Raw genomic sequence first — 115,343 nt, 5'->3', positions numbered from 1 at the left:
ACGGATGCCGGCGGCCCGGTTCGTACGGAGTGACGTGCCGGCGGTGCTGGCGTGGACGGCGACGTACCAGCTGATCGGGGTGGCGGGCGGGGCGCTGTTCCCGCGGCCCTGGCAGGGGGTGGCGGCGGCGGTGGCGCTGGCGCTGCTGGTCGGCGCCGCGCCGCGGGCGTGGCGGTGGGCGCGGCGGCCGCGGCGCGGAGGCTCCGGCTCCGGCGGATGAGGGGCGCGGTCACTCCAGGACGCGGGACTCGCCGACCGCCAGGTCCCAGAGGCGGTCGCGGGGCAGGCCCGCGGCCCCCCAGGCGGCGTGGAGGCGGGTCAGGGGCTCCATGACCGGTTCGGAGGACAGGACGAAGGTCGCCCAGTGCATCGGGGCCATGACGCGGGCGCCGAGGTCCTGGAAGGCGCGGACGGCCTCCTCCGGGTCGGTGTGGACGTCGCCGAGCCACCAGCGGGGGGCGTACGCGCCGATGGGCATCAGCGCCAGGTCGATGCCGGGGTGGCGGTCGGCGATGCGGCGGAACCAGTGGCCGTAGCCGGTGTCTCCGGCGAAGTACACCCGCCTCCGGTGGTCGCCGAGGACCCAGCCGCCCCACAGGGAACGGCAGGTGTCGGTGAGGGTCCGCTTGGACCAGTGGTGGGCCGGGACGAAGTCGAAGCGGACGCCGCGCAGCTCGGCCGACTCCCACCAGTCGAGCTCGGTGACGGTGGTGAAGCGGCGGCGGCGGAACCAGCGGCCGAGGCCGGCCGGGACGAACAGCGGCGTGGCGCGCGGGAGCCTGCGCAGGGTGGACGCGTCCAGGTGGTCGTAGTGGTTGTGGCTGATGACGACCGCGTCGACGGGCGGCAGGTCCTCCCAGCGGACGCCGACGGGCGTGACGCGGGGCGGGGTGCCGAGGATGCGGCGGGACCACACGGGGTCGGTGAGGACGGTGAGGCCGCCGACGCGGACGATCCAGCTGGCGTGGCCCGCCCAGGTGACGGCCACCGTGTCCGGGTCGGCGGGGGGCAGCGGGCCGGGGGCGAACGGCAGCCGGGGGACGTCGCGCAGGCCGTCGCTGCCGGGGCGTACGGCGGCGGAGCCCTCGCGGACCAGGCGGGCGAAGGCGCGGACGCCGGGCAGCGGCGCGGTGAGCCGGCCGGCGAAGGAACGGGGCCAGGCGCGGATCTCGCCCAGCGGCCGGGGCACCGGCCGGACGGCCGGGCCGCGCCCCGGGGGCGCGGAGGGGGCGGTGAGCTCGGTGGGCGTGCCGTCCGTCATCTGCGGGCTCCTCCGGCGGTCTCGGCACGGTCCGCGCGCGGGGTGACCTCGCGGAGCGCGGCCGACAGGGCCTCCAGGGCCCCCGTCACGTGCGGCAGGTCGAGGGGGTCGTCGGCGGTGAGGGCCTCCAGCCGTTCGGCCTGGGTGGCGCCCAGCAGCGGCGTGGTGGCGAGGCGGACGCGCAGGGCGCCGAGTTCGTCGCCGAAGCGGTGGCCGCCGGGGACGGGGGCGCCGAGGCGCGCGGACAGGTGGTCCTCCAGCTCGATGGAGTCGGTGACGCCCCGTGCGGCGAGGGGGCCGCGGAACGGGTCGAGGTCCACGTACAGGTGGCGGCCGGCCTCGGGCGGCAGGGCGAGGGCCCCGGCGGCGAGCACCGTGCGGTGCGCCTCGGCGGCCACGCGGGCGTGGAGGGCGGTCGCGGCGGCGTTCCGCGCGGTGACGGCCTCCGGCTCGTCGAGGGCGTGGGCGACGGCCGCGGCCAGCGGGCCGGGCAGGTCGGCGCCGAGCGCGGTGAGCACGTCGAGGGTGCGGGCGCGGTGGGCGGCGCCGGCGGGGCCGGCGGGGAAGCGGGCGACGGCGGCCGGCCAGGCGGCGGGGGTGACGGCGCCGGCGAGGTCGCACAGGACGGTGACGTCGTCGGGGCACATCTCGGCGGGGCTGACGAAGACGGTGTCGTGCGGCCGGTGCACGGTGTCCCGCCAGGTCTCGTCGCTGACGACGTGCAGGCCCTCCCCGACGGCCGCCTCGCACGCCTCGCGGACGAGTTCGGGCGGGGTGACGGTGCCGGTGGGGTCGTCGGCGACGCTGAGCAGCAGGACGGCGGGGCGGCCGCCCTCCGCGCGCACCCGCCGCACGGTCTCCAGCAGGGCGTACGGGTCGGGGACCCCGCCGCACTCGGCGGGCGTCGGCACGTGGTAGGCGGGCAGGCCGAGGAGGCGGGCCTGCGGGGGCCAGGAGAGCGGGCAGGGGCGCGGCATCAGCACGTCGCCGCCGTGCGCGGCGAGCAGCGCGGTCAGCAGCGGCCCGGTGCCGGGCGAGGCGGCGAGGTCCTCGGGGTGGCAGCGCAGGCCCCGCCGTGACCAGTAGCCGCAGGCCGCCTCGCGCAGGACGGGGCCGCCGCCCGGGGGTTCGGGGTCGGGCCGGGAGGCGGCGGCCGCCAGCAGCCCGGCGAGCTCCTCGACGACGGGGAGACCGGTGTCGGGGGCGGGCGGGGCGTAGCGCACCTGCCCGTGCCCGTGGGAATGCCCGGAAGAAGGGCTGCGCGTCACCAGGACCTCCCGTACGTCTGCGGACCCGAACCCTTTATACGGAGATTCACGGGGCTTCGCCGTTCGGGGAGCGGGCGGCCGCGTGCGGCGGGGCGAGCCGGGCCAGCTCCTTCTCCAGCCCCCGGCCGCGGGTCCGCACCACCTGCGCGGCCACGTCGGAGAGCTTGCGGTTGGTGAGCTGGGAGACGCGCCGCAGCACGGCGTACGCCTCCTCGACGCCGCAGCCGAGGACGTGCATGACGATGCCGCCGGCCTGGTCGATGACGGGCCGGGAGCGCAGCGCGGACTCCAGCTGGCCGACCTCGGTGAGGGCGGCGCGGTAGCGGCGGTCGCGGACGAGGCCCGCGGTGGCCTCCTCGCCGAGGACGGCCGCCGGGCCGCGCGCGGCGTTGGCCAGGGAGCCGGGGCGGAAGCCGTACAGGTTGAGGGTGACCAGCACACCGGCGCGGTGGAACGGCAGCGTGACGCTGGAGCGCACCCCGGCGCCGAGGGCGGCGGCGCGGTAGGCGGGCCACCGCTCGTCATGGAGCAGGTCCCCGGCGACGACGGGTTCGCCGCTGTCGAGGGCCACCCTGATGGGCCCGTCGCCCGAGTCGAGCTGGACGCCGACGAGGACGGCGAGGTCCGGGTGCGTGGCGGTGGTGCGGCGCTCGCCCTGCTCCCCCTCTTCCTCGTCGCCGAGGGTCGCCACCGCGCCGCAACAGGCCGGGACGGAACGGACGCACTGCTCGGCCAGCCGCTGGAGCCGGCGGACGGCGAACGCCGAGTCGGGTGCTTCGTACTCGGGCTCGATCAGCATGGGGGCGGCATCTCCTTCCGGGGTGCGGCTGCCCGCTGCGCGTCCGGTGAAACGGTGCAGCGTGGCGGGGCGGGTGCGCGGTTACCGTGCTGATATGCGGACAACAGGGCATACGACCGAAGGGCGCACGCGGGTGTGCGCTCCGGAGTGCGGTGCTGGAGCGGGAGCCGGGGTGGAGATGCCGGGCGGAGCGGGGGCCTTGGGATGAGCGAGACCGGCGCGTTCGGCGAGGACCTCGCGGACTTCGTCCGCCGGGTGGCGGAACTGCGCAGCGCCCGCGCCCTGCCGCCGGAGGAGCAGCGGGGCGTGCTGGACGCCGCCCTCTTCGAACTCCAGCACGCGGCGGAGACCCTGTGGCCCCGCTACGAGCGGCTGGCGGCGCGCGCCCCGGAGGGCACGTCCGCGGAACGGCAGGAACGCCAGCTGCTGAAGACGGTGTTCCAACGGCTGCCGCTGCCCGTGGCGCTGGTCGACCGGGACACGGTCGTCCGGCGGATGAACCTGGCCGCGACGACGCTCACCGGCGTCCGGGCCGGATACGCCACGGGCCGCCCGCTGTCCGCGCTGTTCACCCCGGGCGACCGGGCGCCGTTCCGCACGCAGGTCGCCGCCACCGCCCGCGGCGAGGGCGGGCGGAGCCTGACGGTACGGCTCCAGCAGCGGCCGAAGGAGCCGGTGCGGGCCACGCTCGCCGCGCTGATCCTCCCCGGGGAGCCGCAGCAGACCGTCGCGGTCGTCCTCCAGCCCGGCGCCGCCGGCGCCGGACCGACCGGACCCGCCGGGATCGGACGGCGCTCCTCCGCCACGGGGGACGCGGCGCTCCCCACGGCGCCGGCCGGGGCGCGCGGGCGGAGCCGGCGGCTGGGAAGCGCGCCGGACCTCGCCGAGGTCACCGAACGGGCCGGGACGCTGGACCTGGTCGACGCCGTCGCGACGGCCCTGCTGCGCACCACCCCGGGAGACGCGCGGGGCGCCCTGGAGGCGGCGGCGCGGGTGCTGCACGAGCGGTTCGCGGACTGGGTGATCGCCGACCTCGCGGCGGACGGGCCCGCCGGTCCGGCGCGCCGCGCGATGGTACTCGGGCCACCCGACGACGGCGCGCTGGCGAAAACGCTCCTCGACCAGGACCCGGCGGACTGCCCCCTGGTCACGGAGGTCGCGGCCGGTGGATCGGCCTCGCTCCAGGTGCGCCCCGAGGACGCCCTGGCGCTCGGTACGGACCCCGGCGGGGCGGCCGTGCTGGTACGCGCCGAGGTCAGCTCGCTGCTGTGCCTGCCGGTCGTCGGCGACGCCGCCGCGACGGGTGGCGCCACGGGGCCGGAGGTGCTGGGCGTCCTGACCCTGCTGCGCACCCGGGCGCGGCGGGCGTTCTCGATGGCGGAGGCCCAGGCCGCCGACGCGCTGTCCCGCCACGTCGGACTGGCCATGCGCCGCCCGGGCCCACCCGCCTAGGAGCCCGCCGGACCGAGGGCGCCACGGGGGCCCGCAGGGCGTTTCGGTGGGGAGGCGGCCGGATGCGGGCGGTGGCACCGGGCGGCCTACGCGGCGTCCCGCATGATGTCCTCGCGCAGCCGGCTGCAGCAGCGGCTGATGAGGCGGCTGACGTGCATCTGGGAGATGCCGAGGTCCTCGGCGATGCTGCTCTGCGTCATGTCGCGGAAGAACCGCATGTAGAGGATCTTCTGCTCGCGCTCCGGCAGCGTGCGGAGCCTCGGCTTGACCGCCTCCCGGTCGACGACCACGTCGAGGGCCGGATCGGGCCCGCCCAACGCGTCGACGAGGGTGTAGCCGTCCTCCGTGCCGGGCAGTTCGGCGTCGAGCGACAGGGCGGTGAAGCTGTCGAGGGCCTCCAGGCCGGCGACGGCCTCCTCCTCCGTCATCCCCGCCTTCCTGGCTATCTCCGCCACCGTCGGGGCACGGCCGCCGACCGAGTGCGAGAGCTCCTGGTAGGCCGTGCGGACCCGGCCGCGCAGGTCCTGGACCCGGCGCGGCACGTGCAGGGTCCACATGTGGTCCCGGAAGTGCCGCTTGATCTCACCGGTGATGGTGGGCACGGCGAAGCTCTCGAAGGCCGCGCCGCGCGAGGGGTCGTACCGGTCGACCGCCTTGACCAGGCCGAGCGCGGCGACCTGCTTGAGGTCCTCCAGCGCCTCGCCCCTGTTGCGGAACCGGCCGGCCAGCCGGTCCGCCATGGGCAACCAGGCGCTCACGATGTCCTGGCGCAGCCGGTCCCGCTCCTCCCCGGGCGGCAACGTCGCCAGACGCTGGAACGCCTCGGCGGTGTCGGGGGCGTCATCGTGCGGATGCTTCGTGTGAGCGAGCGTAGGCATGTGGTTCTCAGCTCCCTGAACGGCGCTGACGGTTGGCTGTCACCCCGGGAAGCTCCGCTCGGACCGGACGTGGACACGCACGCCCGGAGCGGCGGTCCGCTCCCACGGGCGTGCCTCCGGTCCGAAGCACGAGATGCGCCTGCCCGGGGCCCGCGGTGGCAAACGCCTTGAACCCACTCTCCGACCGATCACCCGGAACGGCCCGCGCAGGACGGGACCAAGGCGGCGGCGGCCACCGGCCCCACCGGTCGGTTCGGGATGCGCGCCGCGGTATACCCGCAGATCCGGCACGCCACCCCGAGGACGTGGGGAACGGGTGCGGCGGGGTGGCGACCGGGGGGACGGTGTTGCGCCGTTCGGGTGAGGCGCCCCCCTTTTTTGGGCGCCTTCGGCTCCGGGGCGGCAAAGCCTGCGCCGACGGTCGACCGTGCTCGCCCCCCTTTTTTGGGGGCGCCTTCGGCTCCGGGGCGCTGGGAGCCTGTGCCGACGGTCGACCGTGCTCGCCCCCTCCTTCGTCGGGGGCTGCGCGCGCTCTCCCTTTCGGCACAGGCGCGCCCCTTCGCCTCAGGCGCCGGGCACAGGGTGGGAGCCTGCAGGGCCACAGTCGGACGAGCCGCCGGTTTGTTCGCCGGGTGTGGGGTGGACGCTCTTCCTTTGGGCGCGGGCGCGCCCCTTCGCCTCAGGCGCCGGGCACAGGGCGGGAGCTGCAGGGCCACAGTCGGACAAGCCGCCGGTTTGCTCGCCGGGTGTGGGGTGGACGCTCTTCCTTTGGGCGCGGGCGCGCCCCTTCGCCTCGGGCGCCGGGCGTTCAGGGCAGGGGGGTGTCGCCTCCTTCGGCCGTCGCGGGGTCCTTCGCCTCGGTCGCCGGGTCGGTGGGGTCGGCCGGCAGGACGAGGTCCTCGTAGCCCGCCATCGCCATGACCACCGCGAGCATCGCGGGCGGCAGCAGCACGGCGATCAGTACGGCCGTCACGTCCATCGCCCGTCCCTCCGTCCGAACCCGGTCGGCCGCAGCGGCGAGTCCCCTGCCCCCTCGCGCTCAAACCGGCGGGCGGCGACCTGCGGGGTTTGCGGCGGCCGCGTCGGGTACCCGCCCGGCGACCGACACCAGCGCACCTGGGAGGGCGCCATGCAGCGAGGCAGCGACCGGCTCAGCCGGCGTCAGGACGACGCGATGAAGCACCAGCTCGAAGGGCTGCTCCGGTCAGGCCACCCCACTCGGACGGAGGAGTGGCACGACCCCGAGCCGGTGGCCGACGACGACCCGGACCTGGCCTACGGGCGCGTACCGGGCGACACGTTCGAGGCGCTGCGCCTGGAACTGGCCCGGCACCTCGCCCGCACCCCGTTCCCGGCGCACCGGGGAGACCTGTTGCGCGTCCTGCGGGAGCGGCACGCCCCCGATCCGCTCGCGCAACGTGTGGAGGACCTCCCCGGGGACCGCACGTACCGCAGCGTGCAGGACGTGGCAGTCGCCCTGCACCGCAGGTGACGACGAGGGGCGACGGAGGGAGTGACGACAGCCGTGGCACAGCTCGTGAGAGAGGTCATGACGGCGGGCGTCGCCGCCGTCCGCCCCGACGCCTCGCTGGTCGAGGCGGCCCAGCTGATGCGGGCGCAGGACATCGGCGACGTGCTCGTCGCCGACGGGGACCTGCTCGTCGGGGTGGTGACGGACCGGGACATCACCGTACGGGCGGTCGCCGAGGGCGCCGACCCGCTGACCGTGAACGCCGAGACGGTGTGCACCCCGGACCCCGTGTGCGTGGGTCCGGACGACGAGGTGGCGACCGCCGTGCGGCTGATGCGGCGGCACGCCGTACGGCGGCTGCCGGTGGTCGAGGACGGCCGGCCGCTCGGCGTGGTCAGCCTCGGGGACCTGGCGATCTCGCAGGACCCGGAGTCGGCCCTCGCGGACATCAGCAGGGCGGAACCCAACACCGAAACCGTATGAGGACGAGGAAGGGGCACTCATCGTGCGCATAGCTTTTCTCATGGCGCCCGAGGGCGTGGAGCAGGTCGAGTTCACCAAGCCGTGGCAGGCGGTGACCGACGCCGGGGACTCCCCCGAGCTCGTCTCCACGAAGCCGGGGAAGATCCAGGCGTTCCACCACCTGGACAAGGCCGACACGTTCCCCGTCGACCGGACGGTCGACGAGGCGTCGCCGGACGACTACGACGCGCTGGTCCTGCCGGGCGGCGTCGCCAACCCCGACGCGCTCCGCATGGACGAGAAGGCCGTGGCCTTCGTCCGCGGCTTCTTCGAGGCCGGCAAGCCGGTCGCGGCGATCTGCCACGCGCCGTGGACCCTCGTCGAGGCGGACGTCCTGCGCGGGCGGCGCCTCACGTCGTGGCCGAGCCTCCGCACGGACATCCGCAACGCGGGCGGCGAGTGGGTCGACGAGGAGGTCGTCGTCTCCGACGACGGGCGCGGCACGCTGGTCACCAGCCGCAAGCCGGACGACCTGCCCGCCTTCTGCTCGGCGTTCACCGAGGAGTTCCGCAAGGCCGGCGCCCGGGCCGCCTGACCGCCCCGGCCGCGCACCGCGCCCCACGGGCCCGGTGCGCGGCGCCGGCATCACCCCACCGCCGCCGTTCCCCTCTCAGGGGCGGCGGCCCAGCGAGTTCAGGAGCTTCGTCTGCGCGTCGGCGCCCGGCGCCGGCGGTACCGGGTCGGCGAAGAGGCCCGAGGAGGGCAGCGAGTCGGCGTACGGGGCGAACTCCTGGAGGGCGAAGTCCACCAGCGCCGGCGGGATCCGCTCCTCCGCGCCGATCGCCCGCGACAGGTCCCAGGAGTGGACCACCGCGTCCGCCGTCATCTGGGAGCAGTAGGCGGTGGCCGCCGTGTCGCCGGACGACAGGCTGACCGTGCGGTCCAGGGCGCCCTCCTCGCGGAAGGCGTCCCGCGCCGCCGCCGCGGCGCGGTCCCACGCGGCGACCGGGTCGTCACCGAGGACGTCGCCGTCGTACCGGTCGCCGACCTCCGCGACGGTCCGCCCCTCGCGCACCAGGTCGACGACCCACATCTGCTCGCCGGCCAGGTGGTTGACCAGGTCGCGGACGGACCACTCGCTGCACGGGGTGGGCGCGTCCCACTGGTCCCCCCTGATCGCGTGGACGCGCGACGAGAACAGGTCGAGCGCCTCCGCGTGCCGGTCGAGGAGCGGGCTGCCGGACATGGGTCACCTCCGCGTCGTGTCGGACTTCCACTCTGTGCGGGGACGCCGGTCCACGCGACAGCAGCGCACCCGTGTGGCGGCCGGGCCCACGGGTACTCGGGCGAGACGGACATTCCGGCCTCCGGGAGGGAGCCATGCAACTCGCCTTTCTGACCAGTCTCTACGACCGTCCGGGCCCCTGGGCGAGCGTGTACCTCGACACGTCACGGATGGACGAGTCCGCCCAGTGGCGCCAGGAGCTCACGGCGCGCAACGCCTGCGAGGAACTCGCCGCCCAGGGCTGCGACGAGGCGACCGTGCGGGCCGTCCACGAGGCGCTGTCCGACTGGCCGCGCCCCGCGGGCGAGGCCGGACGCGCGGTGTTCGCCACGCACGGCGAGGTCGTCCTCGACCCGCCGCTGGCCGTACGGCCGCTCGCGCCGTCCCAGGTGTACTGGTCGGCGCTGCCCCGGCTGGGGCCGCTGCTGGACCTGGCGGCGCAGGAACCCGTGTGCCTGGTCGCCTACATCGACCGGACCGGTGCCGACCTGGAGCTGCGCAGCCCCATCGGGGCGGTGCCGGCCGGGCAGGTGCAGGGCCGGGACTGGCCGCTGCACCGCACGTCGAGCAACGCCTGGTCCGAACGCCACTTCCAGCTCAGCGTGGAGAACACCTGGGAGGAGAACGCGCAGAAGATCGCCGACGCGGTCGCGGACGCCGTGCCGGGGCTCGGCGTCGACCTGGTCGTCCTGGCGGGCGACGTCCGCGAGCGCCGCTCGGTCCACGAGCGGCTGCCCGCCGCCCTGACGGCCGACGTGGTCGAGAGCGAGCACGGCGGCCGGGCCGCCGGCGCGCGCCGGGAGCGGCTCGACGACGACGTGCGGGCCGCCAAGGAGGCGTTCCTGCGGCGTACCGCCGAGGCGGAACTGGACCGGTTCCGGGCCGCCCGCGCCGCCGAGGGCGCGAGCGCGGCCGGGGCGTCCGCCGCCGAGGGGGTGCCCGCGCTGGTCGAGGCGGCCCGTGAGCACCGGATCGCGGAGCTGCTGATACGGCCCGAGGGGCCCGACGCGCACCGCCAGGTGTGGGTGGGCGCCCAGCCGGACCAGGTGGCGGTGCGGCGTACGGAGACGCAGTACCTGGGCGACACCGAGCCGCTGCCCGCGCGGGCGGACGACGCGCTGCTGAGGTCGGCGCTGGCCACCGGCGCGGACGTGCTGCGCGTACGGCCGGAGATCGAGGACGACCTGCCCGTCGGCGGGCTGGGCGCGCTGCTGCGCTGGCCGTACGACGAGAAGGAGACCGAAGCGGCCACCATGTGAGCCGACCGGCCGGCCGTCGGCGGCCGGTGCGGGCTATACAGGACCGGGGCGCCCGTCAGCCCTCCGCGCGGACGGGCGCCTTCGCCGTGCGAGGGCCTTGGTGGTGGGAGGGGCCTTGGTGGTGGGAGGGGCCTTGGTTGCTTGATCGTGCGGGTCTTCGCCGTGCGTGCGCGGGGGTCGGGTGCGGGGCCCGCCGGGTGCGGGGCTCGCCGGGTGCGGGGCTCGCCGGATGCGGGGACGGGGAGGACGGAGAAGGGCGCCGACGGCCGTGAGGCCGTCGGCGCCCCGCACCGCCGCGGGGCGGCTCAGGGGGCGATCACCCGCTCGACGAGGAGCTTCACCGCGGCGGCGATGGACTCGGCGTCGATGCCCGCCGCGTGCAGCTGCTCCTGCGGGGCGGCCGAGGTGGGCATGTTCCGCACGGCCAGCCGGGCCATCCGGGGGGCGGGGCGGCCGTCCGCGAAGACCTCGGCGACGGCGTCGCCCAGGCCGCCCTCCGGGTGGTGGTCCTCGACCGTCAGCAGGCACCCGGTCTGCCCGGCGGCCTCGTGGAGGGTGTCCGCGTCGACGGGCTTGACCGAGTACAGGTCGATGACGCGGACGGGGATGCCGTCGCGTTCCAGCACGTCGGCGGCCTTGAGGGCCTCGTGGACGGTGGTGCCCGCCGCGACGACGGTGACCTTGTCCCCGTCGTGGCGGCGCAGCACCTTGCTCCCGCCGATCGGGAACTCCTCGTCGGGCCCGTACAGGACGGGCAGGTCGCCGCGGGTGGTGCGCAGGTAGCGGATGCCGTCGAGGTCGGCCATGGCGGCGACGAGGCGGGCCGTCTGGTTGGCGTCGCACGGGTAGAGGACGGTGCTGCCGTGGACCGCGCGGAGCATCGCCAGGTCCTCCAGGCCCATCTGGGACGGGCCGTCCGGGCCGATGGCGACACCGGCGTGCGAGCCGACGAGATTGATGCCGGCGCGGCTGACGGCGGCCATCCGGATGAAGTCGTGGGCCCGGGTGAGGAACGCGGCGAACGTCGACGCGTACGGCACGTAGCCGCGCGCGGCCAGGCCGACCGCGGCGGCGACCAGCTGCTGTTCGGCGATGTAGCACTCGAAGTACCGGTCGGGGTGGGCCTTCGCGAAGAACTCCGTCCGCGTCGAGTCGCTCACCTCCGCGTCGAGGGCGACGACCCGGCCCAGGGCCGAGCCGACCGCTTCGAGCGCGTGCCCGTACGCCGTGCGGGTGGCGACCTCGTCGCCCACGTCGAACCGCGGCAGCTCGGGCCGGGTGTCCCGCGGCACGGCCGGCGGCTCGCCGTCCGGCGGGGCCTGGACCCGGACGCGGGTGTTCCGTACGCCGCCGAGTTCGGCGATCGCCGACCCGGCGTCCGGCAGGGGCTTGCCGTGCAGGCCCTCGCGGTCCTCGGCGGCCTCGACGCCGCGGCCCTTGTGGGTGCGGGCGAGGATCGCGGTGGGCTGCCGGGTGGTGGAGCGGGCCTCCGCGAAGGCGGCGTCCAGGGCCCGCACGTCGTGGCCGTCGACCTCGACGATGTGCCAGCCGAAGGCGTGGAGGCGGCGCGCGTACGCGTCCAGGTCGTGTCCGTGGCGGGTGGGGCCGCGCTGGCCCAGCCGGTTGACGTCCACGACGAGGGTGAGGTTGTCGAGGTGGTGGTACGCGGCGTGCTCGACGGCCTCCCAGACCGAGCCCTCCGCCATCTCGCTGTCGCCGGACAGGACGTACACGCGGTACGGGAGCCGGTCCAGGCGCTGCCCGGCGAGGGCCATGCCGACGGCGACGGGCAGGCCCTGCCCCAGGGAGCCGGTCGCCACGTCCACCCAGGGCAGCCGGGGCGTGGGGTGGCCCTCCAGGCGGCTGCCGAGGGTGCGGTAGGTGAGGAGTTCGTCCTCGTCGACGGCGCCCGCGGCCCGGTACAGGGCGTACAGCAGGGGCGAGGCGTGGCCCTTGGAGAGGACGAGCCGGTCGTTGGCCGGGTGGTCGGGGCGGTCGAAGTCGTAGCGCAGGTGGTGGGCGAGCAGGACGGCCGCGATGTCGGCCGCCGACATGGAGGACGTGGGGTGGCCGGATCCGGCCGCGTCCGAGGCGCGCACCGCGTCGGCGCGCAGCTGCTGGGCGAGTTCGGTGAGTTCCTCGGGTTCCATGTCACTCCTCGCGGGGGCCGGGGCCGGTCTTGGCCAGTTCGGGTGACGCCGTGTCGAGGGGGACCTGCCAGGAGCGGACCAGGCCGAGCTGCACGGCCTGGCGGGGCAGCGCGGCGTCGAGCAGCCAGTCGGCGGCCACCCTGACCCGGTTGCCGGGCATGGCGGCCAGGTGGTAGCCGCGGGTGACGGCCCCGGCGACGATCCCCGACAGGGGGACGCCGAGCGGGTTGGCGGCGGCCTTGACCCCGCCGAGGTCGACGGCGAAGCCCAGGTCGCTGTGCCGGTACGGGGCGGGGTCGCCGACGCCGAGGGAGGCGGCGACGTTGCGGGCGGCCACCTTGCCCTGCCGAGACGCGTGCTGCGCCGTCATGGGGGTGAACTCGCCGGGCCGGTGCAGGTCCGGTACGGCGGCGGCGTCGCCGCACGCGAAGACGCCCGGCCGCCCCGGCACCTCCAGCTGCGGGGTGACGACCAGTCGGCCGCGTTCGACGGGCAGTCCGAGCTGGGAGACGAGCGGGTCGGGGCGCACGCCGACGCACCAGATGAGGGAGCGCGTCTCGACGAACTCCCCGCTGTCCAGCAGGACGCCGCGGGACGTGGACTCCTTGACGGAGGTGCCCATGCGGACGTCGACGCCGCGGGAGCGGAGCACCTGGTCGGCCGTGTCGGACAGGCGCCTGTCGAGTCCGGGCAGGACGCGGTCGGCGACGTCCAGGAGCATCCAGCGGGGCCGTACGTCCTTCGGCCAGGCGGGGTGCTTGCGCACCAGCGCGTCGGTGAACATCTTCCCGTGGGCGGCGACCTCCGTGCCGGTGTAGCCGGCGCCGACCACGACGAAGGTGCAGCGCGAGGTGCACTCGGCGGGGTCCGCCGCGGACGCCGCGAGTTCCACCTGGCGGGTGACGTGGTCCCGCAGGTAGAGCGCCTCGGGCAGGCCGCGGAAGCCGGTGGCGTTCTCCGCGACGCCCGGGATGGGCAGCAGCTTGCTGACGCTGCCGACGGCGAGGACCAGCCGGTCGTAGCCGAGTTCGCCCTCCGTGCCCTCCGGGTCCGTGAAGTGGACCTTGCGCGCTTCGAGGTCGACGCGTCCGGCCTCGCCGAGGACGAGCCGTACGTGGCGGAGGGTGCCGGGCAGGGACACGGTGACGCGGCGGGGTTCCAGGACGCCGGCGGCGACCTGGGGCAGCAGCGGCAGGTAGAGGAAGTAGTCCGTGGGGTTGAGCAGGACGATCTCGGCGCGGCCGCGCAGCGTGCGGGAGAGTTCGCGGGCGGTCTGGTAGCCGGCGAAACCGGCTCCGACGATGAGGACGCGCGGGCGGCGCCGCGGCTGGGTGGTCACTGGGCCTCCCGTGGATGGGGTGGGGTTCAGGCTCGGTGGTGCGGTGTCTCCGGGTCGGTGGGCGGTCCGGGCGGCGCGACCGGGGCGGGCGGGGTCCCGGGGGCGACGACGCGTACGTCGTCCGCCTCGGCGCCGGGTCCGGCGGGCTCCGGTCGCGGGGGGCGCGGCGGGTGGTGTTCGGCGGTGCGGGCGGCGCGCCGGCGGACCGCCGTGACGAGGGCGGCCAGCAGGGCACCCCCGAGCGCCGCGGCTGCCGCCCGCACCGGCTGCCGGGACCGCGGTGTCTTCTTCATCATGCGAGCCCGGGTACCCGGAGGTCCGGGCGGTTAACAACCGCACACCGACTGTCCACATGGCGAGAAAGGCGTCTCGCGATGCGGCGGGGTGCCGTAGCGTCGCCACCCTGACCTTCCCGAGGGAGACGGAGCAGGGTGATGAAGGACGTCGTCTACACGCACGGGCACCACGAGTCGGTACTGCGCTCGCACCGCTGGCGCACGGCGGAGAACTCGGCGGCGTACCTGCTGGGCGAGGTGCGCCCCGGCCTCGACGTGCTGGACGTGGGGTGCGGCCCCGGCACGATCACGGCGGACCTGGCCGCGCGGGTCGCGCCGGGCCGGGTGACGGCGGTGGACGCGTCCGCCGGCGTGCTGGACCAGGCGCGGGCGGTGGCGGCCGAACGGGGCCTGGACAACGTCGTGTTCGCGGTGGCGGACGCCCACGCGCTGGACTTCCCCGACGACACGTTCGACGTGGTCCACGCCCACCAGGTGCTCCAGCACGTGGGTGATCCGGTCGGCGCGCTGCGCGAGATGCGGCGGGTGTGCCGCCCCGGCGGGGTCGTCGCCGTACGCGACAGCGACTACGCGGGGTTCACCTGGTTCCCCGAGGTGCCGGCGCTGACGGAGTGGCAGGAGCTGTACCGGCGGGTGGCGCGGGCCAACGGCGGTGAGCCGGACGCCGGGCGGAGGCTGCTGTCGTGGGCCCGGCGGGCGGGGTTCGCCGACGTCACGCCGAGCGCCGCGGCGTGGTGCTTCGCCACCCCCGGGGACCGCGCCTGGTGGAGCGCGCTGTGGGCGGACCGCACGACGGAGTCGGGGTACGCGCGGCAGGCGGTGGAGGGCGGCCACACGACGCCGGAGCGGCTGGCGGCCGTCGCCGAGGGGTGGCGGGAGTGGGGGCGCAGCGACGACGGCTGGTTCACCGTGCCGCACGGCGAGATCCTCTGCCGGGTGTGATCCGACCCAACTACCCTGGGCGGCATGGAGATCCTCGGTACCACACTGCGCGTCTGCGTCGACGACCTGGACGCCGCGGCGGAGTTCTACGAACGGCTCACGGGCGCGCAGGCGCTGCGGTTCGAGCGCGGCGGGGTCCGCGTCGCCGCGGTCGGCTGCTTCCTGCTGATGAGCGGACCCGAGTCGGAGTTGGAGGTGCTGCGCAAGGTCACGGCGACGATCGCGGTGGCCGACGTGGACGCGGCGCACACGACGCTGACCGAGGTGGGCGCGAAGGTCCTGGCCGGCCCGGTGCCCACCCCGGTGGGCCGCAACCTGATCGCGATCCACCCGGACGGCTCCGTCTTCGAGTACGTGGACCGGCGCACCGCCTGACGGGTGGGGCCGGGCCTCCGGGCGCGGAACGGGCCCCGCCGGTCCTTGGACGTCGACGGACCGGCGGGGCCCTCGCGACCGCACGCCGCGCGGGGACCGGTGGGGGCGCGGCGGTGGGGGTGCGGCGCGGTGGGACCGGGCCGTCGGCGCCGGCGGTGAGGGCGCGGTGACGACCCGGCCCCGGCGGGCCGGCCCGGCCGTGCGGCGGGGGCCGGCCCGTGCCGGAGGGCTACGCCGACAGGACCTTCTCCAGGGCCGCGAGCGCGGTCCGGAGTTCCTCCTCCGTGATGGTCAGCGGCGGCGCCAGCCGGATGGTGGACCCGTGGGTGTCCTTGACCAGCACGCCTTCGGCGAGCAGGCGCTCGCTGATCTCCCGCCCCGTGCCGATCGCGGGGTCGATGTCCACGCCCGCCCACAGCCCGCGGGCCCGGTAGCCCGTGACGCCCGCGCCGGTGACCGCGGCCAGGCCCCGGTCCAGCACCTCGCCCAGTTCGGCGGCCCGCCGCTGGAACTCGCCGGTGGCCAGCAGGTCGAGGACCGCCGAACCGACCGCCGCCGCCAGCGGGTTGCCGCCGAACGTCGAACCGTGCTCACCCGGCCGCAGGACGGCGAGCACCTCGCGGCGGGCGACCACCGCGGAGACCGGGACGATGCCGCCGCCCAGGGCCTTGCCCAGGAGCAGGACGTCCGGGACCACCCCCTCGTGCTCGACCGCCAGCGTGCGGCCGGTGCGCCCCAGGCCCGACTGGATCTCGTCGGCGATGAACAGGCACCCCGCACGGCGGGTGAGTTCGCGGACCCCGGTGAGGTAGCCGTCGTCGGGGATGACGACGCCGGCCTCGCCCTGGATGGGCTCGATCAGCACGGCCGCCGTCGTCTCGTCCACGGCCGCCTCCAGCGCGGCGAAGTCGTTGTACGGGACGACGCGGAAGCCGGGGGTGAAGGGCCCGAAACCGGCTCGGGCCGTCTCGTCCGTCGAGAAGCTCACGATCGTCGTCGTGCGGCCGTGGAAGTTGCCGTCGGCGACGACGACGGTCGCCCGGTCCGGGGCGACGCCCTTGACCTCGTACGCCCACTTGCGGGCCACCTTGACGGCGCTCTCCACCGCCTCGGCGCCGGTGTTCATCGGCAGCACCGTGTCGAGGCCGGTCAGCTCGGCCAGCCGCTCGGCGAAACCGGCCAGCCGGTCGTGGTGGAAGGCCCGCGAGGTGAGGGTGACCTCGTCGAGCTGGCGGCGCGCGGCCTCGACGAGCGCCGGGTGGCGGTGGCCGAAGTTGAGGGCGGAGTAGCCGGCCAGCATGTCGAGGTAGCGGCGGCCCTCGACGTCCTCGACCCAGGCGCCCTCCGCCCGGGCCACCACGACGGGCAGCGGGTGGTAGTTGTGCGCGACGACCGGGGATTCGGCGCGGATCAGCTCCGCCGACGAACGGGTCTCGGAGGCGGACCGGGGCGCGGGGACGGTGGTGGGGCTGGTCATCAGCGGATCTCCTGGGTGCAGCACTTGATGCCGCCGCCGGCCTTGCGGAACTCCGAGAGGTCGACGGGGACGGGGACGTATCCACGGTGGGCGAGCTGGTCGATGAGGCCGTGCGCCTGCGGGGCGACGAAGACGTGGCGGCCGTCGGACACGGAGTTGAGGCCGAACGCCAGGGCGTCCTCCTCGGTGGCGATCACCGCGTGCGGGTACAGCCGCCGGAGGACCTCGCGGCTGCCCGGGGAGAACGCCGCCGGGTAGTACGCGATGTCACCCGCCCCGCCGTCCTCGCCGTCCTCCTCGCCGAGGAAGAACAGCGCGGTGTCCAGGTGGTAGAAGCGGGGGTCCACCAGGTCGAGGCTGATCACGGGCCTGCCGAAGAACTCCTGCACCTCGCGGTGGGCGGCCCTCTCCGTGCGGAAGCCGGTGCCCGCGAGGACGAAGCGGCCGGCCGGGACGAGGTCGCCCTCGCCCTCGCAGACCGGCCCGGAGACGTGGACGTCGTAACCGGCCGCCTTGAACCAGGCCTCGTACGCCGCCGACTCCGGGCGCCGCTCGGGCGCGTGGAAGGACGAGCCGAAGACGCGGCCGTCCACGACGAGGGCCGCGTTGGCCGCGAACACCATGTCGGGCAGCCCCTCCACCGGGGCGACGGTCTCGACGGTGTGGCCGTGGTCGCGGTACGCCTGGACCAGGTTCCCCCACTGGTCGCGGGCGAGCGCGGGGTCGACCGGTGCGTCCGTGTCCATCCACGGGTTGATGGCGTAGCGCACCTCGAAGTGGCGCGGCTCGCACATCAGATAGCGCCTGCGACTCGGGGTGCGGCCGAGCGGGGCACGTCCTACGGGCACGGGGGATTCCTCCGCTTCCTGCGGTGACGATCGGGGACGCTCTCACCGTAGGAAGCGGCCGGCACGCCGGACAAGGAAGGGGAGCTGCGCGCATACGCAGGAATGCTGCGCGGTTCGGCGCCTCAGAGCAGGTTTGCTGCGCGGCTCGTCGCGTCGCGGGACGCGGCGTCCGGCGCGGACTCGCTGGCCCCCGCCTCCGGGCTCTCCGGCAGCAGGTGGGACAGCACCATGTAGCTGATCGTCTTGCGGATGAAGGGTTCGCTGCGGATCCGCTCCAGCACCTCCTCGAAGTGCTCCACGTCGGTGGCCCTGATGTGGAGGAGGGCGTCGGCGGCCCCGGTCACCGTCATGGCCGCCGCGATCTCCGGGTACTTGCGCGCCACCTCCGCGAGGCGCCTGGGCGGCGCAGCGCTGTCGCAGTACACCTCGATGTACGCCTCCGTGCGCCAGCCGAGGGCGGCGGGGCGGACGGTGGCCCGGAATCCGGTGATCACATCGGTCTTCCGCAGCCGGTCCACCCGGCGTTTGACGGCGGTGGCCGACAGGCCGATGCTCGCGCCGATCTCGGCGAAACTCGCCCGGGCGTTCTCCATCAGGGTCGCGACGATCTTCCGGTCGAGCTCGTCGAACGGCGGGGACTTGGCGGTCATGGCGGGCGATCTTCTCCTCGTGCCGCCCCGGGCGGGGGCTTTCCGCCCCCATCTTGCCGGAACCCGCCCGCCCGGAACCGGACCGAGGGGCGCCCCGGGGACGGCGGCCCCGCCCGCCGGGCCCCGGGGAACGGGGGCGGCGGCCCCGTACGTGACCGGTCCGGCCCCCGCGGAGGTCAGCGGCGGGGGGCGCCGACCGGCGGGAGGGGCATCTCGGCGGTGATCGCCCAGCGCTCGTGGTCGCGCCACTCCCCGTCGACGCGGAGCATCGCCGGGGAGTAGCCCTCGTGACGGAATCCGGCCCGGCGCACGAGGGCGAGGGAGTGCTCGTTGCCCGGCTGGATGTTGGCCTCCAGCCGGTGCAGTCCCAGGGGGCCGAAGGCGTGGCGCAGGACGAGCGCGAGGGCCTCGCTCATCAGGCCGCGCCCGGCGGCGTGCGCGAAGGCGCCGTACCCGAGGGCGCCGCACTGGAACGAGCCCCGGACGATGTTGTTGATGTTGACGAACCCGGCGATGCCGCCGTCGTCGCGACGGCAGACCAGGTACCCGAGGCGGGCCGGGTCCTCCAGGAGCGCGCGGGCGTAGTCGGCGTACGCGGCGGCGGTGCCGGGCGGGAAGAGCCACGGCCGGTGCAGGTCCTCGCTCTCCCGCGCCCGGGCGGTGAACTCCTCGGCGTCCTCGTACCGGAAGGGGCGCAGGCCCACGCGGGGGCCCGCGGTCAGGTACGGGGGGTGCGGGGTGCGGACGTCGGCCATCAGGCCAGCGTAGGCCGTGATCACCACCCGGCCCAAGCTTGTCAGACAAGTATGGATTGCCTGGTGGGCGGCGCGCGGCATACCGTGCGGTGGATCGGCGGACGGGCGAGCCAGGGAGGTACAGCGGTGGTCGGTGCGGAGCGGAGGCGTCCGGTCGTGGTGCTGTACGAGCGGATCGTCGACGCGATCCACGCCGGCGCGTACCCGCCCGGCTCCACCCTGCCGTCCGAGCCGCGCCTCGCCGCCGAGCTGGGCGTCAGCCGTCCCGCCCTGCGCGAGGCGCTGCTGCTGCTCCAGGAGGACGGGTTGCTGTCCGTGCGCCGGGGCGTGGGCCGCACCGTCAACGACCGGCCGCCCCGGCGCGGCTTCGAGCACGTCCGTCCCCTGGAGGAGCTGCTCGGCGCGGGCGCCCCCGCCCGGGTGCGGGCGCTGCTGCGGACCGTGGAGGAGCCGACGGACTTCACCGCGCAGCACCTGCTCGCCCCCGTGCGGGCCGAGCTGCGGTTCTGGGAGTCGCTGCTGGCGGCGGAGGGCACCGCGGCGGCGCTCAGCCAGGAGTGGGCGGCGCCCGACGAGGTGCTGGAGCGCGTCCACCCGGCGTTCGCGGCGGCCCTGCGGGAGGCGGGGCGGGAGGCGGCGGGGGGCACGTCGATGCTGGCCGTGCTGGTGGGGGCGTCGCGCGGGGTGGCGCTGGGGGCGCACAGCGCGGTGACGGCGACGCTGCTGGGCCGGCGGCGCGGGGAGCAGCTGGACCGGCCGGCGGACACGCCCGCGGTGCTGGTCACGCAGGTGGTGCGGGTGGGTGAGACCCCGGTCCTGGCGGCGAAGCACATGCTGCCCACGGGCGCGCCCGCGCTGCCGGTGCTCCAGTCCGACTGAGCGCCCGCCGGGCGGGGCGGCCGGGGCTGTCGCGCGGGTCACGGCGCCCGCCGCCGGGGTGCCCTACACTCCCGTCATGCACTTGTCTGACAACCTCGCCTCGACCGTCTCCGTCGCGGACTGGATCCGCCGGGCCCCCAAGGCCGTGCTCCACGACCACCTGGACGGCGGCCTGCGCCCCGCCACGATCATCGAGCTGGCCCGCGCGTGCGGGTACGCCGGCCTGCCGACCGAGGACCCGGCCGAGCTGGCCGTGTGGTTCCGCGACGCCGCCGACTCCGGTTCGCTGGAGCGGTACCTGGAGACGTTCGCGCACACCTGCGCGGTGATGCAGACCCGCGAGGCGCTGTTCCGGGTCGCGGCCGAGTGCGCCGAGGACCTGGCGGCGGACGGGGTCGTCTACGCCGAGGTGCGCTACGCGCCCGAGCAGCACCTGGCGGCCGGGCTGACGCTGGACGAGGTCGTCGAGGCCGTCAACGAGGGCTTCCGCGAGGGCGAGCGCCGGACCGGGGGCCGGATCACCGTCGGCACCCTGCTCACCGGGATGCGCCACACGGACCGCTCCCTGGAGATAGCCGAGCTGACCGTCGCGCACCGCGACCGCGGCGTCGCCGGCTTCGACATCGCGGGCGGGGAGATCGGCAACCCGCCCTCCCGCCACCTGCCCGCCTTCCAGCACCTCAAGCGGCACAACTGCCACTTCACCATCCACGCGGGCGAGGCGGTCGGCGCCGAGTCGATCCACGAGGCCGTGCAGGTGTGCGGCGCCGAGCGGATCGGCCACGGCGTGCGGATCACCGACGACATCGCCGCCGACGGCACGCTGGGGCACCTCGCCGCGTACGTCCGCGACAACCGCATCGCCCTGGAGGTCTGCCCGACCTCCAACCTCCAGACCGGCGCCGCGAAGGACTACGCCTCGCACCCGATCGACCTGCTGCGCCGCCTGGGCTTCCGCGTCACCCTGAACACGGACAACCGGCTCGTGTCCGGCACCACCATGAGCGAGGAGTTCCAGCACACGGCGGACGCCTTCGGCTACGGCCCGGAGGTGTTCGAGGAGTTCACGGTCGCCGCCGTCGAGGCCGCGTTCCTGCCGCTGCCGGAGCGCCGCCGGATCATCGACGAGGTCGTCCGCCCCGGCTACGCCGCGATCCGCTCGGCCGGCTGACCCCGCCCCGCCGCAACGCCCGCCCCCGCACGTCAGCGGAGGGCGGGCGTCCGCGGTGTGAGCGTCCCGGCGTCCGCGTCGAGTACGGCGGGGACACCGAGGGGGACGGTCAGCGCGGGCGTGCCGTGGCCGAAGCCCAGTTCCTCCACGACCGGCACGCCGAGCCCGCCGAGCCGGTCCCGCAGCACCTCGCGCACCGCCTCGTACGGCCCGCAGTCCTCCCAGGAGCCGAGCGCGACGCCCGCCACGCCGTCCAGCAGCCCGGCCCGCAGCAGCTGGGTCAGCATCCGGTCGATCCGGTACGGCTCCTCCCCCACGTCCTCCAGGAGCAGCAGCGCCCCGCGCAGCGACGTCCGCCCGTCCGGGGTGCCGATCCCGGCGGCGAGCAGGCTGAGGCAGCCGCCCGCGGTGACGCCCCGGGCCCGGCCCGGCACCAGCGGCCGTGCCGCGTCCGAGCCGAGCACCCGCACCGACCCGGGGTCCAGCAGCGCGGCCCGCAGGGACTCCTGGGTGGCGGCGTCCTTGAGGAAGGCGGCCGCCCCCGCCATCGGCCCGTGCAGCGTGGCCAGTCCCAGCCGCAGCGCGAACGCCTCGTGGAGCGCCGTCGCGTCGCTGAACCCGACGAACACCTTCGGCCCGGCGGCCCGCAGGGCGTCCCAGTCCAGCAGGTCGACCACGCGCTGGGCGCCGTACCCGCCGCGGACGCTGATCACCGCGTCGACGTCCGGGTCGCACCAGGCGTCCTGGAGGTCGCGGGCCCGGTGCTCGTCGGTCCCCGCCAGGTAGCGGGCGGTGGGGTGGCGGTCCAGGACGTGCGGCAGGGCCACCGGGTCGAGGTCCCAGCCGCGCAGCACGTCCAGGCCGGCCGCCAGCCGCTCCTCGGGCACCGGGCCGCTGGGCGCGACGACGGCGACCCGCGCGCCCGGCCGCAGCCGCGGCGGCCGGGTCAGCGGGGACAGGGCCCGGCCGCGGGACGCTGGGGTCACTTCCCCATCTCCAGCGGCGGCACGTCGGGGCGGTCGATGCCGAAGGTCCAGGCGTACAGGGCCAGTTCGGCCTCCAGGGCGCGCACCAGTGTCTCGGCGCGGCGGAAGCCGTGCTCCTCGCCCTCGAACGCGATGTACGCGTGCGGGACGCCGCGCCCGGCCATCCGGGCCAGGAACCGCTCGCTCTGCGCCGGCGGGCAGATCAGGTCGTCCAGCCCCTGGAGCAGCAGGAACGGGGCGTCGATCCGGTCGACGTGGTGGAGCGGGGAGCGCTCCTCGTACCGGCCGGGGACCTCGGCGAGCGGCCCGACGAGCGACTCCAGGTAGTGGGACTCGAAGTCGTGGGTCTCCCCCGCCGTGCCCCAGCGGACCAGGTCGAGGACCGGGTAGCTGATCGCGGCGCAGGCGTACACGTCGGTGCGGGCCAGGGACGCGGCGGCGGTCCAGCCGCCGGCGCTGCCGCCGCGGATGGCGAGCCGGGCCGGGTCGGCGGTGCCCTCGGCGGCGAGGGCCTCGGCGACGGCGGCGCAGTCCTCCACGTCGACGACGCCCCACTGCTCGCGCAGCCGCTCGCGGTAGGCGCGGCCGTAGCCGGTGGAGCCGCCGTAGTCGACCTCGGCGACGCCGATGCCGCGGGAGGTGAAGTACGCGATCTCCAGGTCGAGGGCGAGGGGCGCGCGGCCGGTGGGCCCGCCGTGCGCCCACACGACGTACGGCGGCAGCTCGCCGTCGGGGGCGGTCGTGTCGGGGTTGTGCGGCGGGTGGACGTGGGCGTGGACCTCCCGGCCGCCGGGGCCGGTGAAGGTGCGCTGCCGCGGCTCGGGGTAGTACGCGGGGTCGACCGGGTCGGTGTGGGCGGCGCCGACGACGCGGGCGCGGCCGGTGCAGGTGTCCAGTTCCACGACCTCGTAGCCGCTGCGCGGGCCGGCGGCGACGCCGAGGACGCGGCTGCCGTGGACGGCGAGCGTGGGCGCCCACTCGGTCCACGGCCCGACCGCGTCGACGAGTTCGCCGGTCTCGGGGTCGAGGATGCCGAGCGCGGTGGTGCCCCGGCCGTGGATGACGGCGACGAGCCCGCTGTCGAGGGGCCGGAACCAGCGCAGGCCGACCTTCCACAGCGGCCCGCCGAACTCCTCCTCGCGGCCCGCGCACAGCGCGGTCGCCGAGGGGGTGCCGGGCGACCACCGGTACAGCTCCCACCAGCCGCCGCGGTCGGAGGCGTACAGCAGGGAGCCGTCGGGCGCCCAGTCGACCTGGCAGACCGACTCGTCGACGGCCCCGGCGACGGGCGTGACGGAGGCGAACGGGCCGCCGTCGACGACCTCGCCGGTCATCGCGAGGGTGCCGTCCCACGGCATGAGCGGGTGGTCCCAGGCGATCCAGGCGGCCGTGCGCCCGTCCGGGGAGAGCCGGGGCCCGGTGACGAAGCGGTGCCGGTCGTCGGTCAGCTCCCGTATCGCGGTCCGGTCGTCCGCCGCGGACCCGTCGAGCGGTACGGCGGCGATGACGCGCCGCACGTCGCCGGGGCCCTCGCCGGTGTACTCCTCCAGGACGCACCACACCTCGGTGCCGTCCGGGTGGAGGACCGGGTCGGCCCAGCGCAGCCCGCCGCCGGTCCCCGAGACGGGGGTGAGCGGGCGGGGCGGGGCGCCGCCGTCCGGTTCGTACGCGTACAGCCGCTGGTCGGGGAAGTGGCAGAAGACGACGAGCGGCCCGGCGCCGCCGTCCCTCGCCGTGCCCGCCCACGGCTGCCCGCCGTACTCGACGACGCGGCTGCGGACGTTCCACGGGGCCGGCAGGACCGACACCTCGGCGCCGTCGGCGGTGCGGCGGACCAGCGCGCGGCGGCCGCCCTCGGCGGGCCGCGGCGCGGTCCACCACACCTCGTCGCCGACCGTGCCGAGGTACTCGGGCGACCCGTCGTGCGCCGCGGCGAGACGCGCGTCGATCGGTGACGGCCACGTTCCGTAGGGCCCCGTGGGCATCATGGACGGCTCCCCCCCTGAGGGCTAGACGTTCTGGAGACAGTGGTCGAGGACGCGGACACCGAAGTGCAGCGCGTCGACCGGGACACGCTCGTCGACGCCGTGGAACAGCGCCTGGTAGTCGAAGCCGGCGGGCAGCTTCAGCGGTGCGAAACCGTAGCCGACGATGCCCAGCCGGGAGAACTGCTTGGCGTCGGTGCCGCCGGACATGCAGAACGGCAGGACGCGCGCGTCCGGGTCGAAGCGCTCGATCGCGGCGCGCAGCGTGGCGTACGTCGGCGAGTCGACCGGCGCCTCCAGGGCGACCTCCTTGTGGTGGAACCCCCAGTCGACGCCGGGGCCGGTCAGCTCGTCGAGGGTGGCGGCGAACTCCTCCTCGCCGCCCGGCACGATCCGCCCGTCGACGTGCGCGCTGGCGGAGCCGGGGATGACGTTCACCTTGTAACCGGCGTGGAGCATCGTCGGGTTGGTGCTGTTGCGCAGGGTCGCCTCGACGAGGGCGGCGGCCGGGCCGAGCCTGGCCAGGAGCGCGTCGACGTCGAAGTGCGGGTCGTCGAGGTCGGGCGCGTCGATGCCGTGCAGGGCGGCCAGTTCGGTGAGCGCGGCCCGGACGGTGGTGGTGAGGCGGATCGGCCACCGGTGCTCGCCGATCCGGGCGATGGCGGCGGCGAGCCGGGTGACGGCGTTCTCCCGGTTCACCTTGGAGCCGTGCCCGGCCCTGCCCTGCGCGGTCAGCTTGAGCCAGGCCGTGCCGCGCTCGCCCGCGCCGATCGGGTACAGGGCCATGTGGGGGCCGGCGTGGAAGGTGTACGCGCCGGACTCGCCGATCCCCTCGGTACAGCCCTCGAACAGATCGGCGTGCCGGTCCGCGAGGAAGCCGGCGCCGTCCTCGGCGCTCGCCTCCTCGTCGGCGGTGTACGCGAGGACGATGTCGCGGCGCGGCCGGACGCCGCGGCGCGCCCAGTCGCGGACGACGGCGAGGACCATCGCGTCCATGTTCTTCATGTCGACGGCGCCGCGGCCCCACACGACGCCGTCGCGGACCTCGCCGGAGAACGGGTGCACGGTCCAGTCGGCGGGCTCGGCCGGGACCACGTCGAGGTGGCCGTGGACGAGCAGCGCGTCGGCGGACGGGTCGGTGCCCTCGATGCGGGCGACGACGTTGGTGCGGCCCTCGGTGCGTTCCAGCAGGCGCGGTTCGATCCCGACGTCGGCGAGGCGCTCGGCGACGTACTCGGCGGCGGGCCGCTCCCGGCAGTCGCCGCCGCCGCGGTTGGTCGTGTCGATCCGGATGAGGTCGGAGGTGAAGGCCACCACCTCCTCGAAGGCCGGCCCGTCCGACGGGTACCGCTCCTGCGCCCGGTCCTGAAGGATCCGGTCAGCCATACTGCTCCTCCACTGCGGCCGAGACGATCGTGGTGACCGCCTTGAAGGTGCGGATGGCCTCGTACATCGTGTCGCTGGTGTACGCGACCCGGCGCTCGCCGCTGACCGCCACCCCCGGGACGACGGTGGCGGCCGCGGCCAGGTGCTCCGCGTCGAACTCCAGCTCCACGGTGTACGGACCGCCCCGCACCGGTTCGTACCGTACGGCGAGACGCGTGGCGTCCTTCGCCGCGGCGCGGATGTCGGCGGCCGTCCGCGCGGGGGTGCGGCAGACCGCCGCGTACCGCGACACATGGTCTTTCACCGCGACCATACGCGCCCGGGGGGCGTAGCCGAGCGCGTCACGGCAGGTCAGGTCGTCGCCGGTGACGAGGACGACGGGCACCCCGTACTCGGCGACGACGTGCGCGTTGAGGTATCCCTCGCCGGCGCGGGTGCCGTTGAGCCAGACGCCGGTGATGGAGTTGGCGAGGTACGTGTGGGCGAGGACGCCCTCGCTGCCGGCGCCCGTGTGGTAGCCGACGAAGGCGATGCCGTCGACGTCGCCGCGCTGGACGCCCTCGACCATGGAGAGCGACTTGTGCCGGCCGGTCAGCATCTGGGCGCGCGGGTCGAGTCGTTCGAGGAGGAGGTTGCGCATCGTCCAGTGAGCCTCGTTGACGAGGACCTCGTCCGCGCCGCCGTCGAGGAAGCCGAGGACGGCCGCGTTGACGTCGGAGGTGAACATCGCCCGGCAGCGCTCCCACTGGGGGGTGCCGGGCAGGACGTCGGCGGGCCACGTGACCCCGGTGGCGCCCTCCATGTCGGCGCTGATGAGGATCTTCATGCCCACACCGTACGCGGCGCCCGGTGGCCGTACCAGGGACGGCCGCGTCAGCGGGGGTGCGCCGGGCGCGGGTAGGTGCGGGACTGCTTGACGCTGCCGAACGCGAAGCTGGACTCGATCGACGCGATCCCGGGGATGGCGTGGACGCGGTCGCGGACGAGCCGCTCGTACGCCTCCAGGCTCTCGATCACCACGCGCAGCAGGTAGTCGCTGCTGCCGGCCATCAGGTAGCAGTCCTGGATGTGCTCGATGAGGGCGACGTGCTCCTCGAAGACGGCGACGGCCTCCGCGGTGTGGCGCTCCAGGCGGATGCGGACGAACACGGTGATCGGCAGCCCGTACGCGACCTGGTCGACCATCGCGGTGTAGCCGCGGATGAGCCCGGCCTCCTCCAGGCGGCGCACCCGGCGCAGGCACGGGGAGGGGGAGAGCCGGACGCGGTCGGCGAGCTCCTGGTTGGAGAGCCGGCCGTCGGTCTGGAGCTCGCGGATGATCCGCAGGTCGATGTCGTCCACGCCGCCCGCTCCCCCGGCCTTCCGGCCCCCGGTCCGTCCCCGCCGTTCTTGGCAGATCCTGCCCCAAACATAGATCCGAAGGGCAGAACTAGCAATCGGCTGCCCCGCCTCGGGGCCTACGGTTGCGGCGCAGGGGTGGAATCCGTCTGGCGTGGAGGGTGCTGTGGTGGCGACGAACGCGGTGGGGGCGCCCGCGGTGGGCCGCGGGGTGTTCCCGGGCCGCCCGTCCCCGCGGGCCGCGGGCATGGCGGCGCTGCTGCTGACCGTGTCGATCTGGGCGGCGTTCGCCCTGAGCGCGCGGGCGCTGAGCGCGTCGACGCTGCTGCCCGCCGACGCGGCGCTGCTGCGCTTCGGCGTCCCGCTGGTCGCCCTGGCGCCCGCGCTGTGGCGGCGCCGGCGTGCGCTGGCCGCGGTGCGGCCCGGTCCGGCCGTGAAGATCGTGTGCGGGGCCGGGGTGCCGTTCTTCCTGGCCGCGATGTTCGGCGGGTCGCTGACCTCGGCGTCGTTCGTCGGGGCGATCGTGCCGGGCATGGTGCCGCTGTTCGTGTCCGCGCTGATGGTGGCGCGGGGGCGGGGCGTGCCGCGCGGGACGCAGGGCGCCGGGCTGGCGCTGATCGCGGCGGGCGTGGTGGCGCTGGTGTGGCGGTACGCGGTGCCGTTCGACGGCGACGTGATGCTGGGCTCGGGGACGCTGCTGGTGGCGAGCGGGCTGTGGGCGCTGTACACGGTGGGGCTGCGCGAGGTGGACCTCGACCCGGTCGGGTCGATCGGGCTGCTGTGCCTGCCGTCGCTCGCGGTGGTCGCCGTGCTGGTGGCGGCCGGTGTCCTGCCGACCGGGTTCGCGGACGCGGCGGTGGCCGACGTCGCGCTGTTCCTGGTGGTGCAGGGGCTGGGCGTGGGCCTGTGCGCCGGGCTGCTGTACGCGTTCGCGATCCGGCGGCTGGGCGCCGAGCGCAGCTCCGTGGTGGGAAGCCTCAGCCCGGTGGCCGTGGTCCTGCTGGCGATCCCCCTGCTGGGCGAGCGGCCGACGGTGGCCGTGCTCGTCGGCGTACCCCTCATCACCACGGGCGTGGTCCTGGCGAACCGGCGCCCCCGTCCCCCGCGCGAACCGGAGGTCTCCCCCGATGCTTGAGCTGCTGCCCGCCCCGCCGGCCGACCCGCTGTGGGACCTGGCCACCGAGTTCGGCGCCGACCCGCGCCCGGAGCGCCTGGACCTGGTGCTGGGCGTCTACCGCGACCACACGGGCGTCACCCCGGTGATGCGGGCCGTGCGGGACGCCGAGATACGCCTCGCGGAGCGTTCCGCGTCGAAGGAGTACCGGGGCCTGTCCGGCAACACGGCGTTCAACCGCGCGATGCTGTCGCTGGTGCTGGGCGGCGACGTGCCGGCCGGCCGGGCCACCGCCGTGCAGACCGTCGCCGGCACGGGCGCGCTGCGGCTGCTGGCCGACCTCGTGCGGCAGACCCGCCCCGGCGCGACGGTGTGGATCAGCGACCCGGCGTACGTGAACCACCGGCCGATCGTGGAGGCCGCGGGCCTGGCGGTGCGCACGTACCGCTGGACCGACCCGCAGGGGCTGCTGGAGGACCTGCGCGGCGCGGGCCGCGACGACGTCGTGCTGCTCCAGGGCTGCTGCCACAACCCGACCGGCGTCGACCCGACCCGGGAGGTGTGGGAGGCGCTGGCGGGGGCGGCGGCCCGCACCGGGTGGGTGCCGTTCCTGGACCTGGCGTACCACGGGCTGGGCGACGGCCTGGACGAGGACCTGTGGGCGGCGCGGATGCTGGCGGAGCGGCTGCCGGAGGTGCTGGCCGCGGTCAGCTGCTCGAAGAACTTCGGGCTGTACGCGGACCGTACGGGCTGCGCGATCGTGCTGGGCTCCTCCCCGCGGGCCCTGCGCCACGTGGAGACGGCCCTGCAGAACGCCGCCCGCACCCTGTACTCGATGCCGCCCGAGCACGGCGCGGCGGTCGTGGCGACGATCCTCCGGGACGCGGAGCTGCGCGGGGTGTGGCGGGCGGAGCTGGACGCGATGCGGAGCCGCATCGCCGGCGGCCGCGCCGCGCTGGTCGCCCGGCTGGAGGAGCTGGGCTGCGGCGGCTGGGCCGAGCCGCTGGCCCGGCAGAAGGGCATGTTCGCGGGGCTGCCGCTGTCGCCGGAGCAGATGACGGCGCTGCGCCGGGACCACGGGGTGTACGGCACGGCGGCGGGGCGCGTCAACATCGCGGGGCTCCCGTCCGACCGGGTGGACCAGCTGGCCCGGGCGATCGCGGCGGTGCTGGTCCCGGTCGCGGCCTGAGCCCGCGCCCCGCGCTACACGGGGAGGGCCGGGTCCCGCGGGTCGAGCGCCAGGGCGGCGAGGAGCGCCGCGCGGTGGAGGTCCGCCACCGGGGCCAGCAGGTCGGGGTGGCGCAGCAGCGCCGCCGCGCGGCGGTCCCGGTCGCCGGGCGACAGGAGGCGGTGGTACCCGGCGGGCGCCCGGCCCGCGGTGGCGGCGACGGCGGCGGACGCCAGGGCCGGCTCGCCGAGCAGGCAGGCGGCCCAGCTGGCGACGACCTCGTCCACCCAGCTGCGCCACGGCGCGTCGTCCCCCTCGGCGCCGGTGACCCAGTCGAGCCGGTCCGCGCCCCCCGCGCCGGTGACGGCGACCAGGGCGGCGTCGAGCTCGGTGGGGTAGCGCAGCGCGGCGGCGACGCCCGCGGCCTGACGCGCCTGCGCCTCCGCGAGGGCGCGGTCGACGGCGCCCCCGCCCGCGGGGTAGGCGCGGACGAGCCACTGCGCGGTGGCCGCGACGAGCGAGGAGAGCGGTGCGTGCACGGTCGATCCGTAAGGCGTAAGTGTGTTCGGACGGCTTGCACGGTACCCCGGCGGGGCCGAACGGCGTAATGACGCATATCACCCACTCCAGGTGGTATCCGCACTCTGCACGTTCACCCGGAACGCACGAGGAGACGGAGACCCCATGGCACACGGCGGAGACGTGATCAACGAGCTGACCACCGACCACCGGGAGGTGGAGAGGCTGTTCGCCCTCATCGAGGGGCTGCCCTCCGGTGACCCGGAGCGCAAGCGGCTCGCCGACCAGGTCACGATGGAGCTGGTCCGCCACTCGGTCGCGGAGGAGGAGTACCTGTACCCGGCGGTGCGGGAGCACCTGTCCGGCGGCGACGCGCTCGCCGACAAGGAGCTGGAGGACCACGCGTCCGCCGAGCGCACCATGAAGGAGCTGGAGGGCTGCGAGGCCGACGACACCCGCTTCGACACGCTGGTCACCGAGCTGATGGTGGAGATCCGCGAGCACGTCGCCGACGAGGAGGCGAACCTGCTGCCCCGGCTCCGGGAGGCGTGCTCGCAGGAGAAGCTGGAGGAGCTGGGCGACAAGGTGCGCCAGGCGAAGAAGACCGCGCCGACCCGGCCGCACCCGGCCGCCCCGGACAAGCCCCCGGCCAACAAGCTCCTCGCCCCGGGCACGGGCATGGTCGACCGGCTCCGCGACGCGCTCACCGGGCGCGGCAAGCGGGACTGACCGCGCACGGCCGCCGTACGGCCCGGCGCGGCATCCCCCGCCGTCCCCGCGGCCGGTGCCGGGCCGCCCGCCATCCGGCCCGGCGCGGCATCCCCCGCCGTGCGGCCGGCGACGGCCCGGCACCGGCCGCGGCGCCTCCTTCGGCCGCACGCCGCCTGGTGCCTGACCGGTCGTGACGGCCGGCGCCCCCGGCGCCGGCAGGTCGAGCCCGGCCGCCCGGAAGCGGCCGGGCGCCGCGGCGTCGGGGGCGCCGGGGTGGTCCCCTGCTCCGGCCCGGACTCCGGTACGGCGGGCGCGCGGCGGCGCCCCGTGGGCCCGCCCGGCCGCCCCGGCTCGGGCGCCCCTATCGCCTCGGCTCGGGCACCCCTACCGTTCCGGCTCGGACACCCCTGACGTCTCGGACGTCTCGGCCGCCTCGGCCGCCTCCGCGCCGAACGCCTCGGCGCACCGGCCGGTGCGGCGCGGCGCGCCCCGGTCGGGCGGGCCGGGGATGTGCACACGGTGACTGGACTCCAGCACCGGGTGGCCCAGTTCGAGGATCCGCGCGACGATCCCGGTGGCCTCCCGGACGCTCATGCCGGGGAGGGCCTCGGGAAGGCGCCGGGCCAGTTCGCCGGCGCCCTCGGACCCGGTGTGCCGCGCGAAGCCGGGGGCGACGATCCGGCCGGGGTCCCCGCCGGGCCCGCCCCGGTACCGCGCGGCGTCGGCGGCCAGGACGAGGAGCCGCTCGCGGCCCGGCCCGCTCAGCGGGTACGCCCACCACAGCACGTCTGCGCGCTCCCGGCCCGGGACGGTGAGGCGGGCGCGCCCGGCCGCGGGGTACGGCCCCCGCGCGGCGCCCGGTCCCTCCGCGGCGCCCCTCGGGCCGTACACCCCACCGCCGTACGCCCCGTCACCGCCGTACATCCCGTCGCCGCCGTGCGGTTCGCCGTCGCCGTGCGCGTCGCCGTCGGCGAGCGCGCCGGGGACGGGCAGGAGGTCGGCGGCGGGGCGGCCCACGGCCTCCTCGCGGGAGGCGCCGAAGAGGCGGCGGGCCCCGGCCGACCAGTGGGAGATCCGCCCCTCGTGGTCGACGACGACCGCGGCGAGGGGGACGCGGCCCTCCTCGGGGGCGGGCTCGGACACGGCCCGGGGTGCGCCACTGTCCATGGCCGGCTGCTCCTCTCCCCACCGCGGCTGTCTGCGGCACCGTCACCACGGTACGACCGTGCGCCGGTTGTGCGCCGGGTATCACCCGAATACTTCGCGCCGGACTCCGGAACCGTCCGGGGGTCAGCCGACGTGGCCGAGCCGGACGTCCCGCGTGGCGCGTGAACCCCCCGCGACCTGCAGCGCGGTGGCCACCGGCGGGTAGCCGGAGGCGATCACCGTATAGGCGCCGGACGCCAGGTCGGGGAAGCGGAAGGCGCCGTCGGGCCCGGTGGTGAGGGTGCCGACGGTGTTGCCGGCCGCGTCCAGCAGCGACACCCGGGCGTCCTCGACGGGACGGCCGCCGGGGGCGCGCACGGTGCCGCACAGGACGGCGCCGCCCGTGATCTCGACGTCCTGCCACGTCTCGCGCTCCGCGTGCACCCCGACCGGGAGGGCCGTGGGCCCCAGACCGGGGCCGCCGGCGGTGAGGGCGTAGTCGCCGGCGAGGAGGTCGGTGAGGACGTATCCGCCGTCGGGGCCGGTGCGGACCGAGGCGACGACCTCGCCGCGCGCGTCGGTGAGGGTGACGGTGACGTCCTCGGCGGGCGCGCCGTCCGGGGTGGTGACGGTCCCGCGGAGGCGGCCGGCGCCGCCGAGGACGATGTCCCGTTCGACGGGCCCGTCGGGGCGGGCGCCCGCGGTGAGGGTGAGGGCGCGGGGCCGGTGGCCGGCGGCGGAGGCGATGAGGACGTACGCGCCGGCGGCGGGGGTGCCCAGCGCGTACCGCCCCCCGGCGCCGCTCGCGCCGCGGCCGGCCTGGCGGCCGCGGGCGTCCAGGAGGGTGAGGGCCGCGCCGGGGACGGGCGTGCCGTCGTGGTGGCGGACCGTGCCGCACAGGGACGCCCCGGGACCGGCGGTGGACTCCGGGTCGTACGCCTCCTCCGACGGCGGGGCCGGCGCCGGTCCGGAGGCGGGCGGCGCGGCGGGCCCGGGCTCGGGGGCGCGGGCCTCGGGGACGGTGGCCCCGGCCGGCCGGGCGGCGTCCGCCAGCGGCCTCTCCCTGAGGAAGAGGACGACGAGCAGGCCGGCGCCCAGCAGCGCCACCAGGTGGAGCAGGATCCGCGGCGCGGCGCCGGCGTACGCCTGGACGTATCCCTCCCGCAGCGCGGACGGCAGCGCGTGCGGTCCGGCGGCGAGGGTGCCGAGGAGGGTGACGCCCGCGCACACGCCGAGCAGGCCGCACAGGGTGTGGGCGCCGGTCGCGGCGCCGAGGTCGGCGGGGGGCGCGGTGTTCTGCGCGGCGAGGGCCAGGGCGGGCAGGACGAGGCCGAGCCCCGTGCCGACGAGTGCCTGCCAGACGCCGTGGTCGACGTGCGGCGTGCCGGCGTCCAGCTGGGAGAGCAGCCACATGCCGACCCAGGCGACGGCGACGCCGATGACGCCCTGGACCGCGTAGCGGCCGGTGCGCCGGGCGAGGTGCCCGGAGACCAGGGACGCGACGGCGAGGGAGCCGAGCAGGGGCAGCATCAGCAGCCCGGTCTCCAGCGGCCCCTGCCGGCCGTCCCGCGGGAGGAGGGCCGGCAGGCAGACCGCGACGCCGGCCAGGCAGGTGCCGACGACGGCCGCGACGAACCCGGCGACCAGGAGGACCGGGTCGCGCAGCAGCCGTGGCGGGAGGACCGGTTCCGGCGCGCGGCGGGCGGAGACCAGGTACAGCAGGAAGCCGCCCGCGGCGGCGCAGGCCAGGCCGGTGACGGTCCGTGAGGTCCAGGCGTACTGGCTGCCGGCCCAGGTGAGCAGCAGCACGAGGCAGGTGGTCGCGGCGGTCAGGAGGAGCGCGCCGAGCAGTCCGGGACGGGCGCGGCGGTGGGCGGCGGCGGAGCCCCGGCCCCGCGCGGCGCCGGGGCCCGGCGGGGTGAGGGCGGTGCCGACGAGGAGCAGGGCGGCGAGGCAGCCGGGGGTGGTGAGGTGGAACGCCCAGCGCCAGGAGGCGGTGTCGGTGACGTACGCGCCGAGCAGCGGGCCCGCGGCGGTGGCGGTCCCGAACGCCGCGCCGAGCAGGGCGAGGTGGCGGGCGCGCCGGCGGGCGGGGGCCAGGGAGGCGGTGACGGCCTGGGCGCCGGCGAGCACGCCCCCGGCGCCCAGGCCCTGGACGGCGCGCAGGGCGACCAGTTCGTCCGGCGTGCGGGCCCAGCCGGCCAGGGCGGACGCGGCGGCGAACAGGGCCAGCGCGGAGAGGAACGTCCCCTTGCGGCCGTAGAGGTCGCCGAGCTTGCCGTGGAGCGGCAGGGACGCGCAGGCCGTGAGGAGGTACGCGGTGACGGTCCAGGGGACGCGGCCGGGTCCGCCCGGCAGGTCGGCGGCGAGCGCCGGGAGGACGGCGGCGACGGCGAGTTGCTGGAACGCGGCGAGGAGCACCGCGAGGACGAGCCCCGTCAGTACCGGCCCCGTGCGGCTCCGCCGGGGCGCCGGGTCGGGGAGGGGCGCGGTGTCCCCGGGGGCCGGCGGTGCAGTGCCGTCGGGCGGGGCGTCCCCCGCCCGGCCGTCCTTCGTCAGTGTGATCCCACCCACGGAACCTGCTCCCCTCGTCATCACGGTTCGCGTACGGGGCGCCATTGTTCGCCTCATACGCGCACCGGGATCAAGTGGGGCATCACGGGCGGAAGATGGGGGGAAGGGGTCGCCGGCCGGTGTCCGCAGGGGGGCGGCGGGGGCGTCCGCGCAGGGTGTCCGGGGGTCGGCCCGGCCCGCGGGGCGGCGCCCCGGCACGCGCGGCGCGCGCCGGGGCGGCCGGGAAGTCCACCCGATCCGGTGACGGGCCGGGTGGCTCGCGGGGGTTACTTCTCGGTCTCGGCGGCCAGGTTGGCGAGGACCGCGTCGTAGATGCGGGCGAGGCCCTTGGGGGCGAAGGTGCGCTCGAAGAAGCCGCCGATGCCGCCGGCGCCGTTCCAGACGGTGGTGACGACGACCCGGGAGCGGCCCTCGCCGGCGGGGGTGACGGTCCAGGTGGTGACCATCGAGGAGTTGCGGTCCTTCTCGACGAGCTGCCCGTCGGTGGGCTCGGTGACGTCGAGCAGGCAGTCGCGGACGCGCTTGCTGGTGGCCTGGAGCCGCCAGTGGACGAGGGTGCCCTCGCCGTCGCCGCCCTCGTGGACCCGGTACTCGCTGAACTGCTCGGGCAGGAGCTTCGCGCGGGTGCCCTCGTAGTCGGCCAGCGCGTCGAACACCGCCTCCGCGCCCGCCGCGACGACCCGTTCCGTCGTGGCCTCTACCTGCGCCATTGCCTCGTCCTCCAGCGTTTCGTACCTCGGTCAGGGGGACCAGCCAACCACCTGGGGCGGGCCGGCCCAAATCCGGGCACCGCCCCTACGGGAACAGTTGTTCTATTCTGGCGGGGGACGACACGGACGACCGAGGGGGCCGCCATGCACGGGGACGGATCGGGGGACCGCCCGGACGGCGCGGCGGACGCGGACGCGGCCCGGGGGGCCGCGCCCTCGGGGACGGAGGCGGTGGCCACCCGGACGTTCGACGCGCCGGAGCTGCGCGGGACCACCTTCCACGAGGTCCGGGTCCGGTCGGTCCTGGACCGGGTGCCGGGCGCGTCCCGTATGCCGTTCGAGTGGACGGTCAACCCCTACCGCGGCTGCGCCCACGCCTGCGTGTACTGCTTCGCCCGCAAGGCGCACGCCCACCTCGGCCTGGACACCGGCACCGGCTTCGACACCCGGATCCTCGTGAAGGTCAACGCCCCGGAACTGCTGCGCCGGCAACTGGCGTCGCCCCGCTGGCCGGGCGCGCACGTCGCGATCGGCACGAACGTGGACTGCTACCAGCCGGCCGAGGGCCGCTACCGGCTGATGCCCGGCATCATCGAGGCCCTGCGCGACCGCGCCAACCCGTTCTCCGTCCTCACCAAGGGCACGCTGATCCTGCGCGACCTGGACCTGCTGCGGCAGGCGGCGGAGGCCACCGACGTGGGCGTGTGCGTCTCGGTCGGCTTCACCGACCACGAGCTGTGGCGGACCGTCGAGCCGGGCGCGCCCGCGCCCGAGCGCCGCCTCGACGTCGTACGGGCCCTCGCCGGCGCGGGCGTCGGCTGCGGGGTGCTGATGGCGCCGGTCGTCCCGTTCCTGGGCGACCGCCCCGAGCAACTGCGCGCCGCCGTCCGGGCCGTCGCCGAGGCCGGGGCCACCTCGGTCACGCCGCTGGTGCTGCACCTGCGTCCGGGCGCCCGCGAGTGGTTCACGCGGTGGCTGCACCGGCACCACCCGGGGCTGGTGCGGCGGTACGAGGCGATGTACGCGGCCGGGGCCTACGCGCCGACCTGGTACCAGCGGCTGATCACCCGCCAGGTGCACGAGTTCGCCGCCGAGTTCGGCATCGGGCCCGCCGGGCGCGGCGCGTCACGCCCCGCCGTGCCGCCCGCGGGCGGGGAGGCGCCCGGGCACGGCGCGGCGGCGGGGCCCACCCGGCTCACCCTGCGCTGAGCCCTCCCCGCCCCCCGATCGGGTCACGTCCGGGCGTATCGGTGCCGTTCATCCCGGATCGGGGCACCTCGCCCCGGAGACTGGCCGGATGCAGAAACGCGCAGGAGTAGTCATCACCGCGGGCGCGCTGATCGCGGGGGCGTTGGGCGCCGCGCCGTCGGCCGCCGAACCGTCCGCGCCGGAGCCCCACACGACGCTGTCGTGGACGGCGTGCGGCACCGAGCGGTACCCCCGGCTGGAGTGCGCCTCGCTCCGGGTGCCGCTCGACCACGCCGACCCGGCCGGGGAGCGGATCACGCTCGCCCTGTCCCGGATCCGGCACACGGCGCGCGCCTTCGAGGGGCCGCTCCTGGTCAACCCCGGCGGCCCCGGCGCGAGCGGCCGGGACCTGGCCGGGTTCGTGGCCGCGACCCTGCCGGCGAAGGTCGCGGCGCGGTACGACGTGATCGGCTTCGACCCGCGCGGCGTCGGCGCCAGCAGGCCCGCCCTGACGTGCCGGCCCGGCCACCTCGCCCCCGTGCGCCCCGACTCGGTGCCGCGCGACGCGCGCGAGGAGCGGCGCAACACGGCCCGGGCCGCGGCCTTCGCGCGGTCGTGCGGCGACGCGCACCGGCGGCTGCTGCCCCACGTCGACACGGTGAGCGCGGCCCACGACCTGGACGCGATCCGGCGGGCCCTGGGCGCCTCGCGGATCGACTACTTCGGCTACTCGTACGGGACCTACCTGGGCGCCGTGTACGCCCGGCTGTACCCGCAGCGGGTGCGGCGCGCGGTCCTCGACTCGGTGGTCCACCCGGGCGGCGTCTGGTACGACGCGAACCTGGCGCAGAACCGCGCGTTCGACGCGCGGCACAAGGCGTTCCTCGCCTGGGTGGCCCGGCACCACGCCGTGTACGGGCTGGGCGGGGACCCGGCCCGGGTGGAGGCGCGCTGGTACGCGATGCGCGCGGCGTTGCGGGAGAGGCCGGCGGGCGGCAAGGTGGGCGCGGCGGAGGCGGAGGACACGTTCCTGCCGGGCACCTACAGCAACGACCACTGGCCGGTGCTGGCCGCCGCGTTCGCCGCGTACGCGAAGGGCGGGAACGAGCGCCCGCTGGTCGCCGCGTACGAGTCGCTCGCCGAGCCGGACGCGTCCACCGCCAACTCCTACGCGGTGTACACGGCCGTGGAGTGCCGGGACGCGCGGTGGCCGAGGTCGTGGGAGGTGTGGCACCGCGACGCCTGGGCGATCCACGCGAAGGCGCCGTTCTCCACCTGGAACAACACCTGGTACAACGCGCCGTGCGCGTTCTGGCCGGTGCCGTCGCTGACCCCGCCGGACGTGGCGAACGACGCGCTCCCGCCGGTGCTGCTGTTCCAGGCGACGGAGGACGCCGCCACCCCGTACGAGGGGGCCGTCGCCACCCACCGGCTGCTGCGCGGCTCGCGGCTGGTCGTGGAGCGGGGCGGCGGCAACCACGCGGTGACCCTGCGCGGCAACGCCTGCGCGGACCGGATCCTCGCCCGGTACCTGGACACGGGCGAGGTCCCGCGCGGCGACGGCGGCGCCGGGCCGGACGCGGTGTGCCCGGCCCCGCCCGACCCGAGGCCCACGGCGGCCCCCGGGAAGGCGGCCCCGGCCGTGCACGGGGCGCTCGCGGCGCTGCCGCGCGGGAACTGACGGACGAAAACCCGCGCGCGGCCGGGCGGGGCCGTCCAGCAGGATGGGCGGCATGACGACACATCTGACGCATGTGGCGGCCCCCGAAGGGGTCGCCCCCGGTTCCGGTTACAGCCACGTCGTGTGGGGCACCGGCCGGTTCGTGGCGGTGTCCGGGCAGTGCGCCCTCGACGCGGAGGGCCGGGTCGTCGGGGAGGGCGACCCGGCGGCCCAGGCCCGGCAGGTCTTCGCGAACCTGGGCCGCTGCCTGGCGGCGGCGGGCGCCACGTTCGGCGACGTGGTGAAGCTGACGTACTACGTGACGGACGTGGCGCACCTCCCGGCGGTCCGCGCGGCCCGCGACGAGGTGGTCGACACGGCCCGCCCGCCGGCCAGCAGCGCCGTCCAGGTCTCCGCCCTGTTCCGCCCCGAACTGCTCGTGGAGGTCGAGGCGTTCGCCGTGGTACCGGAGGAGCGCCGGCCGTGACGATCCGGGTCAGGGAGATGACGGACGCCGACTGCGCGGCGGTCGCCGGGGTGCGGGTGGAGGGCTGGCGGTCCGCCTACCGCGACCTGCTGCCCGCCGCGTACCTGGCGGCGCTGAGCGTGGCGGAGGACACGGAGGTCCGCCGCGAGCACCTGGCGCGCGCCGGGGAGGAGGTGGTGCACCTGGTGGCGGAGCGCGACGGGGAGGTGGTCGGCTGGGCGGCCTTCGGCCCGGACCGGTCACCGGGCGCCGGGCCCGGCGACGGCGAGCTGTACGCCCTGTACGCGCGCCCCGACGTGGTGGGGACCGGCGTGGGGCGCGCGCTGACGGACGAGGTGGCGGCGCGGGCGGCGGCCCGGGGCTGCGCCCGGCTGTCCCTGTGGGTGCTGGAGGGCAACGCGCTGGGCCGCCGCTTCTACGCCAAGGCCGGGTTCGTCCCGGACGGGGCGTGCGAGCCGTGGGAGGTCGGCGGCACCACCCTCGCGGAACTCCGTTACGTGAGAACCCTGTAGCCGCCCCGGTCCGCCCGGCTCACTCCCCCGGCAGCCGGGCCAGGGCGGCCGCGGCGGCCGGGCCGATGCGGGGGTGGTGCCGGGCGGCCTCCAGGACGGGGCGGGCGCGGGGGTCGGCGAGGGCGCCGAGCCCCTCCGCGCAGGCGGCGCCCACCCGCCAGTGCGGGTCGTCCGGGGCGAGACGGCGGCCCAGCACGGTGATCAGGGCGGGCACGGACTCGGGGGCGCGCAGCGCGGCCAGGAGCCGTACCGGTACGAGGGCGTAGGCGACGCGCAGTTCGTTGGTGGCGAGCGCGGCGGCGGCGCGGGGGGTGCGCGGGTCGCCGAGCGCGGCCAGCGCGTGGGCGGCGGAGACGCAGCGCTCCGGGTCCCGGTGGTTGAGGAGCAGCACCAGCGCCTCGAAGGCGCGCCGGTCGCCGGCGGTCCCCAGCCGGAACGCGGCCAGTTCGCGGGCCCACAGCGGCTGCCGGGGCGCGGTGAGGACGGCGGCCAGCTCGTCGTGGTCGGCGGTCGCGACGAGCCGCCCGTACGCGGGGTCGTCCCCGGCCTCGTCGTGCAGCCGGTCGGTGAGCGAGCCGAACTCCGGGTCCATGGCGGTCAGGGTAGCGACGGGCCGGGGCCGCGATCCAGATCACATCGCCCGCCCGTTCCGGGGGGCTGGCGCGCTCATTACCCACCGGTTAACCTCAGGTGAGCGGGGTCAACCCCCGCACCCCTCCGGGCGGCCTGGTGACGCAGCCGCCCGGGTGCCAGTCGGTTCAGCACCTTTCACGACGTGACTCCGGGACAGGGTCCGTCGGCTCCTCCCGCACGGCGCGCGCGGACACGCCCGCCCGGCCGTGGACACACCCGTTCGGCGCGGCCCGCGCGGCACGCCCCCCTCCGCCGCACCCGTGCGTGTGCGGCGCCGGCCCGCCGCGCCCGCACCTCACCAGCCGTCACTCATCCCTGGAGTCCCGTGATGGACATCCCTCTCTCCACCATCGCCGTCGTCGGCCTCGGCACCATGGGCGCCGGCATCGCCGAGGTCCTCGCCCGCGCCGGCCGCGAGGTCGTCGGCATCGACGTCAGCGAGGCCGCCGCCCGTCGCGCGGTCGCCTCGCTGGCGGCCTCCACCGCCCGGTCCGTGGCCCGCGAGCGGATCACCGAGGAGGAGCGGCGCGACATCCTCACCCGATTCCGTACGTTCTCCGACCTCCAGGCCGCGGCCGACGCCGACCTCGTCATCGAGGTCGTGCCCGAGTCGTACGAGGCGAAGCAGCAGGTGGTGCGCGCCCTGGACGGCATCGTCCGGCCGGACGCGATCATCGCGACCGGGACGAACGCGCTGTCCGTGACCCGGCTCGCCGCCGACTCCGCCCGTCCGGAGCGCGTGCTGGGCCTGCACTTCTTCAACCCGGCCCCGGCGATGAAGCTGGTCGAGGTCGTGTCGTCGGTGCTCACCGACCCGCGGGCCGTCGCCGCCGTCACGGACCTGACGCACGCCCTGGGCAAGGAGCCCGTCGCGGTCGGCGACCGCCCCGGCTTCGTCGCGGACGGCCTGCTGTTCGGCTACCTCAACCAGGCCGCCGCCATGTACGAGTCGAAGTACGCCTCCCGCGAGGACATCGACGCGGCGATGCGGCTCGGCTGCGGCCTGCCGATGGGCCCGCTGGCGCTGCTGGACCTGATCGGCGTCGACACCGCGCGCACCGTGCTGGAGGCGATGTACGCCGAGTCGCACGACCGGTTGCACGCGCCCGCGCCGATCCTGAAGCAGCTGGCCGAGGCCGGGCTGACGGGCCGCAAGGCGGGCCGCGGCTTCTACACGTACGAGGCGCCGGACAGCGCCGTGGTCGTCGCGGACCCGCTCACCCCGGAGCCGGGGGGCGCGGGCGGGGCGGTGCGCGAGGTCGTCTCGGTCGGTGTCGCCGGGTCCGGCACGATGGCGTCGGGCATCGCGGAGGTCTTCGCGAAGGCCGGGTACGACGTCGTCCTCGCCGCCCGCTCCCAGGAGAAGGCCGACGCGGCGAAGGCCCGCGTCGCCGCGTCCCTGGCCCGTTCCGTCGACAAGGGCCGGCTGACCGCCGACGCCCGCGACGCGACGCTGGCCCGGATCTCCCCCGCCGGCTCGCTCGACGCGTTCGCCGAGGTGGACCTGGCCGTCGAGGCGGTCGCGGAGGACCTGGAGGTGAAGCGGCAGCTGTTCGCCGCGCTCGACAAGGTGTGCAAGCCGGGCGCGGTCCTGGCCACCACCACCTCGTCGCTGCCCGTCGTCGCCTGCGCTCGCGCCACCTCGCGCCCGCAGGACGTGATCGGGATGCACTTCTTCAACCCGGCCCCGGCGATGAAGCTGGTGGAGGTCGTCCGCACGGTCCTCACCGGCGACGACGTCCACGCCACCGTCCGCGCCGTCACGGCGAGGATCCGCAAGCACCCGGTGGACTGCGGGGACCGCGCCGGGTTCATCGTCAACGCCCTGCTCTTCCCGTACCTGAACAACGCGGTCAAGATGGTCCAGGACCACTACGCGACGCTCGACGACATCGACGCCGCGATGAAGCTGGGCGGCGGCTACCCGATGGGGCCGTTCGAACTGCTCGACGTGGTCGGCCTGGACGTGTCCCTCGCCATCGAGCGGGTGCTGCACGAGGAGTTCCGCGAGCCCGGCCTGGCGCCGGCGCCGCTGCTGGAGCACCTCGTGGCGGCGGGCTGCCTGGGCCGCAAGACGGGGCGCGGCTTCCGCGAGTATGCGCGGCGCTGAGCCCGGGGAGGCGTACGGCCCGGGGCCACACGGGACGTACGACGAGTGGGGCGGGCTGCTCGGGCCGTCGGGCGGCTCTCCCCCTCGGGCGCGCTCCCCCGCACCCATGGAGTACGTTCGGGGCATGTCCCAGCCCGCGAAGACACCCCGTGCCAGCACCGCGCCCGACGCCCCGGAGAGCGCCGCGGGCGGCCGCGCCGCCGCCCAGCGGCTCAAGATGCGCCGCGAACTCGCGGCTGCCGCGATGGAGCTGTTCGCGACGAAGGGGTACGAGGCGACGACGGTCGACGAGATCGCCGCCGCGGCGGGCGTGGCACGGCGGACGTTCTTCCGCCACTTCCGCTCCAAGGAGGAGGCGATCTTCCCGGACCACGACGACACGCTGGTCCGGGCGGAGGCGGTCCTCAACGCGGCGCCCGCGCACGAGCACCCGCTCGACACGGTGTGCCGGGGCATCAAGGAAGTCATGAAGATGTACGCGGCGTCCCCGGCGGTCTCCGTCGCGCGCTACCGCCTCACCCGCGAGGTCCCCACCCTCCGGGAGCGGGAGATCGCGTCGGTGGCCCGCTACGAGCGGCTGTTCACCCGCTACCTGCTGGGCCACTTCGACGAGCGCGACCACCACGACGGCAACGACGACCCGCTGCTGGCGGAGGTGGCCGCCTCCGCGGTCGTCACGGCGCACAACCACGTGCTGCGCCGCTGGCTGCGGGCCGGCGGCAAGGGCGACGTGGAGACCCAGCTGGACCACGCGTTCGCGATCGTCCGCAGGACGTTCGGCACCGGCATCGGCGCCGGCCGTTCCACGGCGCCGCGGACCGGCGGCGAGGGGCCCGCGGTCACCGCCTCGGCGGAGGGCGACGTGCTGGTCGCGGTGGCCCGCACCGACGCGCCGCTGGACCAGGTCATGCGCACGATCACCCGCGCCCTCGGCCACGGCGTGGCCTGAACGCGGGGGTACGGGCCGGTTCCGTACAACCCTCCGGGCCCGAGGGCCGTCCCACCACCGGGACGCGGGGGCCGACCGGACACGAGGGGCTCCCCGCCCCTCGGACACCGGCCTCGCGAAAGGACCCGTTCCCGCCATGACCCCTTCCCCACCCGGACCCCTGCGCCGTGCCGCCGTCGGAGGCGGTACGGCGCTGGCCGTGCTCCTGACGGGAGCCGCGGGCACCGCCGCCCCGCCGGCCGTGGCCGACACCCCGCGGCTGCCCGCCGTGATCGACGTCGGCACTCTCCGCAGCCCCGACACGCTGCCCCGGCCGGCCGGGGCGCTCACCGAGGCCCACTTCGTCACGTACCAGTTCACGGTGTCGGGGCGGCTGCCCGGCGGCACGCCCGTCACCGGCGCGGAGATCACCATCGACACCGCCGGCGCGGAGCGGATCGCGGAATTCCGCTTCCGCCCCGAGTGCCGGGTCACGGGCACGCTGGCGACCTGCCCGGTGGCCATGCCCGACGGCAGCGGCGACCCGGAGACCCACGTCCCGTTCCACATCCGCCCCCGCCTGGGCACGGCGGCCGGCGACCGGGGCGTGGTGACGGCGACCGTCAGCGCCGACAACGCCCGCACGAGGGAGGAGACCCCCACCGGGATGGCGGTCGTCATCGGCGACCGGGACGCCGTCGTCCTCGGCGGCTTCCCGGATCCGAACACGGTGGAGGTGCCGCCGGGCGGCCGGGCCACCGTGCCGTTCGAGCTGACCAACACCGGCGCCCGCACCCTGGACCACGTGGCGCTCGACGTGGACGGCTTCGACGGCGACACGACGGTCGCCCTGCCCGGCGACCACGGCAACTGCCGGTACCGGACGAAGGACCCCGCGGACCCGAAGTCCGCGCGCATCGGCATGACCTGCGAGTTCACCGGGGGCCTGCGGGCGGGGACGACCTACCGGCCGTCGCCGGGCCTCGCGGTCGCCATGGTCGGCCTCGCCGAGTACGGCCGGCTCCGGTTCTCCGCCTCCACGCGCCCCGCGACGGGGACGGGCGTGCGGGGCCGCTCCGCCCCGCTGACACTGGCGCCCGCCACCACGCCGACCCCGCCGCGCGTACCGGTTCCCGCCGACCACTACACGGTCAACCAGCCGCCCGTCATCGGCGTGCGCAGCGGGCCCGCGGCCGACGGCGCCGCCGTCGGCACGAGCGTCCGGACGACGGTCGGCCGGGAGGTCACCGCCCGCGTGGGCGTCGCCAACAGAGGCGGCGCGCCGCTCACCGGGCCGGTCGCCCTGGTGGAGGTGCCCCGGGGCGTCGAGGTCGTACGGTCCGATCCTCGCTGCCGCCCCGAGGCGTGGTCGGACCGGTGGAACGACGCTCCGCCGCCCACCTTCGGCGACCGCCCCGGCGACGCCGCCCCGCTGCCGACCGGCGCGGTCCACCGCTGCGCCGACCCGGGCGCCCTGGCGCCCGGGCAGCGGTGGCTGTTCTCCTTCACCCTGAAGCCGACCCGCGCGCTGGACGGCGCCCGGGGCGTCGTGTTCGAGCCGGCGCTCAGCCCGTACGACACCGCCCAGCGCGCGAAGGTCGCGTTCCTGACGGTCACCGCCACCGCGGCGGCCACGGCGAGCCCCTCCCCCACCCCCGGCACGGTGCCGAGTGCCACGGTCGCGCCCACCCCGAGTGCCTCCACCACCGGCACGGTCACCCCGGTGCACGGCGCGGGCACGGGTGGCGGCCCGGGCGCCCTCGCGTCGACCGGCTCGAACGGCGCCCCGGCCCTCGCGGGCACGGCGGCCGCGCTCGCGGCGGTGGGCGGGCTGCTGGTCGTCTCCGTACGCCGCCGCACCACGCGACAGCGCCGCTGACCAACCCGCGTTCACCGATCCCCGAGGGGGCGGACCGGCTGAGGCCGGGCCGCCCCCTCGGGTGCGTCCGGCCGACGGCTCGGCACTCCGTGACGTCCGCGGCACGGTGGACCGCCCTTCCGGGAGCAGGCCGCGCGAGCATTGATCGATCATCGCTCATCCGAGCGTGACCCGTCGCAAGTGAGACAAATTTCTGGCACGCAGTGTCTTGTCACCTGGCACGGCGTGCCATACGTTGATGTTGTCCGGGCGGCCGGCGTGCAGAGGACTCTCGTACGCCGGCTGTCCCCGCGACCCTTCCCGGGGCCGCGCGCCCGGACGCCTGCGTCACAGGCACTTTCGCGCACCACCCCGCGCGGCCACGCACCACCGGCCGAACCGACGGCACCTCCCCGCAGCAGCACCCCGACGTACCCCCTCAGCGTCCCCGAGGACGCATGCATCGCCGGAGGCACCACCGTGAAGGAAATCCTGGACGCGATCCAGTCGCCGGACTCCACGTCCGAGGACTTCGCCGACATCAAGCTGCCCGAGTCCTACCGCGCGGTCACCGTCCACAAGGACGAGACCGAGATGTTCGAGGGCCTGACCACCCGCGAGAAGGACCCCCGAAAGTCACTCCACCTCGACCAGGTGCCCCTGCCCGAACTGGGCCCCGGCGAGGCCCTCGTCGCCGTCATGGCCAGCTCCGTCAACTACAACTCGGTGTGGACCTCGATCTTCGAGCCGCTCTCCACGTTCGGCTTCCTGGAGCGCTACGGCCGCACCAGCGAACTGGCCAAGCGCCACGACCTGCCCTACCACATCATCGGCTCCGACCTCGCCGGCGTCGTCCTGCGCACCGGCCCCGGCGTCAACGCCTGGCACCCCGGCGACGAGGTCGTCGCCCACTGCCTGTCCGTCGAACTGGAATCCTCCGACGGCCACAACGACACCATGCTCGACCCCGAGCAGCGCATCTGGGGATTCGAGACCAACTTCGGCGGCCTGGCCGAGATCGCCCTGGTCAAGTCCAACCAGCTCATGCCCAAGCCCGACCACCTCAGCTGGGAGGAGGCCGCCGCCCCCGGCCTGGTCAACTCCACCGCCTACCGCCAGCTGGTCTCCCGCAACGGCGCCGGCATGAAGCAGGGCGACAACGTCCTCATCTGGGGCGCCAGCGGCGGCCTCGGCTCCTACGCCACCCAGTTCGCCCTCGCCGGCGGCGCCAACCCCATCTGCGTCGTCTCCAGCGAGCAGAAGGCCGACATCTGCCGCTCCATGGGTGCCGAGGCCGTCATCGACCGCACCGCCGAGGGCTACAAGTTCTGGAAGGACGAGCACACTCAGGACCCCAAGGAGTGGAAGCGCTTCGGCAAGCGCATCCGCGAGCTGACCGGCGGCGAGGACATCGACATCGTCTTCGAACACCCCGGCCGCGAGACCTTCGGCGCCTCCGTCTACGTCACCCGCAAGGGCGGCACCATCACCACCTGCGCCTCCACCTCCGGCTACATGCACGAGTACGACAACCGCTACCTGTGGATGTCGCTGAAGCGGATCATCGGCTCCCACTTCGCCAACTACCGCGAGGCCTGGGAAGCCAACCGCCTCATCGCCAAGGGCAAGATCCATCCCACCCTCTCCAAGGTCTACTCCCTCGAAGACACCGGCCAGGCCACCTACGACGTCCACCGCAACCTCCACCAGGGCAAGGTCGGCGTCCTGTGCCTCGCCCCCGAGGAAGGCCTCGGCGTCCGCGACCCCGAGACGCGCGCCCGACACATCGACGCCATCAACCGCTTCCGGAACATCTGACCGGAACGTCCGAGAGGCGACACCACCGTCATGACAGAGCGTCAGAAGGACCGGCCCTGGCTGATGCGGACGTACGCCGGTCACTCGACCGCCGAGGCGTCCAACGAGCTGTACCGGCGCAACCTCGCCAAGGGGCAGACCGGTCTCTCGGTCGCGTTCGACCTGCCCACCCAGACCGGCTACGACCCGGACCACGTCCTCGCCCGCGGCGAGGTCGGCCGGGTCGGCGTGCCGGTCTCCCACCTCGGCGACATGCGGCGGCTGTTCCAGGACATCCCCCTGGAGCAGATGAACACGTCCATGACCATCAACGCCACCGCCATGTGGCTGCTGGCGCTCTACCAGGTGGTGGCCGAGGAGCAGGGCGCGGACATCTCCAGGCTCCAGGGGACGACGCAGAACGACATCGTGAAGGAGTACCTGTCGCGCGGGACGCACGTCTTCCCGCCCGGTCCGTCGCTGCGGCTGACCACCGACATGATCACCTACACGGTGAACCACCTCCCCAAGTGGAACCCGATCAACATCTGCAGCTACCACCTGCAGGAGGCGGGCGCCACCCCGGTCCAGGAGATCTCGTACGCGATGTCCACGGCCATCGCGGTCCTGGACGCGGTGTTCGCCTCCGGACAGGTCCCCGAGGAGCGCAGGGGGGACGTCGTCGCCCGGATCTCCTTCTTCGTGAACGCGGGCGTCCGCTTCGTCGAGGAGATGTGCAAGATGCGTGCCTTCGGCCGCATCTGGGACCGGATCACCCGCGAGCGGTACGGCATCGAGGACGCCAGGCAGCGGCGCTTCCGCTACGGGGTGCAGGTCAACTCGCTCGGCCTGACCGAGGCGCAGCCGGAGAACAACGTCCAGCGCATCGTCCTGGAGATGCTCGCCGTGACGCTGTCGAAGGACGCCCGCGCGCGGGCCGTGCAGCTGCCCGCCTGGAACGAGGCGCTGGGCCTGCCCCGGCCCTGGGACCAGCAGTGGTCGCTGCGCATCCAGCAGGTCCTGGCGCACGAGAGCGACCTGCTGGAGTACGACGACATCTTCGCGGGTTCGCACGTCGTCGAGGCCAAGGTGGACGCCCTGGTCGAGGAGTGCCTCGCGGAGATCGACCGGATCCAGGAGATGGGCGGCGCGATGGCCGCCGTCGAGTCCGGGTACCTCAAGTCGCAGCTCGTCGCCTCGCACGCGGAGCGGCGGGCCCGGATCGAGGCCGGCGAGGAGAAGATCGTCGGAGTGAACTGCTTCGAGTCGACCGAGCCGAGCCCCCTCACCGCGGATCTGGACACGGCGATCCAGACCGTGGACCCGGCGAACGAGGCACGGGTCGTCGCCGCGCTGCACGAGTGGCGCGACAACCGCGACGAGACCCGCGCCCAGGACGCCCTCGCCACCCTCAAGGCGACGGCGGCCGGGGACGGGAACCTCTTCCCCGCCACCCTGGAGTGCGCCCGTGCGGGGGTCACGACCGGGGAGTGGGCGTGGGCGCTGCGCGACGTGTTCGGCGAGTTCCGCGCGCCGACCGGCGTCTCGTCCGCCCCCGTGGCGGTGGCGGCGGAGGAGGGCACCCCGCTCGCGGCCGTCCGGGAGAAGGCCGCCCGGACGGCCGCCGAGATGGGCGCGGGACGGCTGCGGCTGCTGGTCGGCAAGCCGGGCCTGGACGGTCACTCGAACGGCGCCGAGCAGATCGCCGTACGGGCCCGGGACGCCGGCTTCGAGGTGGTCTACCAGGGCATCCGGCTGACGCCCGAGCAGATCGTGGACGCCGCGCTCGCGGAGGACGTGCACTGCGTGGGCCTGTCCATCCTGTCCGGGTCGCACGCCGAGCTGGTGCCGGACGTGCTGGACCGGCTGCGGGACGCCGGCGCCGCCGACATCCCGGTCGTCGTCGGCGGGATCATCCCCGGTGCCGACGCCGCCGAACTGAGGCGCGCCGGTGTGGCCGCCGTCTTCACCCCGAAGGACTTCGGGATCACGGAGATCATCGGCCGTATCGTCGACGAGATCCGGAAAGCCAACAAGCTCGACCCCCTGGAGGTCCCCGCATGACCGAGACCACTCCCGTGAACCGGCTGCGTCCCCGCCGTTCCTGCCTGGCGGTGCCGGGCTCGAACCCGCGGTTCCTCGAGAAGGCCCAGGGCCTCCCGGCCGACCAGGTGTTCCTGGACCTGGAGGACGCCTGCGCGCCGCTCGCCAAGCCCGACGCGCGGCACACGATCGTGAAGTTCCTCAACGAGGGCGACTGGACCGGCAAGACCCGCGTGGTGCGCGTCAACGACTGGACGACCCACTGGACGTACCGGGACGTCGTCACGGTCGTCGAGGGCGCCGGCCCGAACCTCGACTGCATCATGCTGCCGAAGGTGCAGGACGCCTCGCAGGTCGTCGCCCTGGACCTGCTGCTGACGCAGATCGAGAAGACGATGGGCTTCGAGGTCGGCCGCATCGGCATCGAGGCGCAGATCGAGAACGCCCGGGGCCTGAACAACGTCAACGAGATCGCGCAGGCGTCGCCGCGCATCGAGACGATCATCTTCGGCCCGGCCGACTTCATGGCGTCGATCAACATGAAGTCGCTGGTGGTCGGCGAGCAGCCGCCCGGCTACCTGGCGGACGCCTACCACTACATCCTGATGAAGATCCTGATGGCGGCCCGCGCCAACGACCTCCAGGCGATCGACGGCCCCTACCTGCAGATCAAGAACGTGGACGGCTTCCGCGCGGTCGCGGGCCGCGCCGCCGCGCTGGGCTTCGACGGCAAGTGGGTGCTCCATCCGGGTCAGGTCGAGGCGGCCAACGAGGTGTTCTCCCCGTCGCAGGAGGACTACGACCACGCCGAGCTGATCCTGGACGCGTACGAGTACTGCACGTCCGAGGCGGGCGGCAAGAAGGGCTCCGCGATGCTCGGCGACGAGATGATCGACGAGGCCAGCCGCAAGATGGCCCTGGTCATCGCGGGCAAGGGCCGGGCCGCGGGGATGCGGCGCACCAGCACGTTCGAAGCCCCGGAGGCGTGAGGAAGATGCAGTTCGGACGCACCTACGAGGAGTTCGAGGTCGGGGCGGTGTACAAGCACTGGCCCGGGAAGACGGTCACCGAGTACGACGACCACCTCTTCTGCCTCCTCACGATGAACCACCACCCTCTCCACATGGACACGAACTACGCGGAGAAGACGACCGACTTCGGGAGGAACGTCGTCGTCGGGAACTACGTCTACTCGCTGCTGCTGGGCATGTCCGTGCCGGACGTCTCCGGCAAGGCCATCGCCAACCTGGAGATCGAGTCGCTGCGGCACGTGGCGCCGACCTTCCACGGCGACACGATCTACGGCGAGACGACGGTCCTGGACAAGTGGCCGTCGAAGTCCAAGGACGACCGCGGGATCGTCCACGTCGAGACCAAGGGGTACAAGCAGGACGGCACGCTCGTGTGCGTCTTCCGCCGCAAGGTGATGGTCCCCACCGCCACGTACATCAAGGAGCGCGGCGGCGAGCAGCCCGGCCGCCCGGAACCGAAGGCGCAGGAGAAGTAGCCATGGCCCGACTCGCGCAGACCCACGGTCTCACCGAGGTCCAGCAGGAGATCGTTTCCACCGTCCGGGAGTTCGTCGACAAGGAGATCATCCCGGTCGCGACCGAGCTGGAGCACCGGGACGAGTACCCGCAGGAGATCGTCGACGGGCTCAAGGAGCTGGGCCTCTTCGGCCTGATGATCCCCGAGGAGTACGGGGGTCTGGGCGAGTCGCTCCTGACGTACGCGCTGTGCGTGGAGGAGATCGCCCGGGGCTGGATGTCCGTCTCAGGCATCATCAACACCCACTTCATCGTCGCGTACATGCTCAAGCAGCACGGCACGCAGGAGCAGAAGGACGCGTTCCTGCCGCGGATGGCGGCCGGCGAGGTGCGCGGCGCGTTCTCGATGTCGGAGCCGGGCCTCGGCTCGGACGTGTCGGCCATCACGTCGAAGGCGGTGCGGGACGGCGACGAGTACGTCCTGAACGGCCAGAAGATGTGGCTGACCAACGGCGGCACCTCCACTCTGGTGGCCGTACTGGTCCGGAGTGACGAAGGACACCCCGAGGGCACGGCCCCCCACCGGTCGATGACGACCTTCCTGGTGGAGAAGGAGCCGGGCTTCGGCGAGGTCCGCCCCGGCCTCACCATCCCCGGCAAGATCGACAAGATGGGCTACAAGGGGGTCGACACCACCGAGCTGATCATGGATGGGCTGCGTGTTCCGGCCAATCGCGTCCTGGGCGGCGTCAGCGGCCGGGGCTTCTACCAGATGATGGACGGTGTCGAGGTCGGCCGGGTGAACGTGGCCGCGCGTGGCTGCGGCGTCGCTCAGCGTGCCTTCGAGCTGGGTGTGCAGTACGCCCAGCAGCGCCACACCTTCGGCAAGCCGATCGCCCAGCACCAGGCGATCCAGTTCAAACTGGCCGAAATGGCTACCAAGGTGGAGGCTGCTCATGCCATGATGGTGAACGCAGCTCGCAAAAAGGACTCAGGGGAACGAAACGACCTCGAAGCAGGGATGGCCAAGTACCTGGCCTCCGAGTACTGCAAGGAGGTCGTGGAGGACGCCTTCCGCATTCACGGCGGATACGGGTTCTCCAAGGAATACGAGATCGAGCGCCTCTACCGGGAGGCGCCGATGCTGCTCATCGGAGAAGGCACCGCCGAGATCCAGAAAATGATCATCGGTCGTCGCCTGCTCGAGGAGTACCGATTCCAGGGCTGATTGTGGGTTTTGGGGTGATACGGCCGCGAAGAAGATCACATCCAGTCATCTCCTTCCGGCCGTCGACTCGACTTCTGGCTTGCCCAGTTGCGGCCCGCAACCGATAGCATCGCCGAAAAGCCGCCGTCCCCCGTTCCCGAGCGCGGCATCATCCGCTACGAAGGTCATCCATGCCCCACAGCCAAACCTCTGCACCTCGCGGCCGCGTCCGCCTCGCGCGCGGAGCATCGCCGTGGCTTCTGCCGACCGTCGCCACCGCAGCAGTAAGCCTCGTCCGCTCGCGCCGCTCCCGGCGCGCCGCGGCGATCGCCGTCCCGACCACCGCGCTCGCGGCCGGCATGCTGTGGTTCTTCCGCGACCCCGAGCGCGAGATCGCGCAGGGCAGGGTCATCTCGCCGGCCGACGGGGTGGTGCAGAGCATCATGCCGTGGAAGGACGGGCGCACCCGGGTCGCCATCTTCATGAGCCCGCTGAACGTCCACGTCAACCGCGCCCCGCTGGCGGGCACGGTGACGTCCGTGGAGCACATCCCGGGCGGCTTCGTGCCGGCGTTCAACAAGGAGAGCGAGAACAACGAGCGCGTCGTCTGGCACTTCGACACCGAGCTCGGCGACATCGAGATGGTGCAGATCGCCGGCGCCGTGGCCCGGCGCATCGTGCCGTACCTGTCGCAGGGTGCCAAGGTCGAGCAGGGCGACCGGATCGGTCTGATCCGCTTCGGCTCGCGGGTCGACATCTACCTCCCGGAAGGTGTGGACGTCGCCGTCGAGGTCGGTCAGACCACGACCGCGGGGGTGACTCGCATTGACCGTGATTGAGCCCGAGCGACCGGCCGGCTGGGTCGCCGACGGCGAGGCGGACACCGCCGCCGCCGAGGAGCAGGAGGAGATGCCTCTGTCGCTCCGCCTGTCGATAGCCGACACGCTCACGCTGGGCAACGCCACGTGCGGGTTCATGGCGGTGTACTTCACCACCACCGGCATCCTCATCCCGCACCTCACGGGCAGCGAGGAGACCGGCATGGCGCGGCACTCCGCCGCGACGGCCGTGATCCTGATGCTGTGCGCGGCGATCTTCGACCTGTTCGACGGGCTCGTGGCGCGCAAGCTCCGCTCGTCGCCGATGGGCGCCGAGCTGGACAACCTGTCCGACCTGATCAGCTTCGGTCTGGCCCCGGCGTACTTCGTGCTCGTGTACGGGATGGTCGCGGACGACGCGCACCAGCGGGTGTCCGCGGTGGCGGCGATCGTGGTGCTGCTCGCCGTCGTGATGCGGCTGGCGAGATTCTCGGTCGTGACGATGAAGGACGGCATGTTCCAGGGCATGCCGAGCCCCTTCGGGGCACTGACCGTCGTGTCGATCGTGCTGCTGGAGTTGCCGTTCATCCCGACGCTGCTGGCGATCGTCGGCACGGCGTGGCTGATGGTGAGCCGGGTGGAGTACCCCAAGCCGCGGGGCGCCCTCGCGGTGGCGATGCTCAGCTGGATCGTCGGCGCGATGGCCCTGCTGGCGGCGTGGGCGTTCGACGCGCCGGGCGGCCAGCTGCTGCTCCAGACGGGCTGCGCGCTGCAGGTCGTGCTGGGCGCGGTGATCCCGCTGTTCGCAACGGCGCGGCGGGTGAACACCTTCCGCGACAACCGGCGCGAGAACCGGGAGGCGCGGGCGGCGCAGCTGCCGTAGGCGGATGACCGTGTGAGGGGCCCGGGTGCGACGCGCACCCGGGCCCTTCGCCCTGCGCCCTCAGCCGAGCGCCTTGTAGTAGTACGTGGTGGGGCGCGGCTCCCCCGACGGGTCCGCGGCGTACCCGGGGATGGTCCCGGCCCTGGTCCACCCGGCGGACCGGTAGAGGCCCTCGGCGGGGCTGCCGGTCTCGGTGTCGAGGACGAGCAGGGTCAGGCCGGCGGCGGCCGCCCCCGCCTCGGCGGCGGCCAGCAGCCGACGCCCGAGCCCGCGGCCCCGCGCGGAGCTGTGCACCAGGAGCTTGGCGATGTCGCCGCGGTGCCGCTGGTTCGGCGCGCCGGCCCGGACGAGCGTCACGACGCCCAGGAGGGTGCCCGCGGCGTCGTACGCCGCCCAGACGGTCCGTACGCCCTCCTCGGCCTCCGCGGCGAGGCCGCGCCACCAGGCGGCCGCCTCGCCGGTACCGAGCGGGGCCAGGAAGCCGACGGAGGCGCCGCCGTGGACGGCGTCCCGGAGCAGGGCGGCCAGTTCGCCGCCGGCCCCGGCGCGGATGCGCCCGCCGTCGAGGGTCTCGATGCGGATGGTGTCCATGTCCATGATCGGATCCTCGCAGCGGTGTGTTGCGCCCCGGTGACCGGGGCTTCGCGGCGGCGCCCGCCGGGCCGTGAGCCCCGCCGGGGCCCCACGGCCGGGACCGGGGTCCCGGCCGTGGGGCGCTGTCCCGGCGGGGCGCGGGGCGGGCCGGGGTGCGCGGTCCCGGCGGGGCGTCAGCGCAGGAAGTCGCGGGCGATGCCCGCCGCGGCCCGCTCCAGGAGGGGGCCCGCCTCGGCGATGCACCGGGCCGGGTCCGGCTCCAGGTCGGTGAGGGGGTACGCGCGGCGGATGCCCGCCCGGCCCAGGGCCTCCGGGGGCAGCGCCAGGCGGCCGCAGACCGCGACGACCTCGACCCCGGCCGCGCGGGCCGCCGCGGCGACGCCCGCCGGGGCCTTGCCGTGCAGGGTCTGCTCGTCGAGGGACCCCTCGCCGGTGATCACGAGCGTGGCCCGGCCGAGGGCCTCGGTGAAGCCCAGGATGTCCAGCATCAGCTCGATGCCGGGGCGGAAGCCCGCGCCGAGGCCGACCAGGGCGCCGTAGCCGATGCCGCCCGCGCCGCCCGCGCCCGGCGAGACGGCCGCCTCGGCGGCGCGCGGGCCCACGGCCTTCTCCAGCACCTCGACGTACCGCACGAGCGCCGCGTCCAGGACCGCCACGTCCTCCGGGGTCGCGCCCTTCTGCGGACCGAACACCGCCGGGGCGCCCTTCGGGCCGGTCAGCGGGTTGTCGACATCACTGGCGAGCACCAGCTCCACGTCGGCGAAGCGCGGGTCCAGCCCCGACAGGTCGGCCGTCGCCAGGTCGCGCAGGCCGCCGCCGCCCGGGCCGACGGGCTCGCCGTCCGCGTCCAGGAACCGCGCGCCGAGCGCGGCGAGCATGCCGGCGCCGCCGTCGGTCGTGGCGCTGCCGCCGACGCCGAAGACGAGGGTGCGGGCCCCCGCGTCGAGCGCGGCGCGCAGCAGTTCGCCGGAGCCGTACGTGGTCGCCGTGAGGGGCGCGAAGACGCCGTCGGGCAGCAGCTGGAGGCCGGACGCCTCCGCCATCTCCACGACCGCCGTCCCGTCGCGCAGGGCGAACGCCGCCGTGACGGGCTCGCCGAGCGGGCCGGTCACCCGGACCTCGCGGCGTTCGAATCCGGCCGCCACCGCGGCCGCGACCGTGCCGTCGCCGCCGTCCGCGACCGGCAGCGCCTCCACCCGGACGCCCGGGACGACGTGCCGGAGCCCCGCCGTCACCCGCTCCGCGACCTGTACGGCCGTGAGGGACCCCTTGAACTTGTCGGCCGCCACGAGCACGCGCGCGGCCTCAGTAACTGCTCCGTCCGTCACCCTTGCATCCCTTGCTGTCGAACAGGCAGTCGCGCCACGGCGACCCTATCCGGAGCGTCGGACGGCGTGCCACCCCTCCGTGTCGTGCCGTCCCGGACCATAGTGGGGCGTCATGAGCACGGAACCGATGGATCAGCCCCCGCCCGGTGCTCCTCCGGGCCGCTCCGCGCAACCCTCGCCGGACCACGCCGTGGTGGTGATCGGCTTCACCGCCGTCCTCGTCCTGGTGCTGTGGGCCTGGCTGGGCGAGGAGTCCTTCGACAGCGCCTCGTCCACGAGCCTGTCCTGGGTCCTGGACAACTTCGGCTGGCTGTTCGTGGTGGCCGCCGACGTGTTCCTGGTCCTCTGCCTGGTGCTCGCGTTCAGCCGGTTCGGGCGGATCCGGCTGGGCAGGGACGACTCGGAGCCGGAGTTCGGCAACCTCGCGTGGATCGCGATGATGTTCAGCGCCGGGATGGGCATCGGCCTGATGTTCTACGGGGTCGGGGAGCCGCTCACGCACTACCTGACCCCGCCGCCGGCGACCGGGGTGCGCGCCGAGTCGGCCGAGGCGGCCCGTACGGCGATGGAGTACTCGTTCTTCCACTGGACGCTCACCCCGTGGGCGATCTACGGCATCACCGGGCTCGCCCTGGCGTACGCCGGGTTCCGCAAGGGCCGCGGGAACCGGATGAGCGCGGCGTTCGTGCCGCTGCTCGGCGCGCGGCGGGCGGATTCCTGGCCGGGCCGGCTGATCGACCTGCTGGCGGTGTTCGCGACGGTCTTCGGCACGGCGACCAGCCTGGGCCTGGGCGCGCTGCAGGTGGCCGAGGGCCTGAACCTGACGGCCGGGGTGGCGGCGGACCGCGCGACGCAGCTGACGGTCATCGTGGTGCTGTCGGCGGCGTTCGTGCTGTCGGCGTTCTCCGGGCTGCACCGGGGCGTCAAGTGGCTGTCGACGCTGAACATCACGCTCGCGGCGGTGCTGATGGTGTTCGTCTTCCTCATCGGGCCGACGGTGTACATCCTCGACTCGATCCCGGCGTCGGTCGGCGGCTACCTGGAGGACCTGCTGCCGATGGCGACGCGTACGGGCGCGTTCTCCGACCACACCTGGCTGGGGGCGTGGACGATCTTCTACTGGGCGTGGTGGCTGTCGTGGGCGCCGTTCGTGGGGACGTTCATCGCCCGGATCTCGCACGGCCGGACGGTCCGCGAGTTCCTCGTCGGGGTGCTGCTGGTGCCGAGCGGCGCGACGGTCGTCTGGTTCTGCGTGATGGGCGGCTCGGCGCTGCGGCTGCAGTCGACCGGCTCGGCGGACCTGGCGGGCGCCGTGCGGGAGGGGGCGGAGGCGTCGCTGTTCGCGATGCTGGACGCGCTGCCGCTCGGGACGCTCACGTCGTTCGTGGCGATGGTGCTGGTCATGACGTACTTCATCACCAGCGCGGACTCGGCGGCGCTGGTGATGGGGTCGCTGACCAGCCGGGGCGCGCTGCACCCGCCGACGTGGCTGGTGGTGGGCTGGGGCGTGCTGATGGCGACGGTCGCGGCGGTGCTGCTGGTGGTCGGCGGCCTCGACTCGCTGCAGACGGCGACGATCCTGGTGGCGCTGCCGTTCGTGGTGGTGATGCTCTGCCTGTGCTGGGCGCTGCTGAAGGAGCTGCGGGAGGACCCGGGCGCCGGGCTGGTGCGGCACCCCGCCCTGCACGGGCTGCGGGACGTCGTGCGGACGATGGTCGGCGACGCGGTGACGGAGCAGGCGCCGGCGCGCCATCACCGGCTGCGGCGCGCGGCGCGGGCGCGCAGCGGGGCGGAGGACGACACCGGCCCGGACGACAGGGGCCCGGGCGGCACGGAGACCTGACGCGGGGCGCGGGGCGGCGGGGGCGCGGGGCGTGGAGGGCGGCCCGGTGGCGGGCCGCTGACGGCCGGTCGGCGCACCCTCTACGCTGGCCGGATGACGACCACCGACTACGCCACGTACATCGCCGGCCTGCCGAAGGTCCTCGCCGGCGCCGCCATGCTGATCCGGGACGGCGCGGGGCGCGTCCTGGTCGTGGAGCCGAACTACCGCGACGGGTGGGCGCTGCCCGGCGGGACGATCGAGTCCGACGAGGACGAGTCGCCCCGTCAGGCGGCCCGCCGCGAGACGCTGGAGGAGATCGGCCTGGACGTGCGGCCGGGTGCCCTCCTGGCCGTCGACTGGGTCCTCGGCACGGGCCGCCCGCCGGTGGTGGCGTACGTCTACGACGGCGGCGTCCTGGACGACGCGGACTTCCGGGGGATCCGCCTGCAGGAGACGGAGCTGCTGTCCTGGAAGCTGATCACCCCCGAGGAGATCCCGGCGCACCTCCTGGGCGCCCTGGGCCTCCGCGTCCAGGCCGCCCTGGACGCCCTGGGGACGGGCCGCGGCCCGGCGGAGCTGGAGAACGGCCGCCCGGCCCGCTGAGCGGTGCCCGGCCGCCGGCCCGGTGGCTCATTCCTGGTCCTGGGGCCTGGTCCGCGGGGCCCGCGTGTCGTCCTCGCGGGGCACCACCACGGCCTCGGTGCGGTGGCCCCGCTGGATGTAGTCGCGGACGACCAGCTCGACGGCGTCCTGCGGGTTGCCGACGCCCGCCAGCACCATGACTTCCACGACGAGTTCGGCGTCGAGGGAAACGCTCACCTTGGCCATGGGCGGACCCTACAGCGCCGGGTGGCCGTCCGTTCGCCGGTCGCGGGAATCCCCTCGCCGCCCGGCCCGTGACACTCACGCGCACCACGCGGCCGACCCGGACGTCCGGGTCGGCCGCTCCCGACCGGGCGCGCCCGGTCGGCGCGCCGCCGAGGCGGCTCCTCGGTCCTAGCCGACCGGGAACAGGGTGTCGGGGGCCGGGGCGCCGCTCTCGAAGGCGAGCAGGCGGCGCTTGCGGTCCAGGCCGCCGCCGTATCCGGTGAGGCCGCCGCTCGCGCCGATGACCCGGTGGCAGGGGACGATGATGCCGACGGGGTTGCGGCCGTTGGCGAGACCGACCGCGCGGGAGGCGGTGGGCTGCCCGAGGGCCGCGGCCAGCTCGCCGTACGTGCGGGTCTCGCCGTACGGGATGGTCCGCAGCAGTTCCCACACGCGCTGCTGGAACGGCGTGCCGGCCAGGCGCAGGGGCAGGTCGAACGCGGTCAGCTCGCGCGCGTGGTACGCGTCGAGCTGGCGGGCGGCCTCGCGGAAGGGGCGGGGGTCGGGCTCGCCGAAGGTCTCCTCCGGGGGCCGGTGGCGCTGGCCGGTCATGTACAGCCCGCTGAGGACGCCGTCGGTGGCGACGAGCGTGAGCGGGCCGTAGGGACTGTCGACGACGGTGTGCTGCCGGTTCATGGCGGGCTTCCTCGACTCAGGCGGGGAGGTGGTTGATCGGGTGGCTGTCGGTGGCCCAGAGGTACTGGACGGCGTAGGCGCGCCAGGGGCGCCAGGCGGCCGCGCGGGCCGTGAGGGCGGCGGGCGTCGACGGCAGGCCGAGCCCGGCGGCGGCGCGGCGGACGCCGAGGTCGGTGGGGAGGAACGCGTCGGGGTCGCCGAGCGCGCGCATGGCGATGACCTCGACGGTCCAGGGGCCGAAGCCGGGCAGGGCGAGGAGGCCGGCGCGGGCCTCGTCCCAGTCGCTGTCCAGGCCCAGCTTGAGGCTGCCGTCCGCGAGGGCGCCGACCAGGGTGGTGAGCGTGGCGCGGCGGCTGCGCGGCAGGGCGAGGGCGTCCGAGTCGAGGGCGGCGAGCGCCTCGGGCGTGGGGAACAGGTGGGTGAGCCCGCCCCCGGGGTCGTCGACGGGGGTGCCGTACGCGGTGACGAGGCGCCCGGCGTGGGTGCGGGCGGCGGCCGTGGAGACCTGCTGGCCGAGGACCGCGCGGACGGCGAACTCGGCGGCGTCGACCGTGCGCGGCACGCGGCGGCCGGGTGCGCGGTCGACGTGCGGGGCGAGGAGCGGGTCGGTGCGCAGCTGTTCGTCGACGGCCACGGGGTCGGCGTCGAGGTCGAGGAGCCAGCGGCAGCGGCTGATGGCGTGGGCCAGGTCGCGCGGGTCGGTGAGGTGGAGGCGGCAGGCGATGTGGTCGGTGGCCGGGGCGAGGGCGGCGATGCCGTGCCCGTACGGGAGGGTGAGGGTGCGCCGGTAGGCACCGTCGCGCCACTCCTCGACGCCGGGGACGGCGGTCGCGGCGAGGTGGCCGAACAGGTTGGACGGGTCGAGGGGCGCGCGGTACGGCAGCCGCAGCGAGATCACGCCGGGGGTGGGGGCCGGGGCGCCGCGGGTGCCGGCGGCGCGGGCGCGCAGCTCGCCGGGGGCGAGGGCGAACACCTCGCGGACGGTCTCGTTGAAGGCCCGGACGGACGAGAAGCCGGCGGCGAACGCGACGTCGGCCATGGGCAGGGCGGTGGTCTCGATGAGCACGCGGGCCGTCTGGGCGCGCTGGGCGCGGGCGAGGGCGAGCGGTCCGGCGCCGAGTTCGGCGAGCAGCTGCCGCTCGATCTGCCGGGTCGAGTAGCCGAGCCGTGCGGCGAGCCCGGGGACGCCCTCGCGGTCGACGACGCCGTCGCGGATGAGGCGCATGGCGCGGGCGACGGTGTCGGCGCGGACGTCCCACTCCGGGGAGCCGGGGCTCGTGTCGGGGCGGCACCGCTTGCAGGCCCGGAAGCCGGCCTGCTGGCAGGCGGCGGCGCTCGGGTAGAAGACCATGTTCTCCGGCTTGGGCGGCACGACCGGGCAGCTGGGACGGCAGTAGATGCGGGTGGTCAGGACGGCGGTGAAGAACCATCCGTCGAAGCGGGCGTCCTTGGAGCGGACGGCCCGCACGCAGCGCTCGGTGTCGGTGTGCATGCCTCAAGCATCGGGGAGGCGGGCGGGGGGCCGCTGGCGGAAATCCGACATGAGCCTGGCGCTGCCTGCGTGCGCGCGTTCCGGCTGGGGCGTACGGCGGCGGCCGCCCTGCCGGGTGGCTGGGGCGGCCGTCGTCGCGGGGACCGGCGGGGAGGTCAGGCGGTGGCCTCGGCGGGGGCGGCCGCGGCCTCGGTGACCTGGGTGAGGACCGCGGACAGGCCGGTGATGACCTCGGCGTCCTCGGACGGGTGGGTCTCGGCGAAGCGGACCACGGAGCCCGGGATGGCGAGCTCGACGCCCTCCAGCACGCGGCCGCCGGCCACGCCCAGGGACTTGCGGGCCTCGGTCTGCGCCCACACGCCGCCGTACTGGCCGAAGGCGGTGCCGATGACGGCGACCGGCTTCTCCTTGAGGACGCCGGCGCCGTAGGGGCGGGACAGCCAGTCGATCGCGTTCTTCAGCACGGCCGGCATGGTGCCGTTGTACTCCGGGGTGAACAGCAGCAGGGCGTCGGCCTCGGCGACGGCGGCCCGCAGCCGGGCGGCACTCTCCGGAGCACCCGCCTCGGTGTCGATGTCCTCGTTGTAGAAGGGCACGTCGGCGAGGCCCTCGTACAGCTCCACGGTGACGCCCTCGGGGGCGAGGGCGGCGGCGGCCTCGGCGAGCTGGCGGTTGTGGGAACCGGCGCGGAGGCTGCCGACGAGCGCGAGGATACGAGCGGACATGGTGACTCCTGAAAGGGGGAAGCGGTCAGAAGGGCAACTAACCGGACCGAAGTCCGTTTATAGTTGTACCAGCTAAACGGACCACGGTCCACTTCTGTTCCCGACAGCGTTAGGGTGCTTCCATGACCTCCCCGCCCCCGCACGGACGCACGGAGCTGTCCCTCACCCCCGTTGAGGCGCCGCCGCAGCTGCGCGCGGACGCCGCCCGCAACCGCGCCCGGCTCCTGGAGGCCGCCGCCCGGCTGGCCGCCGAGCAGGGCGCCGCCAACCTGACCATGGAAGCCGTCGCCTGCGCCGCGCAGGTCGGCAAGGGCACGGTGTTCCGCCGCTTCGGCGACCGCCCGGGACTGCTGCTGGCCCTGCTGGACCACCAGGAGCAGCGGTTCCAGGAGGCGTTCATGTCCGGTCCGGCCCCGCTCGGGCCGGGAGCGCCGGCCGGTGAGCGGCTGCACGCCTTCGGCCCGGCCGCCCTGCGCCACGAGGACGCGCACCGGGACCTGTACCTCGCCGCCGTCCAGCCCGACCCGGCACGCCGGCACACCGTGCCGGCGCGTCTCGTGCGCCACACGCACCTGGCGGTGCTGCTGCGCGAGGCGGGCACGGACGCCGACGTCGAGCTGGCCGCGCAGACCCTGCTGGGCTACCTCGACACGGGGCTCGTCCACCACCTGCTGACCGTGCGCGGCCTGCCGCTGGCCCGCGTGGAGGCGGGCTGGCACGACCTCGTGTCACGGATGCTGGTGCGGGGCCACTGAGCCGGGTTCCTCCCCCTCCCCGGTGAGGCGCTCGTAGGTGTCCAGGACGTCCTCCAGGTGGAAGGCGACGAGACCGGGCTCACGCGGGGCGAGCCGGCGGTGGATCCGCGCCGCCCGCGTGATGCCCTCCGCCGCCCGCGGGAGTTCGACCCCGGCGAGCAGGCGGACCTTGGCGTGCGCGTACAGGGCGAAGGCGAGATCCGCCTCCCGGGCCGCGCGGGGCACGGAGGTGCTCCGCTCGTGGAGGGCGACCGCCTCCGCCGTGGTGCGCAGGGCCTCGTCGACGTCGCCCTCGCCGGCCAGCAGCAGGCCGTGGGCGGCCAGCGCGTCCGCCAGGAGCACCGTGTGCTGCTCCGGATCGTCCCCGGCGAGCCGGCGGCAGCGGGACACCGCCTCCCGGGCCGCCGCGCACGCCTCGGCGCGCCGGGCGCCGTCGGCCGGCGCGTACCGGCCGAAGGCGGCCAGGGTCTCCGCCAGGGCGCCCTCGCGCCCGGGGTCCCCGTCCGCCGGCAGGCGGCCCCGCGCGGCCGCGTCGGCGAGGATCGCCAGCCCCTCGCCGGCGCGGCCGGTCTCCACCAGGTGCGCCGCGAGCACCGTGAGCGCCCTCAGCGGCAGGGAGCCGTGCGCGGCGTCGGCACCGGCGGCGTCCTCGCCGGCGGCGACCGCCCTCCGCAGGGTCTCCTCGGCCCCCGCCTCTCCCCCGGCGTGCTGGAGCTGTCCTCGCAGCAGCAGCGCCAGGCACCGGGCGGGGTGCGGCCCGACGGCGTCCGGGGGGAGGCCGTCGAACAGCTCCACCGCCTCCTCCGCGGGCTCCCGCGCCTCCCGCCGCCGCCCCAGCATCGCGAGGCACACGCCGCGGGCCAGCAGGACCTCGGCCAGCCTCGGCAGGTGGGCCGGCGGGTCCTCCTCCGCCAGTTCGCGGCGGACGGCCTCGCAGCTCCGCAGGGGCTCCAGCGCCTCGTCGTACCGGGCGGTCGACGTCAGGTGCACGCCCAGCATCCCGGCCTCGTCGGCGTACAGCGTCCGGCCGGTGGAGCCGGGCACGGCGGGGAGGCGCCCCCGGACCCCCACCCCCTCCCGCAGGGCGTCCACGGCCTCGTCCACCCGTCCCGCCGTGAACAGCAGGACGCGGAGGGTGGTGAGGGCCGACGCCAGTGCCGGCGCGTGGAGGGCCGCCCCGTCCGGCCCCTCCCCGACCAGGCCGCGGAAGAGGTCCACCGCCTCCCGGGAGGAGGCCAGGGCCTCGTCGAGCCGTGACGCGCCGACCAGGGCGCCCGCCCGGGTGTTCAGGGCCCCGCCGAGGTCGGCGCGCGCCTGCCCGGAGGGGCGGGCCCGCACGACGCGGCGGGCGGTCTCCACCGCCTCCTGCGCCACCGCGAGCGCGTCGTCGGGCATGTCCAGGGCGCCGCACAGCAGGGAGAGGTTGTTGAGCCCGGCCACCAGGGCGGCGAAGGCGGTCCCCGACCCGCCCCAGGCCAGCCGCCGGTGGAGCGCCACGCCTTCCCGGGCGGCCGCCAGCGCCTCCTCCTCCCGCCCCGCGTCCCGCAGCCGGCTCGCGTGGGTGACCAGGCCCATGGCGAGGTCCGCCGTGCGGGTCCGGGGGCCCTCCTCCACCAGCAGCCGGTAGATCCCGACCGCCTCGCGCGAGGCCGCCAGCGCCTCCTGCGGCCGCGCGAGGTCCCCGAGCTGGACGGCGAGGGTGTTCAGGCTCATGGCCAGCTTCTCCCGGAACACGGCGGGGTGCCGGTCGGCGAGGGGGCGGCAGAGCGCGACGGCTTCGCGCGCCGCCGCCACGGCCTCGCCGTGCCGTCCGGCCCTGCCGAGGTCGACGGCGAGGTTGTTGAGCCCGTTGACCAGGCCGGACCGGTGCGCTTCGGCGTGCCTGCCGGCCAGGCGGCGCCGGACGCGCACGACCTCCTCGGCCACCCGCAGCCCCTCGGCGTGACGGCCCGTCGTCCCCAGGAGGGTGGCGTAGGGCCCCAGGACCAGGGCGAGTCCCGGGAGGTGGGCGTCCGGGTGCTCCTCGACCAGGGACCGGTAGATCTCGACGGCCTCCCGGGCGGCCTCCAGCGCCTCCGCGAACGCCCCGCGGTCCTCCTCCCGGAGGGCGAGGTTGTTCAGGCTGTACGCCAGTTCCGCCCGGTGTGCGTCCCCGTGCTCGGCCACCAGCCGCCGCCGGATGGCGACGACCTCCCGGATCGCCGCGAGCCCCTCGGCGCTCCGGCCCGTCTCCGCCTCGGCGTTGGAGACGGCGTTGAGGCCGTGGGCGAGTTCCGAGAGGAGCTCGCCGGACGACGGGGACTCGGCGGTCAGCCGCCGGTAGATCGCCACGGCCTCGTGGGCGGGCGCCCGGGCCTCCTCCCGCCGCCCCACGCTGCCGAGCGCCACGGACACGTTGTGCAGCCCCGCCGCGAGTTCCGGCAGGAAAGCGGCCGGCTCGCCGCGCGCCAGCGGCCGCAGCAGGCGTACGGCCTCGTCGGCCGCCTCCCAGGACCGCTGCCTGTCCCCGGCGTCCAGGAGGCGGCGGCAGTACTGGCGCAGCGCCAGGGCCAGGTCCGCCGACCGGTCCGGGTCCCGGCGGTGCCGCTCGCGGTGGAACCCGGTGAGCCGCCCGGTCACGTCGACCGCCACGGACGTGAGGGTGTGGGTGGACCGCGGGAGGCGGTCGGCCAGCGCGGTGATCTCCCCGATCGTCGTACCGGGGGCGGTGGCCAGGTCGCCGAGGGCGGTCAGCAGGGGGTCGGGCCGCTCCACCTGCGTGGCGGTGTCGACGGCGAGCGGCCCGAGCAGCCGCGGGTGCCTCACGCACAGCTCGACGAGCGGGCCGTCGAGGCGGTCGAGGTGGGCGTGGTGCGCGGCGGCGCGGGTGTACAGGGTGAGGAGCCGGGCCGCCTGCGCCTCGGAGGCGCCCTCCAGCAGCGCGTCGGCGAACCGGGGGGCGGCGCGCAGGTGGTGGCCGAGGAAGGACTCCGCCAGCCGGTCCGGCCGCAGCGTGCCCCAGACCTGCCCGTCCGCGGACGGGGGGTAGAGGGCGGCGATCCAGGCGCCCACGGCCTCGCGGAGGTCGTGGCTCTCCCCGCGCAGCGCGGGCACCCGGCCCAGCAGGTCCCCGGCCTGCTCCGGGTCGTCGGCGCCGCAGAGGAAGGCGGCGGCCAGCGGCCCCTCCAGGGTCTTGCTCCGCTTGAGCCCCAGGTCCTCCGCCGCGGCCTGCCAGTAGTAGCGCTCGTGGTGCAGCAGCCGTTCCTCCACGGTGCCGTGACCGGCGTCGGCGGGGGGAGGGGGCTCCTCGGCCGCGGGATCGCCGGCGGCCGTGCGGGCGGCGGCGTCCAGGAGGTCCGCCAGCGCCGTCATGTGCAGGTCGAGCACCGCGTCGGAACCGGCGTGGCGCACGGGGCCGTCGGGGGACCGCGGCAGGGACGCGGCCAGGGCGGGCCAGTCGCAGTGCCGCTGTCCGGGTACGGCGGGCAGGGCCGCGGCCAGGCCGGCCACGGCCTCGCGGTAGGCCTCGGCGCGGGTGGCGCCGCCGGGGTCCAGCGGGGGCAGGCGGGTGACGGGGAACGCGTCGAAGAGGTCGCCGAGGCGCGTGGCGACGCGCAGTTCCTCCCACCACTCGCCGTCGGTGCGGGCCAGCGCGAGGACCTTGAGCGTCCCGGCGTGGCAGCGGGCTCCGGCCCTGAGCAGGGCGGCCAGCTGGGCGGTGCGGGTCTCGGCGTAGTCGACCACCACCAGCAGGGGGAAGTCGACGTCCCCGAGGAGCGCCATCCCGTCCGGTGGAGCCTCGGGGCTCAGCCACAGGCTCTCCCGGACGCCCGTTGCCGGCCGCCCGGTCAGCTGCCGGGCGAGGCGGGTCTTCCCCTGGCCGCCGGGCCCGTGCAGCAGGTACGCGCCGAAGCCCGGCTCGCCCCACCACGCCTTCAGGTCCGCCAGCTGCCGCGCGCGGTCCCGGAAGGGCACCACGGCGCGGTGCGCCTCCAGCAGGGACGCGGGGGTGCGCGGCGCCCCCCGGGCCTTCGTGGCCGTGTCGTCCCAGGTGCGCAGGAAGCGACGGACCTCGGCGGCCCGGGACGCCGCGGGGTCGTGGGTGACGTCGCCGATGATCACGACGCCGTTGTGCTCGATGACGTTGCCCACCAGGGTGGTGGAGCGGCCACCCGGAGGGGCGGAGCCGTTCGTGTCCGCTGGAGGGGTGGAGCCGTCCTTCTCCCCCGGCGGGACGGAGCCGTCCGTCTCCCCCGGCGGGACGGAGCCGTCCGTCTCCCCCGGCGGGACGGAGCCGTCCGTGTCCCCCGTGCCGGTCGCGCCGGACGGGGCCCCGCCCGGGGTCACGGCCGGGATTCCGGGGAGCCGTACTCGTGGCGCACGGTGCTGTTGCCTATGTGCAGGCTCTGGATGCCGCTGAAGACGTTCCCCTCCACGTGGATGCCCGTGCCCGCGGCGCCCTCCGGCCGGTCCTCCGCCAGGTGCCGCAGCAGGGCCCTCAACTCCCTCTCCACCTCCGCGAGGCCGTCGTCGGACAGGCCGGCCAGCGCCTCCAGGAACCGGTCGCGCCAGTGCGCCTCCTCCTGGCGCCGGCGCTCCCCGGCGACCTCCGGCACGTCCGCGGTGGCCCGCAGGACCGCGGCGGCCGCGTCGAGCCGCCGCGCCTCGGCGTGTTCCCGCTCCCCGTCCCCGCGCCCCAGCCAGCGGGCCAGCCGGGCCCTCACACCGTTCCAGGCGTCGGTACCCGCCGCCTGCACCACCGCCGCGCCGCCCAAGGCGGCCACCGCGGCTACTGTCTCCGGTACCACGTCCATCCCCCCTCTGATGGGGCGCACCGTAACGCCCCGGCGGACGCTCCCGCGTGCCGTACCGGTGGGGATACGTCTGCCGACGGACCCTCGTGTCGTCGTTCGGCCGGTATCCGGTCGGGTCGGTTCGCGGGGCCGCCCCGGCAGCGGGGGCGGGGGCGGCAGCCGGGACGGGGCGCGCGGGAGGCTCCGGTAGCGCACGCCTCGCCTCGCCGCGTCCCTCGGCGGCGCACCGAGGACGTCCGTACCGCGGCCTACGCGGCGGGGCGGCGGGGCGGCGGGCAACCGTCGGGGCACCCGGGTCGTCCTCCACGCATGACACCAGCGACGCCCGGCCCGCCGTCCACCGTTCCCCCCGCCTGGTCCCACTGCGCCCACGGTGCCGCCCCCGCGACCGATCCCGTCGGCTGCCGCGGCATCCGCGTTCCCGGGCACACGGCCTGCCTGGCCCATTTAGGGGAGGCCGAACGCGCCGCCCATCTCGGGGACCTGGCTCCCGGGGCCGACATCGACTACCGGGGCACCCCCTTCACCCCTGAATTGCTGGACCAGTTACTCGCCGCCCTGCGCGACCCTGGCGCCGGCCGTCCTCATATCGGGGTCGCCCGGTTCGACGGGGCAGCCTTCTCCGGCGACACCTGGTTCACCGAAGTGACCTTCTCCGACACCGCCCGGTTTGACTGGGCGACCTTCTCCGGCAACACCTGGTTCGCGGAGGCGACCTTCTCCGACACCGCCCGGTTCGACAGGGCGATCTTCTCCGGCAACACCTGGTTCACCGGGGCAACCTTCTCCAAGGTTGCTGAGTTCGCCGGGGCGACTTTCTTCAAGACCGCCCAGTTCAACGGGGTGACCTTCTCCGGCATCACTCGATTTGTGGGGGCGGCCTTCTCCAGCGACGTCGGTTTTGTCCAGGCGACCTTCTCCAGCGATGCCGGGTTCGCTGGGGTGACCTTTTCCAGTGACACCCGGTTCGTTGGGGCGACCTTCTCCGGCGATACCCGGTTCGTTGGGGCGACCTTCTCCGGCAACACCTGGTTTACCGGGGTGGCTTTCTCCGGTGACGCCCAGTTCGGCATGGCGCGGTTTGAGGTGGCGTCGAGTCTGGGGCCCTTGGCGTGCGGTGAGCGGCTGGTGCTGGACGGCGCGGTGTTCCAGCAGCCGGTGACGGTGGAGATCGCCGCCCGGCAGGTGAGCTGCGCGCGCACCCGGTGGGCTTCGACGGCCACGCTGCACCTGCGCCACGCCGAGCTGGACCTGAGGGACGCGGTCTTCGAGTACCCGGTGCTGGTCGCCGCCCGTCCCACCCCCTTCCCCCTGCCCGGCTCGGCCGACTCGTTGCCGGAGACGGAGCTGTCCGGCCGGGACCCCGGTGTGCGGCTGGCGTCGCTGGGCGGGGCGGACACCGCGCACCTGGCGCTGCACGACATCGACCTGAGCGGGTGCCGGTTCGCCGGGGCCGTCCACCTCGACCAGCTGAAGGTCGACGGCTGGTGCACCTTCGCCACCACCCCCACCGGCTGGGGCCGGCGCCTCCCCTGGTGGTGGAGCCGGCGCAACACCCTGACCGAGGAGCACCACTGGCGGGTGCGTGCCGCCCGTGACCCCGGCCGGGCCACCGCCCTCGGCTGGGCGCCGCCCCCGGCGGACGCCCCCGCGCTGAAGCCGGCGGCGGTGGCGGCGCTGTACCGGCAGCTGCGCAAGTCGCTGGAGGACGGCAAGAACGAGCCGGACGCCGCCGACTTCTACTACGGCGAGTGCGAGATGCGCCGCCACGACCCCCGTCGCCCCCGGGGCGAGCGCGTCCTGCTGACCGCGTACTGGGCCCTGTCCGGGTACGGGCTGCGCGCCACCCGGGCGCTGGCCTGGCTGGGGGCGGCCACGGCCGTCACGATCACGGTGATGGTGCTGTGGGGCCTGCCCGCCGACGATCCGAAGCCGACCACCACCGGCCGGCAGGTCGCCGTCGGGCAGGAGGTCGTCCTCACCACCGCCACCCCCGACCCGGTCAACCCCACCGGCCCGCTGACCGGCCGCGTCACCGCCGAGCGGTTCGAGAAGGCCCTGCGGGTGGTGATCAACTCGGTGGTCTTCCGCTCCTCCGGCCAGGACCTCACCACCACCGGCACCTACACCGAGATGACCTCCCGTCTGGCCGAACCCGTCCTCCTCGGCCTGGCCGTCCTCGCCGTCCGCAGCCGCGTCAAACGCTGACCTCCGCCCACGCCGCGGAGGAAGGCACCCGACGTCCCCGGGCGCCGGAGCGACCGGTGCGCCCGGCCCGGGACGCCGTACGGGGGGCTCCGGCGACCGGGTCACGGGACCGCCCGGCGGCCGGCCTCCGGCCGCGCGGCCTACGCGAGGTGGAAGACCTCGGTGAGCGGCCTCATCGCCTCGTCGGGCCCCGCGCCGTCCAGTTCCTCGAAGAAGCCGGACATCTCCGCCTGCCAGCGGGCGTTGACCTCGGTCTCCGCCATCGCGGCCCGCGCCCGGTCGAAGTCCTCCGTCTCCAGGTAGCCGACCAGCAGGCCGTCCTCGCGGAGGAAGAGCGAGTAGTTGCGCCAGCCCGCCCCGGAGAGCGCCGCGAGCATGTCGGGCCACACGGCGGTGTGGCGCTCGCGGTACTCGTCGAGCCGGTCCCGGCGGACCCTCAGCAGGAAGCAGACACGCTGCACGGCGGGACTCCTCAGCGACGCGACGCCATTTCATGAAAGGTTTCAACAGCGCTTCAGGACGCTAGACACTACCGCCGGGTTCCGTCAACAGGACCCCATCGAAACTTTCGAAGCCGGTCAGGACGCCTTTCACGCGCTCCACCCCGGTCACCCTCTTGACAGCTTCCACCGCCCCCCATAACTTCGCGCAATGAAACGATTCACTCATGACCCGCATGGCACCCAGGAGCGCTGACACGATGACCAGCCGAGCCGACGTCCCCGCCGTGAAGGCAGCCCTGAGATCCCAGGCCGTCGAGACCCCCTCCTGGGCCTACGGGAACTCCGGCACCCGCTTCAAGGTGTTCGCGCAGCCGGGCGTCCCGCGCACCCCGCGGGAGAAGCTCGACGACGCCGCGCGCGTGCACGAGCACACCGGGGCCGCCCCGAGCGTCGCCCTGCACATCCCGTGGGACCGGGTCGACGACTACGCCGCCCTCGCCGCGTACGCGGCCGGGCTCGGGCTGCGGCTGGGAGCGATCAACTCCAACGTCTTCCAGGACGACGACTACCGGCTCGGCAGCGTCTGCCACCCCGACGCCCGGGTCCGCCGCAAGGCCCTGGACCACCTGCTGGAGTGCGTCGACATCATGGACGCCACCGGCTCCCGCGACCTGAAGCTGTGGTTCTCCGACGGCACCAACTACCCCGGCCAGGACGACGTCCGCGCCCGGCAGGACCGGCTCGCCGAGGCCCTCGCCGCCGTGTACGAACGGCTCGGCGAGGGGCAGCGGATGCTGCTGGAGTACAAGTTCTTCGAGCCCGCCTTCTACACGACGGACGTGCCGGACTGGGGCACCGCGTACGCGCACTGCCTCAAGCTGGGCGAGAGGGCCCAGGTCGTCGTGGACACCGGACACCACGCGCCCGGCACCAACATCGAGTTCATCGTCGCCCTGCTGCTGCGCGAGGGCAGGCTGGGCGGCTTCGACTTCAACTCCCGCTTCTACGCGGACGACGACCTGATGGTCGGCGCGGCCGACCCGTTCCAGCTGTTCCGCATCATGTACGAGGTGGTGCGCGGCGGCGGGCTCGACGGCGGCGTCGCGTTCATGCTCGACCAGTGCCACAACGTCGAGCCGAAGATCCCCGCGATCATCCGCTCCGTGATGAACGTCCAGGAGGCCACCGCCAAGGCGCTCCTGGTGGACCGCGAGGCGCTGTCCGCCGCCCAGGAGGCGGGTGACGTCCTCGCCGCGAACGCCGTCCTGATGGACGCGTACGACACCGACGTGCGCCCGCTCCTCGCCGAGCTGCGCGAGGAGGCGGGCCTCGACCCCGACCCGGTCGCCGCGTACCACCGGTCGGGCTGGGCACGGAAGATCACCGACGAGCGCGTGGGCGGGACCCAGGCCGGATGGGGGGCGTGACCACCATGGGACAGCACAGTGCGGTCCGCGACCTGCTGGAGCGCTCGCACCGGCTCGGCTCCGACCCGCGGAACACCAACTACGCCGGCGGCAACGCGTCCGCCAAGGGCACCGCCACCGATCCGGTCACCGGCGGTGACGTGGAGCTGATGTGGGTCAAGGGGTCCGGCGGGGACCTCGGGACGCTCACCGAGGCGGGCCTCGCCGTCCTGCGCCTGGACCGGCTGCGGGCGCTGGCCGGCGTCTACCCGGGGGTCGACCGCGAGGACGGGATGGTCGCCGCGTTCGACTACTGCCTGCACGGCAAGGGGGGCGCCGCCCCCTCGATCGACACGGCCATGCACGGCCTGGTCGACGCCGCCCACGTCGACCACCTGCACCCCGACTCGGGCATCGCGCTCGCCTGCGCCGCCGACGGGGAGAAGCTGACCGCCGAGTGCTTCGGCGACAAGGTCGTGTGGGTGCCCTGGCGGCGGCCCGGCTTCCAGCTCGGCCTGGACATCGCCGCCGTGAAGGAGGCCCACCCGCAGGCCGTGGGGTGCGTCCTCGGCGGGCACGGCATCACCGCGTGGGGCGCCACCAGCGAGGAGTGCGAGGCCAACTCCCGGTACGTCATCCGCACCGCGGAGGCGTTCCTCGCCGAGCGCGGCCGGCCCGAGCCGTTCGGGCCGGTCCTGCCGGGGTACGAGCCGCTGGAGGAGGCCGCGCGCCGGGAGCGGGCGGCCGCGCTCGCCCCGTACGTCCGCGCCGTCGCGTCCGCCGACCGGCCCCAGGTGGGCCACTTCGACGACTCCGACACCGTCCTGGACTTCCTCGCCCGCGCCGAGCACCCGCGCCTCGCCGCGCTCGGCACGTCCTGCCCGGACCACTTCCTCCGGACGAAGGTGCGCCCCCTCGTCCTGGACCTGCCGCCGGCGGCGCCCCTGGAGGAGGCCGTGGCGCGGCTGGCGGAGCTGCACACCGCCTACCGCGAGGAGTACCGCGCCTACTACGAGCGGCACGCCGGGCCGGAATCCCCCGCGATGCGCGGCGCGGACCCGGCGATCGTGCTGGTGCCGGGCGTCGGCATGTTCTCGTACGGCAAGGACAAGCAGACCGCGCGGGTAGCGGGCGAGTTCTACCTCAACGCGGTCAACGTGATGCGCGGCGCGGAGGCGGTCTCGTCGTACACCCCGATCGAGGAGCGGGAGAAGTTCCGCATCGAGTACTGGGAGCTGGAGGAGGCCAAGCTGCGGCGCATGCCGAAGCCGAAGGCCCTCGCCACGCGGATCGCCCTGGTCACCGGCGCCGGGTCCGGCATCGGCCGGGCCATCGCGCGGCGGCTCGCCGACGAGGGGGCGTGCGTGGTCGTCGCCGACCTCGACGCCCGGCGCGCGGCCGCCGTCGCCGAGGAGCTCGGCGGGCCCGACCGGGCGGTCGCGGTGACGGTGGACGTCACCGACGAGGAGCAGATCGCGACGGCGTTCCGGGAGGCGCTGCTCGCCTTCGGCGGGGTCGACCTGGTGGTGAACAACGCCGGGATCTCCATCTCCAAGCCGCTGCTGGAGACCACCAGCGGGGACTGGGACCTCCAGCACGCCATCATGGCGCGCGGGTCGTTCCTCGTGTCGCGGGAGGCGGCGCGCGTGATGACCGCGCAGGGCCTGGGCGGCGACATCGTCTACATCGCGTCGAAGAACGGCGTCTTCGCCGGGCCGAACAACGTCGCCTACGGGGCGACCAAGGCCGACCAGGCGCACCAGGTGCGGCTGCTGGCGGCGGAGCTGGGCGAGCACGGCATCCGCGTGAACGGCGTCAACCCGGACGGCGTGGTGCGCGGCTCGGGCATCTTCGCGGGCGGCTGGGGCGCGCAGCGGGCGGCGGTGTACGGGGTGGAGGAGGAGAAGCTGGGCGAGTTCTACGCCCAGCGGACGCTCCTGAAGCGGGAGGTCCTCCCCGAGCACGTCGCGAACGCGGTCTTCGCCCTGACGGGCGGCGAGCTGACCCACACGACGGGCCTGCACGTCCCGGTGGACGCGGGCGTCGCGGCGGCCTTCCTCCGCTGAGCCCGCGCCCACGCCCGCCCCGGCGCCCGCGGTCCGCCGCGGTCCGTGGTCCGCGCGACGGGCCGCGGACGCGGGCCGGTGCGGGGCGTCGGACCGGCGCCCCGCACCGGCCCCCGCACCCGGCCCCTGCCTCCCGGGCGCCCGCTCCTCCCGGGCGCCCGCTCCTCCCGGGCCGCCCGCCCCTCCTTCGACAGAGTCGCTTCACGACGAGGATGCAGATGTCTTCCAGCCAGCCGTTCGCCGCCGTCGACCTCGGCGCCTCCAGCGGGCGGGTCATGCTCGCCCGGATCGGGGCGGGGACCCTGGAGCTCCGGGAGGTCCACCGCTTCCCCAACCGGCCCGTACGCGTCGGCGGGACGCTGCACTGGGACGTGCTCGGCCTGTACCGCGGCGTCCTGGACGGACTGCGGGCGGCCGGGGAGGCGGCGGGCGGGCGGCTGGCCGGGGTCGGCGTCGACGGCTGGGCCGTCGACTACGGGCTGCTCGACGCGCACGGCGCCCTGCTCGGCAACCCCGTGCACTACCGGGACGCCCGCACGGACGGCGCCGCCGGGGAGGTCGCCGCGGTGCTCCCGCCGAAGGAGCTGTACGCGGCGACGGGCCTCCAGCACCTGCCGTTCAACACCGTGTACCAGCTGGTCGCTGCCCGGGGCACCCCGCAGCTCGCCGCCGCGCGGCGCCTGCTGCTGGTCCCCGACCTCATCGCGTACTGGCTCACCGGCGAGGCCGGCACGGAGCTGACCAACGCCTCGACCACCCAGCTCCTCGACCCCCGCACCCGCGACTGGTCCCCGGTCGTCGCCGGCCGCCTCGGCATCGACCCGGGCCTCTTCCCGCCCCTGCGCCGCCCCGGCGACCCCGCCGGGCTGCTGCTGCCGGAGGTCCTCGCCGAGACCGGGCTCACCGGGCCGGTCCCGGTGACGGCGGTCGGGTCGCACGACACCGCGTCCGCCGTGCTCGGCGTGCCCGCGGCGGACGGCGACGACTTCGCGTACATCGCCACCGGGACGTGGTCCCTCGCCGGCCTCGAACTGGACGCCCCCGTCCTCACGGAGGCGTCCCGGGCGGCGAACTTCACCAACGAGCTGGGCGTCGACGGCACCGTCCGCTACCTCCGCAACATCATGGGCCTGTGGCTCCTCCAGGAGTGCCTGCGCGCCTGGGAGGCGCAGGGCCACCCGCAGGACCTCGACGCCCTCCTCGCCGCGGCCGCCGACGCGCCGCCGCTGCGGTCCGTGGTGGACGCCGGCGACCCGGCCTTCCTCGCCCCGGACGACATGCCGCGCCGCATCGCCGGGGCGTGCGCCCGCACCGGCCAGCCCGTCCCGCGCACGCCCGTCGAGTTCACCCGCTGCGTCCTGGACTCCCTCGCCCTCGCCCACCGCGCGGCCGTCGAGCAGGCGGCCGCCCTGGCGGGCCGCACCGTGCGCACCGTGCACGTCGTCGGCGGCGGCGCCCGCAACGCGCTGCTGTGCCGGCTGACCGCCGATGCCACCGGCCTGCCCGTCGTCGCCGGACCCGCCGAGGCCGCCGCGCTCGGCAACGCCCTCGTCCAGGCCCGCGCCGCCGGCGTCGTCGAGGGCGGCCGGGCCGAACTGCGCGGACTGGTGCGCGCCACCCAGCCCCTGCGGTACTACGATCCGTCAGGTGATCGCGCCGCCTGGGACCGGGCGGCGGACCGGATCCACGGCGGGACCCGCCGGAAGGAGGACGGGGCATGCGCGTAGCGCTCTTCGTCACCTGCGTCAACGACACCCTGTACCCGCGCACCGGCCGGGCCACGGTGCGGCTGCTGGAGCGGCTCGGGGTCGCGGTCGACTTCCCGGCGACACAGAGCTGCTGCGGCCAGCCGCAGTTCAACACCGGCTACCGGCACGAGACGGAACCCCTCGTCCGCCGCTTCGACGCGGCGTTCCGCGCCTACGACCACGTGGTCACCCCGTCCGGTTCGTGCGCCGCGATGGTGCGGGACAACTACCCGCGCGTCGGCGCGAAGGCCGCCGCCGAGGGCCGGGGCGGGGAGCTGGCCGAGGCGGCCGCCCGGGCGGTGACCAAGACGTACGAGCTGACCGAGTTCCTCGTGGACGTCCTCGGGGTGACGGACGTCGGCGCGTACTTCCCGCACACCGTCACCTACCACCCCACCTGCCACGGCCTGCGCGTACTGGGGCTGCGGGACCGGCCGCGCCGGCTCCTCGCCCACGTCAGGGGCCTTCGGCTGCGCGAGCTGGACGGCGCCGAGGAGTGCTGCGGCTTCGGCGGGACGTTCGCGGTGAAGAACCCGGACGTGTCCGCGGCGATGGGCGCCGACAAGGCGCACGCCGTCGAGGCGACGGGCGCCGGGACCGTGTGCGCGGTCGACAACTCGTGCCTGATGCACATCGGCGGCACCCTCGCCCGGCGCGGTTCGCGGGTCCGTCCGGTACACCTCGCGGAGATCCTGGCCGCCACCGAGGAGGAGCCCTACGCATGAGCGGTACGTACCTCGGCATGCCCGCCTTCCCGAAGGCCGCGCGCGACGCCGTGCGGAACGGGACGCTGCGCGGCAACCTGCGCCACGCCACCCACACCATCCGCGACAAGCGGGCCAGGGCCGTCGCCGAGCTGGAGGACTGGGAGGAGCTGCGCGCCGCCGGCAAGGCGATCAAGGACCGGACGCTGCGCCACCTCGACCACCACCTCGTGCGGCTGGAGCGGGCCGTCACCGCGGCCGGCGGGACGGTGCACTGGGCCGCCGACGCCGACGAGGCCAACCGGATCGTCACCGCCCTCGTCAAGGCGACCGGCGAGAGCGAGGTCGTCAAGGTCAAGTCGATGGCCACCCAGGAGATCGGGCTGAACGAGGCGCTGGAGGCCGCCGGCGTCCGCGCGTACGAGACGGACCTCGCCGAGCTGATCGTGCAGCTCGGGGACGACCGGCCGTCGCACATCCTGGTCCCGGCGATCCACCGCAACCGGGGCGAGATCCGCGACGTCTTCGCCCGGCGCATGGGCCGTTGGGGCCGCGCCGCGCCCGAGGGCCTGACGGACGACCCGACGGACCTCGCGGAGGCGGCCCGGCTGCACCTGCGGGAGAAGTTCCTGCGCGCGAAGGTCGGCGTGTCCGGCGCGAACTTCATGGTGGCCGAGACGGGCACGCTCGTCGTCGTCGAGTCGGAGGGCAACGGGCGGATGTGCCTGACCCTCCCCGAGACGCTGATCTCGGTCGTCGGCATCGAGAAGGTCGTGCCGACGTGGCGGGACCTGGAGGTGTTCCTCCAGCTGCTCCCCCGCTCCTCCACGGCCGAGCGGATGAACCCGTACACGTCGATGTGGACCGGCACGGCGGACGGGGACGGCCCGCGCGACTTCCACCTGGTGCTGCTCGACAACGGCCGCACCGACACGCTCGCCGACGAGGTGGGGCGGCAGGCGCTGCGCTGCATCCGCTGCTCGGCCTGCCTGAACGTGTGCCCGGTGTACGAGCGGGCCGGCGGCCACGCGTACGGCTCCGTCTACCCCGGCCCGATCGGCGCGATCCTCTCCCCGCAGCTGCGCGGCACCGGCAGCGAGGTCGACGCGTCGCTGCCGTACGCCTCGTCGCTGTGCGGGGCGTGCTACGAGGTGTGCCCGGTCGCCATCGACATCCCGGAGGTGCTGGTGCACCTGCGGGAGCGGGTGGTGCAGGGCGGCGAGGTGACGCGGCAGGGGGTGCGGGTCACCCTCCGGCCGGCCCGGGGGCACGCGGCGGAGCGGGCGGCGATGCGGGCGGCCCGCTGGACGCTGGACCACCCCGGCGCCCTGCGGGCCGGCCAGCGGCTGGCGTCGCGGACGCGGCGGCTGCACCCCGAGCGGCTCCCGGGACCGGGCCGGGCCTGGTCGGACACGAGGGCGTTGCCGAAGGTGCCGGCGGAGTCGTTCCGGGACTGGTGGCAGCGGACGCGGGGAGGCGCGCGATGAGCGACGGCAGGGACCGGGTGCTGGCGCGGGTGCGCCGCGCCCTGGCGGACGTACCGCGCGGGGAGCGGCCCCGGGACGTCCCGGTGGAGCGGGACTACCTGCGGACGCACGGCGCGCGGACCGCCGGGGAGACGGTCGACCTCCTCGCCGGGAACCTCGCGGACTACCGGGCGGTCGTCCACCGGACCACCGAGGACGGCGTCGGGGAGCTGCTGGCGCGGCTGCTCTCGCGGCGCGGCGCGGCGTCGGTCCTGGTGCCGCCGGGGCTGCCGCCCCACTGGACGGCCGCGGTGGACGCGACGCGGGTGCACGACCGGGCGGCGTCCACGCCGTGGGAGCTGGACGCCGTGGACAGCGTCGTCACGGGCTGCGCGGTGGCCGTCGCGGAGACCGGCACGATCGTGCTGGACGGCGGCCCCGACCAGGGCAGGCGGCGCATCACGCTCGTGCCGGACCACCACGTCTGCGTCGTGCGGGTGCCCGACCAGGTCGTGGGCTCGGTGCCGGAGGCGCTGGAGCGGCTGGACCCGCGCCGCCCGCTGACGTGGATCTCGGGTCCGTCCGCGACCAGCGACATCGAGCTGGACCGGGTCGAGGGCGTCCACGGGCCGCGCACGCTGGAGGTCGTGCTGCTGGCGGCGGGTGAGGGCGGCCGGGCGGCGGACGGCGGCTGAGGAGGGCGGCCTCGGGCGGGTGAGGGCGCCGGGGGCCCGGGGGGCCCGCCGTGGCCGTGCCGTCAGCCGGCGTCCGGGGCCCCGGCTCCGGTCCCGCTTCCGGTCCCGGTCCCGCTCCCGGTTCCGCTCCCGGTTCCGTAGGAGCGGGTCAGCCAAGCGTCGTCGTAGACCGTGTCGAGGTAGTTGGTGCCGAAGTCGGGGGAGATGGCGACGGCCGTGACGTCCTCGGCGGCGCCGTTCGCCGCCAGCCAGTCGAGCGCGCCGCTGACCACGGTGCCCGTGGAGCCGCCGAACAGGAAGCCGCCCCGCACCAGCCGGTGGCACATGCGGACCGTGTCCGTCTCCGAGACGTGCACGACGTCGTCGACGCAGGAGGGGTCGAGGATGCCGGGGCGGACCCCGGTGCCGAGGCCCGGGATGAGACGGCGGCCCGCCGGCGTCCCGAACGTCACGGAACCGACGACGTCGACGGCCACGACGGTGACCGACGGCTGGTTCTCGCGGAAGTAGTTCGCGCAGCCCATGAGGGTGCCGGTGGTCCCCGCGCCGATGAACAGGACGTCGAGGAGGGGGAACGCCTTGGCGATCTCGGGTCCCGTCGTGCGGTAGTGGCCCATCCAGTTGCCGTCGTTGGCGTACTGGTTGAGCCACAGGTAGCCGCTGTTCGCCGCGCACAGCCGGCGCACGTACGCGAGGCGGGCGCCGAGGAACCCGCCCTCGGGATCCGGTTCGCCGATGATGTGGACCTCGCTGCCGAGCGTCTCCATCAGCCGGATGGCGGTGCGGGTGCAGCGCACGTCGGTGACGCAGACGAAGCGGTAGCCGCGGCTGGCGGCGACGACGCTGAGGGCGACCCCCATGTTCCCGGAGGACGACTCGATGAGCGTCGAGCCCGGCGTCAGCTCCCCGGCGCGCTCCTTGGCCTCGACCATCTCCGCGGCGGCCTTGAGCTTGACCGAGCCGGCGAAGTTGAAGCCCTCGCACTTGAGGAACAGCCGGCGGCCCACGCTGCGCCGGAGATCGACGTAGAGGTCCTCCACATTGAAGTCCATGGGATTCGAGATGATAGCCGCCACCTGTTGCAACCCAATCTCTTCAAGGGAAGCCCGCCACGACCGGCATTTCACAGTTGGCCACGCTCCGATATTTGATCTATACGGCAGCTACTGGCCCCGCGGGCGCGACCTCCCGCCGATACCCTCCGGCCCCGGGGAATTCACACAAGGGAGGGGCGCGCGCCACGGAAGGCCGCCGCGCCCCTCCCCCGAAGATCACCGGGCCGCCGGGGCCCCGCCCGACAACACCCCCTGCCAACCGTTTCTTGCAGGACCCCCGCCACGCATCATTTGCGGGCCCGCCGAACAGCCCGGACGCCACTCCCCGTGATTCGGGATCACCACGATCCCGGCATAGCCGTACTCCGCGACCAACAGGGTGATCACATTCGAATCCACCCGTCGAAATAGCCGGTCGACCACCCCGATCCGGCCAGTTCCGAAGGTTACCGGCGCGTTAGCGGCAGCAATCCCTCCCCGCCGGGGATCCTTGACTCCCGTTCCAGGACGTGCCTACAGTCACAGCGCGGCGAAAATTCGCCCGCTGGGTCGGCGACGCAATAGTTCACGGGGGACGGGGACTAGAAGATGCCTTCTGACGCTCCTTCCACGGGCCCGTGCGCCGGCCCGGGCGACCGCACCGCCCTGCCGGCCCCCCGTCGGCGGGACACGGCACCGCAGCATCTCCCCGCCGCCCTTTCCTGAGACCCTCTCCGACACTCCGCCCCTCTCCTTCCGGCAGTACCGGGGGGAATGCGGCGCGCCATCGAACCGGCGCCATCCGGGGGATTTCCGGGCCGTGCCGCCCCGGCGATCCCGCGAGCACGCACCCACGTTGCCTCGATGCAAAAGGAGCGCTTTCCTGATGGAGTTTCGGATTCTCGGCCCCGTGGGACTCTGGCTGGAGAACAAAGAGATTCCGCTCAACGGAACGAAACAACGGACCATGCTCGCGGCATTACTGCTGGCCGGTGAGCGGGTGCTCCCCGACCACCGGCTGGGCGAGGCGCTGTGGGGCAGGAACCCGCCCGGCACGTACCAGGCGCAGATATACACCTACGCGTCCAGACTGCGGCAGCACCTGGAGGACCACGCCGAGATAGTCCGCAAGGGCTCCGGCTACCTGCTGCGGATCGTCTCCGGGAGGTTCGACTACAGCGAGTTCGACGCGTTGTCGCGGGCCGGCCACACCGCGCTGCGCAGGCGCCGCTACGGCCACGCCGCCGACCTGCTGCGGGCGGCGCTGGAGCTGTGGCGGGGCCCGACCCTCACCGACGTGACCGAGCACCTGGGCGAGACCGAGCGGCCGAGCATCGAGGAGGCGTACATGGAGACGCTGGAGAGCCGCATCTCGGCCGACCTCGCGCTCGCCCGGCACGTCCAGATCACCTCCGAGCTGGTCGGCCTGGTCCGCGCGTACCCCCTGCGGGAGCGGTTGCGGGCGCAGCTCATGCTGGCGCTGTACGCGACGGACCGGCAGGCCGACGCGTTCGCGGTCTTCCACGAGGGGCGCCGGCAGCTGGAGGACGAGCTGGGGGTCGACCCGGGGCCGGCGCTGCGCCACACCTACCAGGCGATCCTCACCGGCAGCGTCGACGGGTTCGCGCCCGAGGCGTTCACCGGCCGGCCCGACCCCGCCCCGGTGGGCGGGGACTCCCCCTGGCGCGGCGGGGCCCTCCTCACCGCGCTCGGGACGCGTCAGCCGTAGCGGTTCATCTCGTGGAAGAAGCCGGGGACGGTGTGCAGCGCGCCGTCCCCGGCCACCTCGTCGTACACGTGCTTCGCCACGGCGAGGTCGAGGACGCCCAGCCCGAAGGGCGAGAAGACGACCGGCCGGTCCGGCGGGCAGGCGGCCCCGCCGGTGAGGACGTCGAACAGCGTGCCGGTGACGAAGTCGCGGTGGCCGACGCGCTGTTCGGTCAGGTGCAGCGACGTGCCGGCCTTCATGCAGTGCTCGACGTCGTCGGTGACGTTGTGCGAGGTGAGCACGACGTCGGTCGACAGGTCGCGCAGGGAGAGGTGCAGCACCAGCGGGTGGTGGGCGAACCACGCCGGGTCGGTGACGTGCGGGCGGCCGGCGACGGTGGCGAACACGACCAGGTCCGAGGAGCGGACGAGGTCCTCCGCCGACGCGTGGACGGTGGTCTTCGCCTCCCCGGCCCGCTCCAGGTAGCCCCTGAAGCCCCGCGCGTGGTCGGGCGACAGGTCGTGCACGCCGACCTCGTCGAAGACGAACCCGTTGCCGGCGAGGTAGGTGTGGACGAAGCGGGCGATCAGTCCGGTGCCGAAGAAGCCGACCCGGCGGGGCCGTTCGCCCCGCTGCCCGCTCAGGGCGACGGCGGCCAGCGCCGCCGACGCGGCGGTCCGGACGGCGCTGATGATCGAGCTCTCCAGGCAGGCGAAGGGGTAGCCGGTCCGGGTGTCGTTGAGGACGAGGACCGCGGAGGCCCTCGGGAGGCCCGCCTCCACGTTCTCGGGGAAGCTGGAGATCCACTTGATGCCGTGCACGTCCACGTCGCCGCCCACGGAGGCGGGCAGCGCGATGATCCGCGACGACGGCCGGTCGGGGAAGGTGAGGAAGTACGAGTCGGGGTTCACCGTCCGCCCGGTGCCGTGCAGCCGGTAGGCGGCCTCGACGATCCGGGTGACGTGCTCCTCCCTCCCGTCGAGCACCTGGTGGACCTGGGCGCCCGGGATCACGGCGAACGCCGGGGCCGGGGAGGGGGATGGGGACTGGTTCACGTGTCGCCTTCCTCGTGGGGCCCGGCCCAGGCGGCCGGGCGCGGCTCGTCGGACATCGCGACCAGGACGCGCCGGCGGCCCGTGAAGGGCCTGCGGCCGTGTCCGACCAGCACGTTGTCGACGAGGAGCAGGTCGCCGGTCCGCCAGTCGACGTCGACCGCGGCGTCGAGGCCCCGGTCCCGTATCTGGGTGACGTACCCGGCCGGGATGGGGGTGCCGTCGGCGAAGGCCACCGACTGCGGGAGGTCCCGCTCCGGCATGATCGCGCGGAGGGCCGCGGCCGTCGCGTCGCCGAGCCCCGCGGCGTGCCACTGGTCGGCCTGGTTGAACCAGACCTCGGCGCCGGTCACCGGGTGCCTGACCGTCGCGGGCCGGGTCCGGCTGATCCGCAGGGTCCCGTCCGGCCGCCACGCGTACTCGGCGCCGGTGCCGTCGAGGTACGCCTCCGCCTCCGCCCGGGAGTCGGTCTCGAAGGTGTCCTGCCAGCTCCTGCCGAAGCCCTTCCCGCCGTGCAGGTTCTGCGTGTAGCGCACGCCGCCGGCGAAGCGCTCGCGCACCTCGGGGTCCAGGGACGCCAGCCACCGCGCGCCGTCCACGACGGGGGTCGCGCCGCCCGTCTCGGCGGCGCGGTCGCAGTGGAAGACCAGCCGCGACGGCCACCGGTGGGCGTAGCTCAGCTCGTTGTGCAGGGAGATCGTGTACTCGGGCGGGTACTCGGTGGAGGTGTAGACGTTGCGCCCGACCTTGCTGCGGGGCGAGTTGCCGTGGACGTACGCCAGCCGGCCGGGCAGCAGCAGGTCCAGGACCCCGTCCAGTTCGGCGGCGGTGACGCGAAAGCCGCGGAAGACGAGCGCCTTGGCCTCGACGAGCCGCGCCCGCAGGTCGCCGATGCCGCGCAGGTGGGCGGTCAGGCCGGCCGGGGAGGGCTCCTCCTCCACGTCCGCCGGGGTGACGACGAGCGGTTTCCAGGGGCTGTGGTCGTCCATCGGGTTTCTCCTCTCCGGCGGGGCCACGGGCCCGCTCCGACCCTGGGGAGCGCCTCTATATTTCTTCGCTATCCGGCCTATCCGGCCGCCGTCCGCGCCCCCTCCCGCAGCCGTATAGGCGGTCTATAGCCGCGCTTCGCAGGGTGGTCGTCACCGTGTCACCCCGGTGCGCCCGGGAGGGACCCGGATCCGGCGAGCGAGGGAGTCGATGATGGTCGACGCAGGCGCGGCGCGGCTGCCCCTGTCCGCGGGGCAGCAGGGCGTGTGGTTCGCCCACCAGCTCGATCCGTCCGGATGGGCGTACACCTGCGCGGAGTACCTCGACATCGGCGGCCCCCTCGACCTCGCGCTGTTCGGCCGGGCGTGGGCGCTGCTGCGCGCCGAGGCCGACGTCGTGCGCGTCCGGACGGTCGTACGGGACGGCGACGGCAGCCTGTGGCAGGTCCTGGACCCCGGCCACGGCGCCTCGGTGCCGCTGGTCGACCTGACGGGCGCGGCCGACCCGGAGGGGGACGCGCGACGGTGGATGCACGCGGACGTGCAGCGCCCGCTCGACCTGGCCGCGGGGCCGGTCTCGGCGTACGCCCTGCTGAAGCTCTCGGAGGACCGGTACTTCTTCTACTACCGGATCCACCACGTCGCCGTCGACGGCTTCGGCGTCCACCTCCTGGGGCAGCGGCTCGCCGAGATCCACTCGGCGCTCGCGGCCGGCGCGCGGGAGGTCCCGCCGGTCTTCGGCCCGCTGGAGGACCTGCTCGCCGAGGAGGCCGCGTACCGCGCGTCGGAGGATTTCCGGACCGACCGCGCCTACTGGCTGGAGCGTTTCGCCGACCGTCCCGAACCCCCGCGCGTGCCGGGCCGGCCGGGCGGGGCGGCCCTGCCGCAGGAGCTGCTGCGGCTGCGGCTGACCGCCCCGCTCCCGGCCGCCGACCTCGCGCTGCTGCGGGAGGCGGCCGCCGAGGCGGGCACCACCTGGCAGATCCTCTTCACGGCCGCCGTCGGCGCCTACGTCCACCGCGTCACCCGCCGGCCCGACGTCGTCCTCGGCCTGCCCGTCAGCGGGCGGCGCAGCGCCGCGTCCCGCCGCGTCCCCGGCATGGCGACCAACAGCGTGCCGCTGCGCCTGGACGTCGCCCCCGGCGACACCCTGGCCCGGCTGGTGGGCCGGCTGACGCGGGAGGTCGGGGCGGCGCTGCGGCACGAGCGGTTCCGCCTGGAGGACCTCCAGCGCGAACTGGCCCTGGACGCCGGCGCGGGCGCGCTGCTGGGGCCGATCGTCAACTTCATGCCGTACGGCGGTCCCCTGCGCTTCGGTGACACGCCGGCCACCAGCCACAACCTGGCCTCCGGGCCGGTCCTGGACCTGTTCGTCACCGTCCGCCCGGAGCCCTCCGGCGAGGCGATGTCGCTGGTGCTGGACGGCAATCCGGAGCTGCACGACGCCGAGGGCCTGGCCGCGCACCGCGAGCGGCTCCTCGCCTTCACGCGCGCCGCCGCGGCCGGCCTGGACACGCCGGTCGCGTCGCTGGACGTGCTCGGTGCGCGGGAGCGGCACCGGCTGCTCGTGGAGCGCAACGCGACCGCCCTGGAGACGGGCGGCGAGACCGTGCCCGAGCTGTTCGCGCGGCGCGCCGCAGCCGAACCGGCGCGTGTCGCACTGGTCGACGGGGCGCGCACGATGACGTACGGCGAACTCGACGCGGCGTCCGGCCGGCTCGCCCGGCGGCTGGCGGAGCGGGGCACCGGGCCGGAGGACCTCGTGGCGCTCGCGCTGCCCCGCTCGCCCGAGCTGGTCGTCGCGATGCTGGCGGTGCTGCGGACCGGCGCGGCCTACGTGCCCGTCGACCTGTCGTACCCCGCCGAGCGCGTCCGGTACACGCTGGACGACGCGGCCGCCCGGTCCGTCGTCACCACGGCGGAGGCGGCCGGGCGGCTGCCCGCCGGCACGCCCCGCGTCCTGCTGGTCGACTCCGCGGACGGGGACGGGGACGGCGCCCGGGTGGACGCCGGGGACGAGGCGGGCGGGCCCGTCCGGGACGCCCCGCCCGGACCGCACCCGGACCACCCGGCGTACGTCGTCCACACCTCCGGCTCCACCGGCGCGCCCAAGGGGGTGGTCGTCTCCCACCGCGCCCTGCGCAACCTGGTGGACGACCACGTCCGGCGGTACGGGCTCACCGCCGACAGCCGGGTGCTGCAACTGGTCTCGCCCAGCTTCGACGTGGCGGTGAGCGACATCTGGCCGGTGCTCCTGTCGGGCGGCCGGCTGGTGCTGGCCCCCGACCCGCGGACGGTCACCGGCCCGGCCCTGGCCCGGCTGCTGCGCACGGAGCGGATCACCCACGCGGCGATCCCCCCGGTCTTCCTGTCCCGGACGCCCTGCGACGACCTGCCCGACCTGCGGGCGCTGCGCACCGGCGGCGAGCCCATGGCGCCCGAGGTGCTGCGGCGGTGGGCCGCGGGACGGCGGATGCACAACGAGTACGGGGTGACCGAGGCGGCCGTCACCTCCACGGTCAGCCGGCCGCTGGAGCCGACCGGGACGCCGCCGATCGGCGAGCCCGTCGCCAACACCCGCGTGTACGTGCTGGACGACGCCCTGGAGCCGGTCCTGCCGGGCACGGTCGGCGAGCTGTACCTCGCCGGGGCGGGGCTGGCGCGGGGGTACCTGCGCCGCCCGGCGCTGACCGCCGAGCGGTTCGTGCCGTGCCCGTACGGCGGGCCCGGGGAGCGCATGTACCGCACCGGCGACCTGGTGCGGTGGCGGGACGACGGGCAGCTGGAGTACCGGGAGCGGGCCGACAGCCAGGTCAAGATCCGGGGCCTTCGCGTCGAGCCCGGGGAGATCGAGGCGGTGCTGGCCCGGCACGAGGCGGTCGGGACGGCGCTCGCGGACGTACGGGAGGACCGGCCCGGCCGGAAGCGGCTGGTGGCCTACGTGGTGCCCCGGCCCGGTGCGCGGCCCGACCCGGAGGAGCTGCGCGCCTTCGCGGCCCGTTCGCTGCCGGACCACATGGTGCCCGCCGCGGTGGTGCCGCTGGACGCCCTGCCCGTCACCCCGAACGGCAAGGTCGACCGGCGGGCCCTGCCCGCGCCGGACCCGTCCGCCGGCGGCGCGGACCGGCCGCCGCGCGACGCGCGCGAGGAGGCGCTGTGCGCGCTGTTCGCGGAGGTGCTGGGCCTGGAGCGGGCCGGCGTGGCGGACGCGTTCTTCGAGCGGGGCGGCGACAGCGTCACCGCGCTCCAGCTGGTGGCCCGCGCCCACGAGGCGGGGCTGGTGGTCGAGCTGGCGGACGTCTTCCGGTACCCGACCGTCGCACAGCTGGCGCCGCGGGTACGGGAGCGGACCGGCGCGGACGGGGACGCCGGGGACGCGGCGGGCGCGGCGGGGCCGACCGGGGCGCCGCTGGTGGCGCTGACCCGCGCCGAGGCCGACGCGCTCGCGGCCGCCCACCCCGGCCTGTCGGACGTCCTGCCGCTGACCCCCCTCCAGGAGGGGCTGCTGTTCCACAGCGTCCTGGCCGGGCACGGCGACGACTCCTACGTGGCGCAGCTGCGCCTCGACGTGGAGGGCCCCCTCGACGCGGCGGCGCTGCGCGCGGCGGCCGAGGTGCTGCTGCGGCGGCACCCCGCGCTGCGGGCCGCGTTCCGGCACGAGGGGACGGCGGAGCCGGTACAGGTGATCTGCGACGACGTACGGCTCCCGTGGGCGGAGCACGACCTGTCGGCGCTGCCCGGGGAGCGGCGGGCGCGGGAGGCGCGCCGGCTCGCCGCGGAGGACCGGGACCGCCGCTTCGACATGGCGGCGCCGCCGCTGCTGCGCTTCCTGCTGCTGCGCCTCGGCGACGGCCGCAGCCGCCTGCTGCTGACGGCGCACCACATCCTGTGGGACGGCTGGTCGACGGCGACCCTGCTGCGGGAGCTGTTCACGCTCTACGCGCGCGGGGGCGACGCCCGCGCCCTGCCCCCCGCCACCGGACACCGCGCCCACCTGGCGTGGCTCGCCCGGCAGGACCGCGAGGCGTCCCGGCACGCCTGGGCGACCGCCCTGAAGGACCTGGCCGGGCCGACCCTCGTGGCGGAGGGAGCGCCCGAGCCGGCGCCGCGGCAGGAGCACCTGTCCGGGGAACTGGACGAGGAACTGACCGGGCGGCTCACCGCGCGGCTGTCCGCCCGCGGGATCACGGCGGGCACGGCCGTGCAGGGCGCGTGGGGCCTGCTGCTGTGCGGGATGACCGGGCGCGACGACGTGCTGTTCGGGACGTCGGTGTCGGGGCGGCCCCCGGAGCTGCCGGGCGTCGAGGGCATCGTGGGCCTGCTGACCAACACCGTCCCGGTGCGGCTGCGGCTGCGGGCCGGGGAACCGCTCCTCGACACCCTGGCGCGCCTCCAGGAGGAGCAGACCGCCCTGGTGCCCCACCACCACCTGGGGCTCCCCGAGATCGTGCGGCTGGCGGACACGGGCGGCGGGCACGCCGGCCCGGGCCCCGGCGCACTGTTCGACACGGCCCTCACCTTCGTCGGGTACTCCTTCGACCCGGTCGGGCCGGCGGCGGCCGGGGGCCTGCGGCTGTCCGGCTTCGACGTGGCGGACGGCACCCACCACCCGCTGCGGCTGGCCGCCGTGCCGGGCCGCACGCTGGCCCTGCGGCTGGGCTACCGGCCCGACCTGTTCTCGCGCGCGGAGGCCGGGAGGCTGCTGGACCGGCTGGTGGGCACGCTGGAGTCCCTCGCCGGACTCCCCTGACCCGCCGTGCCCGCCGCTGCTGCGCACCACCCACCGATCCCGTCCACCGAGGAGGCGAGGCGGCCTTGCGGACGCCCGACGTATTCATCAAGGGGCTCGGAGTCTTCCTGCCCGGCACGGTCACCGTCGAGGAGGCCGTGGAGAAGGGCTGGTACCCCGCCTTCGAGGCCGAACTGCACGAGCTGGCCGGCGCCGCCGTGGCCGGCGCGACCCCCGCGCCCGAGATGGCGCTGCGGGCGGCGCGGGAGGCGTACGAACGCTGCGGCCACCGCCCCGGCGACACGGACCTGCTGCTCTACGCCGACTCCTGGCACCAGGGGCCCGACGGGTGGCAGCCGCAGTACCACCTGCAGCGCCACCTGGTCGGCGACGACGTGCTCGCCGTCGAGGTGCGGCAGGGCTGCAACGGCATGTTCGGCGCCCTGGAACTGGGCGCCGGCTACCTGCGGGGCCGCGCCGCCGGGGCGGGCGGCGGGCGGGCGGCGACGGCGCTGCTCGTGGCGGCGGACAACTTCGGGACCCCGATGATGGACCGCTGGACCATGGGGCCCGGCTACGTGGCGGGGGACGCGGCCTGCGCCGTGCTCCTGACCACCGAGCCGTCGTTCGCGCGGCTCCTCGCCGTGGGATCGGCGGCCGTGTCGGAGGCCGAGCAGATGCACCGCGGCGCCGAGCCGCTGTTCCCGCCCGGCCCGACCACGGGGCGTCCGCTCGACTTCCGGGCCCGCAACGCCGAGTTCAAGGAGGCCGCCCTCGCCGACGGGGTGGGCACCGGGGCGCTGGTGCGGGTGCACGGCAGGACGCTGGAGCTGGTCGAGCGGACCCTGGCGGAGGCGGGGATCGGCCTGGGCGACGTCACGCGCGTCGCGTACATGAACTACTCGCGGGAGATCGTCGAGCAGCGGTGCATGGCGGCGCTCGGGCTGCCCCTGGAGAAGTCCACGTGGGAGTTCGGCCGGACCGTCGGCCACCTGGGCGCCGGCGACCAGGTCGTGTCGCTCGACCACCTGCTGCGCACCGGGGAGCTCGGGCCCGGCGACCACCTGCTGATGCTCGGCGTCGGCCCCGGCGTCACCCTGTCCTGCGCGGTCGTGCGGATCCTGCGGTCCGCCCCGTGGTGCAGTTGACCAAGGCTAAGGAGACCGAAGTCGTGTCCATCACAGACGAATCCGCAGCGACCGGCTCACCCGCCCCGGCCGCGTCCGCGCCGCCGCCCGAACCCATCGCCGTCATCGGGGCCGGGTGCCGGCTGGCGGGTGACGCCGACTCCCCCGACGCGTTCTGGGACATGCTGCTCGACGGGCGGGACGGAATCGGCCCCATGCCCCAGGACCGCTGGGGCGTCTACCGGGACCTGGGCCCGGAGTACGGCGCCGCCGCCCGCCGCGCCGACGTCCCCGGCGGGTTCCTCCGGGACGTGGAGGGCTTCGACTCCGCCTTCTTCGGCCTCAGCCCGCGCGAGGCCGAGCTGATGGACCCGCAGCAGCGGCTGCTCCTGGAGGTCGTGTGGGAGGCCCTGGAGGACGCCGGGGTGCCGCCGCGCAGCCTGGCCGGCGGCGACACCGGCGTCTTCGTCGGCATCGGCTCCGACGACTACGGGCGCCGCCTCCTGGAGGACCTGCCGCGCATCGAGGCGTGGACCGGCATCGGCAGCGCGATGTGCGCGGCCGCGAACCGGATCTCGTACGCGCTCGACCTGCGCGGCCCCAGCATGGCCGTGGACACCGCCTGCTCCGCGTCGCTCGTCGCGACCCACCTCGCCTGCCAGAGCCTGCGCGCCGGGGAGAGCGGCATCGCGCTCGTCGGCGGCGTCAACCTGATCATCTCCCCCGGCCTGACCCTCACCCTGGAGGCCGCCGGGGCCACGGCGCCCGACGGCCGCTGCAAGCCGTTCGACGCCTCCGCCGACGGCTACGGGCGGGGCGAGGGCGGCGCGGTCCTCGTCCTCAAGCGGCTCGCCGACGCGCGACGCGACGGCGACCGGGTGCTCGCCGTGATCCGCGGCAGCCACGTCAGCCAGGACGGCCGCACCAACGGCATCATGGCCCCCAGCGGCACGGCCCAGCGGGCGCTCCTGGAGACCACGCTGCGCCGCTCGGGCATCGCGCCGCGGACCGTCGACTACGTCGAGGCGCACGGCACCGGCACCCGGCTCGGCGACCCCCTCGAAGCGGGCGCCCTCGCCGCCGTGTACGGACGGGGCAGGCCGGCCGACGCCCCGGTGCTGGTCGGGTCGGTGAAGCCCAACATCGGGCACCTGGAGGCGGGCGCCGGCGTCGCGAGCCTCCTCAAGGTCGTCCTGGCCCTCTCGCGGGGCGAGATCCCGCCGAGCCTCAACCACACCGAGGGCAACCCCTCGATCGACTGGGCCGGCAGCGGGCTGCGCGTCGTCACCGCGCGCACCCCGTGGCCCGAGACGGGCCGGCCCCGTCGCGCGGGCGTCTCCGGGTTCGGCTACGGCGGCACCATCGCGCACGTCCTGCTGGAGCAGGCGCCCGAGCCGCCCGCCGCGCCCGCGCCGCCGGGCGGCCCGGAGGCGGCCGCGTCCCGGACGCGGGACGAACCGCGCGTCTACCCGCTGTCCGGCAGGTCCCCGGCCGGGCTGCGGGCGTACGCCGGCGAGCTCGCCGACTGGCTGACCGGCCCCGGCCGCGAGGCGCCCCTGGAGTCGGTGGGGCACACGCTCGCGCTGCGCCGCTCGCACCTGGACAGCCGGGCCGCGGTGGTCGCCGCGGACCGCGACGAACTCGCCGCCGGGCTGCGGATCGTCGCGGGCGGCGAGGAGTCGCGGGAGGCGGTCGTCGGCGCGGCGCCGGCCGACCCCGGCCCGGGGCTCGTGTGGGTGTTCTCCGGCCACGGCTCGCAGTGGGCGGGCATGGGCCGCGAACTGCTCACCGGGGAACCGGCGTTCGCCGCCGCGATCGACGAGCTGGAGCCCGTCTTCCTGGAGGAGATCGGCTTCTCGCCCCGCCGGGTGCTGCTCGACGGCGACTTCCCGACCGTCGACCGCGTCCAGACGATGATCTTCGCGGTGCAGATCGGGCTCGCCGCGGTCTGGCGGGCCCACGGCGTCACCCCGGCCGCGGTGATCGGCCACTCCGTCGGGGAGATCGCCGCGGCCGTCACCGCCGGGGTCCTCACCCCCCGGGACGGCGCCCGGCTGATCTGCCGCCGCTCCGTGCTGCTGCGCCGGGTCGCCGGGCAGGGCGCGATGGCGATGGCCGGCCTCTCCCTGGAGGAGACCACCGAGCGGCTCGCGGGCCGCGGCGACGTCGTCGCCGCCATCTCCGCCTCCCCCTCCTCCACGGTCGTCTCCGGTGACGCGGCCGCCGTCGAGGCCCTCGTCGAGCAGTGGCAGGCGGAGGGCGTCCAGATGCGGCGGGTGGCGTCCGACGTGGCGTTCCACAGCCCGCAGATGGACGTGCTCGTCGAGGAGCTCGCCGCCGCCGCGCACGACCTGACCCCGCGCGAGCCGGTGGTCCCGATGTACTCGACGGCGCTCCCGGACCCCCGTACGACCCCGTCCGCCGACGGCGCGTACTGGGCGGCGAACCTCCGCAACACGGTGCGGCTGGCGGCGGCGGTGCGGGCCGCGGCCGAGGACGGCCACGGCGCCTTCCTGGAGGTCTCCGCCCACCCCGTGGTCGCCCACTCGATCCGCGAGACGCTCGCCGACCTCGGCCGGGAGGACGCCTTCGTCGGCTCCACGCTCCGCCGCGACCGGCCCGAGCGGCCGGCGCTGCTCGCCGCGCTGGCCGCCGCGCACACGCGGGGCGTCGCCTGCGACTGGACGCGCCTGCAGCCGCACGGCGGCCTGGTCGCGCTGCCGCCGGTGGCCTGGCAGCGGCAGCCGCACTGGCGGGAGACGCGCCTGCCCGGCGCCGGGCAGGGCCTGGGCCACGACGTGGACGCCCACACCCTCCTCGGCTCCCCCGTGCCGGTCTCCGGGCGGTCGCTGCGGCTGTGGCGCACCCTGCTGGAGGACGCCAACCGGCCCTATCCGGGCAGCCACACCATCCACGGCACCGAGGTCATGCCGGCGGCGGTGCTCGTCAACTCGTTCCTGGCGGCGGCCCACGACGGCGACGGGGACGGCGGGCGGGGGCGGCGCGCCGTGGGCGAGGTCGCGCTGCGGCTGCCGCTCACCGTGGGCGAGCGCCGCGAGCTCCAGGTCGTGCACGACGGCAGCGGGCTTCAGCTGTCGTCCCGCACCGCCGAGGGCGACGGCTCCTGGCTCACCCACGCCACCGCGACCGCCCCGGCCGCGCCCCCCGCCCTGCCGGAGGGGCTGCCCGCCCTGCCGTCCGGGCCGCGGGGGCCGGCGCCGGCCGACCCGGAGGAGATCGGACGGCACCTGGCGTCGGTCGGCGTGCCGTCCATGGCCTTCGACTGGACCGTGGAGGAACTGCTGCGCGGCGAGGGCGTGCTCCACGCGCGGGTGACGCCCCGGCAGCCCGAGCGGGCGCCGGCCACCTGGGCGCCGGTCCTCGACGCGGCCCTGTCGATCGCCCCGTCCGCGTACCCCGGTCCCGCTGCGCTGCGCATGGTGGCGGGGGCGGCGGCGGTGACCGTGGAGGGCACGCCGCCGGGGACCGTCGACGTCCGCGTCACCCACGACCCGGTGGCCGACACCGTGGACGTGCTGGTCGCCGGGGCGGACGGCCGGGTGCGGGCCGCGCTGACCGGGGTGCGGTACGGGACGATCGGCCAGGAGACCGGGGTGGCCGCGCCGCCCGCGGAGCTGGTCCACGACCTCGTGTGGCGCCCCCTGCCGGCGCGGTCCGCGGCCACCGGGCCCGGGGCGCCCGGGGCGCAGGACCCGGCGGCGGAGCGGGACGGCCGCGCGGAGCGGGACGTGGTGCTGGTCGGGGCGGTCGACCAGCCCCTCGCGGGCGCGCTGCGGGAGCGGCTGGCCGCCGAGGGCCGCCGGTTCAGGGCCGTCAAGGACCCCGGGGACCTGCCCGGCCCGAACGGGCCGGACGGGCTGGGCGCCACCACCGACGTGCTGGTGCTGCCCCCGCCGCCCGCGCCGGGCGAGTCCCTCCCGGACGCGGCGGCCGGCAACGCCTGGCTGCTGCTGCGGACGGCGCAGCGGCTGGCCGCGCCGGACGCGGTGGCGTTCCCCCGGCTGTGGTCGCTGACGGCGGGCGTACGGGAGAGCCGGGACGCCCCGGCCCTCGCGCACTCCGCGATGTGGGGCCTGGGCCGGATCGTCGCCGGGGAGCACGGCGAGCTGTGGGGCGGCACCGTGGACCTCCCGCCCGGCATGCCGCGGGAGGCGGCCGGCCCGCTCCTCGACGTGCTGGCCGCGGCGCCCGGCGAGGACGTCGTCTCGGTCCGGGACGGTGCCGCCGAGGTCGCGCGGCTGGTCCGCACGGAACGGGAGGCCGCCGGCGAGCCGGTGGCCTGCCGCGCCGACGGCACGTACCTGATCACCGGCGGTCTCGGGGTGCTGGGCCTGGAGGTGGCCCACTGGCTGGTCGAGCGGGGCGCGCGGCGCCTGGTGCTGGCCGGCCGGCGGGGGCTGCCGCCGCGGTCCGCCTGGGACGCGGTGACCGACGGGGCGACGGCCCGCCAGGTCGCCGGCGTACGGGCGCTGGAGGCGCTGGGGGCCACCGTGCGGGTGGTGGCGCTGGACGTCGCCGACGCCGCCGGGGCGGCCCGGCTGCTGACGCCGGACGCGCTGGGGCTCCCGCCCGTGCGGGGCGTGGTGCACGCGGCCGGGGTGCTGGACGACCGCATGGTCCCGCAGGTCGACGAGGAGTCGCTGCGGTTCGTGATGCGCCCGAAGGCGGACGGCGCGTGGGCGCTGCACGAGCTGTTCCCGGTGGGGAGCCTGGACTTCTTCGTCCTGTTCTCCTCCTGCGGCCAGTTGCTCGGGCTGCCGGGCCAGGCCGGCTACGGCTCCGCCAACGCGTTCCTGGACGCGCTGGCGCTGTACCGGGGGGACGCGACCAGTCTCGCCTGGACGTCGTGGCGCGGCCGGGGCATGGCGGTGAACGAGGTCGTCGACCTGGAGCTGCGCGAGCGGGGCGTCACCGACATCTCCGTACCGGAGGCGTTCGCGGCGTGGGACCACGCGGCGCGCCGGGGGCCGGGGTACTACCCGGTGCTGCGGACCGTGCCGCTGGAGGCGGGCGCCCGGCCGCTGCCGCTGCTGGGCGAGATCGGCACGGCGGCCGCGGCCGCCCCCGGACCGGAGGGGCCCGGTGACGCGTTCGCCGGGCTGACCGGGGAGGCGCTGCGGGAGCGGCTGCGGGAGGAGGTCGCCGCGCAGATCGCCGGTGAGATGCGGCTGCCGGTGGCGTCGCTGGACGTCCGGCGCTCGCTGGTGGAGCAGGGACTGGACTCGGTCATGACGATCGTCATCCGCAGGCGGCTGGAGAAGCGGTTCGGGCACAAGCTGCCGGCGACGCTGCTGTGGCACCAGCCGACGGTGGTGGCGATCGGCGACCACGTCGCGCAGCTGCTGACCGCGGAGTCGTAGCCCCTCCCCGCCGGGGATTCCCCCGTCCGCTTTTCCCGGGTCGCCCTCCTCTCCCCCGGAGAGGAGGGCGACCCGTTTTCCTGGAAAACGATCCCGGCCGCTTCGGAAGGTTTTCCGGAATGTGCGCCGAGGAATTCCGGGAGGCGTTCCTCCGGGGATCTCCCCCGCTTTCTCCGGGCCGCCCGCCACCTGCGTCATTCAGGGGTCACTTAAGGACCTTCCGGGGATTGCCGGGCGGCCCTAGTGTCGTTTTTCATCTGGCCGTCGCGGAATCACGGGATTGGGGACGCGGATGCTCAACAGAGTCGTCATCGTGGGTGGGGGAACGGCGGGCTGGATGACCGCCTCGTATCTGAAGGCCGCTTTCGGCGACCGGATCGACATCACCCTGGTGGAGTCCGGGAAGGTCGGCACCATCGGCGTGGGGGAGGCCACGTTCAGCGACATCCGGCACTTCTTCGAGTTCCTCGGGCTCAAGGAGGAGGACTGGATGCCGGCCTGCAACGCCACCTACAAACTGGCGGTGCGGTTCGAGAACTGGCGCGAGCCGGGGCACTACTTCTACCACCCCTTCGAGCAGATGCGTTCCGTCAACGGCCACCCGCTGGCCGACTGGTGGCTCCAGGACGGGCCGACGGACCGGTTCGACAAGGACTGCTTCGTCATGGCCTCGGTCATCGACGCGGGGCTCAGCCCCCGCCGGCTCGACGGCACCCTCCTCGACCAGCCCTTCGACGAGGGCGCGGGCGAGATGCAGGGCCTGACCATGTCCGAGCACCAGGGCAAGACCCAGTTCCCGTACGCGTACCACTTCGAGGCCGCCCTCCTCGCGAAGTACCTGACCGCGTACGCGGTGGAGCGGGGCGTCACGCACGTCGTCGACGACGTCACCGACGTCGCCCTCGACGAGCGCGGCTGGATCAGCGGCGTCCGGACGGCCGGGCACGGGGAGCTCACCGGCGACCTGTTCGTCGACTGCACCGGCTTCCGGGGCCTGCTGCTGAACAAGGCGCTCGGGGAGCCGTTCGTCTCGTACCAGGACACCCTGCCCAACGACAGCGCGGTCGCGCTCCAGGTCCCGATGGACATGGAGGAGCGTGGCATCCGCCCCTGCACCACCGCCACCGCCCAGGACGCCGGGTGGATCTGGACGATCCCCCTGATGGGCCGCGTCGGCACCGGGTACGTCTACGCCCGGGACTACCTCTCCCCGGAGGAGGCCGAGCGCACCCTGCGCGCGTTCGTCGGCCCCGCCGCCGCCGACGTCGAGGCGAACCACATCCGGATGCGCATCGGCCGCAGCCGCGACTCCTGGGTGCGCAACTGCGTCGCCGTCGGCCTGTCCAGCGGGTTCGTGGAGCCGCTGGAGTCGACCGGCATCTTCTTCATCCACCACGCGATCGAGCAGCTCGCCAAGAACTTCCCCGGCGCGGACTGGGACCCCACCCACCGTGACCGCTACAACGACGCGGTCGCCCACGTGATGGACGGCGTGCGGGAGTTCCTGGTGCTCCACTACGCGGCGGCGAAGCGGTCCGACACCCGGTACTGGCGCGACGCGAAGACCCGCCCGGTGCCGGACGGGCTGGCCGCGCGCATCGAGAGGTGGCGGACGCAGCTGCCGGACAGCGAGACGGTCTTCCCGTACTACCACGGGCTGCCGCCGTACTCGTACATGTGCGTCCTGCTCGGCATGGGCGGCATCGAGGTCAAGCCGTCGCCGGCGCTGGCCCTGGCCGACCCGGCCGCGGCGCGGCGGGAGTTCGACGCGATCCGGGAGAAGACCCGGCACCTGACGGCGACCCTGCCCCGGGCGTACGACTACTTCTCCCGGCTGCGCTAGGTCGTGGAGGGCCGCGGACCGGCGGGACCCCGCGCGGGTCCACCGCCGCCGGCCGCCCGCCGCCGGCCGCCCGCCGCCCGCCGCCCGGGAGGCCCGTACCGACACACCACGGAGCGTGCCATGAGCGAATCGGCCACCCGGATCCCGGTCACGGCCACCCCCGACGAGTTCCGGACCCTGATGAGCGGCTTCCCCACGGGGGTCGCCGTCGTCACCGCGGCCCTCCCCGACGGCTCACCGCGCGGCATGACCTGCTCGTCCGTGTGCGGGGTGTCACTGGAGCCGCCCGTCCTGCTGGTGTGCCTCCGGCAGGGCGGCCCGACCCTGGAGGCGGTGCTGGCCGGCGGGGCGTTCGCCGTGAACCTGCTGCACGCCGCCGCCCGCCCGACGGCCGAGCTGTTCGCCTCCGGCGACCCGCAGCGCTTCCGCAAGGTGGCGTGGGAGGCCGGCGCCGAGGCGGGCGGCCCGCACCTGACGGGCGCGGCGCACACGGTCGCGGACTGCGCGGTGGCGCTGGCGCAGCCCGTGGGCGACCACGTGGCGGTGTACGGGGAGGTCCGGCGGGTCACCCGGCGAGGCGACCCGGTCCCGCTGCTGTACGGGCTGCGGCAGTTCCGTACGTGGCCGGCGGCCCCGCAGGGCTGACGGACGCGGCGCCGTCGCGCAGGCGGCCGCCGAGCAGGGCCATGCCGAGGGGCGTCACCGTGTGGAGCACGTTGTTGCGCACGCGGCGGGTGGTGATGAGCCCGGAGTGGCGCAGGACGGCCGTGTGCTGGCTGGCGCCCGCCACGGAGATGCCCAGCCGGGCGGCGAGCTCGCTGGTGGTGCAGGCGGCGGTCAGCGCGCGCAGGGCCGCCGCCCGGGTCTGCCCGACCAGGGCGCTGAGCGCCTGGACCCGGTCCCCGGGCCGGCCCCACAGGTCGGCGGCCCGGGCCCCGGCGGCGGGCGCCGCGAAGACGAGGGCGGCCATGCCGGTCCCGGGCTCGCGCTCGACGACCCGGCCGACCCGGCCCGGCAGGAACACGGACGGGCACAGCAGCAGGCCGCGCCCGTCGAGGTGGATGTCGCGGTCGGGGCCGTCGGCGACCTCGAGGACCGGCCCGTTCCACGCGATCCGCGGGTGCAGGGTGGCGAGGAGCCGCTCCACTCCCCCGGCCAGGGCGATCCGGCCGCGCGCCTCGCACTCGGCCTCCAGCCCCTCCCGGATGCCGTCCCAGTACGGGGCGACCGCCGCCCGCCACACGTCCAGGGCCAGCCGGGTCGCGTCGGCGCGGGACAGTCCGGGCGGCGGCCCGGGGGCGGGCGGCCGCCCGGGGCCCCCTTCCAGCAGGAACAGCAGCCCGTCGGGGGCCCCGGCGGCGTGCAGCGGCCGGCCCGGGGGCGGCCAGGCGGCGGCGTGCCGGAGGAGCCGGCGGTGGGCCTCGGTGCGCCAGCACGCGTACTCGGCGTGGCCGGAGGTGGTGAGGGCGCCGAGTGCGAGGACACCCTCGGCGAGGGGGCCGAGGGTGCCTACCAGCCGGGTGCGGGCCAGGTCCGACGCGGTGAAACGGATTCTCTGCATGGTCTCGCCCCGGTGGACGTCCCGCGCGGTCAGAACGCGGGTGCGGAGGTGGGTGCCTTGAGCGTGCCCAGGTAGGGGTGCCACAGGTGCTGCGGGTTGGCCTCCACCTCGGCGACGATCTCCCGCATGGCGGTGAGGGCCTTGGGCTCCTCCCCGTCGTACACGTCGCCCTGGAGCATCTTCAGCACGTCGATGCGGTAGCGGGGGTCCTGGACGAACGCGGTGAACAGGACGTTCAGCCGGTAGTAGATGGAGATGAACTCGTACCAGTAGCGGACCGCGCGGCGCAGTTTCGTCTCGTACGTCTCGAACCGCTTGCGCGTGTAGTCGCCGGCCTCGTGTGCCGCGATGACGTCCCGCGCGGCGATGCGGGCGCTGTTGAGGGCGACGCTGACGCCGCTGGAGAAGATCGGGTCGACGAACCGGGCGGCGTCGCCGACGAGGACGAAGCGGTCACCGCAGATCTGCTTCATGGCGTAGCTGTAGTCGCCCTCCGCCTTGAACTCACGTACCCGCCGCGCCTTCTTGAGGGCGTCGTGCAGTTCGGGGCGGCTGGAGACGAAGTCCCAGAAGAAGCCCTCGCGGTCGGTGGCGGCGGCCGCGAAGCGCTTCTTCTGGGTGACGACGCCGATGCTGGTGATCGTGTCGGTGATGGGGATCTGCCACAGCCAGGTGTCCTTGATGGGCAGGAAGTGGACGAAGATGTGGTCGGCCTGGGAGGTGTCGCCGGCGACGGCGTCGCGGTCGAGTCCCTCGAACCAGGTGTGCACGGCGTACTGGTCGAAGACCGGGTCGGGGACCTTCACCTTCAGCCGGCGGCCGAGGTGGGTCTGGCGGCCCGAGGCGTCGACGACCATGCGGGCGGTGAAGTCGACCTCCTTGGAGGCGAGCCGGACGGTCAGCCGCACCACCTCGGGGTCGGTGAAGTCCGTGTCGAGGACGTGGACGCCGTTGAAGACGGTGGCGCCCTGCTCGTCGGCGTGGCGCAGCAGGATGGCGTCGAACCGGCCGCGGTCCACGTGGAACGTGTAGTCGCGGTCGACGCCGGGCTGGTCGCGTTCGACGAAGGCGATGTCGGCCGTCCAGCCGTGGCTGAGGCCGCTGAAGCCCATCCGCGGGATGTCGCGGGACTCGGCGGAGGTCCACGACGCCCCGTACTTCTTGGGGAAGCCCGCCTCGTCGATCTTCTCCAGGGCGCCGATCTCGTGCAGGACGGGCGTGGTCGCGGGGACGAGGGACTCGCCGACGTGCGGGCGGGGGAACGTCTCGCTCTCGAACACGGCCACGGACAGCCCGGCGCGGGCCAGGTAGGAGGCCATGGTGGAGCCCGCGGGCCCGCCCCCGATGACCGCGACGTCGAAGTCGGCCGTCGTCATGCCGGTTCCCCCTGGGTCTCGTTCTCCAGCGCCAGGCCGTGGAGCATGGCGGCGATGGTGCGGATGTCGCGGAAGTGGTGGGCGTCGATCTTCGCGGGCGACACGTACAGGCCGAACTCGTCGCGGATGTGGGTCAGCAGGAGCGCCACCCGCAGCGAGTCGAGGAGGCCCGACTCCATGAGCGGTGTCGTGTCGGTGAGTCCGTCGCGCGCGTCGCCGGGGAGCAGTTCCCCGCCGACGTACCGGACGAGCGCGGTCGCGTAGTCGTCTTCGGTCATCCCTCTTCGCTTCCTTCGGTGGTGGGTCGGGGGGTGTGCGGCTCGTCCAGTTCCCGCGCCCGCGCCAGGAGTTCCTCCTCGGGCAGCCGGTCGATCTCGGCGCGGATGCCGGCCTCGACGGCCTCGGCCAGTTCGGCGACGGTGCCCGCCTCGAAGACGGCCCGCGCCGGGAAGTCGATCTCGAAGGCGTCCTGGATGGCGGCGATCAGCCGGATGGCGAGGATCGAGTTGCCGCCGCTGCGGAAGAAGTGGCTGTGCGCGCCGGCCTCGATCCCGAGGAGTTCCCCGAAGATCTCCGCGATGCGCTCCTCCACGACGCCGCGCGGCGCGACCGTCTCGTCGGGCGCCTTCTCGGGGCGGGGCAGCGCGGCCCGGTCCAGCTTGCCGTTGGCGTTGAGGGGCACGGCGTCGATCGCGGTGAACGTGGCGGGGACCATGTACGCGGGCAGCCGCTCGGCGCAGTGGGCGGCGAGGGCTTCCCGCAGTTCGCGCGGGTCCCCGGCGCCCGGCGCGGGCACCCAGTAGGCGGCCGGGGCGGCGGCGCCGCCCGCGTCCTCGACGGTGACGACGACGCTGTCCCGTACGGCGGGGTGGTCGTCGAGGACGCTCCTGATCTCGCCGAGTTCCACGCGGTGGCCGCGGATCTTCACCTGGCCGTCGCGCCGGCCGACGAAGTCGACGTCCCCGCCGGGCAGCAGCCGCACCAGGTCGCCCGTGCGGTAGAGGCGCGTCCCGGCGGGGCCGTACGGGTCGGGGAGGAACCGTTCGGCGGTCAGTCCGGGCCGGCCGCCGTAGCCGCGGGCGACGCCGGTGCCGCCGACGTACAGCTCCCCGACGACGCCGACGGGGACGGGGCGCATCAGGTCGTCGAGGACGCGGGTGGTGACGCCGGGCAGCGGCCGTCCGACGGGGACGGACTCGCCGGTCACGGGGGCCGTCACGGGGTGGACGCAGGTGCCGACGGACGCCTCCGTGGGGCCGTACTCGTTGATCAGCCGTCCGGGGCCGAGGGCGCGCGCCCAGCGGTCCGCCTGCTTCACCGGCAGGGCCTCGCCCGCCACCACGACGACGCCGGCGAGGTCCGCCATCGCCTCGGGAGTGAGCTGCCGGCCGAGGATCTCCAGGTGGCCGGGGGTCAGTTTCAGGAAGGAGTACGGCGCCCCGGCGCGCAGCAGCGGCCCCAGCTCGCCGAGGTCCAGGTCCTGCGGCAGCAGCCGCATCGGCTGTCCGGCGAGCAGCGGCGCCCACAGGTTCGGTACGACGAGGTCGAAGGCGACGGAGGAGAACACGGCGCCGCCGCCACCCCCGCGTGACGCCAGCTCCTCGACCGCCCAGCGGACGTGGTTGGCCAGGCCGCGGTGGGTGATCTGCACGCCCTTGGGACGGCCCGTGGAGCCCGAGGTGTAGATCGTGTACGCGAGCAGGTCGAGGTCGCCGCCGCGGTCCGGGTCGAGGTGCGGCGGGTGCCGCGGCGGCTCGTCGGAGAGGGCGTCGACGCCCGCGGCCCCGTCGTCGGTGGCCAGGACGCGGCCGGGGAAGCCGGCCGCGGCGCGCTCCCGGTGCGCGGTGGACGTGACCAGCACGTCCACGCCGGCGTCGTGCAGGACCCGCCGGACGCGTTCGGCCGGGAAGGACGGGTCCAGCGGCACGTAGGCGCCGCCGGCCTTCCACACGGCGAGGAGCGCGGCCGGCAGGTCCGCGCCGCGGTCGAGGAGGACGCCCACCGCCGACTCGGGGCCGACGCCGCGGTCCCGCAGGGCGTGGGCCAGCCGGTTGGCCCGCGCCTCCAGTTCGGCGAAGGTGACGCTGACGCCGTCGGCGACCAGGGCGGTCGCGTCGGGCGTGGCGGCGGCCCGGCGGCCGAACAGGGCGGGCACGGAGGCGGTCACCCCGGGTGCCGGTGCGGTGGACCAGCGGGCGAGGGCGGCGCGTTCGCCGTCCGGGAGGAGGTCCAGCGCGTCGAGGCGGCCGAGCGGGTCGGCCGCGACGGACTCCAGCAGCCGCTGGAAGTGGCCGGCGAGCCGTTCGACGGTGGGGCGGGTGAACAGGGACGTGGCGTACTCCAGCGCGCCGACGACCGTGCCGTCGGGCTGGCCCCGCATGTACAGGGTGAGGTCGGTCTTCGCCACGGACGACACGGCGGTGACGGCGTCGAGGTCGGCGGCGTCGGCGGCGGAGCCGGTGAGCTGCACGTCGTGGTAGTCGAACGCCACCTGGTAGAGGGGGGTGCGCGACGGGTCGCGTTCCGGCGCGAGGTCCGCGACGAGTTCCTCGAAGGGCAGTTCCTGGTGGGCGAAGGCGTCCTTGCACACGTCCCCGACGTGCCGCACGGCCTGTTCGAAGGTGAGGGAGCCCGCCAGCCGGCAGCGCAGGACGAGGCTGTTGAGGAAGAAGCCGACGACGTTCTCGATCTCGGGCCGCTCCCGTCCGGCCACCGGCGTGCCGACGACGACGTCCCACTGGGAGGTGGACCGGGCCAGCAGCGTCGTGAACGCCGTGAGCAGCACCATGAACGGGGTCGCGCCGCCGCGCCGCCCCGTGCGGGTGAGGGCCTCGGCGACGGCGGCGGGCACGGTGAACGTCACGACCGCGCCGCGCGCGTCGCGGGCGGGGGGCCGGGGCAGGTCGGTGCGCAGGGCGAGGGGCGCCGCCCCGTCGAGCACCGTCCGCCAGTGGGCGAGCTCCCGGGCCACGACCTCGTCGGTGAGGCGCGCGCGCTGCCAGACGGCGAAGTCGCCGTACTGCACGGGCAGGTCGGGCAGCCGGGGCGGGCGGCCCTCGCGCAGCGCGCCGATGATCTCGTGGAACTCCTCGCGCAGCACGGTGGCCGACCAGCCGTCGCCGACGATGTGGTGCATCAGCAGGACGAGCGTGCGGTCGGGGGCGGGGCCCGCCGATCCGTCGCCGGCGTCCGGGTCGCTGACGAGCAGCGCGCGTACGACGGGCCCCTTCTCCAGGTCGAAGCCCTCCGCGGCGTCCTCCTCGACGACCTCCCCGGCCTTCGCCCGCGGGGCCGTCACGGTGCGCAGCTCCATGGGGCCGGGCGGGTCGACGACCTGCACGGGTTCGCCGTCGCGGCCGCCGTCGGTCGTGAACCGGGTGCGGAGCGCCTCGTGGCGGGCCTTCAGCGTGTCGAGGGCGGTCCGCACCAGGCGTACGTCGTCGGTGGCGGGGACGCGCAGGAACAGGCCGGTGACCCATTCGCGGCCGCGGGGGCGGATGCGTTCCAGCAGCCACAGGCGGCGCTGGCCGAGCGACAGGGGCAGCGGGCCGGTGCGCGGCACGGGGCGTACGGCGGGGTCGGCTGCGGGGTCGACGGGGCGGTCGGGGCGGTCGTCGTCGCCGGTGACGAGCCGGGCCTGCGCGGCGACCGTGGTGGCGCGCAGCAGCTCGGGCAGCGGGATCTCCCGGCCGGTGGCCGCCCGCAGCCGGTTGGCGAGGCGGGTGAGCTGGAGGGAGGAGCCGCCGAGGCGGAAGAAGTCGTCGTGGGCGCCGACGGCGCCGGCGCCGAGCAGTTCCCGCCACACTCCGGCGACGAGGCGTTCGGCGTCGGTGGACGGGGCGGCCCCGACGGGGTCCGCCGTCGTGTCGGGGGCGGGCAGGGCCCGCCGGTCCAGTTTGCCGCTGGACGTGCGGGGGAAGGCCGCGGTCTCCACGTAGGCGGACGGCAGGTGGGTCGCCGGGAGCCGGGTCGCGAGGTGGGCGCGCAGTTCCTCGGCGGTGGGGGCCCGGTCGCCGGGGCGGGGCCGCAGGTACGCGGCGAGGCGGGTGGCGCCGCCGGGGGCCCGGTAGGAGGCGACGGCCGCCTCCAGGACGCCGGGGTGGCCGGCGAGGGCGGCCTCCACCTCGGCGGGTTCGATGCGGACGCCGTTGACCTTGACCTGGTCGTCGGTGCGCCCCAGGTACTCCAGGGCGCCGTCGGCCCGTTGCCGCACCAGGTCGCCCGTGCGGTACAGCCGGGCGCCGGGCGGCCCGTCCGGGTCGGGGACGAAGCGTTCGGCGGTGAGTGCGGGGCGGCCGAGGTAGCCGTGGGCGAGCTGGACGCCGCCGATGCGCAGTTCGCCGCGCTCCCCCGGCGCGACGGGCCGGCCGCCGGGGCCGGCGACGACGGCGCGGACGCCGGGCAGGGGGGTGCCGATGGGGACGGGTCCGGTGCGCTGGACGGGGTCGAGGCGGTGGGCGGTGACCTCGTTGGAGCACTCGGTGGGGCCGTACGTGTTCCACACCTCGACCTCGGCCGCGCCGTCGCCGTCCGCCATCCGGCGCAGGAGGCGCCGGACGGGTTCCGCGTGGAGCGGTTCGCCGCCGGAGGAGAGGAGCCGCAGGGTGGTGACGTCCCGCCAGCCGGGTTCGTCGGCCAGCGCGCGCAGCACGGACGGCACGACCTGCAGGACGGTGACGCGCTGCTCCGCGACGGTGCGCACGAGCAGCGCGGGGTCCTGCTCGGCGCCCGGCGGGGCCATGACGACGGTGCCGCCGCCGGCCAGCGGGGCGTGGATCTCCCAGCCCGCCGCGTCGAAGGTGAGCGGCGTCTTGTGGAGGACCCGGTCGCCGGGGCCGATGCCGTGGGTGCGCACGCGCCAGGAGACCTGGTTGGCGAGGCCGCGGTGGCTCACCACGACGCCCTTGGGCCGGCCGGTGGAGCCGGAGGTGTACAGGACGTACGCGGGGTGGTCGCCGCTCACCTCGACGGCCGGGGCGTGGTCGGGCAGGCCGTCGAGCACCGTGGCGGCCGGGTCGAGCGCCACCGTGCGGACGCCGGGCGCCGCGGAGCGGTCGGCGAGGTCCGCCGCGGTCACCACCACGGCGGCGCCGGTGTCGGCGAGGACGGCGGAGGTGCGGGCCCCGGGGTGGCCGGGGTCGAGCGGGACGTAGGCCGCACCCGCCTTCCACACGGCGAGGAGGACGGCGGCGAGGTGGGGGCCGCGCGGCAGGAGCACCCCGACGGGCGCCCCGGCCTCGACGCCCGCGCGCAGCAGGAGCCGGGCCAGCCGGTTGGCGTCGCGGTCGAGTTCCCGGTAGGTCAGGGCGCGGTCCCCGGCCACGACGGCGAGGGCGTCGGGGGTCGAGTCGGCCCGGCGCGCGATGCTCTCGTGGAGCGGCGCGAAGGGCGGCTCCGGCGCGTGGTTCATCGGCTCTCCAAAGGGTCGGGGCGGTGCTCGGCCCGGGGTGCGATCGTGCTGAGCCGGCCGATACTGCGCCTATACGGCGGTTATGACGGCCCGTCGGCGGCGTCGGCCGGCCGGGCGGGCGGGGAGGGCGGCGTGCCGTCGCGGCGGGCGCCGCGCACGGCCGGGGTCAGGGCGGCGGCCACGAAGGTGCCCAGCATCACCGCGGCGACCGCCAGGACCGTGGTGGTCGACCCGACGGCGGCGAGCGCGAACCCGCCGGCCAGGGCGCCCAGGGAGCTCGCGCCGGAGCTCAGCAGCCCGGCGACGGCGCCCACCCGGCCCTGCATGGCGTCCGGGGTGGTCTGCACCTGGTAGACCCCGGCCATCAGGTTGAGGACGGCTCCGGCGAAGGAGGTCCCGGCGAACAGCGCGGCCAGGACGAACACGTTCGTGGTGAGCGCGACGAGGGGCATCAGCGCCGCCCACACCGCGAAGATCGAGATCATCACGGTGCCGGGGTGCAGCCGCCGCACGAACCGCGAGCCGGTGAGGGCACCGGCGATGCCACCGACGCCGGACACGAGGCCGATGAGTCCGATGGTGGCCGGGGAGCCGCCGCTCTCCTTGACGATGAGGACGAGCGCCAGGGAGAGCGCCTGGAAGAGGACGTTGGTGACGGCGACGAACAGGATGGCGGCCCGCAGGAAGCGCTGCCCCCACAGCCAGGTGAAGCCCTCGCCGATCTCGGCCCGCATCCGCCACGGCTCGTGCCGGCGTTCGGCGGTCTGGAACCGGGCCCGGATCAGCAGCAGGCCGACCAGCGCGGCGAGGTGGCCGACGGCGGCGAAGAGGAACGGGGACCACTTCGCCGCCCCGTACAGGGAGCTGCCCAGCGGCTGTCCGAGGAGGCCCGCCGCGCGGGCCCTCGCCTCGTTCTGGGAGAGCGCCGTCGACAGGTGGGCCTCGTCGACGACGTTGCGCACCGCGGCGCGCTCCGACAGCCGGTAGAAGATGGCGGCGGTGCCCTCGACGAACGCGACGACCAGCATGTGGGGCAGCCACAGCCGTCCCTGCGCCAGCGCCACGGCGACGCTGCCCATGGCCAGGAGCCCGGCGACGTCGCAGACGATCATCGTGCGGCGCCGGTCGAGCCGGTCCACCACGACACCGGCCGGGAGCTGGACCAGGAGCATCGGCAGGAGCCCGGCGAAGCCCACCAGGCCCGCCTCCACGGTCGAGCCGCCGTACCAGACCATCAGCAGCGGGAAGGCGACGGTGGCGGCCCGGTCGCCGAGCACGGACAGGCCGGCGCCCAGCCACAGCAGCAGGAAGTCGCGGTTCTTGCGCAGGGGGGCCGGGGGCCGCCGCGGGCCGGACGCGACGTCCGGCCCGCCGACGGCGCTCACGCGGACCGGTCCGGCGACCCGGCGGTGTACCGCCCCGGCTCCAGCAGCCGTACGCAGTGCCTGGCCGCCTCCGCCCCCGCGTCGCCGTTGGTGAGGACGGCGAAGCCGGTGCCCGCGCCGATCCGGCACATGGCCAGGGCGTGGTAGCCGGCGCCCGAACCGCCGTGCCCGAACTGCGTGTCGGAGCCGAGGTCGTCGACGACCGTGCCGAGCCCGTACGCGCTGTGCGGGTGCCCCGGCGTCAGCAGTTGCCCGGCGCCGTCGGCGCCCAGCAGGGCCAGCGGCCGGCCGAGGCGGGAGCGGCGGATCTCCAGCAGGACCCGGGCGACGTCGGTCGCCGTGGTCCACAGTCCGGCGGCGGCCGTGTCGGGCCACCGGCGCCAGCCGCCCGGCAGCGGCCGCCCGTCCCGGCCGTGCCCCACGGCCACCGGCCGGCCGGAGCGCTCGGGGAAGGACTGGTCGAAGCTGCTGTCCGCCATGGCGAACGGCTCGAACACGACCCGGCGCATCAACGCGTCGAAGGGCTCCCCGGTCGCGTCCGCCAGGACCTGCTGGACCACCGAGAAGTGGACGTTGGCCTTGCGGAAGACCGTGCCCGGCGCCGCGGAGGAGCGGACCGCCGGATGGAGGTCCGGACGCCTCCCGTGCAGCAGGTCCGGCAGCTCCACCAGCCGCTCCCCCCGGTCCTGCCCGGTGCTCGGCGTCGGTTCGAGGCCGGCCAGGTGCCCGAGCAGCTGACGCAGCGTCAGGGTGACGCCGTCCGGGACGCTCCAGTGCCGCAGGGAGCGGGCGACGTCCTCGTCGAGGTCGACGACGCCCTCCTGGGCGAGCCGGACCGCGCCGACGGCGGTGATCAGCTTGCTGAGCGAGCCGACCTGGAACAGGGTGTCCGAGGTGATCGGCGTGCCGCCGCCCGCCTCCGTCACCCCGTGGTGCTCGACGGCGACGAGCTCGCCGTCCGCGATGACCGCGAGGCTCGCGCCGGGCACCTCCGGCCCCGTCAGCCCGCCCCCGGTGCTCCCCGGCACGGCCGCCGGCGACCGCCGCGCGGTGCTCGGGGGCGCGGCGCCGCGGTTCTCCGCCGCCACCGCCTCGTCGGCCTCCGCCGCCACCGCCGCCAGGCGGTCGTCCCGGTAGATCGTGAGCAGCGACAGCGGCAGGCCGGCGCGGCGGGCCTCGGCGATGGCCCGGAGGGCGAGCAGCGAGTGGCCGCCGAGGGCGAAGAACCGGTCGTCGCGGCCGATCCGCCCGGCGTCCAGCAGCCGCTCCCACACCGCGGCGAGCCGCCGCTCGGTGCCGGTGCGCGGGGCCTCGTACGGCCGCCGGGCGAACGCCGCGTCGTCCGGGAGGGGCAGGGCGCGGCGGTCCAGCTTGCCGTTGGGGTCGAGCGGCAGGGCGTCCAGCGTGACGAACGCGGCGGGGACCATGGGGGCGGGCAGGGACCTCGCGAGGGCCTCCCGCAGCGCCCCGGGCGCGGGCACGGCGTCACCGACGAGGTAGGCGACGAGCCGCTCCTCCCCGGCGGCTCCCCGGCCGTCCCGGTGAGCCCGGCCGTCCCGGTCGCCCCGGTCGCCCCGGAGCAGTACGCGGGCGTCGGTGACGCCCGGGACGGCGGTCAGGGCCGCCTCGACCTCGCCGGGTTCGACGCGGTGCCCCCGGACCTTGACCTGGCCGTCGTCGCGCCCGAGGAAGTCGAGGCTCCCGTCGGGCCGTTCGCGGACGAGGTCGCCGGTCCGGTAGAGGCGGGCTCCCGGCGCGCCGTACGGGTCGGGCACGAACCGCTCCGCCGTCAGGGCCGGCCGGCCGAGGTAGCCGCGGGCGACGCCGGGTCCGCCGACGTGCAGTTCCCCGGTGACGCCCCGGGGCACCGGCCGGAGCCGCGCGTCCAGGACGCGCGCCGTCACGTACGGCAGCGGGCGGCCGATCGGGACGGACGCTCCGGACTGGGGCTCGGGCCGGGCCCCGGGGGCGGGTACGGCGAACTCGTGGGTGACGACGGTCGCCTCCGTGGGGCCGTACGAGTTGAGCACCCCGCCCCGCCCCGCGAGCGCCCGCGCCCGTACGACGCCGTGCGGGGTGACGGTCTCGCCGCCGACCACCACCGTGCCCGCCAGGGGCGCCCGCGGCGTCCCGAGCCCTCCGTGGACCAGGTCGATCTGGCCGGGGGTGGCCTCCAGGAAGTCGAACGGCCCGTGCTCCTCCAGCCAGGCGCCGAGCCCGTCGAGGTCCCGGCCCTGCGGGAAGACGTGCACGGGCCGGCCGGCCGTGAGCGGCGCGAGCAGGCTCGCGACGGCCATGTCGAAGGCGACCGACGCGAACAGCGGGGCGCCGAGACCGCCGTCGCCGGCGTAGACGCGCCGGGCGTGGTCGAGGAAGTGCGCCAGCCCCCGGTGGGTGACCTGCACGCCCTTGGGGCGGCCGGTGGAGCCGGAGGTGTAGATCACGTAGGCGAGGCCGTCCGGGTCCGGTGAGGCCGGGCCTCCCGTCCCCTGCCCGTCTGCGCCCGCGTCCTGCGGACCGCCGGTGCCGTCAGGGCCGTCCGCGCCCTGCGTACCGTCGGCGCCGTCGGTGTCGTCGGGCGTGTCGAGGAGGACGCGGGGCCCCGTGAAGCCCGCCGCGGCGGGCGCGTGCGCGCCGGTGGTGACCAGCGCCGCGGTCCCCGAGTCGGCGAGCAGGTACGCGAGCCGCTCGGCCGGCAGCGACGGGTCCAGCGGGAGGTAGGCGGCGCCCGCCTTCCAGGTGCCGAGCAGCGCGGCCGGGAAGTCGGCGCCGCGGTCCAGCAGCAGGCCGACGACGCGTCCGGCGGTGACCCCGGCCCGGCGCAGCCGGCCGGCGATCCGGCGCGCGGCGGCGTCGAGCCCGGCGTACGGGACGCGCACGCCGTCCACGGTCAGCGCGGGGGCGGCGGGGGTGCGCCGCGCCCACTCCTCGAACCGTGCCAGCGGACTCCCCCCGGCCTCCTCGAACCCGGCCGCGACCAGGTCCGGAGCCGGGGCCGCCGGGGCCGCCGCGGGAGCGCCGTCCCGCTCGCCGTCCGGCAGGAACACCGCCTGGGCGTCGCCGTCCGGGTCGGTGGCCATCGCCGCGAGGACCTGCCGGTACATCGAGGCGAGGCGCCGCCCGTTCGCCTCGCTCACGGCGCGGCCGTCGACGGCGAGGACCAGGTCGGTGTCGCGGGCGGTGACGGTGAGGGGGAACTCGTCGTGGCTGAAGCCCCCCGCCGCCTCGCCGCGCGGGCCGGCCGGGCCGGGGCGCGGGGTGTCGAAGTCCTCGTAGCTGAAGTACACCTCGACGAGGCGGCCGCCTCCGGCGAGGTCGTGCTGGATCGCGGGCATCGGGAAGTTCCGGTGCGGCCACACCTCCAGCTCCCGCCGGAAGACCCGGTCGACCAGCGCCGTCCAGGTGGGTGCGGTCGGTTCGGCGGGGAACGGCAGGGTGTTCAGGTGCGTTCCGTAGACCCGCTCCGCTCCGGGCGCCTCGGGGCGGCAGTGGGTGACCAGGCCGGTGTGGAAGCGCCGTTCGGGGGTGAGCCGGCCGAGGACGGTGAGGTGGGCGGCGAGCAGGACGCTCTTGAGGGGGGCGCCCGCCGCCGCGGCGAGGGCCCGCAGGCCCGGCCCCGCCTCGTCCAGGGGCACGGTGAACCGGTGGGTGCGGCGCGGCGTGCCGGGGGCGTCGCCCCAGCCGTCGGGCAGCGTGAACGGGGCGTGGCCGGTGACGACGCGGTGCCAGTAGGAGCGGTCCTCGTCGGACGCGAGGGCCCGCAGCTCGGCGGCGACCGTGTCGGCGAACCGGACCGACGGCGGCTCGTGGGCCGGGACGTCGGAGCCGTCCCGGAAGGCCCGGTACAGCCCCAGCAGTTCGTCGCGGAACGTCGCGAAGGTCCAGCCGTCGATGACGAGGTGCGACTGGGTGACGGTGAGCTGCCAGGCGCCGTCCGCGAGCCGGTGGACGGTGAGCCGCATCAGCGGCGCCCGGTCGTGCGGCAGCGGGGTCCGGCTCTCCTCGTCCAGCGCCTCCGCGAGGACCCGCTCCCGCCGCGCCTCGTCGGCCCCGGTCAGGTCGACCACGCGCAGCGGCACCTCGGCGGAGGCGTGGACCAGTTGGAGGGGTACGGAGAAGGAGCGGGTGTCCACGGAGGTGCGCAGCGCCTCGTGGCGGGCGATCAGCTCGGCCAGCGCCCGGCGCAGGGCCTCGGCGGAGAACGGTTCCCCGGCCCCGACCCGAAGCGACGACACGCGGTGGTAGGCGCGCGGCCCGTCACCGGAGAGCATCTCGACGAGCATGCCGGTCTGGGTCCGGGTCAGCGGGTAGGCGTCGGCGAGCCCCTCGGGCAGCCGGGCCCGGTCCTCGGCGGCCGTCAGCGCGAACGGGGCGACGGCGGTGATCAGCGCGGTCGGCGCGGTCCGGCCGGACACCCCGGCGCACAGCGCCTCGACGGTGCGGTGCTCCAGCACGTCGCGGGCGGTGACGTCCAGGCCCGCCGCGCGCATCGCGCCGGCGATCACGACGGCCTTGAGGGAGTCGCCACCGAGGTCGAAGAAGGCGTCGTGGACGCCGACGCGTTCCGCGCCGAGGGCTTCGCGCCAGAGGGCGGCCACCCGTTCCTCGACCGGGGTGCGGGGGGCGGTGTACGCGGCGCGGGCGAAGGCGTCGCGGCCGGGGGCGGGCAGGGCACGGCGGTCCAGCTTCCCGTTGGGGGTGAGCGGGACGCGGTCGATGACCTGGTACGCGGCCAGGACCATGTACGGCGGCAGGGTCCGGGCGAGCCGGTCGCGCAGCGCGGCCGGGTCGGGCGGGGTGTCGCCGGCGGGGACGACGTAGCCGACGAGTCGTTTGTCGCCGGGGGTGTCCTCGCGGGCGAGGACGACCGCCTCCCGCACGTCCGGGTGGGTGGCCAGGGTCGTCTCGATCTCGCCGAGTTCGATGCGGTAGCCGCGGATCTTCACCTGGTCGTCGATGCGGCCGAGGAAGTCCAGGCTGCCGTCGGGGCGGCGCCGCGCCAGGTCGCCGGACTTGTAGAGGCGGGAGCCGGGCGGGCCGAACGGGTCGGGCACGAACCGCTCCGCCGTCAGCTCCGGCCGGTTCAGGTAGCCGCGCGCGACACCGGGACCACCGACGTGGATCTCGCCGCGGGTGCCGGTCGGCACGAGCCGGCCGTACGGGTCGAGGAGGTGGACGGTCAGGTCGCTGAGCGGCCGGCCGATCGGGTTGCCCGCGCCGGGCTCCAGGTCGCGCCGGGTGATCCGGTGGTACGTCGTGTGCACGGTCGTCTCGGTGATGCCGTACATGTTGACCAGGGCGACCCGGCCGAGGCCGAGCCGTTCGGTCCACGGCCGCAGCTCGCCGGTCTCCAGCCTCTCGCCGGCGAGGACCACGGCGCGCAGGGACAGCCGCCCGATCCGCTCGTCCCCCGCGGCGGCCGCCGCGACCAGCGAGCGGAACGCGGACGGCGTCTGGCTGAGGACGGTCACCTCCCGCTCGACGAGCAGGTCGAGGAACTCCTCGGGCGAGCGGGTCACCTCGCCCGGCACGACGACGAGGGTGCCGCCGTGCAACAGGGCGCCCCACATCTCGAAGACGGAGACGTCGAAGGCGTAGCTGTGCGCCATGGACCACACGTCCGCGTCGTCGAAGGCGTAGTGCTCCTGCGCGGTGGTCATCAGCCGCACCACGTTGGCATGGGTGAGCGTCACGCCCTTCGGACGGCCCGTCGACCCGGACGTGTAGATGACGTAGACCGCGTTGTCGGGGCCGGACGGCGGGTTGGGGGCGGTGGCGGGCTCGGCGGCCCACGCGGCCCGGTCGGCGTCGCGGTCCAGGACGACGAGGGGGCCGTCGTGGACGCCCTCGACGAGCGGCAGCGTCCCCGTCTCGGCGACCAGGACCGCGGCGCCCGCGTCGCGCAGGACGTGGGCGAGGCGGTCGGCCGGGTTGGCCGGGTCGAGGGGCAGGTAGGCGGCGCCGGACTTCAGGACGCCCAGCAGCGCGGGGAGCAGGTCCGGGCCGCGCTCCAGGCACACCCCGACGAGCCGCTCCGGTCCGGCGCCCAGCGCCCGCAGCCGGTGGGCCAGCCGGTTGGCGCGGGCGTCGAGCTCCGCGTACGTCAGGGACGTGCCGCCCGCGACGACGGCGACGGCGTCGGGGGTGCGGGCCGCCTGCCGTGCGAACAGCTCGTGGACGCAGGACCGTACGGGCTCGTGGGCGCCGGCGGCCGCGTCCGCGGTGGCGCCCGCCTGCCGCAGCAGCCGCTCGCGTTCGCCCGCCGGGAGGCAGGTGGCCCGCGCGTCGCCGTCGGCGTCGGCGGCCATCGCCTCCAGCACGGCCCGGTACGTGCCGGCGAGCCGTTCGGCGTGGTCGCGGGTCATGACGGACGCGCGGGTGTTCACGTGGAGCCGGTCGCCGCGGTTGAAGACGGTCAGGTCGAACTCGTTGGTGGCGCTGGTCATCCGCGTCCCGGTGGCGACCCTGCCGGTGTCCACCTGGTGGAAGTCGATGTAGTTGAAGTACACGTTGACGAGCCGTCCGCCGCCCCACTCGTGCTGGACGACGGGCATCGGGTAGCGGCGGTGCTCCCACAGCTCGACCTCGCGCGCGTAGACCTGGGCGACCAGCTCGCGCCAGGTGCGGGCGGAGCGGTCGACGGCGAGGGGCAGCGTGTTGAGGTACATGCCCAGCACCCGGTCGGCGCCGAGGGCCTCGGGGCGGGTGTCGACGACGAGTCCGGCGTGGTAGGCGGGCTCGTCGGTGATCTGGCCGAGGACCTTCATGTGGGCGGCGAGCAGGACGCTCTTGAGCGACACGCCGGCGGTGGCGGCCAGTTCCCTGAGCCGCTCGCCGAGGTCGTCGAACGGCACCTCCTGGTAGAGGAGTTCGTCGGACTCGCCGGCCCAGTCGGCGGGCAGCACGACCGGGGCGTGCCCGGAGGTGATCCGCCGCCAGTACGCCCGGTCGGCGTCGGACTCCAGGGAGGCGAGTTCCGCGGCGATCGCGTCGGCGAACCGCACCTCGGGCACCTCGTACGGCGCGGGCTCGGTGCCGTCGCGGAAGGCGTGGTAGCAGTCGAGGAGTTCGACCAGCAGCTGGTGGTAGCTCCAGCCCTCGGTGATGGCGTGCGACTGGGTGAAGGTCACCCACCACGCCTCGTCGCTCTCGTCGTGGGCGGTGATCCGGAACAGCGGGGCCCGCTCGACGTCGAAGGTCTCCGCGCGCTGCCGCCGCATCAGTTCGGACCGGACGGCGGTGAGGGCGTCCTCGTCGAGGCCGCGCACGTCGTGGACGTGGACGGGGATCCGGGCGGTCGCGTGCACGAGCTGGAGCGGCGTGGAGTAGCCGGTGAGGTGGAAGGAGGTGCGCAGCACCTCGTGCCGCTCGGCGAGGACGGCGGCGGCCCGGCGCAGCGCGTCCGGGTCGAGCGGCCGGTCGTCGGCGACGCGGAAGGTGTTGACGATGTGGTACGGGTTCCGCTCGCCGTCGATCATCTCGATGAGCATGCCGAGCTGGGTCCTGCCCAGGGGGTAGGCGTCCACCACGTCCTGGGGGAGCCGGGCCCGGTCCGCGTCGGAGACCAGCGCGAAGCGCTCGGTGAGGGTCCGGTCGGCCTCCGTCAGCCCCTCCCGGCCGGCGACGAGCGCGCAGAGCCGTTCGACCGTGCGGGCCTCCAGGACGTCCCGTACGGCGATGTCGACGCCCTCCGCGCGCAGGGCGCCGACCAGGGCGACGGCGCGGATGGAGTCGCCGCCGAGGTCGAAGAAGCCGTCGCGGACGCCGACGCGCTCCACGTCCAGGGACCGGCGCCAGGCGTCGGCCATGCGCCGCTCGGCGTCGGTGCGCGGGGCGACGTACTCGCCCCGGACGAACGCCTCGTCGCCGGGGGCGGGCAGGGCCCGCTTGTCGACCTTGCCGTTGGGGGTGAGCGGGATCGCGTCCAGGGTGACGAAGGCGCCGGGGACCATGTAGTCGGGCAGCGTCCGGGCCAGCCGGTCGCGCAGCTCCTCCGGGCCGGCCGGTTCGCCGCCGGCCGCGGTGACGTAGCCGACGAGGCGCTCGTCGCGGACGACCACGACGGCCTGGCCGACGGCGGGGTGGGCGGCGAGGGCCGTCTCGATCTCGCCGAGTTCGACGCGGTGCCCGCGCACCTTCACCTGGTCGTCGACGCGGCCGAGGAAGTCCAGGCCGCCGTCGGGGCGCCAGGCGGCCAGGTCGCCGGTGCGGTACAGGCGCGCGCCGGGCGGGCCGAACGGGTCGGGGACGAACCGTTCGGCGGTCAGCGCGGGCCGGTTCAGGTACCCGCGGCCCACTCCGGCGCCGCCGACGTACAGCTCGCCGGGGACGCCGGAGGGGACGGGCTGGAGCCACGCGTCGAGGACGTACAGCCGGGTGTTCCTGACCGGTTCGCCGATGGGCACGCGGCCCTCGGCGGCCGGGTCGGCGAGGACGGCGTGGGTGACGTCGTCGGAGCACTCGGTGGGTCCGTACGCGTTGAGGAGCGGGATGTGCGGGTAGCGGGCGAGCCACCGGGCGCACAGGTCGCGCGGCAGCGCCTCGCCGGTGACGACGAGCCGGCGCAGGGCGGGCAGCGCGGGGGCGGACCCCGTGGCGTCCCACAGGTCCAGGGCGGTGCGCAGCAGCGACGGGACGACCTCCAGGACGGTGACCGCCTCGTCGGCGACCCGGCCGAACAGGGCCTTCGGGTCGGGCGCGGTGTCCCCGTCGACGACGCGGACGCGGCCGCCGGTGACGAGGGCGGAGAGCATCTGCCATACGGAGATGTCGAACGCCGGCGGGGCGTTGAACACGACGCTGTCGCCGGGGCCGAGCCCGAGGTCCTCGATCTTCGCCAGCAGGTGGTTGCCCATGCCGTCGCGGCGGACCATGGCGCCCTTGGGCCGTCCCGTGGAGCCGGAGGTGTAGATGACGTAGGCGAGGCCGTCCTGCCCGGCGGACGGGGCGGGGTCGGTGCCGGGGTGTCCGCTCCAATTCGCCTCGTCGTCCAGCAGGACGGTGGTGGCCCCGCCGGCGGGCACCGCGGTGAGCAGGTCCCGGCGGGTGAGCAGGAAGCGGGTGGCGGCGTCGTCGGCCATGAAGCCGAGGCGTTCGGCGGGCGACTCGGGGTCGAGCGGCAGGTAGGCGCCGCCGGCCTTGAGGACGGCGAGGACGGCGAGGACCAGGTCGGGCGAGCGCTCCAGGCAGATGCCGACCAGGACCTCGGGTCCGACGCCGAGTTCGCGCAGCCGGTGGGCGAGCCGGTTGGCGCGGGTGTTGAGCTCCCCGTACGTGGTCGCCGTGTCGTCGGAGACGAGGGCGACCGCGTCGGGGGTGCGGGCGGCGTGCCGCTGGAACTCCTCCGGTACGGACAGGTCGACGGGGTCCCGGCGGGTCGCCGTCCGTTCGTCGAGCAGCAGCCGGCGCTCGTCGTCGGGGAGGTGGGCGGCGCGGGCGTCGCCGTCGGCGTCGGCGGCCATCGCCTCCAGGACGGACCGGTACATGGCGCGCAGCCGTTCGCCGTCGGCGCGGCTGAGGACGGCCGTGTTCGTCGTGAGGTTCATCCGGTCGCCGCGGCAGTGCAGGGTGAGGTCGAACTCGGTCTGCGACACCCCGAACCGCGCGTCGGCGCGGGTGTCGTCGGGGCCGTCGCCGTCCTGCGCGCGGGGCAGGTCGACGTAGTTGAAGGCGACGGTGACGAGCCGGCCGCCGCGCCGTTCGCGCTGGACGGCGGGGAGCGGGTGGCGCCGGTGCGGCCACAGTTCGGCCTCCCGGTCGAAGACCCGGGTGATCAGCTCGCGCCAGGTGCGGGCCGTCCGGTCGACGGGGAACGGCACGGTGTTGAGGTGCATGCCGTACACCCGGTCGGCGCCGGTCATCTCGGGGCGGCCGTCGCAGACCAGGCCGAGGTGGAAGGCGGGCGCCTCGGTGAACCGGCTCATGACCTTGGCGTGGGCGGCGAGCAGGACGCTCTTGAGCGAGACGCGCAGGCGGGTGGCGAGGCCCCGCAGGGAGTCCTCCAGGTCGTCGAGGGGGATCCGCACGTCGTAGCTCTCCCCCGGCCCGTCGTCGCGCCGCCGGCCCTCGGGCAGGGTGAACGGCGCGTGGGTGGCGACGATGTCCCGCCAGTAGGCCGCGTCCTCCTCGGAGTCCAGGGAGGCGAGTTCGGCGGCGATGTAGTCGGCGTAGCGGACGGCGGGCGCCTCGTACGGCTCCGGGGCGAGGCCGTCGCGGAACCTGCGGTACGCGCCGGTCAGTTCGGCCAGCAGCCGGTGGTGGCTCCAGCCCTCGGTGATGGCGTGCGGGCGGGCGATCGACAGCCACCAGCCGCCGTCGGTGCCGTCGGTGCCGGGGCCGCCCGCGCCGTCGGTCTCGGAGACGTAGGCGGTCACGCGCAGCAGCGGCGCGCGGCCCAGGTCGATGGCGGCGTCCCGCTCCGCCCGGAGCAGGTCCATCAGCTCCTCGCCGGGCGTGCCGTCCTCGCCGGTTCCGGTGGTCGGCACCCGGTGGACCGTCACCGGCACGTCCGCGTCCGCGTGCACGAGCTGCATCGGCACGGAGTAGGTGTGCAGGTCGAAGGAGGTCCGCAGCAGCTCGTGCCGGCCGACGACGAGGGCGGTCGCCGCGCGCAGGGCGTCGGCGGAGAACGGGTGGCGGTCGCTGATCCGGTACGAGACGAAGCTGCGGTACGCGTCGCCGCCGCCCAGCATCTCCACGACCATGCCGGTCTGCACCAGTGACATCGGGTAGGCGTCGGCGAGCCCGGCGGGCAGCTTGGCCCGGTCCTCGTCGCCCAGCAGCGCGAACGGCGCGACGGGTTCGTCGCGGTGGGCGAGCCCGGCGCGGGTGGCGAGGAGCGCGGCCAGTTCCCCGACGGTGCGGTGGGCGAACACGTCGCCGACGGACACGTCGAGGCGCTGTTCGCGCAGGGCGCCGACGAGGGCGACGGCGCTGATGGAGTCGCCGCCGAGGTCGAAGAAGTTGTCGTGGACGCCGACCCGGTCGGCGCCGAGGACGTCGCGCCAGACGGCGGCGATCCGTTCCTCGGCGGGGGTGCGGGGGGCGGTGTACGCGGCGCGGGCGAAGGCGTCGTCGCCGGGGGCGGGCAGGGCGCGCCGGTCCAGTTTGCCGTTGGCGGTGAGCGGCAGCGCGTCCAGCGCGACGAACGCCGCCGGGACCATGTACGGGGGCAGGACCGCACCGCAGTGGGCGGCCAGTTCCGCACCGGCGGGGAGGTCGGCGTCGGCGGGGGCGACGCAGTACGCCACGAGTCGTTTGTCGCCGGGGGTGTCCTCGCGGGCGAGGACGACCGCCTCCCGCACGTCCGGGTGGGTGGCCAGGGCCGCTTCGATCTCGCCGAGTTCGATGCGGTAGCCGCGGATCTTCACCTGGTCGTCGGCGCGGCCGAGGAAGTCCAGGCTGCCGTCGGGGCGGCGCCGTGCCAGGTCCCCGGACCTGTAGAGGCGGGAGCCGGGTGGGCCGAACGGGTCGGGCACGAACCGCTCCGCCGTCAGCTCCGGCCGGTTCAGGTAGCCCCGCGCGACACCGGGACCACCGACGTGGATCTCCCCGGGAACGCCCACGGGCACCAACTGCCCCCGCGGATCGAGGAGGTGGACGGTCAGGTCGCCGAGCGGCCGGCCGACCGGGTTGCCCGCGCCGGGCTCCAGGTCGCGCCGGGTGATCCGGTGGTACGTCGTGTGCACGGTCGTCTCGGTGATGCCGTACATGTTGACCAGCACCGGGGCGTCCAG

The 115,343-nt window shown here is 75.5% G+C and carries 83 protein-coding genes and 2 pseudogenes (1 of these 85 running past the window's edge); 44 read left to right on the top strand and 41 right to left on the bottom strand.

From position 1 onward, the window contains the following. Positions 1–220, top strand: partial view of a DedA family protein gene (locus IE106_RS20315; RefSeq protein ID WP_189536108.1) — the 3' end only. The gene continues 419 nt to the left of window position 1, outside the view; only the last 220 of its 639 coding nucleotides appear in the window; its start codon lies beyond the left edge, outside the window; the stop codon is at positions 218–220. Between the two features lie 9 nt (positions 221–229). Here the strand turns inward: IE106_RS20315 and IE106_RS20310 are convergent, their stop codons facing one another. Genes IE106_RS20310 through IE106_RS20300 form a run of 3 tightly spaced genes read right to left on the bottom strand, consistent with a single transcriptional unit; the run spans position 230 to position 3,328 of the window. Then, positions 230–1,261, bottom strand: coding sequence for an MBL fold metallo-hydrolase (locus IE106_RS20310; RefSeq protein ID WP_189536106.1), 1,032 nt, complete (start codon positions 1,259–1,261; stop codon positions 230–232). Beyond that, positions 1,258–2,529: an aminotransferase class I/II-fold pyridoxal phosphate-dependent enzyme gene (locus IE106_RS20305; protein ID WP_189536104.1), complete on the bottom strand. Its 1,272-nt coding sequence runs from the start codon at positions 2,527–2,529 to the stop codon at positions 1,258–1,260. Before IE106_RS20305 ends, IE106_RS20310 begins: the two co-directional genes overlap by 4 nt. 46 nt (positions 2,530–2,575) lie before the next feature. Beyond that, positions 2,576–3,328 (bottom strand): ANTAR domain-containing response regulator, encoded by a 753-nt coding sequence (locus tag IE106_RS20300; RefSeq protein ID WP_189536102.1) that lies wholly within the window; start codon positions 3,326–3,328, stop codon positions 2,576–2,578. A 204-nt stretch (positions 3,329–3,532) separates the two neighbouring features. Between IE106_RS20300 and IE106_RS20295 the strand changes: the two genes are divergently transcribed. After that, on the top strand, positions 3,533–4,780 hold the full coding sequence (locus tag IE106_RS20295) for a PAS domain-containing protein (protein ID WP_189536099.1): 1,248 nt from the start codon (positions 3,533–3,535) through the stop codon (positions 4,778–4,780). Between the two features lie 86 nt (positions 4,781–4,866). On the opposite strand, the gene IE106_RS20290 is transcribed toward IE106_RS20295, so the two are convergent. Continuing rightward, positions 4,867–5,658, bottom strand: coding sequence for an RNA polymerase sigma factor SigF (locus IE106_RS20290; RefSeq protein WP_189536097.1), 792 nt, complete (start codon positions 5,656–5,658; stop codon positions 4,867–4,869). Between the two features lie 808 nt (positions 5,659–6,466). Continuing rightward, positions 6,467–6,637 carry a hypothetical protein gene (locus tag IE106_RS20285; RefSeq protein ID WP_189536095.1) on the bottom strand — a complete coding sequence of 57 codons (171 nt, stop codon included), beginning with the start codon at positions 6,635–6,637 and terminating at the stop codon, positions 6,467–6,469. A 150-nt stretch (positions 6,638–6,787) separates the two neighbouring features. On the opposite strand from IE106_RS20285, the gene IE106_RS20280 reads away from it, so the two are divergent. The 3 genes from IE106_RS20280 to IE106_RS20270 are packed head-to-tail and all read left to right on the top strand — an operon-like array spanning position 6,788 to position 8,186. Continuing rightward, entirely contained in the window at positions 6,788–7,150 is a 363-nt protein-coding gene (locus IE106_RS20280; protein WP_189536093.1) for a DUF2795 domain-containing protein, read from the top strand. 33 nt (positions 7,151–7,183) lie between these two features. Further along, a complete protein-coding gene (locus IE106_RS20275; protein WP_189536091.1) occupies positions 7,184–7,612 on the top strand; it encodes a CBS domain-containing protein in 429 nt (142 codons plus the stop codon). A 22-nt stretch (positions 7,613–7,634) separates the two neighbouring features. Next, a complete protein-coding gene (locus IE106_RS20270) occupies positions 7,635–8,186 on the top strand; it encodes a type 1 glutamine amidotransferase domain-containing protein (RefSeq protein WP_189536089.1) in 552 nt (183 codons plus the stop codon). A 75-nt stretch (positions 8,187–8,261) separates the two neighbouring features. Here the strand turns inward: IE106_RS20270 and IE106_RS20265 are convergent, their stop codons facing one another. Then, a complete protein-coding gene (locus IE106_RS20265; protein WP_189536087.1) occupies positions 8,262–8,837 on the bottom strand; it encodes a TIGR03086 family metal-binding protein in 576 nt (191 codons plus the stop codon). A 134-nt stretch (positions 8,838–8,971) separates the two neighbouring features. On the opposite strand from IE106_RS20265, the gene IE106_RS20260 reads away from it, so the two are divergent. Next, positions 8,972–10,135, top strand: coding sequence for a baeRF2 domain-containing protein (locus IE106_RS20260; protein WP_189536085.1), 1,164 nt, complete (start codon positions 8,972–8,974; stop codon positions 10,133–10,135). A gap of 305 nt (positions 10,136–10,440) precedes the next feature. On the opposite strand, the gene IE106_RS20255 is transcribed toward IE106_RS20260, so the two are convergent. From IE106_RS20255 to IE106_RS20245, 3 genes are read right to left on the bottom strand one after another with little or no spacing between them, the layout of a single operon-like run. Then, positions 10,441–12,285 (bottom strand): transketolase, encoded by a 1,845-nt coding sequence (locus IE106_RS20255; RefSeq protein WP_189536083.1) that lies wholly within the window; start codon positions 12,283–12,285, stop codon positions 10,441–10,443. Position 12,286: 1 nt separating this feature from the next. Then, positions 12,287–13,624 (bottom strand): NAD(P)/FAD-dependent oxidoreductase, encoded by a 1,338-nt coding sequence (locus IE106_RS20250; protein WP_189536081.1) that lies wholly within the window; start codon positions 13,622–13,624, stop codon positions 12,287–12,289. A gap of 26 nt (positions 13,625–13,650) precedes the next feature. Beyond that, a complete protein-coding gene (locus IE106_RS20245; protein WP_189536079.1) occupies positions 13,651–13,920 on the bottom strand; it encodes a hypothetical protein in 270 nt (89 codons plus the stop codon). Between the two features lie 138 nt (positions 13,921–14,058). Between IE106_RS20245 and IE106_RS20240 the strand changes: the two genes are divergently transcribed. Both IE106_RS20240 and IE106_RS20235 read left to right on the top strand, forming a co-directional pair. Further along, positions 14,059–14,862 carry a class I SAM-dependent methyltransferase gene (locus IE106_RS20240; protein WP_189536077.1) on the top strand — a complete coding sequence of 268 codons (804 nt, stop codon included), beginning with the start codon at positions 14,059–14,061 and terminating at the stop codon, positions 14,860–14,862. Positions 14,863–14,886: 24 nt separating this feature from the next. After that, positions 14,887–15,237 (top strand): VOC family protein, encoded by a 351-nt coding sequence (locus IE106_RS20235; protein WP_189536075.1) that lies wholly within the window; start codon positions 14,887–14,889, stop codon positions 15,235–15,237. 229 nt (positions 15,238–15,466) lie between these two features. On the opposite strand, the gene rocD is transcribed toward IE106_RS20235, so the two are convergent. The 4 genes from rocD to IE106_RS20215 form a co-directional block, all read right to left on the bottom strand. Then, a complete protein-coding gene (gene rocD, locus IE106_RS20230) occupies positions 15,467–16,714 on the bottom strand; it encodes an ornithine--oxo-acid transaminase (RefSeq protein WP_229840625.1) in 1,248 nt (415 codons plus the stop codon). After that, the gene (gene ddaH / locus IE106_RS20225) at positions 16,714–17,508 is read right to left on the bottom strand and encodes a dimethylargininase (RefSeq protein ID WP_189536539.1); all 795 of its coding nucleotides are present in this window, start codon (positions 17,506–17,508) and stop codon (positions 16,714–16,716) included. Before ddaH ends, rocD begins: the two co-directional genes overlap by 1 nt. Before the next feature lie 176 nt (positions 17,509–17,684). Further along, the gene (locus IE106_RS20220; protein ID WP_189536073.1) at positions 17,685–18,212 is read right to left on the bottom strand and encodes an Lrp/AsnC family transcriptional regulator; all 528 of its coding nucleotides are present in this window, start codon (positions 18,210–18,212) and stop codon (positions 17,685–17,687) included. Positions 18,213–18,388: 176 nt separating this feature from the next. Next, positions 18,389–18,967 (bottom strand): GNAT family N-acetyltransferase, encoded by a 579-nt coding sequence (locus IE106_RS20215; RefSeq protein WP_189536071.1) that lies wholly within the window; start codon positions 18,965–18,967, stop codon positions 18,389–18,391. A 126-nt stretch (positions 18,968–19,093) separates the two neighbouring features. On the opposite strand from IE106_RS20215, the gene IE106_RS20210 reads away from it, so the two are divergent. Both IE106_RS20210 and IE106_RS20205 read left to right on the top strand, forming a co-directional pair. Next, positions 19,094–19,846 carry a GntR family transcriptional regulator gene (locus tag IE106_RS20210; RefSeq protein ID WP_229840624.1) on the top strand — a complete coding sequence of 251 codons (753 nt, stop codon included), beginning with the start codon at positions 19,094–19,096 and terminating at the stop codon, positions 19,844–19,846. 76 nt (positions 19,847–19,922) lie between these two features. Next, the gene (locus tag IE106_RS20205; RefSeq protein ID WP_189536066.1) at positions 19,923–21,017 is read left to right on the top strand and encodes an adenosine deaminase; all 1,095 of its coding nucleotides are present in this window, start codon (positions 19,923–19,925) and stop codon (positions 21,015–21,017) included. A 32-nt stretch (positions 21,018–21,049) separates the two neighbouring features. On the opposite strand, the gene IE106_RS20200 is transcribed toward IE106_RS20205, so the two are convergent. The 5 genes from IE106_RS20200 to IE106_RS20180 are packed head-to-tail and all read right to left on the bottom strand — an operon-like array spanning position 21,050 to position 26,715. Next, on the bottom strand, positions 21,050–22,003 hold the full coding sequence (locus IE106_RS20200; protein ID WP_189536064.1) for a S66 peptidase family protein: 954 nt from the start codon (positions 22,001–22,003) through the stop codon (positions 21,050–21,052). Beyond that, positions 22,000–23,991, bottom strand: coding sequence for a S9 family peptidase (locus IE106_RS20195; RefSeq protein WP_189536062.1), 1,992 nt, complete (start codon positions 23,989–23,991; stop codon positions 22,000–22,002). The genes IE106_RS20200 and IE106_RS20195 overlap by 4 nt, the downstream gene beginning before the upstream one ends. Positions 23,992–24,012: 21 nt before the next feature. Then, entirely contained in the window at positions 24,013–25,374 is a 1,362-nt protein-coding gene (locus IE106_RS20190; protein ID WP_189536060.1) for a M20/M25/M40 family metallo-hydrolase, read from the bottom strand. After that, a complete protein-coding gene (locus tag IE106_RS20185) occupies positions 25,367–26,200 on the bottom strand; it encodes a M55 family metallopeptidase (RefSeq protein ID WP_189536058.1) in 834 nt (277 codons plus the stop codon). The genes IE106_RS20190 and IE106_RS20185 overlap by 8 nt, the downstream gene beginning before the upstream one ends. A 47-nt stretch (positions 26,201–26,247) precedes the next feature. Then, on the bottom strand, positions 26,248–26,715 hold the full coding sequence (locus IE106_RS20180; RefSeq protein ID WP_189536056.1) for an Lrp/AsnC family transcriptional regulator: 468 nt from the start codon (positions 26,713–26,715) through the stop codon (positions 26,248–26,250). A gap of 166 nt (positions 26,716–26,881) precedes the next feature. On the opposite strand from IE106_RS20180, the gene IE106_RS20175 reads away from it, so the two are divergent. Continuing rightward, a complete protein-coding gene (locus IE106_RS20175) occupies positions 26,882–27,847 on the top strand; it encodes an EamA family transporter (protein ID WP_229840623.1) in 966 nt (321 codons plus the stop codon). Further along, on the top strand, positions 27,840–29,015 hold the full coding sequence (locus IE106_RS20170; RefSeq protein WP_189536054.1) for an amino acid aminotransferase: 1,176 nt from the start codon (positions 27,840–27,842) through the stop codon (positions 29,013–29,015). The genes IE106_RS20175 and IE106_RS20170 overlap by 8 nt, the downstream gene beginning before the upstream one ends. 14 nt (positions 29,016–29,029) lie before the next feature. Here the strand turns inward: IE106_RS20170 and IE106_RS20165 are convergent, their stop codons facing one another. Then, positions 29,030–29,533, bottom strand: a complete 504-nt coding sequence (locus IE106_RS20165; RefSeq protein ID WP_189536052.1) for a hypothetical protein — start codon at positions 29,531–29,533, stop codon at positions 29,030–29,032. A gap of 145 nt (positions 29,534–29,678) precedes the next feature. On the opposite strand from IE106_RS20165, the gene IE106_RS20160 reads away from it, so the two are divergent. Continuing rightward, positions 29,679–30,242: a hemerythrin domain-containing protein gene (locus IE106_RS20160; RefSeq protein ID WP_189536050.1), complete on the top strand. Its 564-nt coding sequence runs from the start codon at positions 29,679–29,681 to the stop codon at positions 30,240–30,242. A gap of 366 nt (positions 30,243–30,608) precedes the next feature. Here IE106_RS20160 and IE106_RS20155 read toward each other — a convergent pair whose 3' ends face one another. The 3 genes from IE106_RS20155 to IE106_RS20145 all read right to left on the bottom strand — a co-directional run bounded on the left by IE106_RS20155 (position 30,609) and on the right by IE106_RS20145 (position 34,654). Continuing rightward, on the bottom strand, positions 30,609–31,391 hold the full coding sequence (locus tag IE106_RS20155) for a PAS domain-containing protein (RefSeq protein ID WP_189536047.1): 783 nt from the start codon (positions 31,389–31,391) through the stop codon (positions 30,609–30,611). A 123-nt stretch (positions 31,392–31,514) separates the two neighbouring features. After that, positions 31,515–33,944 (bottom strand): MFS transporter, encoded by a 2,430-nt coding sequence (locus IE106_RS20150; protein WP_189536045.1) that lies wholly within the window; start codon positions 33,942–33,944, stop codon positions 31,515–31,517. A 266-nt stretch (positions 33,945–34,210) separates the two neighbouring features. After that, positions 34,211–34,654 carry an SRPBCC family protein gene (locus IE106_RS20145; RefSeq protein ID WP_189536044.1) on the bottom strand — a complete coding sequence of 148 codons (444 nt, stop codon included), beginning with the start codon at positions 34,652–34,654 and terminating at the stop codon, positions 34,211–34,213. A 144-nt stretch (positions 34,655–34,798) separates the two neighbouring features. On the opposite strand from IE106_RS20145, the gene IE106_RS20140 reads away from it, so the two are divergent. The 4 genes from IE106_RS20140 (at position 34,799) to IE106_RS20125 (ending at position 38,501) form a co-directional block, all read left to right on the top strand. Continuing rightward, positions 34,799–35,863: an Rv2578c family radical SAM protein gene (locus IE106_RS20140; protein WP_189536041.1), complete on the top strand. Its 1,065-nt coding sequence runs from the start codon at positions 34,799–34,801 to the stop codon at positions 35,861–35,863. Positions 35,864–35,951: 88 nt separating this feature from the next. Continuing rightward, positions 35,952–37,523, top strand: coding sequence for an alpha/beta hydrolase (locus IE106_RS20135; RefSeq protein WP_189536039.1), 1,572 nt, complete (start codon positions 35,952–35,954; stop codon positions 37,521–37,523). Between the two features lie 52 nt (positions 37,524–37,575). Continuing rightward, a complete protein-coding gene (locus IE106_RS20130; RefSeq protein ID WP_189536037.1) occupies positions 37,576–37,989 on the top strand; it encodes a RidA family protein in 414 nt (137 codons plus the stop codon). Beyond that, the gene (locus tag IE106_RS20125; RefSeq protein WP_308427887.1) at positions 37,986–38,501 is read left to right on the top strand and encodes a GNAT family N-acetyltransferase; all 516 of its coding nucleotides are present in this window, start codon (positions 37,986–37,988) and stop codon (positions 38,499–38,501) included. The genes IE106_RS20130 and IE106_RS20125 overlap by 4 nt, the downstream gene beginning before the upstream one ends. A 19-nt stretch (positions 38,502–38,520) precedes the next feature. Here IE106_RS20125 and IE106_RS20120 read toward each other — a convergent pair whose 3' ends face one another. Further along, a complete protein-coding gene (locus IE106_RS20120) occupies positions 38,521–39,093 on the bottom strand; it encodes a HEAT repeat domain-containing protein (protein WP_189536036.1) in 573 nt (190 codons plus the stop codon). Positions 39,094–39,462: 369 nt separating this feature from the next. Between IE106_RS20120 and IE106_RS20115 the strand changes: the two genes are divergently transcribed. The 10 genes from IE106_RS20115 (at position 39,463) to pssA (ending at position 52,265) form a co-directional block, all read left to right on the top strand. Beyond that, positions 39,463–41,244 (top strand): 3-hydroxyacyl-CoA dehydrogenase family protein, encoded by a 1,782-nt coding sequence (locus IE106_RS20115; protein ID WP_189536034.1) that lies wholly within the window; start codon positions 39,463–39,465, stop codon positions 41,242–41,244. Positions 41,245–41,368: 124 nt separating this feature from the next. Beyond that, complete coding sequence (locus IE106_RS20110; RefSeq protein WP_189536032.1) at positions 41,369–42,193, top strand: TetR family transcriptional regulator; 825 nt, start codon at positions 41,369–41,371, stop codon at positions 42,191–42,193. Between the two features lie 136 nt (positions 42,194–42,329). After that, the gene (locus IE106_RS20105) at positions 42,330–44,051 is read left to right on the top strand and encodes a hypothetical protein (protein ID WP_189536031.1); all 1,722 of its coding nucleotides are present in this window, start codon (positions 42,330–42,332) and stop codon (positions 44,049–44,051) included. Positions 44,052–44,510: 459 nt separating this feature from the next. Continuing rightward, on the top strand, positions 44,511–45,848 hold the full coding sequence (gene ccrA, locus IE106_RS20100) for a crotonyl-CoA carboxylase/reductase (RefSeq protein WP_189536029.1): 1,338 nt from the start codon (positions 44,511–44,513) through the stop codon (positions 45,846–45,848). 30 nt (positions 45,849–45,878) lie between these two features. Further along, the gene (locus IE106_RS20095; RefSeq protein WP_189536027.1) at positions 45,879–47,891 is read left to right on the top strand and encodes an ethylmalonyl-CoA mutase; all 2,013 of its coding nucleotides are present in this window, start codon (positions 45,879–45,881) and stop codon (positions 47,889–47,891) included. Beyond that, complete coding sequence (locus IE106_RS20090; protein WP_189536024.1) at positions 47,888–48,859, top strand: HpcH/HpaI aldolase/citrate lyase family protein; 972 nt, start codon at positions 47,888–47,890, stop codon at positions 48,857–48,859. Before IE106_RS20095 ends, IE106_RS20090 begins: the two co-directional genes overlap by 4 nt. A 5-nt stretch (positions 48,860–48,864) precedes the next feature. Next, positions 48,865–49,377 (top strand): MaoC family dehydratase, encoded by a 513-nt coding sequence (locus IE106_RS20085; RefSeq protein ID WP_189536022.1) that lies wholly within the window; start codon positions 48,865–48,867, stop codon positions 49,375–49,377. Positions 49,378–49,379: 2 nt separating this feature from the next. Beyond that, positions 49,380–50,585, top strand: a complete 1,206-nt coding sequence (locus tag IE106_RS20080; protein WP_189536020.1) for an acyl-CoA dehydrogenase family protein — start codon at positions 49,380–49,382, stop codon at positions 50,583–50,585. A gap of 170 nt (positions 50,586–50,755) precedes the next feature. Beyond that, positions 50,756–51,403 carry a phosphatidylserine decarboxylase gene (locus IE106_RS20075; RefSeq protein WP_189536018.1) on the top strand — a complete coding sequence of 216 codons (648 nt, stop codon included), beginning with the start codon at positions 50,756–50,758 and terminating at the stop codon, positions 51,401–51,403. Beyond that, positions 51,390–52,265, top strand: coding sequence for a CDP-diacylglycerol--serine O-phosphatidyltransferase (pssA, locus tag IE106_RS20070; RefSeq protein ID WP_373295966.1), 876 nt, complete (start codon positions 51,390–51,392; stop codon positions 52,263–52,265). The genes IE106_RS20075 and pssA overlap by 14 nt, the downstream gene beginning before the upstream one ends. 60 nt (positions 52,266–52,325) lie before the next feature. Here pssA and IE106_RS20065 read toward each other — a convergent pair whose 3' ends face one another. Next, positions 52,326–52,856, bottom strand: a complete 531-nt coding sequence (locus IE106_RS20065; protein ID WP_189536529.1) for a GNAT family N-acetyltransferase — start codon at positions 52,854–52,856, stop codon at positions 52,326–52,328. Between the two features lie 176 nt (positions 52,857–53,032). After that, positions 53,033–54,187 (bottom strand): glycerate kinase, encoded by a 1,155-nt coding sequence (locus IE106_RS20060; RefSeq protein ID WP_189536016.1) that lies wholly within the window; start codon positions 54,185–54,187, stop codon positions 53,033–53,035. A gap of 112 nt (positions 54,188–54,299) precedes the next feature. Between IE106_RS20060 and IE106_RS20055 the strand changes: the two genes are divergently transcribed. After that, the gene (locus tag IE106_RS20055; protein ID WP_189536014.1) at positions 54,300–56,030 is read left to right on the top strand and encodes a BCCT family transporter; all 1,731 of its coding nucleotides are present in this window, start codon (positions 54,300–54,302) and stop codon (positions 56,028–56,030) included. A 93-nt stretch (positions 56,031–56,123) separates the two neighbouring features. Further along, positions 56,124–56,615, top strand: coding sequence for an NUDIX domain-containing protein (locus tag IE106_RS20050; RefSeq protein ID WP_189536011.1), 492 nt, complete (start codon positions 56,124–56,126; stop codon positions 56,613–56,615). Positions 56,616–56,642: 27 nt separating this feature from the next. Here IE106_RS20050 and IE106_RS20045 read toward each other — a convergent pair whose 3' ends face one another. The 4 genes from IE106_RS20045 to IE106_RS20030 form a co-directional block, all read right to left on the bottom strand. Beyond that, the gene (locus IE106_RS20045) at positions 56,643–56,840 is read right to left on the bottom strand and encodes a DUF2191 domain-containing protein (RefSeq protein ID WP_189536010.1); all 198 of its coding nucleotides are present in this window, start codon (positions 56,838–56,840) and stop codon (positions 56,643–56,645) included. A gap of 168 nt (positions 56,841–57,008) precedes the next feature. Beyond that, positions 57,009–57,515: a methylated-DNA--[protein]-cysteine S-methyltransferase gene (locus tag IE106_RS20040; protein ID WP_189536008.1), complete on the bottom strand. Its 507-nt coding sequence runs from the start codon at positions 57,513–57,515 to the stop codon at positions 57,009–57,011. A gap of 16 nt (positions 57,516–57,531) precedes the next feature. Continuing rightward, complete coding sequence (locus IE106_RS20035; protein WP_189536006.1) at positions 57,532–59,007, bottom strand: AlkA N-terminal domain-containing protein; 1,476 nt, start codon at positions 59,005–59,007, stop codon at positions 57,532–57,534. A 155-nt stretch (positions 59,008–59,162) separates the two neighbouring features. After that, positions 59,163–59,732: an NADPH-dependent FMN reductase gene (locus IE106_RS20030; RefSeq protein ID WP_189536005.1), complete on the bottom strand. Its 570-nt coding sequence runs from the start codon at positions 59,730–59,732 to the stop codon at positions 59,163–59,165. Positions 59,733–59,854: 122 nt separating this feature from the next. Here IE106_RS20030 and IE106_RS20025 point away from each other — a divergent pair, with 122 nt between their 5' ends. Beyond that, a complete protein-coding gene (locus tag IE106_RS20025) occupies positions 59,855–60,487 on the top strand; it encodes a TetR/AcrR family transcriptional regulator (RefSeq protein ID WP_189536003.1) in 633 nt (210 codons plus the stop codon). Here IE106_RS20025 and IE106_RS30740 read toward each other — a convergent pair. Together IE106_RS30740 and IE106_RS20015 are read right to left on the bottom strand one after the other, a co-directional pair. Beyond that, the gene (locus IE106_RS30740) at positions 60,461–64,813 is read right to left on the bottom strand and encodes a tetratricopeptide repeat protein (protein ID WP_189536001.1); all 4,353 of its coding nucleotides are present in this window, start codon (positions 64,811–64,813) and stop codon (positions 60,461–60,463) included. The genes IE106_RS20025 and IE106_RS30740 overlap by 27 nt on opposite strands. After that, the gene (locus IE106_RS20015) at positions 64,810–65,280 is read right to left on the bottom strand and encodes a hypothetical protein (RefSeq protein ID WP_189535999.1); all 471 of its coding nucleotides are present in this window, start codon (positions 65,278–65,280) and stop codon (positions 64,810–64,812) included. Before IE106_RS20015 ends, IE106_RS30740 begins: the two co-directional genes overlap by 4 nt. A gap of 309 nt (positions 65,281–65,589) precedes the next feature. Here IE106_RS20015 and IE106_RS30855 point away from each other — a divergent pair. Together IE106_RS30855 and IE106_RS30850 are read left to right on the top strand one after the other, a co-directional pair. Beyond that, positions 65,590–66,288: pseudogene (locus IE106_RS30855) on the top strand (pentapeptide repeat-containing protein); the annotation flags it as partial. Between the two features lie 99 nt (positions 66,289–66,387). Further along, on the top strand, positions 66,388–67,488 hold the full coding sequence (locus IE106_RS30850) for a pentapeptide repeat-containing protein (RefSeq protein ID WP_308427891.1): 1,101 nt from the start codon (positions 66,388–66,390) through the stop codon (positions 67,486–67,488). Positions 67,489–67,628: 140 nt separating this feature from the next. Here IE106_RS30850 and IE106_RS20005 read toward each other — a convergent pair whose 3' ends face one another. Further along, positions 67,629–67,949: an L-rhamnose mutarotase gene (locus IE106_RS20005; RefSeq protein WP_189535995.1), complete on the bottom strand. Its 321-nt coding sequence runs from the start codon at positions 67,947–67,949 to the stop codon at positions 67,629–67,631. Positions 67,950–68,188: 239 nt separating this feature from the next. Between IE106_RS20005 and rhaI the strand changes: the two genes are divergently transcribed. The 6 genes from rhaI (at position 68,189) to IE106_RS19975 (ending at position 76,016) form a co-directional block, all read left to right on the top strand. Next, entirely contained in the window at positions 68,189–69,358 is a 1,170-nt protein-coding gene (gene rhaI / locus IE106_RS20000; protein WP_189535993.1) for an L-rhamnose isomerase, read from the top strand. Positions 69,359–69,363: 5 nt separating this feature from the next. After that, a complete protein-coding gene (locus tag IE106_RS19995; RefSeq protein ID WP_189535991.1) occupies positions 69,364–71,403 on the top strand; it encodes a bifunctional aldolase/short-chain dehydrogenase in 2,040 nt (679 codons plus the stop codon). Between the two features lie 218 nt (positions 71,404–71,621). Continuing rightward, positions 71,622–73,130: a rhamnulokinase gene (locus IE106_RS19990; protein ID WP_189535989.1), complete on the top strand. Its 1,509-nt coding sequence runs from the start codon at positions 71,622–71,624 to the stop codon at positions 73,128–73,130. Further along, positions 73,121–73,876 carry a (Fe-S)-binding protein gene (locus IE106_RS19985; protein ID WP_189535987.1) on the top strand — a complete coding sequence of 252 codons (756 nt, stop codon included), beginning with the start codon at positions 73,121–73,123 and terminating at the stop codon, positions 73,874–73,876. Before IE106_RS19990 ends, IE106_RS19985 begins: the two co-directional genes overlap by 10 nt. Then, positions 73,873–75,342: a lactate utilization protein B gene (locus IE106_RS19980; RefSeq protein ID WP_189535985.1), complete on the top strand. Its 1,470-nt coding sequence runs from the start codon at positions 73,873–73,875 to the stop codon at positions 75,340–75,342. The genes IE106_RS19985 and IE106_RS19980 overlap by 4 nt, the downstream gene beginning before the upstream one ends. Next, positions 75,339–76,016 carry a LutC/YkgG family protein gene (locus IE106_RS19975; protein ID WP_189535983.1) on the top strand — a complete coding sequence of 226 codons (678 nt, stop codon included), beginning with the start codon at positions 75,339–75,341 and terminating at the stop codon, positions 76,014–76,016. The genes IE106_RS19980 and IE106_RS19975 overlap by 4 nt, the downstream gene beginning before the upstream one ends. 62 nt (positions 76,017–76,078) lie before the next feature. Here IE106_RS19975 and sbnA read toward each other — a convergent pair whose 3' ends face one another. Then, positions 76,079–77,068, bottom strand: a complete 990-nt coding sequence (gene sbnA, locus IE106_RS19970; protein ID WP_189535981.1) for a 2,3-diaminopropionate biosynthesis protein SbnA — start codon at positions 77,066–77,068, stop codon at positions 76,079–76,081. 868 nt (positions 77,069–77,936) lie between these two features. Between sbnA and IE106_RS19965 the strand changes: the two genes are divergently transcribed. Next, positions 77,937–78,779: an AfsR/SARP family transcriptional regulator gene (locus tag IE106_RS19965; protein ID WP_268255311.1), complete on the top strand. Its 843-nt coding sequence runs from the start codon at positions 77,937–77,939 to the stop codon at positions 78,777–78,779. On the opposite strand, the gene sbnB is transcribed toward IE106_RS19965, so the two are convergent. Then, complete coding sequence (sbnB, locus tag IE106_RS19960; RefSeq protein WP_189535979.1) at positions 78,770–79,813, bottom strand: 2,3-diaminopropionate biosynthesis protein SbnB; 1,044 nt, start codon at positions 79,811–79,813, stop codon at positions 78,770–78,772. The genes IE106_RS19965 and sbnB overlap by 10 nt on opposite strands. Beyond that, the gene (locus IE106_RS19955; RefSeq protein ID WP_189535977.1) at positions 79,810–80,799 is read right to left on the bottom strand and encodes a TauD/TfdA family dioxygenase; all 990 of its coding nucleotides are present in this window, start codon (positions 80,797–80,799) and stop codon (positions 79,810–79,812) included. The genes sbnB and IE106_RS19955 overlap by 4 nt, the downstream gene beginning before the upstream one ends. Positions 80,800–81,007: 208 nt before the next feature. Here IE106_RS19955 and IE106_RS19950 point away from each other — a divergent pair, with 208 nt between their 5' ends. The 5 genes from IE106_RS19950 (at position 81,008) to IE106_RS19930 (ending at position 94,521) form a co-directional block, all read left to right on the top strand. Beyond that, on the top strand, positions 81,008–85,546 hold the full coding sequence (locus tag IE106_RS19950) for a non-ribosomal peptide synthetase (protein WP_189535975.1): 4,539 nt from the start codon (positions 81,008–81,010) through the stop codon (positions 85,544–85,546). A 65-nt stretch (positions 85,547–85,611) separates the two neighbouring features. Beyond that, positions 85,612–86,673: a ketoacyl-ACP synthase III family protein gene (locus IE106_RS19945; RefSeq protein WP_189535973.1), complete on the top strand. Its 1,062-nt coding sequence runs from the start codon at positions 85,612–85,614 to the stop codon at positions 86,671–86,673. A 23-nt stretch (positions 86,674–86,696) separates the two neighbouring features. Then, positions 86,697–92,033 carry a type I polyketide synthase gene (locus tag IE106_RS19940; RefSeq protein WP_229840619.1) on the top strand — a complete coding sequence of 1,779 codons (5,337 nt, stop codon included), beginning with the start codon at positions 86,697–86,699 and terminating at the stop codon, positions 92,031–92,033. A gap of 292 nt (positions 92,034–92,325) precedes the next feature. Further along, on the top strand, positions 92,326–93,876 hold the full coding sequence (locus tag IE106_RS19935; RefSeq protein WP_189535971.1) for a tryptophan halogenase family protein: 1,551 nt from the start codon (positions 92,326–92,328) through the stop codon (positions 93,874–93,876). Positions 93,877–93,996: 120 nt separating this feature from the next. Further along, positions 93,997–94,521, top strand: coding sequence for a flavin reductase family protein (locus tag IE106_RS19930; protein ID WP_189535969.1), 525 nt, complete (start codon positions 93,997–93,999; stop codon positions 94,519–94,521). Here IE106_RS19930 and IE106_RS19925 read toward each other — a convergent pair. The 6 genes and pseudogenes from IE106_RS19925 to IE106_RS19900 all read right to left on the bottom strand — a co-directional run. Beyond that, positions 94,442–95,437, bottom strand: a complete 996-nt coding sequence (locus tag IE106_RS19925) for an ArsR/SmtB family transcription factor (RefSeq protein WP_189535967.1) — start codon at positions 95,435–95,437, stop codon at positions 94,442–94,444. The two genes, IE106_RS19930 and IE106_RS19925, sit on opposite strands and share 80 nt — an antisense overlap. 29 nt (positions 95,438–95,466) lie before the next feature. Further along, the gene (locus tag IE106_RS19920) at positions 95,467–96,813 is read right to left on the bottom strand and encodes an NAD(P)/FAD-dependent oxidoreductase (protein ID WP_189535965.1); all 1,347 of its coding nucleotides are present in this window, start codon (positions 96,811–96,813) and stop codon (positions 95,467–95,469) included. Next, positions 96,810–97,091, bottom strand: coding sequence for an acyl carrier protein (locus IE106_RS19915; protein ID WP_189535963.1), 282 nt, complete (start codon positions 97,089–97,091; stop codon positions 96,810–96,812). The genes IE106_RS19920 and IE106_RS19915 overlap by 4 nt, the downstream gene beginning before the upstream one ends. Then, positions 97,088–102,223, bottom strand: a complete 5,136-nt coding sequence (locus IE106_RS19910) for a non-ribosomal peptide synthetase (protein WP_189535961.1) — start codon at positions 102,221–102,223, stop codon at positions 97,088–97,090. The genes IE106_RS19915 and IE106_RS19910 overlap by 4 nt, the downstream gene beginning before the upstream one ends. Before the next feature lie 80 nt (positions 102,224–102,303). Beyond that, the gene (locus IE106_RS19905; protein ID WP_189535959.1) at positions 102,304–103,608 is read right to left on the bottom strand and encodes an MFS transporter; all 1,305 of its coding nucleotides are present in this window, start codon (positions 103,606–103,608) and stop codon (positions 102,304–102,306) included. Then, positions 103,605–115,331 (bottom strand): annotated as a pseudogene (locus IE106_RS19900) (non-ribosomal peptide synthetase); the annotation flags it as partial. The pseudogene IE106_RS19900 and the gene IE106_RS19905, both read right to left, overlap by 4 nt. Between the last annotated feature and the right edge of the window lie 12 nt (positions 115,332–115,343).

This window comes from Streptomyces roseolilacinus (genome assembly GCF_014649335.1).
Taxonomy (GTDB): Bacteria; Actinomycetota; Actinomycetes; order Streptomycetales; family Streptomycetaceae; genus Streptomyces; species Streptomyces roseolilacinus.
The sequence above is the reverse complement of the archived record's forward strand: the minus strand, read 5'-3'. Positions and strand labels throughout refer to the sequence as shown.

Excerpts from the sequence above, each read along its gene's own strand:
- IE106_RS20245 (WP_189536079.1), bottom strand. The coding sequence starts at position 13,920 with ATGATGAAGAAGACACCGCGGTCCCGGCAGCCGGTGCGGGCGGCAGCC.
- IE106_RS19955 (WP_189535977.1), bottom strand. The coding sequence starts at position 80,799 with ATGGACGACCACAGCCCCTGGAAACCGCTCGTCGTCACCCCGGCGGAC.
- IE106_RS19990 (WP_189535989.1), top strand. The coding sequence starts at position 71,622 with ATGTCTTCCAGCCAGCCGTTCGCCGCCGTCGACCTCGGCGCCTCCAGC.
- IE106_RS20240 (WP_189536077.1), top strand. The coding sequence starts at position 14,059 with ATGAAGGACGTCGTCTACACGCACGGGCACCACGAGTCGGTACTGCGC.
- IE106_RS20095 (WP_189536027.1), top strand. The coding sequence starts at position 45,879 with ATGACAGAGCGTCAGAAGGACCGGCCCTGGCTGATGCGGACGTACGCC.
- IE106_RS19975 (WP_189535983.1), top strand. The coding sequence starts at position 75,339 with ATGAGCGACGGCAGGGACCGGGTGCTGGCGCGGGTGCGCCGCGCCCTG.
- IE106_RS20075 (WP_189536018.1), top strand. The coding sequence starts at position 50,756 with ATGCCCCACAGCCAAACCTCTGCACCTCGCGGCCGCGTCCGCCTCGCG.
- IE106_RS19980 (WP_189535985.1), top strand. The coding sequence starts at position 73,873 with ATGAGCGGTACGTACCTCGGCATGCCCGCCTTCCCGAAGGCCGCGCGC.
- IE106_RS20130 (WP_189536037.1), top strand. The coding sequence starts at position 37,576 with ATGACGACACATCTGACGCATGTGGCGGCCCCCGAAGGGGTCGCCCCC.
- IE106_RS20110 (WP_189536032.1), top strand. The coding sequence starts at position 41,369 with ATGTCCCAGCCCGCGAAGACACCCCGTGCCAGCACCGCGCCCGACGCC.
- rhaI (WP_189535993.1), top strand. The coding sequence starts at position 68,189 with ATGACCAGCCGAGCCGACGTCCCCGCCGTGAAGGCAGCCCTGAGATCC.
- IE106_RS20080 (WP_189536020.1), top strand. The coding sequence starts at position 49,380 with ATGGCCCGACTCGCGCAGACCCACGGTCTCACCGAGGTCCAGCAGGAG.
- IE106_RS20235 (WP_189536075.1), top strand. The coding sequence starts at position 14,887 with ATGGAGATCCTCGGTACCACACTGCGCGTCTGCGTCGACGACCTGGAC.
- IE106_RS20170 (WP_189536054.1), top strand. The coding sequence starts at position 27,840 with ATGCTTGAGCTGCTGCCCGCCCCGCCGGCCGACCCGCTGTGGGACCTG.
- IE106_RS20155 (WP_189536047.1), bottom strand. The coding sequence starts at position 31,391 with ATGGACAGTGGCGCACCCCGGGCCGTGTCCGAGCCCGCCCCCGAGGAG.
- IE106_RS19985 (WP_189535987.1), top strand. The coding sequence starts at position 73,121 with ATGCGCGTAGCGCTCTTCGTCACCTGCGTCAACGACACCCTGTACCCG.
- IE106_RS20195 (WP_189536062.1), bottom strand. The coding sequence starts at position 23,991 with ATGATGCCCACGGGGCCCTACGGAACGTGGCCGTCACCGATCGACGCG.
- IE106_RS19920 (WP_189535965.1), bottom strand. The coding sequence starts at position 96,813 with ATGACGACGGCCGACTTCGACGTCGCGGTCATCGGGGGCGGGCCCGCG.
- IE106_RS20045 (WP_189536010.1), bottom strand. The coding sequence starts at position 56,840 with ATGGCCAAGGTGAGCGTTTCCCTCGACGCCGAACTCGTCGTGGAAGTC.
- IE106_RS20290 (WP_189536097.1), bottom strand. The coding sequence starts at position 5,658 with ATGCCTACGCTCGCTCACACGAAGCATCCGCACGATGACGCCCCCGAC.
- IE106_RS20035 (WP_189536006.1), bottom strand. The coding sequence starts at position 59,007 with ATGCACACCGACACCGAGCGCTGCGTGCGGGCCGTCCGCTCCAAGGAC.
- IE106_RS19935 (WP_189535971.1), top strand. The coding sequence starts at position 92,326 with ATGCTCAACAGAGTCGTCATCGTGGGTGGGGGAACGGCGGGCTGGATG.
- IE106_RS19995 (WP_189535991.1), top strand. The coding sequence starts at position 69,364 with ATGGGACAGCACAGTGCGGTCCGCGACCTGCTGGAGCGCTCGCACCGG.
- IE106_RS20085 (WP_189536022.1), top strand. The coding sequence starts at position 48,865 with ATGCAGTTCGGACGCACCTACGAGGAGTTCGAGGTCGGGGCGGTGTAC.
- IE106_RS20030 (WP_189536005.1), bottom strand. The coding sequence starts at position 59,732 with ATGTCCGCTCGTATCCTCGCGCTCGTCGGCAGCCTCCGCGCCGGTTCC.
- IE106_RS20140 (WP_189536041.1), top strand. The coding sequence starts at position 34,799 with ATGCACGGGGACGGATCGGGGGACCGCCCGGACGGCGCGGCGGACGCG.
- IE106_RS20310 (WP_189536106.1), bottom strand. The coding sequence starts at position 1,261 with ATGACGGACGGCACGCCCACCGAGCTCACCGCCCCCTCCGCGCCCCCG.
- IE106_RS20135 (WP_189536039.1), top strand. The coding sequence starts at position 35,952 with ATGCAGAAACGCGCAGGAGTAGTCATCACCGCGGGCGCGCTGATCGCG.
- IE106_RS20050 (WP_189536011.1), top strand. The coding sequence starts at position 56,124 with ATGACGACCACCGACTACGCCACGTACATCGCCGGCCTGCCGAAGGTC.
- IE106_RS20025 (WP_189536003.1), top strand. The coding sequence starts at position 59,855 with ATGACCTCCCCGCCCCCGCACGGACGCACGGAGCTGTCCCTCACCCCC.
- IE106_RS19930 (WP_189535969.1), top strand. The coding sequence starts at position 93,997 with ATGAGCGAATCGGCCACCCGGATCCCGGTCACGGCCACCCCCGACGAG.
- IE106_RS20120 (WP_189536036.1), bottom strand. The coding sequence starts at position 39,093 with ATGGACCCGGAGTTCGGCTCGCTCACCGACCGGCTGCACGACGAGGCC.
- IE106_RS20040 (WP_189536008.1), bottom strand. The coding sequence starts at position 57,515 with ATGAACCGGCAGCACACCGTCGTCGACAGTCCCTACGGCCCGCTCACG.
- IE106_RS20015 (WP_189535999.1), bottom strand. The coding sequence starts at position 65,280 with ATGGACGTGGTACCGGAGACAGTAGCCGCGGTGGCCGCCTTGGGCGGC.
- IE106_RS20300 (WP_189536102.1), bottom strand. The coding sequence starts at position 3,328 with ATGCTGATCGAGCCCGAGTACGAAGCACCCGACTCGGCGTTCGCCGTC.
- IE106_RS19925 (WP_189535967.1), bottom strand. The coding sequence starts at position 95,437 with ATGCAGAGAATCCGTTTCACCGCGTCGGACCTGGCCCGCACCCGGCTG.
- sbnA (WP_189535981.1), bottom strand. The coding sequence starts at position 77,068 with ATGGACTTCAATGTGGAGGACCTCTACGTCGATCTCCGGCGCAGCGTG.
- IE106_RS20115 (WP_189536034.1), top strand. The coding sequence starts at position 39,463 with ATGGACATCCCTCTCTCCACCATCGCCGTCGTCGGCCTCGGCACCATG.
- IE106_RS19950 (WP_189535975.1), top strand. The coding sequence starts at position 81,008 with ATGATGGTCGACGCAGGCGCGGCGCGGCTGCCCCTGTCCGCGGGGCAG.
- IE106_RS19915 (WP_189535963.1), bottom strand. The coding sequence starts at position 97,091 with ATGACCGAAGACGACTACGCGACCGCGCTCGTCCGGTACGTCGGCGGG.
- rocD (WP_229840625.1), bottom strand. The coding sequence starts at position 16,714 with ATGACCAGCCCCACCACCGTCCCCGCGCCCCGGTCCGCCTCCGAGACC.
- IE106_RS20185 (WP_189536058.1), bottom strand. The coding sequence starts at position 26,200 with ATGAAGATCCTCATCAGCGCCGACATGGAGGGCGCCACCGGGGTCACG.
- IE106_RS20205 (WP_189536066.1), top strand. The coding sequence starts at position 19,923 with ATGCACTTGTCTGACAACCTCGCCTCGACCGTCTCCGTCGCGGACTGG.
- IE106_RS20260 (WP_189536085.1), top strand. The coding sequence starts at position 8,972 with ATGCAACTCGCCTTTCTGACCAGTCTCTACGACCGTCCGGGCCCCTGG.
- IE106_RS19965 (WP_268255311.1), top strand. The coding sequence starts at position 77,937 with ATGGAGTTTCGGATTCTCGGCCCCGTGGGACTCTGGCTGGAGAACAAA.
- IE106_RS20190 (WP_189536060.1), bottom strand. The coding sequence starts at position 25,374 with ATGGCTGACCGGATCCTTCAGGACCGGGCGCAGGAGCGGTACCCGTCG.
- IE106_RS20090 (WP_189536024.1), top strand. The coding sequence starts at position 47,888 with ATGACCGAGACCACTCCCGTGAACCGGCTGCGTCCCCGCCGTTCCTGC.
- IE106_RS20215 (WP_189536071.1), bottom strand. The coding sequence starts at position 18,967 with ATGGCCGACGTCCGCACCCCGCACCCCCCGTACCTGACCGCGGGCCCC.
- IE106_RS20160 (WP_189536050.1), top strand. The coding sequence starts at position 29,679 with ATGGCACACGGCGGAGACGTGATCAACGAGCTGACCACCGACCACCGG.
- IE106_RS20265 (WP_189536087.1), bottom strand. The coding sequence starts at position 8,837 with ATGTCCGGCAGCCCGCTCCTCGACCGGCACGCGGAGGCGCTCGACCTG.
- IE106_RS20295 (WP_189536099.1), top strand. The coding sequence starts at position 3,533 with ATGAGCGAGACCGGCGCGTTCGGCGAGGACCTCGCGGACTTCGTCCGC.
- IE106_RS20285 (WP_189536095.1), bottom strand. The coding sequence starts at position 6,637 with ATGGACGTGACGGCCGTACTGATCGCCGTGCTGCTGCCGCCCGCGATG.
- IE106_RS20065 (WP_189536529.1), bottom strand. The coding sequence starts at position 52,856 with ATGGACACCATCCGCATCGAGACCCTCGACGGCGGGCGCATCCGCGCC.
- IE106_RS20145 (WP_189536044.1), bottom strand. The coding sequence starts at position 34,654 with ATGGCGCAGGTAGAGGCCACGACGGAACGGGTCGTCGCGGCGGGCGCG.
- IE106_RS20280 (WP_189536093.1), top strand. The coding sequence starts at position 6,788 with ATGCAGCGAGGCAGCGACCGGCTCAGCCGGCGTCAGGACGACGCGATG.
- IE106_RS20255 (WP_189536083.1), bottom strand. The coding sequence starts at position 12,285 with ATGGAACCCGAGGAACTCACCGAACTCGCCCAGCAGCTGCGCGCCGAC.
- IE106_RS20220 (WP_189536073.1), bottom strand. The coding sequence starts at position 18,212 with ATGACCGCCAAGTCCCCGCCGTTCGACGAGCTCGACCGGAAGATCGTC.
- IE106_RS19910 (WP_189535961.1), bottom strand. The coding sequence starts at position 102,223 with ATGAACCACGCGCCGGAGCCGCCCTTCGCGCCGCTCCACGAGAGCATC.
- IE106_RS20055 (WP_189536014.1), top strand. The coding sequence starts at position 54,300 with ATGAGCACGGAACCGATGGATCAGCCCCCGCCCGGTGCTCCTCCGGGC.
- IE106_RS20105 (WP_189536031.1), top strand. The coding sequence starts at position 42,330 with ATGACCCCTTCCCCACCCGGACCCCTGCGCCGTGCCGCCGTCGGAGGC.
- ddaH (WP_189536539.1), bottom strand. The coding sequence starts at position 17,508 with ATGTGCGAGCCGCGCCACTTCGAGGTGCGCTACGCCATCAACCCGTGG.